Below are 95,945 nucleotides of genomic sequence, written 5' to 3'. Positions count from 1 at the left end.
GAGTTATTGTCAAATCTGGTGTACGAGCGATCAGGCAGCGGCGTGCTTTGGTTGATCAACGACCTGTTCTCCATCTCGGAACTCGACGTTATCGACGACCAGTCTCAGCAACTGGAAGCCCTTGATTCGTTTCCATCGACGCCCCGCGGATTGCAACAACTTGAACACCATGGCCAGCGTGGTGTCGCGTGAGCCACAGTTGCGCGACTTGCGAGTTCGCAACCGCACCGTCGCGAAGGTCGACTCGATCGGATTGGTGGTCCGCAGATGGACCCAGTGCTTGGCCGGGAAGTCGTAGAAGGCCAGCAGGTCGTCGCGATCTTTCTCGAGGCACATCATGGCCTTGGGGTACTTCGTGCCGAAGCGCGCCAGCGCACGATCGAAAGCCTGGTGGGCCGCCTCGCGGGTCTCGGCCAGATAGATGTCATGCAGCGCGGACTTGACCTTCGGCTGGACCGCTTTGGGCAACTTGTTGAGCACGTTGGCGATCTTGTGCACCCAGCATCGCTGGTGACGAGTATCCGGGAACGCCTTGTTCAGCGCTGCCCAGAAGCCCAGCGCACCATCGCCAATGGCGAGCTTGGGTGGTCGCTGTAGGCCCCGGCTGCGCAGGTCGGTCAACACCTCGTGCCAGCTGGCCTCGGACTCCCGATAGCCGTCTTCGACCGCCACCAGCTCCTTGCGGCCATGCTCGGTGACCCCGACGATCACAAGCAAGCACAGCTTGTCGTCCATCCGGACCCGGCTATAGACGCCGTCCGCCCACAGGTAGACGTAGTGCTTCTGGCTCAGATCCTGACGCCGCCACTGGACATGCTCTTCCAGCCAGCCCGCCTTCAGGCGCGCCACGGTGTTCGGCGACAGCCCCTTGGCCTGATCACCCACCAGTGCCTGCAGCGCTTCCTGGAAGTCACCGGTCGACACGCCACGCAGATAGAGCCACGGAATCAACTCGTCGAGGCTGCGTGCACGCTTGAGATACGGCGGCAGCAGGCTGGAGTTGAACTTGATCCCGGATCCGCTCCGGTCTCGCACCTTGGGCACCCGGACCTCGACGTCGCCGACGCCGGTCTGGATGGTGCGTTCGGGCAGATAACCGTTGCGCACCACCGCCCGACGCCCTTGGTCATCACATCGATGTTGATGGTGCTTGAGCATGGCCTCCAGCTCGGACTCTACGGCGGCCGCAATCAGTTCCCGCGCGCCCTGTCGAATCAGGCTGTGCAGGGGGTCCGAAAGATCAGAAACTGGCGGCTCTACCGCCGAAAGAGTAGACTGGTTCATGGCGTATCCTTTTCTGTTGGTTGTGATCTTGGTCGTGATCAACCAACAGGATACGCCACCCAATTTTCAGATCCCTCGTACACCAGAAATCACCATAACTCTCCAGTCGAGGACCGCAGCGGTTCGGGGTTCATCCCAGGCCGTATCCACCAGCACCGCGTCGCCCTCGCCGACTTCGACCACCATTCCGTTGGTGGGGAACGCCCCCCAGGGCGGAATATCCTTGAAGCTGGTATGCATCCAGACACCGTCCGCGAGGCGTTCGAACCGGAGGTCGGGCAGCTCATCGACGGCCTCGCTGCCGGAGCCGGCGTGCCCGCCTTCGATCGGGTACTGGCCGCTGCAGCCTGCGACGAGAAATGCCGTAGCGCAATAGAGGATCGCGTTAACACACCGCACAGCAGACCTTCCCGTATCGAGATTCCTCGTCGACACAGGGGCCGACGAAATTGTGAACAACGTGGACACCCATCACCCCGGAAATAATCTACACGAATCCGAAAAAGACTTGGATTCCCGTGTCCAGACAAAGGGCTGTGGGTGTCCAGATCCAGAAAAATGTGGGTATCCATGTTCAGAGGAGGCTACAACCTGAATCGATATGGTGGAAGGGATATGGGTGTCCAGGTCCGGGGAGAGGGGGCGTCGGGGCCGGCGCGGCGCGGTCGGGTTGCCGTGTTCATCCGGGTGGACTAGCATCCCGGGGGTTGACTCGGCCCGCCGGCGCGCTCCGACGCGAATGGTCGGTCGAGCGGAAATCAGGGATTCCAGGAGACGTTCGATGAAGGTAGGTGCACCGAAGGAAACCGCGCCGGGCGAGGCGCGCGTGGCGCTGACGCCGGACAGCGCGGGCCGGCTGCAGAAGCTGGGCTACGAGTGCCTGGTCGAGGCCGGGGCCGGGGCGAAGGCGTCGATTCCGGATTCGGCCTACGAGGCCGCCGGCGTGACGGTGGTTCCGACCGCCGCCGAGCTGTGGTCCCAGGCCGACATCATCGTCAAGGTTCGCGAGCCGTCGGAGGCAGAGATCGCCGCCGCACCCGACGGCAAGACGCTGATCGGCTTCGTCTGGCCGGCGGCCAACGAGGACCTGCTGAAGAAGATGCAGGCGAAGAACATGACCGTGCTGGCCATGGACATGGTGCCGCGGATCAGCCGGGCGCAGAAGATGGACGCCCTGTCGTCGATGGCCAACATCGCCGGCTACCGCGCGGTGGTCGAGGCCGGCAACAACTTCGGCCGCTTCTTCATGGGCCAGATGACGGCGGCCGGCAAGGTGCCGCCGGCGAAGGTGCTGGTCGTCGGCGCCGGCGTGGCCGGCCTGGCCGCGATCGGCACCTCCGTGTCGCTGGGCGCGATCACGCTGGCCTTCGACGTCCGGCCCGAGGTCGCCGAGCAGATCGAGTCGATGGGCGCGGAGTTCGTGTTCCTGGACTTCGAAGAGAAGGCCAAGGACGGCGCCGAGACCGGCGGCTACGCCGCGCCCTCCAGTCCCGAGTTCCGTGAGAAGCAGCTGGAGAAATTCCGCGAGCTGGCCCCGGACGTCGATATCGTCATCACCACCGCACTGATCCCGAACCGCCCTGCCCCGGAGCTGTGGACCGAGGATATGGTCGAGGCGATGAAGCCGGGCTCGGTGATCGTCGACCTGGCCGCCGAGCGCGGCGGCAACTGCACGCTGACGAAGGCCGACGAGAAGATCGTGACCGACAACGGCGTGACGATCGTCGGCTACACGGATTTCCCCAGCCGGATGGCCACCCAGGCCTCGAACCTGTACGCGACCAACGTCCGCCACATGCTCGACGACCTGACGCCGGACAAGGACGGCCGGCCTGTCGTGAACATGGACGACGACGTGATCCGCGGCGCGCTGGTCACGCACGAAGGCGCGATCACCTGGCCGCCGCCGGCGCCGAAGGTCAAGGCGATTGCCGCGGCCAAGCCGAAGAAGAAGGAGCCGGAAGAGACGGCCGAAGAGAAATCTGCGCGCGAGGCGAAGGAGCTGAAGAAATCGCTGAACCGCACCGGCCTGATGCTGGGCATCGGCAGCCTGCTGATCCTTGGCCTGGGCACGGTGGCGCCGCCGAGCTTCATGCAGCACTTCATCGTGTTCGTGCTGGCCGTGTTCGTCGGCTATCACGTGATCTGGGGCGTGGCGCACTCGCTGCACACGCCGCTGATGGCGATCACGAACGCGATTTCGTCGATCATCATCGTCGGGGCCCTGCTGCAGATCGTCTCCGGCAGTTTTCTGGTGATGCTGCTGGCGGCGCTGTCGGTGCTGATGGCGTCGGTCAACATCTTCGGCGGGTTCCTGGTGACCCGTCGCATGCTCGCCATGTTCCAGCGGTCCTGAGGAGTCGACGATGAACGAAGGAATGATTTCCGAAGGACTGATTTCGGATGGACTCATCGGCGCGGCCTACGTGGTCGCCGCCGTGCTGTTCATCCTGGCCCTCGGCGGGCTGTCGAACCAGGAGAAGGCCAAGCGCGCGATCTGGTACGGCATCGTCGGCATGGCGCTGGCCGTGGCCGCCACCATTGCCGCGACCGGTGACGCGGCCGGCATCGGCCAGTACGTGCTGATCGGCCTGATGGTCGTGGCCGGCGGCATCGCCGGCTGGATCGTCGCCAAGCGCGTCCAGATGACCCAGATGCCCGAGCTGGTCGCCGGCTTCCACAGCCTGGTCGGCCTGGCCGCGGTGTTCATCGGCATCAACGCCCACCTGGAAATGGTGCGCGCGCTGGCGGCGAAGAGCGCGGGGACCGCCGGCGAGCTGGCCGGCTTTGCCGCGACGATCGCGAAGAAGACGCCGGTGGAGCTGAGCATCCTGAAGGTCGAACTGTTCCTGGGCATCCTGATCGGCGCGATCACCTTCACCGGCTCGATCATCGCCTACGGCAAGCTGTCCGGGAAATTGAGCTCGGCAGCGCTGACATTGCCGGGCCGCCACCTGCTGAACCTGGTCGCGATCGTCGCCTGCTTCGCGCTGGGCTACCTGTACCTCGACGGCGCGGGCCTGTGGACGATGCTGCTGGTCGCGATCATCGCCGGCGCGATCGGCTGCCACCTGATCCTGGCGATCGGCGGCGCGGATATGCCGGTGGTGGTCTCGATGCTGAATTCCTACTCGGGCTGGGCGGCGGCCGCGATCGGCTTCACGCTGGGCAACGACCTGCTGATCGTCACCGGCGCGCTGGTCGGCTCGTCGGGCGCGATCCTGTCCTACATCATGTGCAAGGGCATGAACCGCTCGTTCATCTCGGTGATCCTCGGCGGCTGGGGCGGCGAAAGCACGTCGTCGGAGGCCGTCGACGGCGAGATGATCGAAGCCCGGGCCGACGCCGTGGCCGCAGCCCTGCAGGACGCCGACCACGTGGTCATCGTGCCCGGCTACGGCATGGCCGTGGCCCAGGCCCAGGCGGCGGTGTCGGAACTGACCAAGCGACTCCGCGACCAGGGCAAGACGGTCCGCTTCGCGATCCACCCGGTCGCCGGCCGCCTGCCCGGCCACATGAACGTGCTGCTGGCCGAGGCCAAGGTGCCTTATGACATCGTCCTCGAGATGGAAGAGATCAACGAGGATTTCCCGCAGACCGACGTGGTCATCGTCATCGGCGCCAACGACATCGTCAACCCGGCTGCCCAGGACGATCCGGGCAGTCCGATCGCCGGCATGCCGGTGCTGGAAGTCTGGAAGGCCCGCCAGGTCTTCGTCTGCAAGCGCGGCCGCGGCACCGGCTACTCCGGCATCGAGAACCCGCTGTTCTTCAAGGACAACACGCGGATGTTCTACGGCGACGCCCGCGCGTCGATGGACGCGCTGCTGAAGGAACTGGACTGAACCCTGCCGGCCGGGCGGCCATCCAGCCCGGCCGGACCCACCGGGAGACCGATATGGAAATCATCGCCTTCATGGCCGCGGCCATGGCGCTCGTCTTCGCCGCCGACGCGCAGAGCAAGGTCGGCAAGTTGCAGAAGCGTCTCGAGGAAAAGGGCCTGATCGACGACAGGACCGCCCGGGACGAGGACCCGCAGTAGCGCCCGGGCCGCAACGCCGGCGCCGCGGCCCGACGGCGTGTTCAGCCGTGGTAGGCCTCCACGCGCTCGACCTCGGCCCGTGAGCCCAGGATGACCGGCACGCGCTGGTGGATTTCCTGCGGCGCGACCTCGAGGATGCGCTGCGTTCCGGTCGTGGCCGCACCGCCGGCCTGCTCGACGATCATCGCCATCGGGTTGGCCTCGTACATCAGGCGCAGCTTGCCGTCCTTGCCGGCAGCGCGGATCTTCGCATCGCAGGGGTACATGAAGATGCCGCCGCGGGTCAGGATACGGTGCACCTCGGCGACCATCGAGGCCACCCAGCGCATGTTGAAATCCTTGCCGCGCAGGCCGTCCTTGCCTTCGAGACACTCGGAAATGTAGCGCTCCACCGGTGAGTCCCAGTGGCGCCGGTAGGACATGTTGATGGCGAACTCGGCGGTCTGTTCGGGAATGCGCACGTGCTCGCGGGTCAGCAGGAACTCGCCGAAGTCGCGGTTGAGCGTGAACATGCTGACGCCGTCGCCGGTGGTGAGGACGAGAATCGTCGCCGGGCCGTACAGGCAGTAGCCGGCGGCGATCTGCTCGGTGCCGGGCTTCAGGAAGTCGGCCTCATCGGGGTTCTCGACCCCTTCCGGCGCCTTCAGGATCGAGAAGATCGTGCCGACCGAGACGTTGATGTCGATGTTCGACGAGCCGTCGAGCGGATCGCAGAGCACCAGGTAGTTGCCGCGGCGCGCGCCCTTCGGCAGCTGGTGGATCTCGTCCATTTCCTCCGAGGCCAGGCCGGCGATGTGGCCGTTGTGCTGCAGCGCCTCGATCATCAGGTCGTTGCTGATCACGTCGAGCTTCTTCTGCTGCTCGCCCTGCACGTTCTCCGTATCGGCCGCGCCGAGCACGCCGACCAGGTCGCCCTTGTTGACCAGGTCCGCGATGCGCTTGCAGGCCACGGCGATGTCGTTGAGCAGGCCGGTGAAGGTGCCGCTGGCGCCCTGGAAGCCCTTCTGCTTGTTGATGGTGTAGTTGGTCAGCGTGGTGCCGATGCGCATGGCGATCCCCTGGACGTGCGATTCGGATGGGCCGGAAGGACAGCGCGCGTAGTATAGCGGCGCGCCCCAGTCGACCGGGCCGCGCGTCGCCTCCGCGCCGCGACGGCGTCGAAATCGCTAGTATTTATCGTTTTATTTCATCAGCTTGCCGCCAATCGCTGACATCGAACTGCATCCACCCTGTCGCCAAAAGCGGCGGGCCTTGCGGTTGCCGGTCCGGAGTCGGCTCGTCAATCCAGGTTAAGGCGCCACCGGCCCGCACCGCCCACACTGCCCGCTCAGTCATCGAATGGAGCGTGACATGGAACGCAATCAGGCCGAAGCCAAGAAGGACCTGCTCACCGCCAAGCTCAAACAGCAGTGGGGCGAATTGACCGACGACGAGGTGAAGAAGGCCGAAGGAAACCGCGACGAGCTGATCGCACGGATCCAGGAGAAGTACGGCGAAAGCCGCGAAGCGATCTCCGAGAAGCTCAACCAGCTCATGGACTGAGCGAGTCCGCCCCGGCCACGATCCATGCTGCACCGAGCGCGGCGACTGCTTCGGTCGCCGTCCGTCTCCGCAGCGACGCTCGCGGCGCAGGCCCGGTTCGTCCGGGCGGCGTTGCCCAGTGCGCCCTGCGTTGCTGCTTGCTCCATGTTAAGAGCCCGCCGGCCGAAAGCGCATAGGCTGCTCATATGGTGATCCCGATCTCATCGGCACATACAGCGGCTCGAGCGTCGAATCGCGCAACCGAGTGCGCAGTCGACTGCGCGCTCGGCACTGCAGCGACGCTGAGAATGCCGGGAGGCGAATCGATTCATGGACAAGGTTCTCGATGCGCTGTTCGAGCTTTCGCCACTGACCATCTATGTGCTGATCGCGGTCTTCTGCTGGACGGAAGCCGCGTTCTTCCTGGGCTTCGTCACGCCCGGCGAACTGGCGGTGGTCACAGGCGGCATCCTGGCCGCGCGGGCCGACGTGAAGCTCGAGGTGCTGCTGGTCGTGGTCAGTGCGGCCACGCTGGCCGGCAATGCCACGGGCTTCCTGCTCGGCCGACGCTACGGCAACGACGTGCTGGACTCCGCGCCGATGCAACGCTTCCTCGGCACCCCGATCGACACTGCGCGGGCCTTCATGAAGCGGCGCGGCGAATGGGCCATCGTGCTCGGGCGGGTTTCGACCCCGACCCGGGTCATGACGCCGTTCCTGGCCGGCGCATCCGGCCTGCCCTACCGGCGCTTCGTGGTCTTCGATGTGTTCGCCAGCGTGCTCTGGGCGGCCAGTTACCTGGCACTGGGCTACCTGCTCGGCGAGTCCTGGGACCTGATCAGGGAGATCAGCGGCACCGCCAGCATCCTGGTGCTGCTGCTGGTCTTCGCGGCGCTGCTCATTCGCTGGATCGCGCTCTGGATCGCGGCCAACAAGCAGCACGTGCAGGCGGTCTTCCGAACGGCACTGCGTGCGACCGGCACGCGTGGACTGGCCCGCGCGCTGGCGCCGGGCTTCCGCTGGGTCTGGCGGCGCTTCGACCCGCGCCTGGCCCAGGGCCTGAACCTTACGGTCTGTTTCCTCGCGCTGCTGACGGCGGTCGGCGGGATCGGGCTGGTGTTCAGCCAGAGCCACGCCGTGTGGGGACTGGCCCGAATCGATTTTCCGATGCTCGAATGGATGAACCGGACGCGCACCGACGAGGCGGTGCGGCTCGCCGAGCAGCTGCTACGCGCATTCCACTGGCCCGGCATTCTCGCCGTCACCCTGCCGATCGTGCTGGCGGTGACCTGGCGAGCGGACTGGATCGCGGCAACACGCTTCATCGTCGGCACCGTCGGGGCCACCGGCGGGGCCTTCGTTCTCGATCGCTTCGTGCTCGAGGGCCACGTGCCCAACGCCGAGTTTCCGGCGGTTTCGGTGGCCTCGTCCGCCGCGCTGGTCGTCCACGCCAGCGCGCTGATCGCGCGAATGCGCGGCTGGGGCGCCGGCGTGGCCTGCGCCGCGTTCGGCAGCTTCGGCCTGTTCTGCGTGGCGCTGGCCGCCATCGTGGCCGGCTGGGCCGCACCGTCCGGCATCACGCTGGGGCTGGCGATGGGCCTCGGCTGGGCGTCGCTGCTGGAGCTGCCGTGGGCGGCCCGGCGCACGGCCCCGCTGCCGGACGAAGCGTCATCGGACGACCGCGCCGCGGCACCGCCGCCGACGCGAACGCCGAGCTGATGCACCCGACACCATTCATCGATTCAGCGGAGCGTGCCGTCGACGCAGACTGCGCGCTCCGAATCCACGAACCCACCCACCCAAGGAGCCATCATGGCAAGTGCAACCGAAAAGGAACTGCAGGAACTGAAAGCCGAATTCGCAACGCTGAAGGACGAGCTGGCCAGCATCGGCGAGACCGTCGGTCGGATTGCCCATAGCGCGTCCGACGAGGGTCGGCAGCGCGTCCGCTCGGCCGCCAACCGCTCCCGCGAACAGGCCCGCGAAACCTGGGGCGCGTTCGAAAAGGAAGTCGAGGACCGGCCGATGACCAGCATTGCCGCGGCGCTGGGCATCGGCTTCATGCTGGGCAAGCTGCTCGACCGCTGAAGCGGGCGGGCCGGATGCTGCACGGGAGCGCTCGATGATCTCGATGGTCGGGAAACTCAAACAACGCGCCGAGACCGGCGTGCTCGCCACCGCGCTGGTCATCCCGCTGGCGCTGTGCGTGTTCGCCTTTCTCGGCGTGGCCGGGTACTTCACCTTCCGCGAATCGCTGCCGCCCAACCTGGCCGCACTGGTCACCGCGGCCTGCGGAATCGTGCTGATCGCGCTGGTGCTGATCGGCGCGAAGCTGGCCAACCGGACCCGCAGCACGCCGCCGCCGAGCCAGTCGGATTTCGAGCTCGGCGAGGAGCTGGAATCGTATCTGCGCGAGCACGCCGACCCGGTACTCAGCGACTGGGTCCGCGACCACCCCGATCGGGCCGCACTGGTGTCGCTGGCGCTCGGCGTGGCGGCCGGCTACAGCGGCCGGTTCCGAAGCGTGCTGATGGACATGTACGCCCGCTACAGCGAAACCGAGCGGGCCCGGCGTGACCGGACCCGCTGACGTTTCGTGACTCCCCGGCCCCGCCGCGCCTACGCGGTGGGCTGGCCGGCCCGGGTCGCTTCCGGCACTTCGATCAGCTTTCCGGTGGCGCAGTCGTAGATGTAGCCGTGGATCGGGATCCGGCCCGGCACCATCGGGTTGGCCCGAATGCGCCGGACGTCCTCGACCACGCTGCCGGCCAGGTCGGAGATGGTCAGCCACTGCAGGTAGCGACCCTCGTCGGTTCCGCCGCCGGTGCCGGGGTCGCTCCAGCCGTTCTCGTCGATGCTGGCCGTCTCCAGGCTGCCGGCCAGCAGTTCGGCCATGATCTCGGAGGAAAAGGTCTCCATGCCGCAGTCGGTGTGGTGGATCACGAACCATTCGCGGGTGCCGAGCAGCTTGTAGGAAATCACCAGCGAGCGGATCGCGTCGTCGCTGGCCCGTCCCCCGGCATTGCGGATCACGTGGGCATCGCCCTCGGCCAGGCCGGCATACCTGGCCGGGTCCAGCCGCGCGTCCATGCAGGTGAGGATGGCGAACTGCCGCCCCGGCGGCATGGGCAGTCTTCCCTTGTCGCCGAAGTCGGCGGCGTAGCGGGAATTGGCTTCGAGAACTTCTTCAACGACCTTGCTCATCACGCACTCTCCTGGACCGATACGAAGGACTGGATGCAAACGATGCCGCGCGCCCGGTCGGTGGACCGTGAACGGCGGCAGCGCTGTTCGAAGAGACAGACCGGGCGTCGGGCTATCGGCTTTCCCGGCCGACGAAGGCCAGTCGGCGCGCCTTCGGGAAGTTGACCCGGAACGAGGTACCGACGCCGACCTCGCTCTCGGCTTCCAGCGGCCAGCCGAAGCGGCGGCACAGCCGGGCCACGATCGCCAGGCCGAGGCCGTAACCCTCGTTCGATCGATCGTGGGCGCGGTAGAACGGCTCGAACGCGCGCTCGAGGTCCTCCTCGGTCATCCCGCAGCCGGTGTCGCGCACGGTCACCGAGTGGGCATCGATGTGGATGCTGACGGTGCCCTGCTCGGTGAAGGTCAGCGCGTTGCGCAGCAGGTTGTGGAAGATGATGCCGAGCACGCGCTCGGGCGCCTCGGTCTCCAGCAGGCACTCGGCATGGAACTCGGTCTTGACGGCGGGCCGGGCGATCGCCTTTTCGACCTGTTCGAGCTGATCGGCGACCAGGTCATTGAGCACCACCGACGACCACGACAGCTTGGACTCCGACTCGCGCGCCAGCAGCAGCAGGGTCTCGACCAGCGATTCCATGTCGCGCACGGTCCGGCTCATCCGCTCGATGGTTTCCGGCAGGCGCGGTGATTCGGGGTTCTTGCGGACCAGGTCCAGGTTGGCCTTGAGCACCGCCAGCGGCGTGCGCAGCTCGTGCGAGGCATTGCGGGTGAAATTGCGCTCGCGGGCCACGAAGCGTTCCAGGCGAGTGGTGAACTGGTCGAAGGCGTTGACCAGCGCCAGCACTTCCGGGTCGCTGATGTCGGCCAGTTCGTCGAAGTGCATCTGCTCGAAGCGGCCTTCCTGGAAGTCGAAGCTTCGCACGACCTCGGCCAGCTGCACCACGGCCGACACCGCCCGCCGGCTCATCAGGTAGGCCATCCACGACAGCACGTAGATCACCAGCAGCACGCCGGTCAGTGGCGCGATGCCGAAGTAGAACGCCAGGTTGGAGACCTGGTTCTCGTCGAACACCAGGTACAGGTGATGGCCGTCGCGCTCGGTCACGTGCAGCACCGGCGTGCTGTCGCCCTTGCGCACCCGGCCGAAGCCGGGCCCGATGCCCTCCAGCCACTCGGGCAGTTCGGCCTCCACGCCGGGCCCGGACAGGTAGCCGACCAGGTTCTCGGTGTTGGGCAGCGGGAAGTCGGGATCGGCCGCGCGATGGGTCCAGAAGTGCTCGGCCTCGCCGCTGAGTGCCTCCTGCACGAGGCCGCGCTCGACGATCACCGCCGCGGCATAGACCCCGAGCACGGTCGCCGCCGAGATGGCCGCGACCTGGATGACGAACACCTTGACCAGCTTGGCCTTGATGCTGCCCTTGAAGAACCGGTTCAGCCCGTCCACGACGGATCAGCGCTTCTGGAATCGATAGTGGGCCACCAGCCACTCCGAGCCGCCGTTGAACGCGAACAGCTCCTCGCACGCCATGAAGAACATCCGCCAGCGCTGGACCCGGACCTTCGCCGGCACGTCGGTGCCGTCGTTCTCGAACAGCGCCAGGGCGCGCTCGCGATTGCGATCCAGCCGATCCAGCCAGGCCCGCGAGGTCTTCGCGTAGTGGCGGCCGTCGACCAGCCAGCGGTCCGTCACGCGCAGGTGATCCTGGAAGCGGAAGAAGGTGTCGGCCGAGGGCATCAGACCGCCGGTGAAGAAATGCCGACCCATCCAGTTGTTGTCGCCCTCGGTTTCGAACGGGTACATCAGGTAGCGGTGACAGAACACGTGTACGAACAGCCGCCCGTCGTCGGTCAGCCAGCCGGCGATCCGTTCGAGCAGACGCTGGTAATTGCGCACGTGCTCGAACATCTCGACCGAGACGACCCGGTCGAAGCGCTCGTCGAGTTCGAGTCGGTTGACGTCGCGGGTCAGGATCTCGACGTTGTCCAGGCCGCGCTCTTCGGCGCGCTTCAGGATGTGTTCGCGCTGCGAGGCGGAGTTGGACACGCCGATGATTCTCGAGGCCGGATACTGCTCGGCCATCCACAGGGTCAGCGAACCCCAGCCGCAGCCGAGTTCGAGCACCCGCTGGCCGTCGGCCAGCGCGGCCCGCTCGCAGGTCAGCGCGAGCATCGCGGCTTCGGCCTCGGTCAGCGCCTCGACGCCGGGCGGGAAATAGGCCGAGGAGTATTTCAGGTGCTTGCCCAGCGACAGCTCGTAGAACCCGGCCGGCACTTCGTAGTGCTGCTCGTTGGCGGCCTCGGTTTCCAGCGCGATGTCGGACTCGCGCAGCTCGTGGATGCGCCGCTCGAAGACCTGGCCGTGACGCTCGACGTCGTCGGCGAACTCCTCGCGCAGGCGCTCGCGCAGCAGGCGCCGGATACCCCGGCGAATCAGCGCGTCGGGCAGCCAGCCCTTTTCGGCCCAGTCGATCGCACTCATCGGCGGCCCTCGGCTTCGAGATGGTCTGAAGTCATCCGTTCACGGTCTCCGTAGTGGCGGTGGTCGGTGTGGCTGCGGCCGCGCCGGCGGCCGACCCGGTTCGGGCCCGGTCGGCGCCGCGGGCACGCAGGAACAGCAGACCGGTGGCCAGGCCCCAGAACGGACCGATGGCCAGCACGACCAGCCACGGCGCTGCCGTCCACTCGATCGCGCCGACCCGCGCGGCCATCGTATAGGACAACGGCGAGGCCACGCTGGCCAGCAGCACCCACAGCCACCAGCGCTCGCGGAACACCGCCAGTGAATGGTGAACGGTCAGCGCCAGCGCGATCCACAGGCCGGTCAGCCAGGCCGGCTGCAGGCCCTCGAACGGAACCGCCGCGGTATAGGCGACCAGGCCGAGCTGGACCCAGGCCGTGTCGAACACCAGCCCCATCGCGACGAACGCGGCCAGCGTGCGGACATCGTCCGGGTGTCGCCGCACGGGCTGAAGCTGCCAGGCCAGGAAGCCTGCGATCAGCAGCGCGGCCGGCCACAGCAGGCCGAACGCCGGCCCGATGACGCAGGCCGGCCAGGCAAGCTGGAAGAAGGCCTGGTTGACCCAGAACTCGCGCCGCCCGGCGATCACGCGCCGGGTTTCCGGTAGCCCGGACGCGCCAGCACCAGCTGGACGTCGCTGATCGCGCGCTCCATGAACCCGCCCTCGCAGTAGGCCAGGTAGAAGCGCCAGCGGCGGCGGAAGGTCTCGTCGAAGCCCATCGGCGCGATCCGCGCCCAGGCCGCCTCGAAGCGCTGGCGCCAGGCACGCAGCGTGCGCGCATAGGACTCGCCGAAGTCGTACAGCTCGATCAGGCCCAGGTCGGTGGCCCGCGCCATCGATGCGGTGATCGCCGACACCGAGGGAATGAAACTGCCGGGAAAGATGTAGCGCTTGATGAAGTCCACGCTTTTCAGCGCCTCGGCGTAGCGGAAGTCCTCGATCGTGATCGCCTGGATCAACGCCAGGCCGTCGGGCTTGAGCCGCGCGCGGATGGTGTCGAGGTAGGTGTCCAGGTACTCGGCCCCGACCGCCTCGATCATCTCCACCGAGACCAGCTTGTCGTAGCTGCCCTCGAGATCGCGGTAGTCCTTCAGCAGCACCTCGACGCGGTCGGACAGCCCGGCCATGCGGACGGCCTCGACGGCGTGGGCGTGCTGTTCCTTCGAGATGGTGGTGGTGGTCACCCGGCAGCCGGTGGTGCCGGCCATGTAGATCGCCAGCCCGCCCCAGCCGGTGCCGATTTCCAGCAGGTGGTCGTCGGGGCCCAGCGACAGGCGCTCGGCGATGCGCGCCAGCTTGGTCTCCTGGGCCTGCTCCAGCGAAGCGTCCGGCGCGCTGTAGATGCCCGAGGAATACTGCATGCGCGCGTCCAGCCACTCGGCGAAGAACGCGTTGCCGAGGTCGTAGTGCGCGGCGATGTTGCGCCGGCTGCCGGCCAGGCTGTTGCGGTTGAAGCGGTGCAGGACCTTCAGCAACCCGCCGTACAGGCGCGCGGCGCCCTTCTCCATGTCGGCCAGCGCGTCCCGGCTGGCGGCCAGCACACGGATCGCGGCGACCAGGTCCGGGCTGTCCCAGAGCTCGGCCATGTAGGCCTCGGCGGCGCCGACGCTGCCGCCGGTCGCCATCATCCGCCAGAAGCCGAGGTCGTGGACCTGGATCTCCGCGGTCAGGCCGGTGGCGCGACCGACCCGGTGCTCGCCGTCGGGATCGCGAAGGATCAACTCGCCGCCGTCGAGCGTGGCCAGGCGGGCCAGCACCCGCGCGCGGCACCAGCGCGACAGCGCGGCGCCGCGCCCGGTCGGCGAGGCCGCGGTGGGTGACTCAGCGTTCGTCACGCCGATCTCCGGACCCGTCGGCGTGCGTCCGCGGGTGGTCGTGGAAGGGGATTCGCTTGACATACAACCTGAGCGCTTGCCAGTAGATACCGCCGGCCACTTTTACGGCCTGCAGAGGAAAAGTCAACGGGAGGCGACGCATTGCCGCGGGATCGAGCTCGGCCAGCGCGAGTCGCATCCCGGCCTGGAAGAAGTCTTGACCGCCACGGGTGACCCGCATGTGAACGACAACCCGCTGGTCCTCGAGCGTGAATGTCCAGTCGTAGTCCATGTCCATCGGCAGGAACGGCGAGACGTGGAAGGCCTTGGCGAAGCCGAACCGGTACGTCGGCCCGGTCCGGTCGCGGGCGTCCAGGACGTAGGCATGCCGCTCGCCCCACGGGGTGTTGTGGACTTCGGCCAGGATCGCCAGCAGCGCGCCGTCGGCGCGATGGGCGAAGTAGAAGGTCACCGGATTGAAGCACAGGCCCCACTGGCGCAAGTGGGTGAGCATGCGGATCGGGCCGCCGGGCCTCTCGCCGAGTTCGCGCTCGATGCGGTCGCGAACCGCGTCGCCGAGCGAGGCCACTTCGGGCCGGAAGTAGTCGGCACGGCGGAACCGGACCAGCCCGAACCGTCCCCGCGACCACAGCCGCGAACGCGCGAAGCGTTCGTCGAGCCGGTCGACGTCGAGCAGGCTGAACCAGAGCCGATAGGCGAAGGCGTGATCCCTGGGCGCCCGCCGGCGGTGCCAGACGGTGCCGGTTCCGTACTGGTCTTCAGGCCGCCACATCGCGAACGCTCGACGGCAGCCCGGCGATCGCCCGCACCGCCGACCGGACCGCGTCCTCGTGAAAGCCCCAGCCCCAGCCGGCGCCGGCGAAGGAGACGCGGTCGACGCCGTCGATCTCTTCGATCCGGGCCTGGGCCCGGCGCATCGCCGGCGTGTAGACCGGATGACGGTAGGCCCGCCGGATCAGGATGCGATCGGGATCGATCCGCTCGGTCTGGTTCAGCGAGACGATCAGCGGCACGTCGTCGGGCAGGCCCTGCAGGCGGTTCATCCAGTAGGAGATCGCGGCCCGGTCCGGATCGCCGCCGGCGTCCCGACGAACCGTCCAGGCCGCCCAGGCCTTGGCCTGGCGCGGCATCCGGGAGGCATCGGTGTGCAGGACGGTGTCGTTGTCTTCGTAGTCGAAATGCTGCAGCACGTCGCGTTCGGTGCCGGTGGCCGAGCCGCCGAGCAGCGCGAGGGCCTGGTCGGCGTGGCAGGCCAGGATGACGTGATCGACCTCGATCGGGCCGTCGTCGAGCACGACCCGCACGCCCTTCCCCTCCAGCCGCTCGACCGCGCGGACCGGCGTTGCGACCCGCAGCCGACCGCCGAACGAACGCAGCGCGGCCTCGACATAACGTTGACTGCCGCCGGTGACCGTGCGCCACTGCGGCCGGCCGTCGACCTGCAGCATGTCGTGGTTGCGCATGAACTCCAGCAGGTAGCGCATCGGAAACTGCCGCACCCGCGACGACGGCGACGACCACAGCGCCGAGGCCATCGGCACCAGGTGGTCGTCGGCAAACGCCTGGCCGGGCGAATCCGGCCCGTCGAGCCACTCCCCGAGGGTGACCGACTCGTCGAGCGTATCGAGCAGCCGCGGCGCCCGGCGATAGAACCGGAGAATCCCGGCGACCATCCCGAGGAAGCGCGGCGAGGCCAGGTTGCGGCGCTGGCAGAACAGGGTATCCAGCGAGGTGGCGTTGTACTCCAGGCCGCTCGGCTCGCAGCACACCCCGAAGCTCATGTCGCTGGCGTGGCTGGCCACGCCCAGCCGCTCGAGCCAGGCGCTGAAATGCGGGTAGTGGCGGTGGTTGAAGACGATGAAACCGGTATCGACGTCGACCGGCTCGGGCATGCCCTCGGCCTGCACGCGATGGCTGTCGGCGTGACCGCCCGGCCGATCACCGGCCTCGATCAGCGTGACCTCGTGGCCGTGGTCGGCGGCCAGGTGCCAGGCCGCGTACAGGCCGGCCACCCCCGCGCCGACCACCGCGATCCGGCTCATCGGCGCAGGCGCCGGGTTTCGCGAATGGCCGTCGGTACCGGCTTCAGGTCGGAGACCAGCCCGAACCACGACATCACCTTCAGCGTCAGATAGCTGATGTCGAGCTCCCACCAGTAGAAGCCCTGGCGCGCCGCGCCCGGAAAGTGGTGGTGGTTGTTGTGCCAGCCCTCGCCCAGCGTCAGCAGCGCCAGCCACACGTTGTTGCGCGAATCGTCGCGCGTGTCGTAGCGACGGCGGCCGAACTTGTGGGCCAGCGAGTTGATGGTGAGCGTGACGTGGATCAGCACCACGGTGGAGATGAAGTAGCCCCAGACCAGCATCTGGCCGCCGCTGGTGCCGAGCCCCGGCGCGGCCCGTTCCAGCCAGGCGCCCAGCCCGAACAGCGCGACGGCAAAGAGCACCGGAACGACCAGGTCGAAGCGGTCCAGCCAGCGCAGCTCGGGATACTTCGCGAGATCCGGGATCTGCTCCCACTCGGTAGCGAAATGCCGGCGGCTCATGAACCAGCCCATGTGCGACCAGAACAGGCCCTTGCGCGGCGTGTGCGGGTCGCCCTTGCGGTCGGAATGCTTGTGGTGGCGCCGGTGGTGGGCGGCCCACCACAGCGGCCCGCGCTGGGTCGAGCTGGCGCCGATCAGCGCGAACAGGAACTGAACCGGTCGCGAGGTGCGGAACGCGCGGTGGGCGAAGTAGCGGTGGTAGAACGCCGTGATCGCGAACATCCGCACCAGGTAGCTGGCGATGCAGACCGCCACGGCGATCGGCGAGACGCCGACCCAGAACACCGCCAGGCAGGCCAGGTGCAGGCCGATGAACGGCACGACGCGGGTCAGGTCGATCCGGTGGTCGGCGACACCCGGCTCGAGTTGGGCGGTGTCGAACCAGGCAAGAATGGTCTTGATCATGAGCGCTGCGTATGTCGGACTGCTGGCGGAAGAGTACCGGATGCTCGGCCCCCGTGGTGAATCCATCGTGAACCGCGTATGCTGATCGCCCCGGGCCGAGCCGCCTTCACCGCGACGTTACGACCTGCATCCAGAATCTGCTCATGCTTCGCACCCTGATCCTCCTGTCCGCCGTTGCCCTGGTGCTGCTGGCGCTCTGGTTCTGGTGGGCCCGACCCTCGGGAGAACCCGCCATGGCCGCGTACCACGACGCACTCGAAACCCATCCCGGCTCGACCGCCGCCATCGACGCCGGCCTGCGGGAATTCGGCGAGGTGTTCGCCGACCTGACCCGGTCGGATACCGCCGAGCGCATGGCGGCGCTGTACGCCGAGGAGGTGTATTTCAACGACACCCTGCTGACGCTGACGACCGGCCGCGCCGTGGCCGACTACATGGGCGCGACCGGCGAAAAGCTCGACAGCAGCGAGGTCATCGTGCATCGGACGCTCCGCGACGGCGTCGATGTCTACGTGCGCTGGGACATGCACTTCGCGACCTCGGCCTTCGGCATGAAGATCGACTCGAAGACCATCGGCATGACCCACCTGCGCTTCGACGACGACGGCCGGGTCGTCCTCCACCAGGACTTCTGGGACGCCGCCGGCGGCCTCTACGAACACCTGCCGCTGATCGGCGCGGTGGTGCGCACGGCGAAGAAGATGATGAAATGAAAGGCGAGGGGAAAGGGACTAGGGACGAGGGACGAGTAGAACCCCGTGCCCAGTCCGCCCTGCCCTTCCGATGCTCGCCCCTAGTCCCCGTTTTTCTTCACTAGTCCCTCGTCCCTAGCCCCCTGCACTCATCCCATCCTGCCCAGCGGGCGCCGGCCGTCAGGCTCCGGCGTCAGCGCACCCAAGACGTGCAACGGCAGCAGCACGGCCACGGACCAGGCGCCGAGATAGTGCATCCGATGGAGCCGTTCGGACCAGTTGCCGACCGCCACGCCGTCGCCGAAGGGGGCCGGGCCCAGGTGCGGATCGAGGATCCAGACGCCGAAACCGAGCAGCGGCAGCCCGATGAGCAGCAGATAGAACGCGGCATGGACCGTACCGGCCAGGCGCCGGCGGAGCGGGGTCGTGCGCGCGGCGGCCGCGCGCAGCGATTCGGGATGGCGGCGCCGGATCGTCCAGCGCCAGATGGCCAGCACCGCCACCAGCCCGCCGGCCGCCAGGTGCCACGGCAGCACCAGGGCCTTCAGCGGATCGCTACGGTCCAGCTGGCCCATCCACAGGCCGAACAGGATCAGCCCCGGCAGCAGCACGGCCAGCAGCCAGTGCAGCTGCCGGAGCGATTTCGGGTGGCGAATCGCCTCGTGAGCGGCGCGGCTCACGGCGCGCGCGTCAGATCAGCGACCAGAGGGCGCCGAACTCGTGGACGTCCATGTTCGACGCCACGGCCCGGTTCTCCATCGCCTCCATGATGCCGTCGGCCTGGCGCTTGCTGAAGTAGCCGCGGATCGCGCGCTCGAACTTGTCTTCGAGCAGCGGGATGCCCTCGTCGCGCCGGCGGCGGTGGCCGACCGGGTAATCGATGCTGACTTTCTCGGTGCTCGAGCCGTCGGTGAAGAACACCTGCACCGAGTTGCCGATCGCGCGCTTGTCGGCGTCGAAGTACTCCTCGGTGAAGCGCGGGTTTTCCTTGACGGTCATCTTGTCGCGCAGCGCGTCGATACGCGGATTCGCCGCGACGTCGTCGTTGTAGGACTCGGCGGTCAGGTTGCCGAAGATCAGCGGCACGGCGACCATGTACTGGATGCAGTGGTCGCGGTCGGCGTAGTTGTTCAGCGGGCCGGTCTTGTCGATGATGCGAACGCCGGCTTCCTGGGTCTCGATCTCGATCCGTTCGATGTCGTCGAGCCGGTCCTTGACCTCCGGATGGAGCTTCAGCGCGCATTCCACGGCGGTCTGGGCGTGGAACTCGGCCGGGAAGGAGATCTTGAACAGGATGTTCTCCATCACGTAGCTGCCCAATTCGCGTTCCAGCACCAGGTCCTGGCCCTTGAACAGCACGTCCTGGAAGCCCCAGCCCTTGGCCGTCAGCGCCGACGGATAGCCGATCTCGCCCTTCAGCGTCAGCAGGGCCAGCATCACGGCGCGACGGCAGGCATCACCGGCCGCCCAGCTCTTGCGCGGGCCGGTGTTCGGCGCGTGGCGGTAGGTGCGGAGCGCGCCGCCGTCGATCCAGGCCTGGGTCACGGCGTTGATCACGTCGTCGCGCGAGCCCCCCAGCATGTGCGTGACCACCGCCGTCGAGGCCACACGGACCAGCAGCACGTGGTCGAGGCCGACGCGGTTGAAGGAATTCTTCAGCGCCAGCACGCCCTGGATCTCGTGGGCCTTGATCATCGCCTCGAGGACCCGGTCCACGGACAGCGGCGGGCGACCTTCGGCGACTTCCGTGCGCGAGATGTAGTCGGCCACGGCCAGGATCGCGCCGAGGTTGTCCGACGGATGGCCCCACTCGGCGGCCAGCCAGGTGTCGTTGAAGTCGAGGTAGCGGACCTGCACGCCGATGTTGAAGGCGGCCTGGACCGGGTCGAGCTCGAAGTGCGTGCCGGGCACCCGCGCCCCGCCCTTCAGGTCGGCGCCCGGCACCAGCGGGCCGAGCAGCTTGACGCACTCGGGGAAGCGCATCGCCAGCATCGAGCAGGCCAGCGAGTCCTTCAGGCAGTAGTGCGCCGTCTGCCAGGCTTCTTCCGACGTGATCTCGTAGTCGCAGACGTAATCGGCGATCTGCTGGATCAGCGCATCGGGCTCGGGACGCGCGGCGGCGCGAATATCGACTTCTCCGCTCATGGACGGGCTTCCTCGGGAAATGGGTAAAGGTCAGCCCGGTATTTTATCAGTCCCGGACCGGGCGACCGGGAGCGAAAGCAGGTTCTCGCAGAGACGCAGAGAAATTCGAAAATCAAACGGCAGAGGATGGGCGCGAAGACGCGAAGGCGCGAAGAGAAAGGCGGAAACCCGCAAAAAGTACCGCAGATGGACGCGGATGAACGCAGATTGGACATGCGGTCCCACCCCGATGTCATCCCGGTTGGAGCGAAGCGACGATCCGACATCACCAATTCTGTCGTTCCGGGCTTGACCCGGGATCCAGCGACTTTGGGCCTTCATTCCAGGCCCGACCCCGGAATTCATCGCCCGCTCGACCCACACAGTCATCGCCGCAGCGAACAGGATTCGTCGCCCGGGAGCGCACCGTAAGCTTCTGAATATATTTCACATTCATGAAGAAGAACGCCCTGGCCCAGGTTGAACGACCCGCCAGCGGGTGCTACCGTGGCTTGCGTTGGCTCATCCAGTAGGAAACACGAAATGCGGAATTCACTGATCGGTACCGGCATGCTTGCTACCGCTCTGCTCGCCCCCCCCCCTGCACGGCTCTGAAGCAGGACCGGCCCTCATTCATTCTCCCGAGATCGTCGCTGAATCAGTCGCCCGCGAGGCCGGGATCGACAATCGACACTCCCGCCGCTTCGCCCGGGTGGAACTTGAGTTCGACCCATTGTTGCACCCCGCCAAGCCACCCGGAGAAGGCGTTGAGCCGACCGAATTCGCACCGCTCGCCCAATCCACAGTCACGATTGAGCCATTTCCCGGCGAAATCTATCGGCTGAACGGTCGCTACGTCGAGGAGTGGACCGACTCAGCCTGGACCTGGGTCGGTGCGATCGAAGGCTACGAACACTCCGATTTTGTCGTATCCATCACCAAGACCGGCTATTTCGGCATGATGCGGGTCGGACCGATCGTCTATGAACTGCGCCAGGGCTCGGACGGCAATACCTACACTCGAGAGCCGGATATTGCCGCGTATGAGATGGAGAGCGTCTGCGCGCATGGTATTGACTCGCACAGAGACGAGAAGGCCTCAGGCACATTCGGTGCCAGCCCGGGCTCAAGGGAACCACATGCGGCCGCTCAGGCGTCGAAGTCCCCGGGCGGAACCGCAGTCATCGACATCTTGCTTCTCTATACCGGCGGCGCCGCCTCGAATTACGACATCGAAGCCCTCGCGAATGCCTCAATTACGTCAATGAACGTCTCATTCGACGATAGCGATGTTGATGCTGTCGGAAGGGTAGTTCATTACGAAGCAAGTAGTTACACCGCCCCTCTAAACGTAGACCCTTTTCAGGCCATCACGATGGCAGAGCAAATGAAAAGCACCTTCCCCGGCAACACGTTCGAAGATGTTACTCCGCTTCGCAATACCCACAATGCGGATTTGGCACTATTGATTTGGGATGAAGCCAGAGCGGGAACGACGTGTGGAGCAGGACTCCCCGCCGACTCGCCTTCAGGCAACTCCGAAACCAAGTGGACCGCGAATACAGGCGATGGCTGCATCTCGATGTTCAACAATTTTACGCATGAAATCGGTCCCAATCTGGGAATCGGGCATGATTATCCGCCGAACGCAGGGTACCAAGCATATTCATTCGGCAACGGCTACTCATACCCTGGAAGCGGCGGGGTGCCGGAGTTTCGCACGATCATGGGTTCAAATGGATCTTGCACTCTAAGCAGCTGTGATCGACTGAACCTCTGGTCTGATCCAGGCAAGACGTACCAGTCGCAAGCGATAGGTGTACCGAGCGAAAGCGATGCGGTTCAAGCTCTCGAGACTATGGCGTCTGTAATTGGGGGCTACAGAACTCCGAGCGGAGCTGCACCGGGTGCATTTGGAACAGTCTCGATTATTAGGGGCCTCTGCTTCGGGGATAACTGGGTAAATTATGCAGCCCCGACTGGCCTGGTTGGCTGGTATGAAATCGAAACGGATTCCAATAGTTGGTTCAGCAGTCCAGATAGTTTCTATAGGGGCGTGGAGGAATCAGTGCCTCTTGAAGTGACATCAAGCACATGGGTCAGGGTTCGCGCATGCAACAGCGCCGGTTGCAACGCATGGAAGACCGGCAGCCAGACTGCAACATATACGGCTGGGTGCCTCTGATGTTTTTTGAAAACCAAACTCAGCAAGAATCTCGAATTTGGTCATTTTCGACCAGCGCACTTCTCTTGGCTTCAGCAACTCTTTATCAATCTGCTTTTGCAGTCTATCCAGAACCCGGTATGTACGTAGACCAGAGTGACACCAACCGTGGCCGAGGCTTCTATGTGGAGATCCAGAACGAGATTCTTTTTCTGGTGATTTATGCCTATGACGACGAAACTGGAGAAGCTCAGATTTTTACTGCAAACTCCGAGATTCGTGATGACGCGATCGATACTGGTCTGACCACCACTGGCCATCCCCCACCGAATCCGGAAGGCTATTTTCCGTTGCACTGGATGATCGGCAAACTATACAAGGTCACCGACGGACCCTGTCTGACCTGCGACCTTCCGGTGTCGAGTCTGGCGACTGAAGAAGTTGGCGACGTGGCGGTTTTCTTCCCGTTTGTTGGCCAAATGCAGGTATCCATAGTGCTTGACGACGACGCCGGATCGCTAGAAGCGTTCGCCGTGAAGCAAAACTACAAGCTCGGAACCAACAACACGCCGGGCTTTTATGAGGGAACCAGCAGCCTTCTTCTGCCGGAAATCATGGGTCAGTGGGTCTTCATCGACCAATCCAACCCCGAACGTCCTCCCTGGCGATTTCATTTCGATGAACGGGTTCCAGAGCTCGAAAACGATCGAAACACTCAGATCGTCGAACTGCCCTTTTCAGCCACCTATCGAGACTCGCGTTCCGGTGCCGAATTCCGCTGCGATATCAAGCAGGGCGCCGAGGGTGAAAAACTGAACGGATGCGAACTTCATCAAGGTGGGCAGGTGCTCTTTTCGGCGAACCATTTCGACATTGGCCCATCGCGAATCCGAGCCTTTCTAGGAGAACTGCCGGTCTACCTCAACGACCCACCTCTCCCTGCCCCTGAATTTTGGCGCGGCCCCGAGGCCGTCATCGGCGTTCGCATCGAAACGCCGCCCGATCTCGACAGCGGCCCCTGAGCACAATCATCGAGGCAAATACACTGGGTCCGGGGTCGTCGCTTCGCTCCGCCCAGGATGGCATACGGGGGATGGCTGCGTCCGAGTCATTCTGCGTTCATCCGCGTTCATCTGCGGTTTCATTAACGCTGTCGCTTTTCTCTTCGCGCCTTCGCGTCTTCGCGCCCATCATCTGCAGTTCCGCAGTTGCTGTTTCAATGCGCCTCTGCGTCTCCGCGAGAACTGCTTTTCAGCGACGCACCCGCCCGACCCAGGCGATGGCCAGCGCGAGGAAGAACGGCACGAGGCGTTCGACGGCGTCGCCCGGGGCGTTCGGGGTGAAGCTCAGGGCGACGGTCAGGACGAAGCCGGTCGCCATGGCGGCCAGCCGGTGGCCGGGCTTCACGCCGCCGTAGATCAGCAGGATCAGCAGCAGCGGGCCGAAGGCGTTGCCGAGGCCCTGCCAGGCGAACAGGACGCGGTCGAAGATGGTGGCGGGGAAGAACAGCGCGAGCACGACGGCGGCGATGCCCAGGACGATGATCACGATCCGGTCCAGCGCCAGCGAGAAGTGACCGTTGCGCAGGTCGTGGCTGACCGCCGAGCCGGCGACCAGCAATTGGCTATCGGCCGTCGACATGATCGCGGCCAGCACCCCGCCGGCGATCAGCCCGCCGATCACCGCCGGAAGCAGGTCGGCGGCCAGCACCAGCAGCAGTGACTCGCCGTCGGCGAGCTCCGGCATCAGCACCCGCCCGGCCCAGCCCAGCAGCACCATCCCGGTGTAGATCAGCGCCGCCCAGGTCAGCGCGACGGCACGCGCGATGCGGATCGACTCGGGTCTCTCCAGCGCCATGAAGCGGTTGACCACGTGCGGCTGGCCGGGATAACCGATACCGATGCCGAACAGGCCAGCGACGAACACCACGGCCAGCGGCAGGTTCGGTTGATCCGCCCAACGGACCAGCGAAGGATCGTCCAGCGCCCGGAGGCCGTCGAAGATGGCGTCGAAGCCGCCCACGGCGATCAGCGCCGCCACCGGCAGGACGAGGGCCACCAGCAGCATCATCAGGCCCTGCAGCGCGTCGGTCACGCTGGCGGCCCAGAAGCCGCCGAGGAACACGTAGGCGATGACGATCGCGGCGCCGGAAATGATCGCGACCGTGGCCGACACCGGCATGGCCGCGCCGATCGCCGTTCCGGCGGCCTGGAACTGCGAGGCGACGTAGAAGGTGAAGCAGAACAGGATGATCAGTGCGCCCAGTGCGCGCAGCCGCCGCTCGGTGACCGCGTCGACGCCCGAGGCCAGGAACTCGACCAGCGTCAGCGCGCCGTTGGCGTGGCTGGCCGGCTGCAGTCGCGGCGCGACGAAGACCCAGTTGATGACGAAACCGGAGACCACCGCCGGCACCAGCCAGATCGCCTCGAGCCCCCAGGCGTAGGCCGCCCCGCTCATGCCCAGCAGCGTCCAGGCCGAGGACGACGAGGCCGAGGCCGACAGCGCGGCGACCCACGGCCCCATCTTCCGGCCCGCCAGGTGGAAGTCGGCGGTGTCGCGCGTGCGGCGCTGGGCCCAGACCCCGATCGCGAGCAGCGCGACCAGGTAGGCAATCATCGTGGCAATCAGCATCTGTTCGTCCCTTTTTTTCGAGCCCGCTGAACGGATCGCATTCGTTCGGACTGATCGCCACAGAGGCCATCCATGCGACCCATTCCGCTTCGATATCGAAACGACCTTCCAGGCCCGGGACAGCGAGGTGGCGTTCGAGGCCAGCTCGATGTCGAGCCTCACGCCAGCATACTGCACCGCCCCCTGATGCCGGGGCGGTCCGACGGGAACCACTCCGTCGGGCGCGCGGCTGGAAGCCAGCAGGCCGTCCACCTGGTCGAACGACGGGCCAAGACCTGCGTCGTCAATCCATCCGGGCTTGTCGGAACGCTCCTGGCTGCCCGCAGCGGCCGAGCCGGGTACCCGCTGCGAGCGGCGTTCGGTCCCCACGCTCCGAGGCTTCTTCGACGACGCCGTGCGTGGATTCAAGGGACCACCCCATGAATCCAGGTGGACCCGTGCCGTCAGAATCCGATACCCGCTTGAACGCCTACCCGCACCGACCGATAATGAGGACGGCGGATCATCGCGATGAGCACCGGTCGTTCGAGTCCGCGGACGACTCGTTGTGCTTGCAGTTCGACGTCCTCGTGCCGCGACGAACACCCGGGACACTCCACTCGTGCTTCGCAGGCTTGCTTCAGTCGACCTTCTTCGAACCAGGAATCCATGGCCATGACCCTTGATCGTGCTTCAACGCTGTTCCTCGCCCTCATGCTCGCGACCCTGCTCGCCGGCTGCGCAACCGGCCCTCGCGTCCACACGTACTCCGCGCCGAACGTGGATTTCGCCGACTACCGAACGTTCGGATTCATCGAAGAAACCGGAACGGACAGAGGTGGGCTGGCGCCGAAGATCACGGAGTTCTTCAAGTCCGCGTCGCGCAGAGAGCTGACCGCGCTCGGCTATCGCTACGATCCGGAGAGTCCGGACCTGTTGATCAATTTCTTCGTCAACGCCGAACAACACGAAGATATCTACTTGCACGCCAACCTGCAGTCGATGGACGATTACTACGACTACCGCTATGGCATGTACAGCACCTGGCCCGTCTATACCCTCAAGGCCGAGAGCAACAATTACGAGACAGGAACGATCACCATCGACGTGGTCGATGCGCGCCTCGAACAGCTCATCTGGGAAGGACGCGTCGAAGGTCGACTCACCCAGCGCGTCGTCAGCAACCCGCGCGGGATCATCAGCGACTCGGTGACCGAGATCTTCTCGAAACTGCCCGCGGCCCGGCGCTGACCCGCCGGCCGGTCCGGGCATCGACGATTCAGAACTTGTAGGTCGCGCGCAGACGGACGTCGCGGTCGCGCTGCAGGAACTCGGCACCGATGCGGCGCTCCAGCTCGCGGCGCCAGCGGTAGCGGAACTCGAAGCGCAGCGCCGAGGTGACCTGGTACTGCCAGCGGAACTCGAACAGCTCGTTGTTCTGGCGGAAGTCGTTGGAGATCAGCATGCCGCCGTCGGACTGGCCGTAGTTGATGCCGACGGAGTTGTTCGGAAGAATGTTTTCCAGGTCCGTGCCGACCTGCCAGCCCCAACCGTCGACATCGCCCTGGCCCGGCAGGCCGAGCGCGGACTTCAGCGGGGTGTTCGGGGCGTGCGCGATCTCGCCGATCGCGATCAGCCGGCGACCGGCGTCGTCGACGTCCCAGCCGGCGCCGATCTTGAACGCCGCCATCACGTAGTCGTCGCGCTCGGCACTGGCCGTGCCGGCCGGCGCCAGGGCGTCCGGATAGACGGTCAGCGACAGCGCGCGCATCAGGATCGGCCCGGCCGCCTCGTCGCTTCCGAGCACGCCGAAGAAGCCGATCCGGGCATCGCTGTCGTCGAAGGTGATCGGACCGCGGAAGGTCTGGCCGTTACCGTCGCGGCCGTTGTACTGCAGCAGCGCCTCGCCGTACCAGCCGTTGTCGAAGTTGCGGCGGTAGGCGATCGCGTCGGTCCAGCCGATGTTGATCGCGCTGGCCTGGCTGCGGTCGAAACTGCGCGTGGCCATGTGAATGGAATCGAGGTTGGACTGCATGCGGCCGACCCGCCACTCCGACGCGCCGGATTCGCAGGCCACGAAGAACTCGTCGAGCGTCGCGGTGCCGGGGTTGACCTCGGTGCCCGAATCCCGGTTGGCCCGGATGTAGAAATCGAAGTCGTTGCCTTCGTCGACCACGGTCGCGGCGAACCGGGTCTGGAAGCGGCAGCGTTCGTTGATGGCCTCGCGCAGACGCAGCCGGAACCGGGCGCCGGACTCGGCGCTGCTTTCCGTCGCCCCGTCGCGGGTATCGCGCCAGGCCTCGGTATACAGGTGGGTCCTGAAATCACCGCTGACGTCCCAGGCGGGGGCCGCGGTGGCGACGAGCAGCGCGGAAAGCGCGATCGAACGAACGATGAGTCGAGTCATGCGTCTGGCCTTTCGATTGGATGTCGTGTCGAGAGCTGCCCTCGCGACGGCAGGAACGGTATTGCAGTTTTGTTTCATTATTGTTGCAGAGCCGGGCCCCATGCACCGGAATTGTTCCAGAACGGAATGAACACGTGGTGTCGGGTTCATGTCAGATCCGGGCCCGGAAGCCCTGCATCAGCGCCTGCATCGAGCTCGATGCCGCGTCCGGATCGGGGTGGATCAGGAACAGGGTTCCGGTCCGCACCCCGACCGGTCCCAGCGGCAGCGGCACGAGCTCACCGGATTCGAGCTCGTCGCGGATGTTCGAGGCAGCGAACCAGGCAAAGCCCAGCCCCATGCAGGCCGCGCGGATCGACGTGGCCTTGTGGCTGACCGTCCAGCGCTGCTCGGCCTCCAGCCCCCGGACCCCGGCCCGCCGCCGGCTGCCGGTGTCGCGGACCAGCAGGTGGCGATGGCGACGCAAGTCGTCGAGGGTCAGCTCGCGGCCGAGCCGGTGCAGCGGATGCGACGGTGCAGCGCAGCACAGGAACTCCATGTCCATCAACCGCTCACCGACGAATCCCGGCGGCACCCGCGAACCGATCGCCAGGTCCACGTCACCTCGCTCGATCAGCTCCTGCGTGCCGCCGAGCACCGATTCATGCAGCTCGATCCGCGTATCGGGGTGCATTTCACCGAACTCGGCCAGGATTTCGAGCAGCTGCCAGGTCGGGTAGATGATTTCCACGGCCAGGCGCAGTTCGGCCGGCTCGCCGGCGGCCAGCGCGCCGGCCAGTCGCTCGAGCCTGCCGGCCTCGTCGAGCAGCTGGCGCGCGCGTCGGACCAAGACCCCACCCGGCTCGGTCAACACGGCCCGCCGCCCCTCGCGGCGGAACAGGACGACATCGAGCTGCTCGGCAATGCGCTGCACCGCGTGGGTCACGGACGACTGGGACTTGTGCAGACGCTCGGCGGCGGCCGCGTAGCTTCCGGCATCGACCACCGCGACCAGCGCGCGCCACTGGTCCAGCGTGACCCGGGCGGCTCGTTCGATGTCTTTCATATCGATTCATTCGATCATTTATCGCGAAATTATCCGCTTTTCTATCGATCGAATCAATCCTATGCTTGCGCCATGTTCCTTCCACCGGACCCCCAGTCATGACCCATGTGCTCCTGATCACTTCCAGCCTGAACGGCACCGACGGCCATTCCTCCCGCCTGGCCGCGCGCTACATCGACGAACTGCGCGGCACGGAACCCGACCTGACCGTGACGCATCGCGACCTCGCCGCCGACCCTCCGCCGCACCTGGACGGCGCAACCTTCCGGGCCTTCGCCACGCCGGCCGCCGAGCGCGACGCCGACCAGCGCGAGCGGACCGCCTGGTCCGATCGCGCGATCGCCGAGCTGCAGGCCGCCGACCTCGTGGTCATCGCCGCCCCGATGTACAACTTCGGCGTGCCGTCGGTGCTCAAGAGCTGGATGGACCACGTCGCGCGCGCCGGCATCACCTTCCGCTACACCGAGAACGGCCCCGAGGGCCTGCTGACCGGGCGACGGGCGGTGGTGGTCTCGACCCGCGGCGGCCGCTACGCCGGCACGCCGGCCGACAGCCACACACCGTTCGTCGAGACCTTCCTCGGCTTCCTCGGGCTGGGCCCGGTGGAATTCGTTCACGCCGAAGGCCTGGCGATGGGCGAGGATCGGGCTCGAAGCTCGCTCGAACAGGCCGGTGACGAACTGGCCCGCCTGGCCGCCTGATTGTCCGGCACGGACAGGAGATTACCCATGACCGAACGCACGATCCGATTCCGCATCGACGCGATCCCGACCGCCGACGGCGCCGGCGTGAAGCTCCGGCGCAGCCTCGGCGCGCAGCGCGGCCTCCACCTGGACCCGTTCCTGATGCTCGACGAGTTCTCGTCGGACGACCCCGACGACTACATCGCCGGCTTCCCGCCGCACCCGCACCGTGGTTTCGAGACCGTGACCTACATGCTCGACGGCCGGATGGAGCACAAGGACCACATGGGCAACACCGGGCGGCTCGACCCCGGCGGCGTGCAGTGGATGACCGCCGGCCGCGGCGTGATCCACTCGGAGATGCCGCGCCAGCGCGAGGGCCGTCTGCGGGGCTTCCAGCTCTGGATCAACCTGCCTGCGGCGGAGAAGATGAGGCCGGCCGATTACCGCGACCTGGCCCCGGAGGCGATTCCGGAATCCGTTCCGGCCGAAGGCGTGCACGTACGCGCGATCGCCGGCCAGACACGCGTCATCGTCGACGACGCCGAGTCGATACTGCGCGGTGCGGTCAATCCCGACCGGGAGCGCAGCACCGACCCGCTGCTCGTCGACGTCGCGCTGGATGCCGGCCGGCGGTTGACGGTGATGCTGGAGCCGGGCCACAACGCCTTCGTCTACGCGATCGACGGAGTGCCGCGGGTCGTGCGCGAAGACGACGCCGAATCGCTTTCGGCTCACACCGCCGGCCTGCTCGGCCCCGGCGACCGGGTCACGCTGGCCGCCCCCGACGACGCCCCGGCCCGCATGCTGCTGCTGGCCGCGAAGCCGATCGGCGAACCGGTCGTCCAGTACGGGCCCTTCGTGATGAACACCCGCGAGGAAATCGAGCAGGCGCTGGCCGACTATCGGGCGGGAACGCTGACCGCGGCCTGATCGGACGAGGCCCCGGGCGTGCACACACACCGGAAACTGTACTTGCATACAGTATCCTGTGTGCATGCCCGCTCCCGCTCATCACGCCGCCGACTACGCCGAACTGCACGCGCTGAGCCACTTCAGCTTCCGCCGGGCCGCGTCGTCGCCCGCCGAACTGGTCGAGCGCGCCCACGCGCTGGGCTACCGGGCGCTGGCGTTGACCGACACCTGCTCGATGGCCGGCGTGGTCCGGGCCCACGAGGCGGCGCAGGCCGTCGGCCTGCCGCTGATCGTCGGGACCGAACTGGTCGCTGAATGCGGCACCCCGCTGGTGCTGCTGGCCGAGAGCCAGGCCGGTTACGCACGCATCTGTCGGCTGATCACACAAGCACGCAGGCGAGCGAAGAAAGGAAGTTACCGATTTCAGATCAATGACCTGAACGAAGGTCTTGACCAGGTTACTGCAATCTGGAAAGCACCCGCCGACGACCTGGAACGCGCCGCGATGCTGCTCGAACCGCTGCGCGCGGCGTTCGGCGACCGGCTGTGGCTGGGCGCGACGCGCCGGCTGGTGCCCGGCGAGCGGGCCGCGTTCGAGCGGCTGGACGCGTTCGGCCGCCGCCATGACCTGCCCCGGCTGGCCTGCGGCGACGTCCGGATGCACCGCCGGAGCCGGCGCGCGCTGCTCGACGTGCTGACCGCGCTGGACTGCAACCGGCCGCTGGCCGAATGCGGCCGCGCCCTGGCCGCCAACGGCGAGGCGCACCTGCGGCCGCGCGAGACGCTGGCCCGCCTCTACCCCGCCGCCTGGCTGGAGGAGACGGTCCGGCTGGCCGAGCGCTGCGCGTTCCGGCTCGACGGCCTGAACTACCGCTATCCGAAGGAATTGGTCCCGGAACCGCTGACGCCGACCCAGCACCTGCGCCGGCTGACCCTGGACGGGCTGCGGCGACGCTGGCCGGACGGGCCGCCGGAGGCGGTCCGCGCCCAGATCGCACACGAACTGAGGCTGATCGAGGAGATGGGCTTCGAGGCCTTCTTCCTGACCGTCCATGATGTCGTCGAATTCGCCCGCGGCCGCGGCATCCTGTGCCAGGGCCGCGGTTCAGCGGCCAACTCGGCCGTCTGCTATTGCCTGGGCATCACCGAGGTCGACCCCTCGACCCAGCAGCTGCTGTTCGAGCGCTTCATCTCGAAGGAACGCAACGAGCCGCCCGACATCGACGTCGACTTCGAACACGAGCGGCGCGAGGAGGTGCTGCAGTACATCTATGCGAAGTACGGCCGCGAGCGCGCCGCGCTGGCCGCCACCGTCATCCACTACCGGCCGAAGAGCGCGCTGAAGGACGTCGGTCGCGCGCTGGGCCTGGACCCGACCCGGATGAGCCGGCTGACCGCCTCGCTGGCCTGGTGGGACCAGCCCGACTGCTGGCCCGAACGACTGCGCGCGGCCGGCTTCGACCCGGACTCGGCCGCGGTCGGCCAGCTGCTGACATTGACCTCCGAGCTCATCGGCATGCCGCGCCACCTGTCGCAGCACGTCGGCGGCATGGTGATCAGCGATGCACCGCTGCACGAGCTGGTGCCGGTGGAGAACGCCGCGATGGCCGACCGGACCATCATCCAGTGGGACAAGGACGACCTGGAAACGCTGGGCCTGCTGAAGGTCGACTGCCTGGCGCTCGGCATGCTGACCGCGCTGCGCAAGGGGCTGGACCTCGTCAACGGCTGGCGGCGACGATCGGGCGCCGAGGACGGACCCCTGAGCCTGGCCGCGATCCCGCGCGAGGACCCGGCCACCTACACCATGCTGGCCGCCGGCGATGCGGTCGGGGTGTTCCAGGTCGAATCGCGGGCCCAGATGGCGATGCTCCCGCGGCTGAAGCCCCGCTGCTTCTACGACCTGGTCATCGAGGTCGCGATCGTCCGGCCCGGCCCGATCCAGGGCGACATGGTCCATCCCTACCTCGAGCGGCGCGACGATCCGAGCCGGGTGAGCTATCCCGGCCCGGCGCTGGAGAGCGTGCTGAAGCGCACCCTGGGCGTGCCGATCTTCCAGGAGCAGGTCATGCAGATCGCGATCGTCGCGGCCGGCTTCACCCCCGGCGAGGCCGACCAGCTGCGGCGGGCGATGGCGGCCTGGAAGCGTCGCGGCGGACTGGAACCGTTCCGCGACAAGCTGATCGACGGCATGCTGGCGCGCGGCTATTCGCTGGCGTTCGCCGAACGGATCTACGGCCAGATCTGCGGCTTCGGCGACTACGGTTTTCCCGAGTCGCACGCGGCCAGTTTCGCGTTGCTGACCTACTTCTCGTCGTGGCTGAAGCGCCATCACCCGGCGGCGTTCTGCTGCGGCCTGCTCAACAGCCAGCCGATGGGCTTCTACGCGCCGGCCCAGCTGATCGCCGACGTGCGCCGGCACGGCGTGCGCGTGCTGCCGGTCGACGTGCGGGCCAGCGACGTGGACTGCTCGCTGTGCCCGGACCCGCGCGGCGGCCATGAGTGGAACGACAATTGCAGCACCAGCAACCCGGCCATCCGGCTGGGCCTGCGCCTGGTCCGCGGCCTGGCCGGCGAGGCCGCCGAGCGGCTGGTCGCGGCGCGCGCCCATGCGCCGTTCCGCGACACCGGCGAACTGGCCGAACGCGCCGGGCTGGACGCGAAGGCAATCCGCGCGCTGGCCGAGGCCGGCGCGCTGAAGGGGCTGGCCGGACATCGGCGGCGGGCGCGCTGGCAGGCCCTCGGCGCACGCCGCCAGGGTGATCTGCTGGCCCATGCGCAGCTGGCCGAGCAGCAACCGCAGCTCGGCCTGCCGGGCGTGCGCGAAGACCTGCTCGACGACTACGCCGCCACCGGCCTGTCGCTGGACCATCACCCGATCGGACAACTGCGCCGCCGGCTGGGCGCGCGGGTCAAGCCGGCCCGGGCGCTGGCCGCCCTGCCCGACGGCAGTGCGGTCCAGGCCGCCGGCGTCGTCACCCACCGCCAGCGGCCGGGCACCGCCTCGGGCGTGGTGTTCCTGTCGCTGGAAGACGAGACCGGGATCATCAACGTGATCGTCTGGCCGAAGCTGCTGGAGCGGTTCCGGGCCGAAGTGCTGCAGGCAACGCTGCTGAAGGTCGTCGGAACGCTTCAGAACGCCAACGGCACCCAGCACGTGGTGGCGCATCGTTTCGAGACCCTGGACGGCTGGCTGGACGGACTGGCCGCGGACTCGCGGGATTTTTGCTGAAACGCCGGGACGAGGGGGCGAGGGGAAAGGAACGAGTGGGTGGCTGCCGGGACCCGGCCAAGCGCATCGCGTGCAGCCGCCGCCTGGAGGCAGGGACGGAGGGGATGGGCAGGGACCAGGTTTCAGTTTTCAGTTTTCAGTTTTCAGTTTTCAGTTTTCAGGTTTCAGGTTTCAGGTTTCAGGGTTCAGGGTTCGGGGTTCGGGTTCATCGCTCACCGCTCACCGCTCACCGCTCACCGCTCACCGCTCACCGCTTACCGCTTACCGCTTACCGCTTACCGCTCACCGCTCACCGCTCACCGCTCACCGCTCACCGCTCACCGCTCACCGCTCACCGCTCACCGCTCACCGCTCACCGCTCACCGCTCACCGCTTACCGCTCACCGCTCACCGCTCACCGCTCAGCCCTGCTCTCCACGTATCGCCGCTGGTGGTCGACGGTGCCGACGTAGAACAGGCCGTCGGACAGGCCGTAGCTGGTCGGGTCCAGTGATTCGGCGGTGTCGGCCTGCTCGCCGTCGCGGACCAGCCGCTCGTAGTCCTCGATATTCAGGCGGTACCGACGGGCCAGGTCTTCGGACGGGTCCAGTGCCGAGGCCCACTGCGCCGCGGTCCCGGTGATCTCGCCGAGGCAGAAGGTCGCGCCGCAGCCGCTGCCGTAGGAAAACAGGCTGACCGTCCGCCCGGAAAAGCGCTCGGCGGCCTGGCGCAGCAGGTCGATCAGCGACAGGAACAGCGAGCCGGTGTAGATGTTGCCGATCTCGGCGTTGAGCGTCAGCCACGGCTCGACCCGGCTCGACAGGCTGGCGGCCAGCGCTTGCCGGTCGGCATCGCTGTCGCGATCCAGCGGCGCGCCGCGCTCGATCTCGAGGTGGCGCTGGTGCGCCTTCTTGGCCATCTTCACGAACGGCACGTGATACAGGCAGGCGGCCAGCTCGTCGAGCAGCGCCGCGCCCTCGCCCACCGCGTCGGCTCGCGCGCCGACCAGCGCGTCGAGGTAGCACTGGATCGAGTAGTGCCCATCGGCAAAGGCGACCTTGGAATACAGCGGTCGCCAGAAGTCCATGACCTGGCGGGTGTAGTCGCCGATCGTGGCCGGGTCGACGGTCAGCAGGCGCGGCCGGTCGGCGACCACCAGCGCCACGGCACCGGCGCCCTGGGTCGGTTCGCCCGGCGTGCCCAGGCCATAGCGGGCGATGTCGGAGGCGATGACCAGCGCCTTGCGTCCGCGCGCCCGGCCGGCGGCGATCCAGTCCATCGACGCGGTCAGCCCGGCCATCGCGCCGTAGCAGGCATGCTTGGTTTCGAAAGTGCGGCAGCGCGCGTCGAGGCCGAGCAGTTCGTGGACGTAGACGGCCACCGGCTTGCTGTGGTCGACGCCGGTCTCGGTGCCGACGATCAGCGTGCCGATCTCGGCCGGATCGATGTCGAACGCCGCCAGCGCCCGGCGACCGGCGTCGACCGCGAGGGTGACGGTGTCCTCGCACGGCGAGGCGATCGCCATCCGGCGCTGGCCGAGGCCGAGCACGAACTTGTCGGGGTCGACGCCGCGGGCCGCGGCCAGATCGGCCAGGTCGAGACAGGCGTGGGGACCGGCAAACGCCGCGGCGTCGATCCCGACCGGCGAATTCATCGCGACATCCGCTTGCGAACCGTCATGGCTCAGCCGCTGGCCGAAGCCGGACGACCGGCGTCGATGAGCAGGAACCCGCAGGCGTGGCAGGCGTTGAGGAACGCGGCCACGTCGTCCTTCTCGGCCCGACTGGCCTCGGCCAGTTCATCGACGGTCATCGGCGCTCGGATCAGCAGGCGCGCCTGGCGCGAATAGGCCGTGTCGGACAATGCCTGGAGCGGCACCTGGGGCAGCATCAGCCGGACATCGCCGGCCAGGTCGGGATGCAGCGCTCCGTCGGACAGGGCGAGCCCGGCGCGCCACTTCAAGTGGGTGAGGTTGTTCTGCTCCAGGCCGTTGGTGTGATCGATCAGCTCGCTGCTCGACAGTTCGCGCACCGTCGAGGCGGCGAAACTGCGCTGCAGCAGCCGCGCCAGCTCGCGATCCGAGGCCCCGGAGTACCAGGCGCCGGAACCGGCGTCGATGATCAACTCGGCCCCGCCGTCGCTGGCCAGCACCACCGGCGCATCCCAGGTGTGACGGCGCAGGTGCTCGGCCAGCGGCAACTCGTCGTCGCCGAAGGCCATGACCGCCCAGGCCGGCGCGGTCCGGGCCTCGACTTCCGGCGAATGGGACGGCGAGGTCAGCTCGCCGAGCAGCTGGATCAGCGGCTGCGAGCGGATCGGCTTGGTCAACAGGAAGCGGGCCGGGAAATCGCGCTGCTTCGACAGGGCGACGGCCGGCACGGGGCCTCGGTTGAACGCTTCCCACGCCGCCCTGCCCTCGGCATCGTCGACATCGATCAGCAGGATGTCGCCCTCATCGTCCTCCGAGATCGTGACCCGCAGGTCGGTCTGGTTGCCGGCCAGGCCCACCAGCGAACGCAGGACGCGGATGTCCTTGTCGCTGACGTGATGCGCCTGGAAGCGGAGTAGATCGGTCACCGTTGCACGCGGTCGGGGAGGATCGAGTTCTCATGGTACCGGACCGCAGCGCTTTGCCCAACACTTCGATGCGCGAACCTCGTCACACTCCGATGCCGACGACACCCGGCATCACTCGGGCAGCCGGGCGACGGCCGCGCTCAACACCCGCCGCACCCGGTCCATGGCGGCGGCCAGCTCGCGGTGAATCTCGTCCTCGCTGATCGGGGTATCGGAAACCCCGGCGGCCGGGTTGGCGACCACGCACAGGTTGGCGTAGTCCATGCCCAGTTCGCGCGCCAGGCCGGCCTCGGGCATGGCGGTCATGCCGACCACCGTGCAACCGTCGCGAGCCAGCCTTCGGACCTCCGCGGCGCTTTCCAGCCGCGGTCCCTGGGTGGCTCCGTAGCAGCCTTCCGGCACCAGCGACTCGCCGAGCTCGCTGGCCGCCTCGATCAGCGCGCGCCGCGCCTCGCCCTCGAAGGGTTGCGCGAATTCGACATGCCGCAGCGGCGCCGACGGGCCGTCGCTGTAGGTATGAAGGCGACCCCAGGTGTAGTCGATGACCTGGTCGATGGCGACCAGCGCGCCGGCCGGCAGGGCCGGGTCGACGGCGCCGACGGCGCTGACCGCGATCACCGTGCGGCAGCCCAGCGTGCGCAGGACATGCAGGTTGGCGCGATAGTTGACGCGGTGCGGTGGAATGCGGTGCGGGTTGCCGTGCCGGGCCAGGAACCAGGCCGAACGATCGCCGATCGCGACCCGCACCGGGCGGGCCGACGGCGGACCGAACGGTGTGGTGAGGGCCGCCGTCTCCAGCGGCTCGTACAGCGCCAGCGCCCCTGTTCCGCCGATGATGCCGATGCTCATGTCGATCCGTCCTCCCGTATCAATGCGCGTCCGGCAGCGCCCAGATCTCGGGCAGCTCGCGCCAGCGCTCGGCGTGGTCCATGCCGCAGCCGAACACGTAGCGGTCGGGCACCTCCAGGCCGTAGTGATCGATCCAGTCGCGCGGCAGGCCGCGGTCGTGTCGCTTCAGGGCCAGCACCGCCGTGGTCACGTCGTGGTGCGAAGCGATCCGGTCGCGAACCGCGGCCAGGGTATGGCCCTCGTCGAAGATGTCGTCGACCAGAAGCACCTGCCGGCTCGAATCGGGCAGCGCGGGCCAGCGGATCCAGTCGATTTCACCGCCGCGGGTGGCGCCACGGTAGCGGGTCGCGTGAACGTAGTCGATCGTGATCGGCCGCTTCAGGCGTCGGGCCACCTCGACGGCCGGGAACAGGCCACCGGTCATGACGGTCAGCAGCAGGACCGGCCCCTCCGGCAGTGCCGCGTCGAGCCGCACGGCCAACCGGTCGTAGGCGGCCGCCACCTGGGCGGCGTCGAACAGCCGTTCGGCGCCCTCGGGCATCGTCGTCTCGGTCATCGTGGTCTCGCTCATTGCCCGTCTTCCAGGCCGGCCGGTTCGGGCGGCACGGCGTCGATCTTCAACGTCCGGGTCGGGAACGCGATCTCGGCGCCGTGTCGTTCGATGATCTCGCCGATCGTCAGCAGAACGTCCTCGCGCACCGCGTGGTATTCGGCCCAGACCGTGGTCCGCGTGAAACAGTAGACCATGATGTCCAGCGACGATGCGCCGAAGCGATCGAAATGCACCATCAGCGTCTGGTCGGTTGCAATGTCTTCGCGCTGCTGCAGCATGGCGCGGATCTCGTCGACGATCGCCCGGACCGCGGCGAAATCGTCGTAGCGCACGCCGATGTGCTCGTTGATCCGGCGGTGGGTCATGCGCGACGGGTTCTCCACGGTGATGGTGGTGAAGGTCGCGTTCGGCACGTACATCGGCCGGCGGTCGAACTTGATGATGGTCGTCACCCGCCAGCCGATCTTGTGGACCACGCCCTCGATGTCGCGATCGGGCGAACGGACCCAGTCACCGACGCCGAACGGCCGGTCCATGAACACCGTCAAGCCGCCGAAGAAGTTGGCCAGCAGGTCGCGCGCGGCCAGGCCGATCGCGATGCCGCCCACGCCGCCGGCGGCCAGCAATCCGGAAATCGGAATGTTCAGGATGCTGAGAATGGTCAGCACGCCGGTCAGGACCACGGCGATCCGGACGATCCGGGCCAGCACGCTGACCGTGGTCAGATCGATACCGCGGTCGCGCTCCTGCTGCAGGTGGACGTAGGCCTCTTCGAAGCCGGTCACCAGGCGGAACAGCAACCAGGTGGCGTTGAACACCAGCAGCAATTGCTGGGTCATCGCCAGCAGGTCCGGCGAGAACAGGATGACCTCGGTGTGCGGGGCGACCACGCGGGCGGCCATCAACAGGCCCTGCCCCCAGATCAGCACCGAGATCGGTCGCTTGCCGGCATAGACCAGCGCGTCGTCCCACAGGTTGACGCTCCGCTCGGCCAGCCGGGCGATCCGGTTCATGAACCTGCGGTAGACGAAATCGACCAGCTGGGCGCCGAGCAGGATCAGGAAGGCGTGCACGGTCCACGGGTTCACGCCGATCATGCCGGCCAGGCGGTCCATCCATTCAGCCACGGGTCTCCTCCGAAAGGGTCTTCAGGGTGGTTTTCCAGGCGCGGAACTCCGGCACCCGTTCCTGTTCTTCCAGGGTCAGCCGGGCGCGACCGTACAGCGGCGCGAGATCGGCGCCGGGCGGGGCATCGCCGAGGGCGTCGAGCGCGGTCGGCACCGAGGCCGGCTCGCAGACCAGGGCCAGGTCGCAACCGGCGGCCAGCGCCGCGTGCAGGCGGTCGGCCGCGCTTCCGGCCGATGCCGCGCCGGCCATGTCCAGGTCGTCCGACACGACCTGGCCGGCAAAGCCCAGCTCGCCGCGCAGGATGTCGGCCAGCCAGCGCTTCGAAAAGCCCGCCGGGCAGGCCTCGACGGCCGGGTAGCAGACGTGGGCCGGCATGACCAGCGCCAGGTCCCCGGCCAGCGCCCGGAACGGCGCCAGGTCCCGGGCCTGCAGGGTTTCCAGCGAGCGCTCGTCGACGACTTCGGTCAGGTGGCTGTCCGGCCGAACGCTGCCGTGGCCCGGGAAATGCTTGCCGCAGGCCGCCATGCCGGCGTCGCGCATGCCGGCGACGTAGTACCGGGCCAGGTCGGCCACGGCCTCGGGCTCGGCGGCCAGCGCACGATCGCCGATGACCTCGCTGTTGCCGCCCAGGTCGAGCACCGGGGCCAGGCTCAGGTCGACGCCGTGGCCGAGCACTTCGGCGGCCATGATCCGACCATGACGATAGGCCAGGTCGCGCGCGCGATCGGCGTGGCTGCCGTACCAGCGCCCGATCACGGCCAGCGGCGGCAGCGGCGTGAATCCGGCGCGGAAGCGCTGGACGCGGCCGCCCTCCTGGTCGACGCAGATCAGCAGCCGCGGGTCGCGCAGGGCACGGATCGCGGCAGTCAGGCCGATCAGCTGCTCCGGCGAATCGTAGTTGCGGGCGAACAGGATCACCCCACCGACCGCCGGGTGGGCCAGCCGTTCGCGCGTTTCGGCGTCGAGTTCGAGACCGTCGATGCCGACGATCAGCGGTCCGGAACGCAGTTCGCTCATGCCGCCTCCCGCTCGAACACCGCGATCGATTCGACGTGCGCGGTGTGCGGAAACATGTCGGCCACCCCGGCGCTGGCGAGCCGGTAGCCGTGGGTCCGGACCAGTTCGCCGGCGTCACGGGCCAGCGTGGCCGGATCGCAGCTGACATAGACGACCCGGCGCGCGCCGCTGGCGGCGATCACCGGCAACACCTCCAGCGCACCGGAGCGCGGCGGATCGATCAGCACGCGATCGAAATCGCCCTTCAGCCACTCCAGCTGCTCGACCGGCTGCTGCAGGTCGGCGGCCTTGAACCGGGCGTTGGTCAAGCCGTTCGCAGCGGCATTCCGTTCGGCCGCCTGGACCATCGCCGCGTCGAGCTCGACGCCGAGCACGGCGCCGGCGCGGGTGGCCAGCGGCAGCGAGAAATTGCCCAGGCCGCAGAACAGGTCGAGCACGCGGTCGTCCGGGCCGCAGTCGAGCAGGTCGACCGCCCGCTCGGTCAACTGCCGGTTGATCGCGGCGTTGACCTGGACGAAGTGCTGCGGATGGAAGACCAGCTCGAGATCGAAGGCATCGAGCCGGTAGCTGAGCCGATGCTCGGCCGGATGCAGCCGATGGACGGTGTCCGGCCCCTTGGGCTGCAGCCAGACCGCGATACCGTTGGCTTCGCTCCAGCCGACCAGGGCTTCGAGGTCGGCGTCGGTCAGCGGCTCGAGGTGGCGCAGAACGATCGCGGCCGAGTCGTCGCCGGCCGCACACTCGACCTGGGCGACCCGGTCGGGGATGCTCAGCCCGCCGATCAGCGCCGACAGGCTCATCAGGCGGTCGGCGAACACCGGGTGGAGCACCTCGCAGCCCTCGATCTCGGCCACGTAGCGGCCGCCGACTTCGCGAAAACCGACCAGCACCCGGCCCTTGCCCGGGACCCAGCGCGCGCTGAGCCGAGCCCGGCGCCGGTAGTTCCACGGCTCGGCGACGACCGGCTCCAGCCACCGCTCCGGCGCCACGCCGCCGATCCGCTTGAGATTCTCGACCAGCCGGCCCTGCTTCCAGCGAACCTGGGCGCCGGCGTCGAGGTGCTGCAGGGCGCAGCCGCCGCAGTTGCCGAACCACTCGCAGCGCGGCTCGACCCGCTCGTCGGAGGCCTGTTCGACGGCCAGCGCGATGGCTTCGTCGAACTTGCGGTTGCGGCCGGTCAGGCGGGCCAGTACGCGCTCGCCCGGCAGCGCGCCGTGGACGAACACGACCTTGTCCTCGATCCGCCCCACGCCCCGACCATCGTGGGCCAGGTCGTGGATTTCGACGGCGACCGGTTCGGCCGGCAGGCGCCGGCGCCGCTGACGACCCAAGCGTCTAGGCCTGCTGCCAGCGGCCGCCGGCGTCCTGGTAGTACCAGCCGGGCCGGGCGTTGGCGATCCAGCGGCGCGCGAAGGTCTCGCGGATCTGGTCTTCCCACTCGGGGTGGCCGTTGGCCACGGCGATCTCGCGGTAGACCGCGTTGCGATCGGCGTTCTCGGCGGCGACCACCTGCTCCAGCGTCCGCCGCTCGGCCAGCCCGACGGCCGAGCGATCGCGGATCTCGACCAGGCCGTCGTTGCTGAACCCGATCGCACCGGCGTCGAACCAGCCGGCCAGGTGCTGCCGATGGCGTTCGGCCATGCGTGACTTGATCGCGTTGATCTGCGGGCTCTCGATGTCGATGTCGGCCGACTGCGCATGGGCCGAGGGAATGACGAACCCGACCAGGGCTGCGACCAGCGACGCCCGTGGCGCCGGAATGGCCGGCGGCACAACGGCGGCCTGCGGCTCGGTCTCCGGGCCGATCACGTCGCGGATGAAACGATCGGCGGCCTGTTCGGCGGCCGCCTCGGGGAAGTACACGTTGATCGTGACGCAGGCCGCGGCCACGCTGCAGACCAGTGCTGCGACCGACCATTTCAAGTGATTCAGGTTCATCGGAAGGACCTCCGGGGTCAGGGTTCGGACAGGCAGGCAGGTGCAATCTGCGGCCCGGCCGTTGAATGGGTACTGAACGGCGCGAAGTGTAGCAAACCTGCTCTTCCCGGCCGCCACCGGAGACCGGCGAAGCGGGTCACATCGCCCCTGCGCTCGGCACGCCTTTGCCGTTGTACACCCGCCGTCGAACATCAGTCATCGACCCGGGGCCCGTCGCCGCGGGTCGCCGCCTCCAGCTGGGCCAGCAGCACCGGCCAGTCGACCTGGCGCCGGAAGCCGACCACATCGAGGCGCGGCAGGCCGCGTCCTTCTACGATCCGGTAGCCGCCCCCGTCGAGCTCTTCGAGGCCGCGCATCCGGCAGACATTGCCGGCCAGCCGGCAGCCGATGCCGACCCGGGCGTAGCCGAAGTCATCGAACAACGACAGCAGCGGCGCCGACAGCGCCGCCGCACCGCCGCCACCGAGGCTGGCGATCTGATCGACCGCGCGCTGCGAGATGCGGCGCGAGCGGCGGCTGTCGCGTGGCGTGTACAGCCAGGCGTCGAAGGCCACCGGCTGCCAGTCGAGCAGGCGCAGCTCGCGCACGTAGCCGGACAGCGATCCCTGCATCGCACCGAAATCGAACGCGGCGGTCAGCGGTGCCAGGTCGAGCCGGTCCAGGGTCAGCGTGCCGGCCAGCGCAGGCAGCGGTCCGAACGGCCGCTCGATCGCCAGGTTCTCGATCCTCGCGCTGCCGTCGAACAGCTCCAGGTCCAGCCCGCCGGCCACCTCCAGCGTCTCGCGGTCCAGCCGCACCGACGGAAAGCGCCCCGACAGCTGGCCACCGAACCGCGGCCAGCCCAGCCGGCCGGTCAGTTCGGCCAGCGACAGCGGCTCCAGCGCAGCATCCAGGGCCAGGCCGGGCGGGCCTTCGCCACCGCGCTCGATCCGCAAGCGGTCGAGTCGCAGCGCGCCGTCGAGCAGCGGAATCCGGGCCGGCTCGTCGAGCGCCAGCGCCTCTGGCGTGCCGGACAGCCGCAGCGAGGCCGGGCCGAACGGCAGCGCGTAGAGCGTGAGCGTCTCGAACGACAGTGCCGCCCGGTCGAGCGCATCGCGGCGCTGGAGCCGACCATCGAGGTCACGGATCGACAGGCGCCCGGACGGATCATCGATGCCCACGCCTGCCAGTTCGACGTCCAGCATCCCGACCTGCCCGGCGCGCCATTCCAGCCGGCCGTCGAGGCGGCCCTGCACCTGCAGCGACTCCCAGCCGGCACCGGCTGCGATCGATTCCGGACCCAGCGACCAGAGCGCGCCCAGCGAAGGAATCTCGAGTTCGAGCGAAGCGCGATCGGGTCGCAGCAGCGCGCCCGGCGCATCCCAGCCCGCGTCCAGCCCGGCGGCGATCAGGCCGTCGGCCGTCAGCCGACCCAGGACCCGACGCCCCCCGGCCGCGCGTGGAACGACGCTCAGCGCCAGCGCCACCGGCACCGGCGGCGACGGCAGATAGGCCGGTCCCAGCAACACTTCGCCGGCCCGCCAGGCCAGCCCGGCCTCGAGCTCTCGACCGTCCCACTCGGCCTCGACGTCCAGACGCAGCCCGGCGCCGGCATAGCGGCCATCGGCGGTGTCGAAGCCCAGCTCGTCGATGCGCAGATCGAACTGCCCGCTGCCGCCGGCGATCGACGCGCGCCCGGTCATCCGACCGGACTGGAGCATCACCGGGGCCTGTGGCGCGGCCAACCACGCCGCCAGCTCCAGTCCGTCGACGCGCAGGCCCCAACCATCGGACGTGCGTGCCAGGGCCAGGCCGCCGTCGGGCAGGTCCTCGGTACCCCGCGTCCAGTTCGCGGTCGCGAGCACGCCGGCGGCCTCGTCGATGCGCTGCAGCCGTCCTTCCCGGCACGGTAGCGCCGCCGGCGCGCAGTCCAGCCGGAAGCGGCCGAGCGCACCCAGCGCCGGGACCACCAGTCCGTCGACGGCGGCCTCGACGCGGCCGTCGGCGGCGCGCTCGACCCGGAGCCGTTCGACCCGGAGCCCGCCGGCGACCGCGGCGTCGGCCTGCAGCGTCCACTGAAGGGCCCCGACCGGGCCGGCAACGGACGCCGCGACCAGCGCGGCCAGCGCGGCCAGGCCCGGTGCGTGACCGGGCAAGCGTCGATCGACCGTGAGAAATCGGTGGCTCATCGGCTACCATTGTGAGCGTTGGCACGACGTTCGACAACGCACGGGGAAGCGACCATGAAGGATCGATGTGCTGGACTGGCCGGCCTGAAGGTGCTGGCCGTCGACGACCACCCGGTCAACCGGGCCTTCCTGCGCGCGGTGCTCAAGCCGCATGTGCGCCAGCTCAGGCTCGCCGACAGCGGGGCGGTCGCCATCGATCTGTGCGCGGCCGAGCGCTTCGGCCTGGTCGTGCTCGACCTGCACATGCCCGATCTCGACGGATTCTCGACCTGGCTGCGGATCCGCGAAGTGCACTCCGAGCCGTTGCCGCTGGCCGTGGCACTGACCGCCGATCATCGCGAGGAAGCGCTGGCCCGCGCTCGCACGCTCGGCTTCCGCGGCTATGTCGGCAAGCCGGTCGCACCCGACGCGCTGCTGGCTGCGCTGCATCGGATGGTCGACGGCGAATCGGTCTTCGCAACTGCCGGCACGACCGGCCGCAGCGCCCCGGCCCTGCTCGACGACGCCGGCGGGCTGCGCGCCCTGGGCTCGGCGTCCCGGCTGGCCGATCTCCGCTGCGCGTTCGCCGCGGAGCTGCGCGACGGCCTGCCCGGGCTGGAAGACGAGGTGCTGCGGGCCGATCCCGCGGCCCGGGAACGCCTGCACCAGTGGATCGGCGCGGCCGGCTACGTCGGCGCCGACCGGCTGGCCGCCAGCGCGACCGGGTTGCACAAGGCGCTGCAGCGGTGCCGACCCGACCCGCTCTCGACCGCGTACCTGCAGTTCAGGCGCACGCTCGACGCCACCCTCGCGGCGCTGGCCGCGCGCGAATCAGGCTGACGCCCGGTCGATCACCTCGCGCATTTCCGCCACCGCCCGATCGAGGCCGACGAACACGGCCCGGGCGACGATCGCATGGCCGATGTTGAACTCGCGGATGCGCCGCATCCGGACCAGCTCGGCGGTGTTGTGGTAGTGCAGTCCGTGCCCGGCGTTGACCACCAGGCCGGCCTGCTCGGCTGCCTCGGCAGCGCGCTCGATCCGGCCGAGCTCGGCCACCGCGGCGTCCCCGCCCGCCTCGGCCCAGCCACCGGTGTGCAGTTCGACGACCGGCGCGCCAGCGGCGGCGGCCGCGGCGACCTGGACCGGCTCGGGGTCGATGAACAGCGAGACCCGGATGCCGGCCTCGCCGAGTCGACGACAGGCCTCGCCGACCCGATCGGCCTGACCGGCCACGTCCAGTCCGCCCTCGGTGGTCAGCTCCTCGCGCCGCTCGGGCACCAGGCAGACGTCCGGCGGTCGGAGCGCCAGGGCGAACCCGATCATCGGCTCGGTCACCGCCATCTCGAGGTTCAGCCGTGTCGTGACCACGTCCATCAGCGCCTCGACGTCGCGGTCCTGGATGTGGCGCCGGTCCTCGCGCAGGTGCACGGTGATCAGGTCGGCGCCGGCCGATTCGGCCGCGCGCGCGGCGTCGAGCACGCAGGGGTACGCGGTGCCGCGCGCCTGGCGCAGCGTAGCGACATGGTCGATGTTGACTCCGAGCAGGGTTCGCGTCATGGGCCCTCCTGGCCTACTCTCGATACAGTTTCGGCGTTTGCAGCGGACGGCCGTCCAGCTGACGCTCGATCAATTCTCGCATGGGGCGGCGCAACGCCGAGGCGTCGGCCGCCGTGAGCGTCCGTCCGGCCGCCAGCGCGCGGAGCGCGTGACCGGGAATCGCGGTCCGGCCGCGCGCCGGCTCCGGACCGCGGTCGGGATCGATCCGATAGCCGGCGTCGGGATCGACCGCGATCCGGGCCTGGCCGACCACGTCGATCTCCGGCGCCACCCCCAGCACCGACAGCAGCGACCACTCGAAGCGCCGGAGCGCCGGACCCTGGCGTTCGGCCTCGCGCAGGCCGGGCAGCAGGTCGGCGTAGGCCAGAAAGAGTTCCGGCTCCTCGACATCGCGCGGCAGCAGGCGCAGTAGCAGTTCGTTGGCATACAGGCCGCACCACAGCGCCCGCCCCGACAGGACGACGGCCTGACCGATCGGCTCGGCACCGGTCAGCGTGGCCATTTCACCACGCCGCGTCCAGCCGGCCTCCAACGGGCGGAACGGCTCGCCGAAGGCGCGCAGCGACGAGCGCGGTCCACGCGCACCGCGCGCAACACCGACGATCCGACCGTGACGCGCGGTCAGCAACTCGACGATCAGGCTGGTTTCCCGAAACGGCCGCCGGTGCAGCACGAAGACCGGTTCCCGATCAACGCGGCTCATCGCCTCCCCGACGCGCCCTGCGACCGCTCAGCGGCCATACCCGAGCCGATCGAACAGCGCTTCCCGGTCCATCCAGCCTTCCATGACGGCCACGTTGAGATCGAGCCGTACCGGCTGGTCGAACAGGGTCTGCATGGCCTGGCGGGCGCGCGAGCCGATCCGTTTCAGCGTCTGACCGCCCTTGCCGATGACGATGCCCTTGTGGCGCTTCTCGGCGACCAGGATGCGCGCCGCGATGGCCAGCCGGCCATCGTCTTCCTCGAACGATTCGACGACCACCGTGGTGCCGTAGGGGATCTCCTGGTGCAGGTTCTCGAGCAGCTGCTCGCGAACCAGTTCGGCGGCCAGGAAACGCATCGGCTCGCGAGTGAACAGCTCGGGCGGATACAGCGGCGGCTGCTCCGGCAGGCGGGCGAGGATCGCGTCGAGCAGGCCCTCGACGCCATCGTCGCGCAGCGCCGAGATGTAGAGCACCGCCTCGGGCTTGACGGCGGCGGTCCACGCCCGGGCCAGCGGCAGCAGCTCGGCGCGGTGCTTGACCTTGTCGATCTTGTTGAACACCAGCAGGTAGGGCTGGCCCGACTGGTCGGCGGCGGCAAGCGCCATCCGGTCCTCGTCGGTCGGGTTGGCCGCGTCGACCAGCACCACGACCAGGTCGACGCCGGGCAGCGTCTCGGCGGCGACGCGGTTCAGGTGGCGGTTCAGCGCGTGGTCGCGCCGGCGATGCAGGCCGGGCGTATCGACCAGCACGACCTGGCCGCGCGGATCATTGACGATCCCGGTCACCCGGTGGCGGGTGGTCTGGGGCTTGTGGGTCACGATCGAGACGTGCTCACCGACCATCTGGTTGACCAGCGTCGACTTGCCGGCGTTCGGTCGGCCGACCAGCGCGACGGTCCCGGCGCGCGGCGGAGAGGATTCGGTTTCGCGTTCGTTCATGACGTCGCCTCCAGGCGCTCCAGCGCAGCGCGGGCCGCGGCCTGCTCGGCCTTGCGGCGCGAACCGGCAGTGGCCTGCACCGGGGCGTCGAGCAGATCGACGCCGCATTCCACGGTGAACTGCCGCAGGTGGTCGGCGCCCTGCTCGTCGACCACGATGTACTCCGGCAGGGCCAGGCCCTTGCCTTGAAGCAGCTCCTGCAACCGGGTCTTGGGGTCCTTGAGCAGCTCCGCTGCCGGCAGCGTGTCGATTCGCGGACCGACCACGGCCTCGACCAGCTCGCGCGCGGCAACCACGCCGCCGTCGAGCAGTGCGGCACCGAAGATCGCCTCCAGCGCATCGGCCAGGATCGACTCGCGAAGATACCCACCGCTCTTGAGTTCGCCGGGACCGAGCCGGACATGATCGCCCAGATCGAGCTCGCGCGCGATCTCGGCCAGCGTCCGATCGCGGACCAGGCGAGCGCGCATCCGGGACAGGTCGCCTTCGGCGGCCTCGGGCCGACGGCGATACAGCAGCGCGGCGATCGTGAAGTTCAGCAGCGCATCGCCGAGGAACTCCAGCCGCTCGTTGTGCGGGTTGCCGCAGCTGCGGTGGGTCAGGGCCTGCTCGAGCAGGCCGGGATCATCGAAGGTGTACGGCAGACCCGGCAGCGAAGCCGGGCGCACCGGATCAGTTGAGGACTTCGACACGGTTGAACGAAACGACCACGTCGATGTTTCCGATCAGGTCCTCGCGCACTTCGTATTCCAGCTTCAGCGACGGCTGCGGCGAACGGATCAGCTCGATCTGGTCGGGTCGGAGCGAACGGACGTAGTTGACGCTGAGCTTGCGCGACAGCAGGTCGCGAACCCGGCGCTCGCTGTACTGCGCCGAACCCGGCTCGGCGGCCAGGTCCTTCATCGCGCTGACGATGTTGTAGTGGTTCATGTAGATCGGCACCAGCTTCATGCCGATATAGGCCACGAAAATCACCGCCGACAACAGCAGCAGGAACCCGATCAGGGTCATCCCCATTTGTCGCTTGGTCTTCATGCGTTCTCCCAATCACTCCAGGCCGATCGACAACGTTCCCATTGATCCGACTCCGTCCCCGAACCGCCGGAGCAGAGGTCACTCAATCCTATCACCGATCCTCGAAAAGTCGACACAGAAGCCGCGCCCGCAATCCCAGTGCATCCAGATGCGGATGGCCTTGCCGACCAGGTTCTGCTCGGGCACGAAGCCCCATGCGCGGCTGTCCAGCGAGGCATCGCGGTTGTCGCCCATCGCGAAGTAATGGCCTTCGGGCACGGTCCAGCTCTGCGCCCGTCCGGCCCGGCGACCGGGGTGGATCAGGATCTCGTGGTCGACTTCGCCGAGCTGCTCGACCCGCTGCTGTGGGCGGGTACCGGGCCGATTCCGGTTCACGCCTTCGCCGATCCAGGGCCCGACGATGGTCTGCTCGACCGCCTCGCCGTTGACGAACAGCATCTTGTCGCGATACGTGACGGTGTCGCCCGGCAAACCGATCACCCGCTTGATGTAGTTGATGCCCGGGTCGTCGGGATAGCGGAACACGAACACGTCGCCACGCTCGGGTTCACCGGTCTCGAGGATCTTCGTGTTCAGCACCGGCAGGCGCAGCCCGTAGGAATACTTCGACACGACGATGAAGTCGCCGATCAGCAGCGTCGGCAGCATCGAGCCGGACGGGATCTTGAACGGTTCGAACAGAAACGAGCGGAACACCAGGACCAGAAGCAGCAGTGGAAAGAACGAAGTGGCGTACTCGACCGGGCGCGACGGCGCATCGCTGTCGGCCTGGCCGGCCTCGACCCGGGCCTGTCGGCGGCGGCGGAGCCAGAGCTTGTCGAGCAGCCAGACGACGCCGGACGCCAGCGTCAGCAGCGTGATGATGAGAGCAAAATCCATGAATCGATCGTCCTGGAGAGCCTTGTGATTGTTGTCCGGTTGGTCGGTCCGGCCGACGCAGTCAGTTGTCGCTGTCGCTACGCAGCACCGCAAGGAAGGCTTCCTGCGGAATCTCGACCCGGCCGACATTCTTCATCCGGCGCTTGCCGGCTTTCTGTTTTTCGAGCAGTTTCCGCTTGCGCGACACGTCGCCGCCGTAGCACTTCGCGGTGACGTTCTTGCGGAAGGCCTTGACCGTCGAGCGGGCGATGATGTTGGAACCGACCGAGGCCTGGATGGCGATGTCGAACATCTGGCGCGGAATCAGATCGCGCATCCGCTCGGCCAGGTCGCGGCCGCGGCGCTGGGCCAGGTCGCGATGCACGATGCTCGACAGCGCGTCGACCCGCTCGCCGTTGATCAGCAGGTCCAGTCGCACGAACGGACCGGCCTGGTGACGTTCGAACGCGTACTCGAACGACGCGAAGCCGCGCGACACCGACTTCAGACGGTCGAAGAAATCGATCACGACCTCGGCCAGCGGCAGCTCGTAGCTCAACTGGACCTGGCCGCCGAGAAAGCGCATGTCGAGCTGGGCGCCGCGCTTTTCCTCGCACAGGCCGATCACCGCGCCGAGGTAGTCCTGCGGCACGAGAATGTTGGCCCGGATCACCGGCTCGCGGATTTCGTCGATCCTGTTCAGCGGCGGCAGTGCAGCCGGGTTGTCGAGCTCGACGACCGAGCCGTCGGTCAGCGCGACCTCGTAGACCACCGTCGGCGCTGTGATGATCAGATCGAGATCGTACTCGCGCTCCAGCCGCTCCTGCACGATTTCCATGTGCAGCATGCCGAGGAAGCCGCAGCGGAAGCCGAAGCCCAGCGCCATCGAGGTCTCCGGCTCGAACTGCAGCGCCGAGTCGTTGAGCTGCAGCTTGTCCAGCGCCTCGCGCAGGTCCGGGTAGTCGCTGGCGTCGACCGGGAATACCCCGGCGAACACCCGCGGCTGGACCGGCTGGAAGCCCGGCAGCGGCTTTTCGGCCGGGTCCTTCGACATGGTCAGGGTGTCGCCCACCGGCGCGCCGTGAATTTCCTTGATGCCGGCGGCGATGAAGCCGACCTGGCCGCATTCCAGCACGCCCTTGATGGTGCGCTTCGGGGTGAAGATGCCGATCTGGTCGGCGTCGTGTTCCTCGCCGGTCGACATGACCTTGACCTTCTCGCCCTTGCGCAGCCGGCCCTGCTGGATCCGGATCAGCGAGTTGACGCCGAGGTAGTTGTCGAACCAGGAATCGATGATCAGCGCCTTCAGCGGGCCGTCGCGGAATTCCGGCGCCGGGATCCGGCGGACGATGGCCTCGAGCACGTCGGCAATGCCTGCACCGGTCTTGGCGCTGACCAGCAGCGCATCGCTGGCGTCGATGCCGATGATGTCCTCGATCTGCGCCTTGACGCGATCGGGGTCGGCCGACGGCAGGTCGATCTTGTTGATGACCGGAATCACTTCCAGCCCCTGCTCGACGGCGGTATAGCAATTGGCCACCGACTGGGCTTCCACGCCCTGGGCGGCGTCGACCACCAGCAGCGCGCCCTCGCAGGCGGCCAGCGAACGCGAGACCTCGTAGGAGAAGTCGACGTGACCGGGCGTGTCGATGAAGTTGAGCTGATAGGTCTCGCCGTCGCCGGCGGCGTAGTCCAGCGTCACGCTCTGGGCCTTGATCGTGATGCCGCGCTCGCGCTCGATATCCATCGAGTCGAGCACCTGTTCGGCCATCTCGCGCTCGGTCAGCCCACCGCAGACCTGGATGAAGCGATCGGCCAGCGTCGACTTGCCGTGGTCGACGTGAGCGATGATCGAGAAATTGCGGATCCGAGGCGCATGGCTCATGGCCGTCCCCCGGCGCGACACGGCACGCGATGACGATGCCGTTGGACGGCGACGAAGAGGGGCTTGGCAACGAATACAGCGTTCACGGTCGGGTTCTCAGCGGGCACGGCAGCGGGTCAGGACCGGACAAACGAACGCCGCCACCGTCGATTCGCGGTGGCGGCGGCTCGATCAAGCCGGCATCTCCCCGGCCGGCGGGACGGGCCCGCCGGACCGGCAGCGAAGTATACCGCGCTCCATGCACGCGCCCGGCAACGGCAGCCGGGCTCAGCGCTCGACCTCGGGCGTGTAGGCGACGAACTGACTCGCGCCGTTGGCCCACAGCAGCAGCGCCACCGAGCGCCCGGGCTCCAGCGAATCGACGATGTCGCGGAAGTCGTCGATGTCCTCGACCCGACGATTGTTGATCATCTGCAGGATCTGGCCGCGACGCACCCCTTCGCGGTACGCCGCGTCGCTCTCGACCGCGGTGATCAGGACGCCGCTCTCGACGCCTTCGAGCTGGCGACGCTGAGCATCGGTCAAGGGCTCGACGGTCAGGCCCAGCGCATTGCTCGGCGCGTCGTCCTCGGCCGCGGCGCCGTCGTCTGCCGGCTCGGCTTCCTCGCGTTCGTCGAGTTCGACCTCGACGGTCTGCTGCTCGCCCCAGCGCGACAGCCGCACCGGGATCTCCTCGCCCGGACGGATCGAGCCGACGATCGGCGGCAGGTCGGAGAAGATCTCGATCGGCTGGCCGGCAACTTCGAGAATCACGTCGCCGGCCCGGATGCCGGCTCGGTCGGCCGCACTGCCGGGTTCGACCCGGTTGACCAGCGCTCCGACCGGGCGGTCCAGGCCCAGCGCATCGGCTTCCTCGCGATCGACGCTCTCGATGCCGACGCCGAGATAGCCGCGGGCGACGCGACCGAACTCGAGCAGCTGGTCGATGGTGTTCTCGGCGGTCTCGATCGGGATCGAGAACGACAGGCCGATATTGCCGCCCGATGAACTGAGAATCCAGGAGTTGATCCCGACCACCTCGCCGTCGCGGTCGATCAGCGGACCGCCGGAATTGCCGCGGTTGATCGCCACGTCGGACTGGATGAACGGCACGTACTGCTGGCGGGCCTGGCTGCGACCCAGCGCCGAGACGATGCCGGCGGTGACGCTCTGCTCGAACTGGAACGGCGAGCCGATCGCGATCACCCACTCGCCCGGGCGAAGGCTCGCGGCATCGCCGAAGTCCAGCGTCGGCAGGTTCTCGGCATCGATCCGAAGCACCGCGACGTCGGTCTCGGCGTCGGACCCGACCAGTTCGGCGACGAACTCGCGGCGGTCGGCCAGCCGGACGATGATCTCATCGGCATCCTCGATGACGTGGTGATTGGTGACGATCAGCCCGTCGGCCCGGAAGATGAAGCCGGAGCCGCCGCCCATGCGGTCGGGCCGGCCGCGCGGCCGGCCGTCGCCGTAGGGATCGAAGAACCGTCGGAACAGTTCGGGCACGTCCTCCGGAGGCGTGCTCTGGGTGGCGTCGGCATCCGGGCGCTCACCGAACCGGGTGGTCTCGATGTTGACCACCGCCGGAATCGTGGCCTCGACCACGTCGGCGAAGTCCTCCGGCGTGGCGCGGACAGGTCCGGCCAGGACCACGGCCGCCAGCACGGCGGCGAACAGTGAGGGAATGCGGCCGGCCGCGATGGCAGCCGCCGGGGCAGAACGTCGTTCAGACCGGTGATTCATGTGGATCGATCCTCGGTTGTCGGAATACAGGCGCGTGAAGCTTCGAACTCGATGACCCGGGATGATGCCCGGGCCTGCGACTACTGGACCGCGCAGCGCAGCGAACGTTCCGGGCCGGTTCGGCGCGGCTCGGGGTCTACATGCTTTCACCCGGCCTCGGATTCAAGCGCGCTGCAGTCCAACGGCGCTGCTTCGACGCACGGCGCCAGCTGGCTGCGGACGCCGCGACGGGCCGCGAGCAGCGTGATCAGCGCCGCGGCCGAAGCCAGCGCCAGCGCCTGTGCCTCACCGACGGCCAGCGCATCGAGCGCGACCAGCGACATCACGAAGGCCAGCAGCGGCGCCAGATAGGCCAGCGCGGCGGCCCGGAGAACGGCGCGGGCCGACATTCCGGCGCGAACCGTGCTGCCCGGCGGCAGCGTGCACGCCGCGGGCAGCGGCAGCCGCTGGGCGCGCGGGTCGCCGAACAGGCGGGCCCACTGGGCCGCCCCGCAGCCCCGGCCCGCCCGGCAGCGGGCGCAATCGGCCGGCGATGCGAACTCCAACCAGCGTCGCCCGTCGTCGTCTTCGACGATCCGCGCCGCCTGCCAGAGCGGTTCCGAAGTCATCCGACGCGCGCTCCGCCGGCCGCTCAGCGGAAATGGCGCAGGGCCGGCTGCTGGGCGCGGCGGACGTGCTGGCCGATCATCCGGACCGTGCGGGCCGGAACTTCGCCGACCACGGTGATCAGGCGGTCATCGAGCCGGCCGGTGTAGACATTCATCGAACCGACCGCGTCGAGCTGCTCGGTGACCTGGCGCCCGCGCACCGGTTCGATGTAGACCGAGAAACTCGACAGTCCGTCGGAGAACAGCAGGTGCTCGAACCCATCGTCCTGACCGCCCAGCGGCCTGCCGACGGAGACCAGCTCGAACCCCTCCGGCAGGGTCTCCGGCATCCAGGACGGCGTCTGGCCGGCAGCCAGGGTCCGATCATCGGCGCGGCCGGCATCGCGATAGCGGGTCACCCGGGCAGGATTGACCAGCGCCGGGCGGAGCTCCTCGTCGCGGATGGTCGCGCCGAGCTCGAGATCGACGAAGGCCAGGTCCTGGAGCACCCGCCCATCGGTATCGAGCAGGACGGTGCGCAACAGCATGGCGGTGCGCTCGTCGAGCCAGATCCGGCGGCCGTAGCGGAATCCGTCGCGCGGCAGGATTTCGATGACCCGCGCGGCCCGTCCGGCGACCCGTTCGCCGCCGGCCATCTGAACGCGATACAGCGCATCGGAGCGGTCGAGCACATCGAAGGCGATGCGCGGAAGCACCCGGGACGGGAAGGGATTGTCGACCACCATCGGTGCGTTGCCGGACACCAGCCGCTGGACGGCATCGTGATTACGGATGATCTCGCGCGGCGGGCCGTTCAGCGCGACGATGCGCTCGCGGATGCCGCGTTCGTCGACCCGGTGATAGACCGCCAGGGTGTCGAGCTGGCCGTCGCGGACGCTGACCATCGTGCCGCGATAGCTGATCGAGGCCACGGCGTGTTCCATCCGGGTCAACCAGTCCCGGACCGAGTCCTCGGCGGCGGCCGGCAGCGGCAGCAGAGCGGCCGTCAGCGCCAGCAGGCCGAGCGCGCGGGGCGCGATCATTCCCCGGCGTCGCCCGCGTCGTTATCGGTCGGCCCGGTGTCCAGCGGCACGGCCGCGGCGGCCGGGTCCGAGGTCAGGATCGGCGTGAAGGAAACGAAGTTCGATGCGCCGGAGGCCTGGCCGTGACGGATGATGTAGCGGCTGATCCGGTCACGCGGGTCATCGGCGGCCCGTCGCGAGGGACCGGCCGGCAGGTTGTTGAGGCCGACCGGGATGGCCTGGCGGCTGAACTGGCGATCCAGCGCAGAGCTCTGGCTGACGAAGGCCGGCGCCGGCTCGCCCGGGATCTGCTCGTTGGCCAGCCGCTGATTCAGTCCCACCACCGCCAGCATCGCGACCCCGGCGGCCATGGCGCCACCGATGCCGAACCGCGCCAGCGGCGACAGCCGGGCGACCGGGTCCATGCGCTCCTCGGCGATCGCTCCGCGGACCCGGGCGACGAGGTCGACCGGCCCCCTGAATTCCGACTTCATGCAGTCGCGCGCCAGGTGATAGCGGGCCCAGTCACGCTGCAGGCCCTCGTCGGCGATCAATCGGCGCAGCAGGAATCGGGATTCCCGACGATCCAGCTCGCCGTCCATCAAGGCCGAAAGTTGCTCGTTGTTTCGTTCCAAGGGGTGCACCTCGTCGGGGTTCGTCTCCGGAAGTCGGCCCGCGCTCAATCGCGCGGACCCTCGCCGCCCAGCAGCGGTCGCAGTCGATTGTCGATGGCCTCGCGGGCGCGGAAGATCCGCGAACGCACGGTGCCGATCGGGCAGTCCATGGTGGTGGCGATGTCGTCGTAGCTCATGCCTTCCATCTCGCGCAGCGTGATCGCGACCCGGAGATCCTCGGGCAGCGCGGCGATCGCGTCATGGATGGTCTGCTCGATTTCCTCGGTGAGCAGCTCGTGTTCCGGCGATCCACGATCCTTGAGACGCGTATCGACGGCAAATTGTTCCGCATCGCTGGCATCGACGTCCGAAAGCGGCGGGCGGCGGCTCTGCGAGACCAGGTGGTTCTTTGCGGTATTGATGGCAATCCGGTACATCCAGGTGTAGAACGCGCTGTCGCCTCGAAAGCGTCCGATCGCCCGGTAGGCCTTGATGAAGGCTTCCTGGGCCACGTCCAGCGCTTCGGCATGATCGTGGACGTAGCGCGAGATCAGACTGACGATCTTGTGCTGGTACTTGCCGACCAGGACATCGAAGGCTCGCTTGTCGCCCTTCTGTACCCGTTCGACCAGTTGTTGATCGATCTCGCGTTCGCCCATCGGGCCGCCCTGCTCCTCATCGCATTGATGCCGGCAGCCGGCGACGGTGTATGTGACCGCCTGTCCCGGCCGGGGTTCCGTCGTTTCTTCGACGCAACCTCGAGTTTCTAGAATTCTCGCGTCACGCGCAGCACTTCGTCGAGCGAAGTCACGCCCTCGAGCGCCCGGTTCCAACCGTCGTCGAAAATTCCCGGTCCGCTGCGGCGCGCCGCTTCGGCCAGTGCCGATTCCGGCGCCCGGGCATGGATCAGCTGCTGCAGCTCCTCGTCGATCCGGACCAGCTCGTAGATTCCGGTGCGGCCGGCATAGCCGGTGGCGCCCTCGGGCAGGTCGCGCCGCGGCCGGTACAGCGTGACCGGACCGGGCCGGTCGATGCCGGCGGCTTCGAGGTCGGTCGTGCTCGCCTCGTAGGCTTCGCGCAGCGCCGGGTCCAGCCGCCGCACCAGTCGCTGCGCGACCACGCCGATCAGACTCGACGAGAGCAGGAACGGCTCGATGCCCATATCGACCAGGCGGTGGATCGCACCGACCGCGGTGTTGGTATGCAGCGTCGACAGCACCAGGTGGCCGGTCAGCGAGGCCTGGACCGCGATCCGCGCAGTTTCCAGGTCGCGGATCTCGCCGACCATGACCACGTCGGGATCCTGGCGCAGGATCGCGCGCAGGCCGCGGGCGAAGGTCAGCTCGACCTTCGGGTTGACCTGGGTCTGACCGACGCCGTCGATGTCGTATTCGATCGGGTCCTCGACGGTCATGATGTTGCGGCGTCGATCGTTCAGCGCCAGCAGCGCGGCGTACAGGCTGGTCGACTTGCCCGAGCCGGTCGGGCCGGTGACCAGCAGGATACCGTGCGGGCGCTGGATCAGCCGGCGGAAGCGTTCGAGCAGGGCGTCGTCCATGCCCAGCTCGGACAGGCTCAGCCGCCCGGCCTGCTTGTCGAGCAGCCGCAGCACGACGCGCTCGCCGTGGCTGGACGGCAGCGTCGAGACGCGCACGTCGACCGGGCGCCCGGCCAGCTTCAGACCGATCCGGCCGTCCTGCGGCAGCCGTTTCTCGGCGATATCGAGCCGCGCCATGACCTTGATCCGCGAAACCACCGGGGCGGCCAGCGCGCGGGCCAGCGACAGCGTCTCGATCAGCACGCCGTCGATTCGGAAGCGGATCGCCAGCCGGTCCTCGAAGGGTTCGACGTGGACATCGGAGGCACCGTCGCGAACGGCCTGCGACAGCACGCCGTTGATCAACCGGATGATCGGCGCATCGTCGGCCGATTCGAGCAGGTCGGACGGCTCGGGCAGCTGTTCGGCCAGCCGGTCGAGATCGAGCTCGTCGCCGAGGTCGGCCGCCACTCGCCGCGCATCGTCGTCGCCAGCGGCATAGAGCCGGGCGATCGCCTCGCCGTAGGCGGCTTCGTCGAGCTTTTCGACGACCACCGGCCCGTCGAGGTGGCGGCGCACTTCGCGCAGCGCCTCGAGATCGGCCGGCAGCCGGACCAGCAGGCGGTGCCGACCGTCGGGCGCCGGATCGCCGACGGTGACGCCCCGCCGCCGGGCGAAGCCGAAACCGGGCCGGAACGGATCGATCATTCGCCCCCGTCGCCGCTGGGTGCCTGCAGGAACGCGTCGAGCTCCGGCAGCAGCGGGGTATCGGGGCGACGCAGCACGCCGGTGTCGTCGGCGCGCTGCTGCAGCTGCCGTTCACGGACCCCGGAATACTGCGCCGCGGTGACCGCGTCCATCAGCTCCGGGTCGTCGAGCACGCGCGGCCGGATGAACACCATCAGGTTGCGCTTGACCCGATTGTCGGCGCGGTAGGTGAACAGTTCGCCGAGCAGCGGGATCCGACCCAGGCCGGGGACCCGCTCGGTGCCTTCCTGCAGGTCGTCGGAGATCAGCCCGCCGAGCACCAGCATGGCGCCGTCGGGCACCATCACGCGGGTGGAAATCGTGCGCTTGTTGGTGACCAGGTCGACGGCCCCGATCACCGGGGCCAGCGACGAGACTTCCTGGTCGATCGCCAGCATGATCGAGCCGCCCTCGTTGATGTGCGGGGTGACGTTGAGCTTGACCCCGACCTCGCGCCGCTCGATGGTCTGGAACGGGTTGACCTGGCCGTCGGCGTTCGAAATGCCTTCGGCGAGGAAGCTGCCGGACAGGAACGGCACTTCCTGGCCGACGTTGATGCTGGCCGGGTGATTGTCCATGGTCACGATCGACGGCGTCGACAGCACGTTGGTGTTGCTGTCGGTGGCCAGCGCCCGGGCCAGCGCGCCGATCTCGAGCAGCTCGATGCCGAGCAGGCTGGTCCGGCCGCCGACGTAGCCGAGGTTCAGGCCGGCGCCCGGCAGCACCGTGGTGCTGCCCTCACCGCCCGTCAGGCCGGCGCTGAGATTCAGGATGTTGCGTCCGCCGGACTGGAAGTTGGTGCCGCCGAAGAAGCCCTCGTCGCCCGACTCGAAGAACTGCCACTGGATACCGAGCTCGCGACCGGTGTCGGCAGCGACCTCGGCGATGATCGCCTCGACCAGCACCTGGGCCCGCCGGATGTCGAGCTGTTCGATCACCGAGGCGATTTCGCGGTAGATCGACGGCGGTGCGGTGATCACGATCGCGTTGGTTTCGGTGTGGGCCTGGATGCGCGCGCGCGGCGCATCCTCGCCCGGCTGCTCGACCAGCGATTCCAGCACCGGGACCAGCGAATCGGCGTCGGCGTACCGCAGGTAGACGACCCGCGAGCCGCCGGCCGCGTCCAGCGGCGTGTCGAGGTGGCTGACCAGCGTGCGAAGGCGCAGGCGCTGGCCCGGCGAGCCGCCGAGGATCAGGCTGTTGGTTCGCGGGTCGGCGTAGGCCAGCGGCTGGTCGCCGGAATAGATGGCGTTGACCGTCTCGGCCAGCTCGCTGGCACTGGCGTGATTCAGCGCCAGCACCTCGGGGCCGTCGCCGACCGCCGAGTCCATCCGCCGCAGCACCGACTCGATCCGGCGCACGCCGGCGGCCCGGTCGCTGATCAGCACGCTGTTCGAGCCCGGGTGCGCGGCCAGATAGGCCGACTGCGGTACCAGCGAACGAAGCAGCGCCACTGCCTCGGAAGCCTGGACGTGCGACAGCGCGATCAACCGGGTGACCTGGTCCTGCGCGCCGGCGCCGGCATCGCCGTTGGCGCCGAAGCGCGCGGTGGCGTCGGGCACGATCCGGGTCACGTTGCCGTCGCTCAATGCGCTGAAGCCGTGCACGGCGAGCACCGACAGGAAGACCTCGTAGACCTCATCGGCATCCAGCGATTCGTTGGACACGATCGTGACGCGACCGCTGACCGCCGGGTCGATGACGATGTTGCGGCCGGTGATGTCGGCCACGGTGGTGATCAACGACCGGATCTCGGCGTCCTGGAAATTCAGCACGTGACCGTCGTCGCCGGCCTCCTGGGCCGACAGCGCCCCGGGGACGGCAAGTCCGGCCAGCAGCAGCAAGGTCAAGCAGCGGTGGATCATCGATGGGTCCTCGAGTCGGGTGCGATACTCAGAAATCGTTCAGGTCGGGCGTCAGGACCAGCTGGCGATCGCCGCGACGCACGGTAATGGCGATGCGCTCGCCCGGATTGTAGTTCTCGAACACCGCGCGGACATCGGCCTGGGTCGAGACCGGCTGGCCGTTGATCGCGGTGACGACGTCGTTGACATGGAAGCCGAGCCGGGTGAACAGCGTGGCGTCCCGCCCGGCGCGGACCCGGAACCCGCCGCCGGCGACCGGCAGGATGGTGATCTGGCGCGCCAGTTCGTCCGGGTTCAGCGCGAACGCGCCGGTCACGCTGGTCAGCGAACCGATGCCGAAGCCGCCGGTCGGATCGCCGTCTTCGGAGCTCGGGGCCCGGGCCGGGGCCCGGGCCGGCGACCGGTCGCCGCCGGCCCCGGCAGGAAGCGCGAGCGCCTCGGTCCGACCGGCCCGCCGCAGGAGCACGCGACGTGCCTCGATCTCGACCACGCGTGCGTCGCCGGGCAGATCGTCGCCGACGCGATAGACGCCCTCGTTGCCCTCGGCATCGACGATGATCGCGTAGCCGCGGTCGCCGCTCACCGCGCCTCGCAGGCGCAGCGCCAGCGGGGTCGGCTCGACCGGTCGGCCGAGCCCGTGATCGACCGCCTCGGGCGATCCGAACAGCCGCCAGTCGGCCGGCGGCAGGTCGGCCGGGCTGGCCGCATCGGGTTCGGGCAGCTGCAGTGCGCCGGTGGCCGGCAGGTCGGGACCGGTGACCAGCTGCTCGACGACCGCCGCTGCGGCCAGCAGCAGCGCGGCCAGCGCAAGCAGGCGAAGCGCCCGTTCAGCGGACGGGAATGCGGTCTGGACGGCGTGCATCGGAAATCAGCCAGGACATCGGAAACGGAACTCGGACGGGGAAGCCTCGGAACCGCTCGGAGGGTAGCACAGCAGGCCCGGATCAGGCCCTGCCGCCACCGCCGCCGCGCCGCCCACCACGGCGCCGACCGCCGCCCCCGCCCCCGCCGCCACGACGGCCGCCGGAGGCATCGTCCTTCTTCTTCGGCGGCAGCGGGCGCTCGAGCGTCGGCAATGCCTCGACATCGTGTTCCTCCATCGGGATCGGCTTGCCGATGTAGTCCTCGATCTCGGGCAGGTGGAAGGCGTAGTCCTCGCAGGCAAAGCTGATCGCCTCGCCGGTCGCGCCCAACCGGGCCGTGCGGCCGATCCGGTGGACGTAGTCGGCCGCGTCCTGCGGCATGTCGTAATTGATGACGTGGCTGACGCCGGGAATGTGCAGACCGCGGGCAGCGACGTCGGTCGCGACCAGGATCGGCAGGGTGCCGTCGTAGAACTTCTTCAGCAGCGTCTGGCGCTTGCTCTGGCGCACCGAGCCGGCCAGCATCGCGGCGTCGAAGCCGTTGGCCCTGAGCGTGCGATCGACCAGGTCGGCGGCTCGACGGGTGTTGACGAACACGATCACGTGGCCGTCGACCATGTCGCGCAGCAGCTTGACCAGCAGCGGCGCCTTCTCGCGGTTGGCCGGGTAGTAGACGGTCTGGCGGACCCGGTCGGTGGTCTTGTGGTCCTCGTCGATGCGGATCGTCTCGGCATCGTTCATGTGCTCGTAGGCCAGCTCGGTGACCTTCAGCGGGAAGGTGGCCGAGAACATCAGGCACTGGCGCTTGTCGACCGGAGGCATGGCGCGGAACAGGTAGCGGATGTCGCCGATGAAACCGAGATCGAACATCCGGTCGGCCTCGTCGAGCACCGCGATGCGGATCTTCTCCAGCGAGAACACGCGCTGCTTGTAGAAATCGATCATCCGTCCCGGCGTGCCGATCAGCACGTCGACGCCCTCGGCGAGGAGATCGCGCTGCTTCTGGTAGTCGACCCCGCCGTAGGACAGGCCGAAGCGCAGGCCGGTGTGCTTGCCCAGCGACAGCGCGTCCTTGTGGATCTGGATCGCCAGTTCGCGGGTCGGTGCAATGATCACCGCGCGTGGGTGATGGCCGGCGGCCTTCGGATCGGGATCGCCGAGCAGGTTCTTGAAGATCGCCAGCAGGAACGCCGCGGTCTTGCCGGTGCCGGTGCGCGCCTGGCCGGCCACGTCCTTGCCGTTCAGGGCCATCGGCAGGGTCCGGGCCTGGATCGGCGTGCAGCGCTCGAACCCCGCCTCGGCCAGGCTCTGCTGGACGGCCTCGGGCAGATCGAAGCTGGCGAAGGAGACATCGGTCAGGACGCGTTCGGCGTCCTCGGCGGAAAGGCGTTCGGGGGTTGCGATGGATTCGGTCACGGATACCTTCTTGATTGATTCTGGGCGTTCGGCGCGCTCGGGCCTCGCCCGACGGGACGACGGAGGCACTCTCGGGTTCATCCCGTCAAGTCGAGTGCCTCGGAGCCTCCAGCCCGCGACGTACACCTTGAAAACAGGTTCGGCCAACCGGATATCGCGGGGCATGCGGGTGCGGACTCGCACCGCTTTTGCGCTATTCTAGCACCGGATCGGCGAATCGCCGATTCTCCGCGGCCCTGCCCCGCACCGTTCCCGATCCCCGAATCACACCAGGAGACCCACGTCGTGTCCGACAACATCACCCACGTAACCGACGCCTCGTTCGAACAGGAAGTCCTGCAGTCCGACCAGCCGGTGCTCGTCGACTACTGGGCCGAGTGGTGCGGCCCCTGCAAGATGATCGACCCGATCCTGCGCGAACTGGCCGACGAATACAGCGATTCGCTGAAGGTCGCCAAGGTCAACATCGACGAGAACCAGCAGATCGCCGGCCAGTTCAAGATCCGCGGCATTCCGACCCTGATGGTCTTTGCCGGCGGCAAGGTCCAGGGCATGAAGGTCGGTGCCGTGACCAAGGGCGTGCTCAAGGAGTTCATCGACCAGCACGTCTGAACCCGGATGCGGCGGCCGCGATCCTCCCTGCGGCCGCCGACCCGATCCCGCTGTGCGCACGTGCTGGACGGCGCGCCGCGATGGTGCTAACCTTGCGCCATCTCGAGCGGGCAGCCGCCCGCCACCGTACAGACTCCAGCACCTCTCGGAACAGACGTACGCGTTCCTCGCCCGCCCTGGCGCGGGCACCGCATGGCCGATGGCCTGCACGGCGCAGGCCGTGGCTGGCGTGTGCCGAGGCAGGACACCCTGACGTATCCAAGTCACGTTGAAGACAATCCAATGAACCTGACCGACCTGAAGAAACTTTCCGTCCAGGAACTGATCGAGATGGCCGCCGATCTCGGCATCGAGAACATCGGCCGCTCGAAGAAGCAGGACGTCATCTTCGCCATCCTCAAGGCGCGGGCAAAGAAGAAGGAACCGATCTACGGCGACGGCGTTCTCGAAATCCTGCAGGACGGTTTCGGGTTCCTGCGATCGTCGCTGGGTTCCTACATGGCCGGCCCGGACGACATCTACGTGTCGCCGAGCCAGATCCGCCGCTTCAATCTCCGCACCGGCGACATGATCTCCGGCAAGATCCGCCCGCCGAAGGAGTCCGAGCGCTACTTCGCGCTGCTCAAGGTCGAACAGATCAACTACGACCGCCCCGAGGCCAGCAAGAACAAGATCCTGTTCGAGAACCTGACCCCGGAATTTCCCCGCGAACAGTTTCCGCTCGAACGCGGTAACGGCTCGAGCGAGGACATCACCGGCCGCATCATCGACCTGATCGCACCGATCGGCAAGGGCCAGCGCGGGCTGATCGTGTCGCCGCCGAAGGCCGGCAAGACCATGCTGCTTCAGCACGTGGCGCTGGCCATCCGGGCCAACAACCCCGATGCCCACATGATCATCCTGCTGATCGACGAGCGGCCCGAGGAAGTGACCGAGATGCAGCGCACCGTCGACGCCGAGGTCATTTCCTCGACCTTCGACGAGCCGGCCACCCGTCACGTCCAGGTCGCCGACATGGTCATCGAACGGGCCAAGCGACTGGTCGAGCACAAGCTGGACGTGGTCATCCTGCTCGACTCGATCACCCGCCTGGCACGCGCCTACAACACCGTCGTGCCGTCGTCGGGCAAGGTCCTGACCGGCGGTGTCGACGCCAACGCGCTGCAGCGGCCGAAGCGCTTCTTCGGCGCCGCGCGCAAGATCGAGGGCGGCGGCAGCCTGACCATCGTCGCCACCGCGCTGGTCGACACCGGCTCGAAGATGGACGAGGTGATCTACGAGGAATTCAAGGGCACCGGCAACATGGAAGTGCACCTGAGCCGCCGGATCGCCGAGAAGCGGGTCTTCCCGGCCATCGACATCAATCGCTCGGGCACCCGCCGCGAGGAGAAGATGATCGACAACGAGCTGCTGCAGAAGATCTGGATCCTGCGCCGCATCCTGCACCCGATGGACGAGATCCAGGCGATCGAGTTCATGCTCGACAAGCTCAAGGCGACCAAGACCAACGAAGAGTTCTTCAACTACATGAAGCGCTGACCGCTCGTCCAGCACCCCACCAGGCAACACGAGAACGCGCCCGCATCGACGGGCGCGTTCTCGTGTCGACACTTCTTCTTCACGGCCTCAGCGGCGAACGTCGCTGACCCGCACGCCTTCGATGACGGTGCCGAGCACGTGGGTGGTGTACTCGAACGGGTTGCCGTCGAACAGCGCGACGTCGCCGTCCTTGCCGACCTCCAGCGTGCCGACCCGGTCGTCGATGCCCAGGATCGCCGCCGGCGCCGAGGTGACCAGGGCCAGCGCCTCGGCCACGTCCAGGCCGTATCCGAGCAGCAGCCCGGCCTCGAACAGCACGACCCGCGTTTTCGGCACGTAGCCTTCGAAGTCCGACTGCAGCGCCACCGGAATGCCGGCATCGAGCAGCGTCCGCGCCGTGGTGAACGAGAAGTTGGCTCGCTCGCTGCCACCCCAGGCCCGGATCATCGTCGGGTGCAGCAGCACCGGCACGCCGGCGGCGCGGATCTCGTCGACGACCAGGTGGGCGTCGCTGGCGCTGGCCAGGATCAGCCGGACGCCGAACTCGTCGGCCAGCCGCAGCGCAGCGAGGATATCGACGTGATGGTCGGCCGCGACGATCAGCGGGCGGGCACCGTCGAGGACCTCGACCAGGGCTTCCAGCGCCAGGTCGCGACCGGCGTCCTGGCGCTCGGCGTAGCCCCGGGCCTCGATCAACTTCGCGCGCAGCAACGCGACGGCCTTGCTCCGGTTGCCCGGCGTCGATCGATCATGGCCGGTCGCGGCCGGGCCGAGCGTGGCCGACAGGCCGAAGCTCGGCACGATGACCGCCTCGTCGACCGTTTCGCCGCGGGTCTTGGCGATGAGGGTCTGGCCGGAGATCAGCTCGCCGGGCCCGTGGCCGGTATGCAGCGTGGTGATGCCGTGCTCGCGCAGCCAGCCGACCAGCCGTTCGCGCGGGTTGTAGGCGTCGATCGCGCGGAGCTCCGGCTGGATCGGTGCAGAGCGTTCGAGCTGGTCCTGGTCGTGCGGCTGGTTCATCGCGCCCGACAGGCCGACCGTCGAGCGCGCATCGATCAGACCCGGCGTGGCCACCGGCACCTCGATCACCTCGACCCCGTCGGGCAGTGCGATCGACTCGGCCGGTCCGACCGCACGGATCACGCCATCGACGATCCAGACCATGCCGTCGGCAATCGGTTCGCCGGCGCCGGTGTGCAGCGTGCCGGCGCGCACGGCCAGGTCCTGCGCCGCCGCGGGCGCGGCAGAGCACGCGACCGTGATCAGCACGGCCAGCACCGCCGTGCGCATCTTCAGTGAGGGACGGTTCATCGCAGGTCTCCATGGTCGGCGTGCGGTCCAGCACCGTGCAGGTGGCCGGCGCCGTCGCCGGGCGTCAGTGCGTTGGCCCCGCCCTCGGCGATCGCCCGGTCGTCGGGGTCGTCGAGATCGAAGCGCTTCTCGCCCTCGACCCAGGTCTCGAGCACGCGCGTGTAGACACTGAACGGATCGCCCGAGAGAATCACGAAATCGGCGTCCTTGCCGGGCGTCAGCGAACCGATCCGGTCGTCGAGATCGAGCATTTCGGCGCCGGCCAGCGTCAGTGCCCGCAGGGCGGTCTCGCGCGTCATCCCGGCCCGGACGCCGAACGCGGCCATCCGCAGGAAATAGCGCGAGTCGGTGATCCAGTCGTCGGTATGGAAGGCAACGCTGGCCCCGGCCTGCTCCAGCGCCGGCGCGCTGCGGGCTTCGAGGTACAGGGCCTCCAGCTTGCCGCCGGGGCTGTCGATCAGGATCAGCGAGACCGGCACATCGGCCTCGGCGATCTCGTCGGCCACCCGCCAGGCCTCGCTGGTGTGGTGCAGCACCATACGGAAGCCGAACTCGTCGCGCAGCCGGATCGCGGTCATCAGGTCGTCGTGGCGGTGCGAATGGAAATGCACCATCCGCCGGCCCGACAGCACCTCGGCCAAGGCGTCCTTGCCGAGATCGCGGTCCGGCGGGTCGTCGGATTCGCGTCGTTCGGCGTAGGCCTGCGCCTCGATGTAGGCCGCGCGGAGCAGCGCCGCGGATTTCGCCCGGGTGCCGGGAAACGGGGCATCGCGCATCGAGTTGGTGCCGTTGGCCATCTTCAGGCCGCCGGCCGGAGCGCCGTCGTCGAAGCGGTAGGCCAGGTCGTCGATGGTGGTCCCGGCGCGCAGCTTCATGTAGAGGGTCTGGCCGCTGATCAGGTGGCCCGAGCCCGGCATCACGTTGACCGACGTGATGCCGCCGGCCAGCGCGCGGCGCAGGCCGGAGCTGCGCACGTCGACCGCATCGAAGGCCCGCGCTTCGGGCTGGATCGGCCCGGAACGATCGCCGCCGGCCACTTCGCCGATGTGGCTGTGGCTGTCGACCAGCCCGGGCAGGATCACCGTGCCGGCCGGCAGCTCGACGACCTCGGCGCGCGAAGGAATGCGGACCTGGCCACGGGCGCCGACGGCACGAATCTCGCCGCCGTCGACGAGCAACACGCCGTCTTCGACTGCCGGTGCATCGACCGGGTAGAGCGTCGCGCCGACGAAGGCACGCAATTCGCCGGCAGCCGGCGTCGCGCACAGCGCGAGTGCCAGGCCGCAGGCCGGAAGGAAGGATCGAACCATGAACGGACTCCGTCAGGCGGGAGCCCGGAGAATGCCAGATCGGCGGCTCGAGTGCGAGTCGGGCGCGCGACTCAGAACGGGAAACCGCCGCCCCCGCCCGGCGAGCCGCCGCCGGGCATTTCACCGCCCCCGGGCATGCGCTTCATCAACTTCTTCATGGCCATCTTGCTGCCGGCCTTCTTCATCATCTTCTGCATCTGCTTGTGCTGCTTGAGCACCTTGTTCACCTCCTGGATGGAGGTGCCCGAGCCCTGCGCGATGCGGCGCTTGCGCGATCCGTTGATGGTGTCGGGGAAGCGGCGTTCCTTGGGCGTCATCGAATTGACCACGGCGATCATCTGGCGGGTCGGGTCGTTCTCCAGCTGGGCCCGGGCCGCCGCCGGCAGGTTGCCCATGCCGGGCATCTTCTCGGCCAGCGCACCGAGCCCGCCGAGCTTCTGCATCTGTTCCAGCTGGGCCTTGAAGTCGTCCAGACCGAACCTGCGCGAGCCCTTGCCGACCTTGCCGGCCAGCTTGCGCGCTTCCTTCTCGTCGACCTTGCGCTGGACATCCTCGACCAGGCTGAGCACGTCGCCCATGCCGAGAATCCGCGAGGCCAGGCGATCGGGATGGAACGGTTCCAGGCCGTCGATCTTCTCGCCGGTGCCGAGGAACTTGATCGGCACGCCGGTGATCCGGCGCACCGACAGCGCCGCTCCGCCGCGGGCGTCGCCGTCGGTCTTGGTCAGGATCACCCCCGACAGCGGCAGCGCTTCATGAAAGGCCTTGGCGGTGTTGGCCGCGTCCTGGCCGGTCATCGCGTCGACGACGAACAGCGTCTCGGCCGGCTCGATCGCCGAATGGACGCGGCGGATCTCGTCCATCATCGCCTCGTCGATGCCCAGTCGACCGGCGGTATCGAGGATCAGCACGTCGGCGATCTGGCGACGCGCCTCGGCCACGGCGGCCTCGGCGATGGCCACGGCATCGTTCGATTCGGGGTGGCGGTAGAACGCGGCCCCGGCCTGGCCGGCCACCGTCTCGAGCTGGTCGATCGCCGCCGGCCGGTAGATGTCGGCCGAGGCGACCAGGACCTTCTTGTTCTCGCGCTCGGCCAGCAGCCTGGCCAGCTTGCCGGTGGTCGTGGTCTTGCCCGCGCCCTGCAGGCCGGCCATCAGGATCACGACCGGCGGCTGGCGGTTGAGCGCCAGCGGCGCGGCGTCGCCGCCGAGAATCGCGATCAGCTCGTCGTGGACGACCTTGACCAGCGCTTCGCCCGGCTTCAGGCTCGTCAAGACCTGCTGACCGACCGCGCGCTGCTTGACGTGATCGACGAATTCCTTCACCACCGGCAGCGCGACGTCGGCCTCGAGCAGTGCGCGGCGAACATCGCGCAGCGCCTCGGCGATGTTGTCCTCGGTCAGCTTGCCGCGTCCGCGCAGGCGGTTCAGCGAATCGCCGAGTCGTTGGCTCAACTGGTCGAACATGGCAGGTCCGTGCTGGGGTTTGGTGATGGCTGGGATTATACTGACCCCGTGCCGATGCCCGCGGGGCGTCGGCGAATCCGTTTTCGATACCGTCCATCACGCAGCCGCCGACCTTGACCGATCCCGTGACCGATCCCCTGACCGTCGCTGCCGCACCCGCGCTCTACCTGCTGGCTGCGCTGGCGATCGCGTCGGGACTGCACCGCGACCGAAACCTGCTGCGCCGCGGCGGGCTGCTGCTGGCACTGCTCGGGGTCCTGGCCCATGGCGCGGTGCTGCTGTTGGAAATGCAGGCCATCGGGGGATTCACCGCCGATTTCTTCAGCGCGTTGTCGGTGGTGTCGCTGGTCATCGTCGCGGTGCTGCTGGCGTCCAGCCTGCGCTTCCCGCTGCTGGAGATCCTGCCGATCGCGCTGCCGGGGGCGGCGCTGATGATCATCATCAAGGCCGCGCTCGGCCCGCCGCCGACGCCGCTGGACGTGCCCAGCGGCATGATCGAGCTGCACGTGATCAGTTCGCTGCTGGCCTACTCGCTGCTTTCGATCGCCGCGCTGAACGCGATGTTCATCTCGGTTCAGCACAACCTGCTGCACCGGCACCGCAATCCGGTCCTGCTCGACCTGTTGCCGCCGCTGGCAACGCTGGAAACCCTGCTGTTCCAGTTGATCTCCGCCGGCTGGCTGCTGCTGACGGTGAGCCTGGCCAGCGGCCTGCTGTTCGTCGACAGCCTGTTCGCCCAGCACCTGGTCCACAAGACCGTGCTGTCGATCCTGGCCTGGCTGATCTTCGGTGGCCTGCTGGCCGGCCGCTGGCGCTATGGCTGGCGCGGGATGCGCGTCGTCCGGCTCTGCCTGATCGGCATGGCGGTGCTGGTGCTGGCCTACTTCGGCACCAAGGCCGTGCTCGAACTGATGCTCGATCGACGATGGCAGGCCGGCTGACCCGATGAACGAGCTGTCGACCGGCACGCTGCTGCTGATCCTGCTGGTACTGATCGTCCTGTCGGCCTTCTTCTCGAGTTCCGAGACCGGCCTGGTCGCGCTCAATCGCTACCGGATGCGCCACCAGGCCAAGGGCGGCCACCGCGGCGCTGCGCTCGCCCAGCGCCTGCTCGGCCGGCCCGAGCGGATGTTCGGGCTGATCCTTCTCGGCAACAACCTGGTCAACATCCTGGCCGCCTCGATCTCGACGCTGCTGTTCCTGAAGCTGCTCGGCGATGGCGGCATCTGGGTCTCGACGCTGGTCCTGACCGCGGTCATCCTGATCTTCGCCGAGGTCGCACCCAAGACCCTGGCCGCGACCCACCCCGAGCGCATCGCCTATCCGGCCAGCTATATCCTGGTGCCGCTGTTGAAGGTGCTCTACCCGTTCGTCTGGATCATCAACGTGCTGGCCTCGGCGGTGCTGCGACCGTTCGGTGTCAAGCGGGCCGACCCGCGCGCCGACCAGCTGACTCGCGAGGAACTGCGCACGCTGGTCAAGGAAGACGGGCGGCAGATCTCGTTGAACCATCGCCAGATGCTGCTGAACATCCTCGATCTCGAGTACGGCACGATCGACGATGTGATGGTGCCGCGCCAGGACATCGTCGGCATCGATCTCGACGAGGACTGGGAAACCCTGCTTCACCAGTTGACCCGCAGCATCTACACCCGCCTGCCGGTGTGGCGAGGCGATATCGACAACCTGATCGGCCTGCTGCACATCCGCACCGTGATGGTCAAACTGTCGCAGGGCACACTGACCCCGACCGAACTCGAACGCTCGATCCGGACCCCGTACTACATTCCGGAGGGCACGCCGCTGACCCAGCAGCTGCTGGAATTCCAGAGCCGCGAACGGCGCATGGGCATGGTCGTCGACGAATACGGCGACATCCAGGGCCTGGTCACGCTCGACGACATCCTCGAGGAGATCGTCGGTGAATACACCAGCGAAGGCACGGGCCGCGCACGCCAGCTGCGCAAGCTCGACGACGGCAGCTGGATCGTGTCGGCCAATACCACCGTGCGGATGCTGAACCGGCGGATGGAATGGGACCTGCCCACCTCCGGCGCCAAGACGCTGAACGGGCTGATCCTGGAGCAGCTCGAATCGCTGCCCGACGGCCACACCTCGATCCGGGTCGGCGACCACATCCTGACCATCGTCGACATGGCCGACAACCGCGTCCGCAAGGTGCTGTTCAAGCCGTGGCGGATGCGCCGAGACGCCTGACCGGATCGACCCGCGGCCGGCGATCCGGAGCGGCCGGCCTGGCGACCTCGGTTCATTAATGGTCCGGGCGAGCCTGCCCCGTCGCTCGTTCCGTAACGTCCATGGCGAGACCGGATCGACCGGGCCAGGCCCGATCCGCAGTGAATGACACGGCCTCATCCGAGGAGTGCAATGCCGCAACGATGCATCGCCGGACCGGTGCCTGGCCGCCAGGCACGGTCCGGCTCGCTGAACGTTGCGGGACGAGAGGCGCGGTACACTGGCTCGCATCATTCATGAATCGCCGCGATGATTGCGCCGGGAATCGTTCGCTCAGGGGATTTTTCGACCGAGCGGAATACCCTGCTGTATTTCCGAGCGAGGAAGATTCGCCGTGCGGACAAGGACCAAGCAAGGGCGCGAGCTCATTCATGAATAATGCGGGCTAGAATGCATCCATGACCGATGTTTCGATCCATCCCGCCATCGCCGCGATCGCGGCGCGGTGCGCTGCCTCTTGAGCCCTCGACGATGACCGCCACCCCGGATTCCGACCCGGCCGATGCCGCGCGCCGCGCCAGCGATACGACGCGACTGGCCGCGCTGATCAACCCGCTGAGCTTCCGGATGAGCCTGCGCGATCGCGCCGAGCGCACCGAGGCGCGAATCCGTGCGGCCGGCGGAACCGCTTACCGGGTCACCGACCTGGCCGCGATCGAGGCCGCGCTGGTCGCTGCGCTGGCCAACGGCGTCGACCGGCTGGTGCTGGCCGGCGGCGACGGCACGCTGCAGGGCGCGGTCAGCTACCTGGCCCGTCACCTCGGAGGCCGCGAACCGCCGGAACTGCTGGTGCTCAGCGCCGGGCGCACCAACTACGTGGCCGCCGACCTCGGCACCCGGGCCCATTTCCTGGCCACGCTGGACCGCCTGCTCGACGGCGGGGCTGCCCCGGCCCGGCTCGACCGGCACACGCTGGCCCTGAGCCATCCGTCGATCGGCGTGCAGCACGGCTTCTTCCTGGCCGGCGCGATGCTCGACCAGGCGATCCGGACCATTCATGCCGAGTGGATCGACCGCCCCGGCTGGCGGCGCGGCCGGCTGGCCTCGACGCTGGGCGTGACCCGGCTGCTGCCGGCCCTGCTGACCGATCGGCCGCCGTTCGAGGCCCGCCGCATCGCTGTCGATGCCGGCGACCTCGGCCGGCTCGACGCGCCGATGCGCTTTCTGCTGATGACCACGCTGGGGCTCGACGATCAGCATGCCCGGCCATATGCCCGGCGCGGCGACGGCGCGCTGCGCCTGACCGCGACCGCCGCCGATGCCGAGCGCTGGCGGCGCCGTGTACCGGCGGTTCTGCGCGGTCGATTCACCGAGGCCATGCATCCGGGCACCGGCTACCTGTCCGGCCACACCGACGCGGTGGTCGTGTCCGGCCTGGCCGGGGTCACGCTCGACGGCCAGGAATTCGACCTCGATCCGGCCGTGCCGCTGCGCATCGAGCCCGGCCCGACCTTCACCTTCCTGCGCCCGTGAACAGCGACGACGCGCTGGTCCGACGCATGGCCGAAGACCTGGCCGAGCCGCCGCCGCCAGGGCTGGAGCCCTTGATCGACGCACTGCGTGTGCGCTTCGGCGACGCACTGCGTGCCGTGGTCCTGTACGGCTCGTGCCGGCGCAACGCCGAGGTCGGCGAGGGCCTGGTCGACCTGATGGCCGTGGTCGGAAGCTATCGCGCGGCACACGGCCGCGGCCCGATCGGCCAGCTGACGTCGCTGTTCAACGCCCTGCTGCCGCCCAACGTCTACTACCTCGAGGCCGGGCCGGCCGAGCGGCGCGTGCGCTGCAAGTTCATCGTCGTCAGCGAGGCCACCCTGCTCCGCCGCACCGGCGGCGGCCTGGATGCCTATTTCTGGGCGCGCTTCACCCAGCCCTGTCGGCTGGTCCACCGGGCCGATGACGCGGCCGCCTCGACGATCGCGGCATGCCGCGCAGCGGCAGCTCGGACCTTCGCCGACCAGGCCCGGACGCTCGGCGACGGCACGCTATCGGCACGCTCGTTCTGGATCCGCGCGGTCCAGGCGACCTACGGCTGCGAACTGCGACCCGAACCGCCCGGCTCGGCCGCGGTCCTGGTCGACCGCGACCCGGCGTTCTGGCAAACGATCAGCGCGATCGTGCTGCCCGCCCGGCCGGGCATCGCAGCGGCCGGCGGAGACGACTACCGGATCGCGACCCACCGACGCCAGCAAGCGCTCGGCCGCCTGCGCTGGACGCTTCGGCGAGGCTGGGGCAAGACGCTGAACGTACTGCGACTGCTGAAGGCCGCCGGTACCTTCACCAACGGAATCGATTACCTTGTCTGGAAGATCGAGCGGCACAGCGGCATCCAGGTCGAACCGACCGAGCGGATGCGGCGCTGGCCGCGACTGTCGGGCCTGGTGCTGCTGGTCCGTCTCTGGAAACGCGGAGCCTTTCGATGACGGTCGACCCGTCCAATCCGACACCCGGCGGCAGCGGACGCATGCTGGTCGCCCTGTTCCGTCGCTATCCCGGGCGCAGCGTCAGCGTGCTCGTCGCCCTGCTCGTTGCCAGCCTGCTCGACGGGGTCGGGCTGTCGACGCTGCTGTCGATGATCTCGCTGTCGAGCCAGTCGTTCGATGACTCCGGCGCGGTGCTCGACGCCTCGACCGAGCAGTCGACGCCGGAACGCCTGATCGGCGACCTGTTCGCCTGGGCCGGGATCGAGGCCACGCTGCCGAACCTGCTGGCCTTCGGCATCGGACTGATCCTGCTCAAGGCCGCGGTCGTGCTGCTGGCCAACCGCCAGGTCGGCTACGCGGTCGCCCAGGTCGCCACCGACCTGCGGCTCGACCTGGTCCGCGCCGTGGTCGCCAGCCGCTGGCGCTACTACCTGTCGAAATCCGTCGGCAGCCTCGCCAACGCCATGGCGACCGAGGCCCAGCGGGCCTCGGAAGGCTACCTGCACGCAGCGATCATGGCCACCCAGATCATCACCGCCGCGGTCTACGCGGTGGTCGCACTGCTGATTTCCTGGCAGGTCACGCTCGGCGCGCTGCTGCTCTCGGCGATCGTGCTCGGCGGCCTGAACCTGCTGGTCCGCACCGCCGGCCGGGCCGGGCGCAAACAGACCGGGCTGCTCAAGACCATGCTTTCGGTCATGACCGACCAGCTTGCGGCGATCAAGCCGCTGAAGGCCATGGCCCGCGAGGATCAGTTCGATACGCTGCTGTCGGACCAGACCGAAGAACTCAACAGCGCGCTGCGCAAGCAGGTGATCTCCAAGGAGGCGATGAAAGCGCTGCAGGAGGCCCTGCTGGTGATTCTCGCGGCGATCGGCCTGTTCGTCATGCTGGTCCGGCTCGACATGCCGCTGTCGGCGGTAATGATCCTGATCTTCCTGCTGGCCCGGATCACCGCACTGTTGTCCAAGGCCCAGCGGGCCTGGCAGCACCTTGCGATTGCCGAAAGCGCGTTCTGGTCGCTGAACGAGGCGATCGAGGACGCCCGGCTCGAGCGTGAGGCCCACGGCGGCCGCAGTGCGCCGGCCCTGGAGCGCTCGATCGAATTCGACCGGGTCGGCTTCGGCCACCCGGGCAAGACCGTGTTCGAGGCCCAGTCCCTGATCCTTCCGGCCGGCGGGCTGACCGTGCTGACCGGCCCCTCGGGCTCGGGCAAGACGACCTTCATCGACCTGGTCGCCGGCCTGATCCAGCCCGACGCCGGGCGGGTCTGCATCGACGGTGTCGACCTGGCCGAGATCGACCGCTTCGCCTGGCGACGACAGATCGGCTACGTGCCGCAGGAAGCGCTGCTGGTCAACGACACCATTGCCAACAACATCACCCTCGGCGCCGAGGGGCTCGACCGCGACGACGTCGAGCGCGCCCTGGCCGAGGCCGACGCGCTGAGCTTCGTCGAGCAGCTGCCGGCCGGGCTCGACAGCCGGATCGGCGAGCGCGGCGGCCAGCTGTCCGGTGGCCAGCGGCAGCGGCTGGCGATCGCCCGGGCGCTGGTGCACCGACCGAAGCTGCTGATCCTCGACGAGGCCACCAGCAACCTGGACGCCGAGGCCGAGCGCGCCGTGCTCGACACCATCGATCAGCTCAAGTCGCGGCTGACCCTGCTGGCCGTCACCCACCACCACCCATTGATGGAGCGAGCCGATCGCCTGCTGGTCGTCCGCGACGGCACCATCACGCTGTCGACACCCGAGCCGAACGCCACCGGGAGCGCCTCGTGAGCTCGTCCGGCCCGACGCTGCGGCGCCTGCGCCGCGGGATCGGCCAGCGGCTGTCGCTGGCGCTGGCCGGCTGGGCAGCGCGCGGCGGCGTGGCTCGCGTCCGGCGTACCGGGCAAGCGGTCGGCACCGCTCACTGGCTGCTCGCCTGGCCGGCCTGGTCGCGGCTGCGTGCCGATGTCGCTCGTGCGCTCGACGTCGACCGCCGGCAAGCCAGCCGGATCCTGCTCGGCGGTGCGCGGACCAACGACGGAGCGATCTTCGAGGCGCTCACGCTCGGCCGGCCGGGGGCCGACCCGGCCGCACTGGTCGATACCGTCGACCTCCGCAACACCGAGGTGCTCGACCGCCTCGCCGAGCAGGGGCGGGGGGCGATCCTGCTCGGCATGCACATGGGCAACGGCATCCTGCTGGCCGGCCGACTGGCAGCCCAGGGCCGACCGGCCCACATCGTGTTCCGCGAGCCGCGCCGGCTCGCGCCCGGCGTGCTGCACGCCTGCATCGCGGCGACCGGCGCGGAACCGATTCCGCTCGACCGTGACAACCCGACCCGGAGCTTCCGCCAGATGCTGCGCGCGCTCAACGGCGGCGGACTGATCTACGTGCTGATGGACCAGGCCAGCAAGCAGGAGGGCCGACCGCGACGCTTTCTCGGCAAGTGCCAGCGCACGCCGACCGGCGTGCTCAAACTGGCCGAACGCACCGGCGCACCGATCGTGCCGATCGATGCCGTCGAGCGCTGGCCGCGCTGGGTGTTCGAGGTCGGCGAGCCGCTCGACACCGGACCCGACCTGGATGCCATGCTCGACGCCGTGATCGACCACATGGAGCGCCGGGTGCGAGCCCGGCCGGCGCTGTGGTCGTGGCACCAGCGACGCTGGAAGCGCTATCATTTCGACGACGGCCCGTCCGCCGATGCCGCCGCGTCCGGCGGGAGGCCGGAAGACGCACCTCAAGGAGATCCCCCATGCCGCTGATTGCGCAACGCATCCTGCGCGGCCTGACCCCGTTCATCGACCCCTACATGACGCCGGCCCGGCGCAGCCGCCCGGAGAAGATCATTCTCGGCGTCCGGCCCGGCCACCGCCCCAGCGACAAGCCGCCGGTGCGGATCTTTCTCGGCTCGGAGCGCAAGCAGTTCCGCGCCGAACGGGCCTTCCTGTGGTCGGTCGAAAAGCACCGCGACCCGGGCCGCATCTACGAGATCTACCTGCTGAAGGGCCTGAAGGGCTACATCAGCGGCTTCTGGATCACCGGCTTCACGAACTACCGGTTCGCGATTCCGTACTTCTGCGACTATGCCGGCCGGGCCATCTACAACGACGTCGACCAGGTCTGGCTGACCGATCCGGCCGAGCTGTTCGATCGCGACATGCACGGCGCCGGTTTCCTGTCGATCAACGATCACGACACCTCGGTGATGCTGATCGACTGCAAGCGCATGAGCGGGGCCTGGAACCGCGAATCGGTGCTCCGCAGCACCCGCAAGCGGATCGAGGCACGCGCCCGCGCCGCCGGCCTGTGGGGCGAGATGCCGGGCGGCTACAACGCCCGCGACAAGGAATACGAGCCCGGCGAATCGGCCTGCGTGCACTTCACCACCCTCCATACCCAGCCCTGGCGGCCGTTTCCGGACTGGTTCGTCTACGACAGCAATCCGACCGGCGATCTCTGGTTCGCACTGGAACGCGAGGCCGACCAGGCGCGCTTCCTGCCGGTCTCGAGCAAGCGACCGTCCAGCGGCTGGCCGGACGTTTCGCTGAGGCTGACCGCGCGCGCAGACGGTCCGGAGCTGGCCGCCCTGCTCGGTCCGGACGAGACGCGGATCGACCGGGTCGACCATCGACGCATCGAGGGGCTGCTCGAGCGCGTGCCCGACGGTGACCTGCCGTGGGTGCTCGACCGCCTGTTCCGCAGCGCGCGCGAGATCGATGTCGTGGTCCGCGAACCGATCCTGATCCGGCGGGACCGCACTCGCCGGCCCGCCCACTTCTGGATCGAGCAGTTCGAACTGGCCGGCCGGCTGAACCCCGACACCCGCTGGCGGCTCGAACGTCGCGTCGGTCCGCGCCGCCGGATCATCCGCGGCGGACCGGCCGGCGACGGTCCGGTCCTGCTGCTGTCCTCCAGGCGGGCCCGCCCGGTCCGCAAGGCCGAGGCCCTGGGCGACGCGCTGGCCCGGGCGACGGGCCGCGATCTGCAGCGCGCCGCCGCACCCGGCGTCTTCGGCACCCTGCTGGCGCGACGGTTCGGCCGCGGTGCCCTGCGCCGCGAGTTCGAGCGCGCCGCCGTGGTCATCGCCTCCGGCGGACCGTCCTGCCGGACGGCTCGCGCCCTGGCCGAACGCTGCGACGACCCGCCGAGGCTGGTCCTGGTCGGCCAACGCGCAGGTCGCGTGCCGGAGCACGGCGGCGTGGTGGTCAGCATGCGTCATCACCACTTGCCGCCGCACCCGAATCGGATCGAGATGCTGGTCGGCTTCGGCCACCCGGACACGTTCCGCCCGGCCGGCAAGGCCGACGCCTGGCAGGACTGGCTCAACGCCTCACGTCGCGTCGCGCTGCTGGTCGGCGAACACCCGGAGGGCAGCTGGCCCGGTCCGGAACTCGACGACCTGGCCGAGCGCGCACTGGACTGGGCCGATCGCCGTGATTCCCGGTTGCTGGTGGTGGCCCCGGACGGCAGCGGTCGGGCCGGCAGCACGCTGTCGCGCCTGCTCGACGGCCGGGCCGATGTCTACGCCGGATCGGCCGATGCCGACGACTGCCCCTACGGCCTGGCGCTGGAACGCGCCGGTGCCTTGCTGGTCGCCGGCAGCGGTGCCGGACTCCTTCAGGACGCGCTGGGAGCGCACAAGCCGTTGTACTTCTGGCCGCTGAAATCGCCGTCCGGGCTGACCCGCAGCTGGGCTGGCCGGGTCGCCGAACGGGCCTTCCGTCCCAGCTACAACAAGCGCGGCAGCGTCCGCCCGCAGCAGGGCCTGACCTACCTCTGCGCCCGCTGGATCGAGCGCGGCTGGGTCCTGCCGCCGACCGGCCCCGAGGCCTGGCAGCGCACCATCGTGGAGCGTGGACTGGCAGCCTGGATCGACGACGAAGCCACGCCCTCGACCCGCTACACGCCGGAAACCGCGGCCGTGGTCGATCGAATCATCGACGGCCTGCGCCTGGACAGCCCGCGGGAACAGGCCGAAAGCGACCGGGCCACCGGACGATGAACGGCCAGCGGGCGACCGGGGTACGGCGTGCGGTCCGGGGCCCCTCCGGGGCCGCCGTGCTCGCCGCGATCGCCGGGATCGCCCTGGCGCTGCTCGGACTGATCGAACCGGCCGGCGCCGACACCGGCAGCATCTATCGCTGTCAGGCCGACGACGGCAGCCTGGTGTTCAGTGACCTGCCCTGCGACGAGCGCGCCGAGCCGATCCGGATCGAGGGGCACCTGAGCGTGATCGCATCGGCCGACGGACTGGCCTCGATCGCCCGCTCCAACGCCGCCTTCCTGGAAATGCAGCGCGCCGAACGCGAAGCGCGGCGCGACGCCGAGCAGCGACAGCGCCAGGCCGAACGCGCTCGCAGCCGACGCGTTCCGCCGATGATGGTCCCGGTGCCGGTCTACATCGACCCGACCCGTCCGACCGGACCGCTGCGCCCGCAGGTCCCCGAGCGGACCGAGCGGCTGCAGCAGCGCGGCGAACGCAGCCGCCTGCCGACCGACGAACGTCGCCTACCGATCTCGCCGCTGTCCGGCCGCCAGCTCGGCGCCCGGCGCGGATCCGACGAGGACGGTTGAGCCGTCCGGCTACCAGTGAATGCCGCGCATCAGGTGCGCGAAGGCCATCTGTTCCTGGGTCACGCTGCGCTCGTCCTTGCCGGGGCGCTCGCCGCGCGCGGCTGCCGAATCCGGGAACATCCGGTAGGCCGAGTTCATCACGATCTCGGAAATCTTCGGCGCCACGCCGTGCAGGACCTGGCCGAAGATGCCGAGCCGGGTCGCGATGCGCTGCGGGCGATAGATGACCGCCTGCTTGACCATGTCGGCGGCGTCCTCCGGCGTGATCGTCGGCACCGAGTCGTAGATCTTGGTCGGCGCGATCATCGGTGTGCGCACCAGCGGCATGTTGATCGTGGTGAACGCCACGCCGGTATCGTTGAACTCCGAAGCCGCGCAGCGCGAGAACGCATCCAGCGCGGCTTTCGAGGCGACATAGGCCGAGAACCGCGGCGCGTTGGTCAGCACCCCGATCGAGGAGATGTTGATGATGTGGCCGCTGCGGCGCTGTTCCATCGCCGGCAACAGGCCGAGGATCATCTTCAGCGCGCCGAAATAGTTCAGCGACATGCAGCGCTCGAAGTCATGGAACCGGTCGTAGGACAGGTTGATCGAGCGGCGGATCGAACGCCCGGCATTGTTGACCAGCACGTCCACGGCACCGTGGTCCTTGACGACCCGGGTGCACAGTTTCTCGGCGGCCTCGACGTCGGCCAGGTCGCAGGTGTAGGCCGAGGCCTTGCCGCCGTTCTTCTCGATCAGCGTCTTGACCTCCAGCAGTTCGCTCTCCTTGCGCGCGACCAGGATCACGTGCGCGCCGGCCTCGCCCATCATCAGCGCCGTGGCCTTGCCGATGCCCGACGAGGCGCCGGTGACCAGCACCACCCGACCACGGACGTGGCCGCTCAGCGAGCGATCGATGAACAGGTCCGGATCGAGGTGGCGCTCCCAGTAGTCCCACAGCACCCAGGCGTAGTCCTCCAGCCGCGGCACCTCGATGCCCGAGCCCTTCAGCGCGCGATCGGTCTCGCGGGTATCGAAGCTGGTCGGATAGTTGAAGAAGTTCAATACGTCCCGCGGAATGCCGAGGTCGCCGAGCACCTGGTTGATGATCCTGCGCACCGGCGGCAGCATGCCGACGCCCTGTTTGATCGGCTGCGGAATGAAGCTGAACAGCCGGGCATCGACGCGCATCGACATCAGCGGTGCGTGGGCCGCCTCGGCGAACAGGTTCATCACCTCGCCGATCCGCTTCGGGTTCGGGTCGGTCAGGTGGAAGCAGGTGTTGTCGAGCTTCGGCTTGTGCGCGATGTGATCCATTGCCCTGGCCACGAAGTCGACCGGGACCAGGTTGACCCGGCCACCCTCCAGCCCGAGCGTCGGAACCCAGGGCGGCAGCATCTTGCGCAGTTTCTGGATCAACTTGAAGAAATAGTACGGCCCGTCGATCTTGTCGATTTCCCCGGTCTCGGAATGACCGACCACCATCCCCGGCCGATAGATCCGCCACGGAATCGGGCACTCGCGCCGGACCAGGCCTTCGGAGTCGTGCTTGGTCCGGAAATACGGATGATCGAGATTGCCGGCCTCTTCGAACATGTCCTCGCGGAACAGGCCCTGGTACAGGCCGGCCGCGGCGATCGAGGAGGTGTGGTGGAAGCACTTTGCCCCGACCGCCTCGGCGAACTGCATCGCGTTGCGGGTGCCGTCGATATTGACCGCCTCCTGGTCCTCGCTGCTGGCCGACAGGTCGTAGACCGCGGCGAGATGGAAGACGTGCTTGATCTTGCCCCCGAGCTTCTCGCGATCGCCCTTCGACACGCCGAGGAAGGGCCTGGTCAGATCGCCGCTGACGGCGACGACGCGTTTCCTGTCGTCGCTCCAACGCTCGGCCACCAGCGCGTTGAATTTCTTTTTCGATCCGCGACGGACCAGGACGTGGACCGTGCCGCGTCGTTTCAGCAGCTGGTCGATCAGGTTGCGCCCGATGAAGCCGGTGCCCCCGGTGACGAAATAGGCCATGCAAGTTCTCCTGTACGGTCGGTTTCCCTCTCGGGACGCTCTGGACAAGTCTACGCGGACTCGACGAATTCCCCGGGCGCTCCCGCGACGCGCCGGCGACCCACGCGGACGTGTTCGTCCGAACGCGAGAGACCGGGTGCACGCTGCAGCTCGGATCCCGATTCGCCGGTCCGACCGGCAGCGCGCTGTTCGAGACACGCACCGTAGCCGATCCGTCGCACGCAGTGCGCCCTTCGGAGCCAGCAGTCGCGAGCGCCGACCGCAACGGGCTCGACCCGGGACTCGTTCCGAGCTTCGCTGGCCGTAGGATAGCCGGTGAGCCGCCCGTCTGGCCAGCATTCGGCCAGGGAACGTTGACCCACGACCACGCGCATGCTAGAAGAAACCAACTGAGCGAATGCCTGCGAGGAATACCACGTGACTGATCTGAAGGCCGAATTCGAAGCCGCGGCGGAGCGTGTACAGGCGCTCGACGAGCGCCCCGACAACGACACCCTCCTGAAACTGTACGCCCTCTACAAACAGGGCTCGGACGGGGACGTCAGCGGAGACAAGCCCGGATTCTTCGATTTCGTCGGCGTCGCCAAGTACGAAGCCTGGGAGAAGCTCCAGGGCACCGATCCGGACGACGCCAAGAAACAGTACATCGCGCTGGTCGACTCGCTGACCGGCTGACTCCGGCCATCGTGACGCGCCGCAACACCCGGGAGCGGATTCTCGAAACCGCGCTGGAGCTGTTCAACCACGACGGCGAAGCCTCGACCACGACGAATGCGATCGCCGACACGCTGGACATCAGCCCGGGCAACCTGCACTACCACTTCCGGACCAAGCAGCTGCTGGTCGAGGCGCTGTTCGAGCGCTTCGAGCACCGCATGCTGGAGCTGCTCGGCGACGGGGCGCCCGACCGGATCGAGGTCGACGACGCGTGGCTGTTCCTGCACCTGGTGTTCGAGACCATCGGCGAGTTCCGCTTCGTGTACCGCGACCTGACCGACCTGTGCCATCGATACACCGGCCTGCACCGCCGCATGCGCGGCATCCTGCGACTGTCGATGCAGACCGCTGACCTGATGTTCGGCGCACTGGTCCGCAATGAAGAGATGGTCATCGACGACGAGGCCCGGAGGACACTGGTCCGGACCATGATCCTGGTCTCGAGTTACTGGGTGGCGTTCGACCTGGTGCTCGAGCCGGACCGGGAACCCCGTCCAGATCGCGCCGCCTGGCAGGTCATGAGCCTGGTCAGCCCCTACCTGGCCGGCGATGCAAGGGACGCCTTCGAACGCCTGGGACAGGCCTATCGTTCGGGCTGAGCGGCCGCAGACCCGGCCGGACCGGGCATAAAAAAACCCGGGCCGAAGCCCGGGTAAACAAGCAGGATCGGAGAGAACTCCGGCTGCTTCGGGGTAGACTCGATGGTCAGGAACGAAGCAAGGCTCAGGCCTCCTTGGTCGCGGCCTTCTTCTTGGTCGGCGGCTTGGCCGCCGCGGCCTTTTCAGCGCCCTGCGCCTTGGCCAGTTCGCGAACGCGAACGTTCAGCTCCTGCACGCGGTCGCTCAGTTCCTGAATTTCGTCGGAGGTCGGGACGCCGAGCTTGGCCAGGGCGCGTGCAACGCGCTCTTCGAAGACCTTCTCCAGCTTGTCCCAGTTGGTCCGGGCCTGTTCACGCGCCTTGCCGACGCGGCCTTCGACATCCGAGCGGACACCGCCGACGGCATCGCCCGCCATCTTGCGGCCCTTGCCTTCGAGCTTGCGGCCTTCGGACACCAGACGCTCGAACAGCTTCGAGCTTTCGCTGATGACCTGGCCGGTGCGCTCGTTGACGAGCTTGCCGCCCTTGCGGACCAGGTTGACGCCTTCTTCCTGGGCCAGCGAGAACGCACCCAGACCGGCCAACCAGATTTCGTGCGCGTTGTCCTGGACCTTGTTGAAGGACGAACTCGGCTTGCGAGCGGCCGTCTTGCGGACGACCTTCTTCTTCGCGACCTTCTTCTTTGCGGCTTTCTTCGCCATGTCGAACACCTCGAAAATGATGTGGAATCAGTTGCAGCCTTGCTGCTTTGACCAAGACGGTAGACCCGATTTCTAGAGCAGTCACACTAGAAGACCGCACTGGACGACCGGATGCGCGGCACGCCGCGGGTCATGACACCTGCCTCGAGGCGTGTTGCCACGATCGCCCCGGGCAGGGTCCCGGCTTCCGACCCGGCGGGCGCACGCCCACGGCGATGATGGTGACGGTCGCGGTCGAACCGGCACCCGGCGCCTGCAGGGCTCGGCCTGCACGAAATCGGCATTCGCCCGGACAGAAGGCCGTGATCGACCACGCGGCCCACTCGACGACTGGCCGGGCGCGACGCGAACGGGCAGAATACGAAACGTAGCGACCGAATCCGCAAGACAGGAGCAGCCTCGATGGACACGCGAAAATGGGCCGAGATCGATCTGGACACCACCGGGTTCGCCTACCCCGGCGCCGCGCTGAAGAAGGCCTGGACGGCCCTGCATGCCGGTGACCTCGAGCCCTGGCCCGAGGACAAGGCGCTCGCCGACGGATGGCGCGCGTTTCACGCCGGCGACTTCGCCGCGGCCGTCGACGCCGGCGAGGCGGCCGGCAACGCCGGCCACGCGCTGGCCAGCAAGGCATCGGGCATCTACGCCGACTACCTGGAAGAGGACGAGGCGATCAAGCAGGCGATCTACCAGGCCGGAATCGAACGCGCCGAGCACGCCATCGCGGCCTTTCCCGACGAGCCGAACGCGCACTATTTCCACGCCTATCACCTGGGCCGCTACAGCCAGTGCATCTCGGTGGCCAGGGCGTTGAGCCAGGGCCTGGGCGGGCGGATCCAGAAATCGCTCGACCGCGCCCTGGAACTGGCTCCCGAGCATGCCGAGGCCCACACCGCGAAGGGGCTCTACCACGCCGAGATCATCGCCAAGGTCGGCAAGCTGGTCGGTTCGATGACCTACGGCGCCAGCGCCGAACGGGCCATCGAGCACTTCGAGGAAGCCATCCGCCTGGCCGATTCGCCGATCGCATGGATCGAGTACGGCAACGGCCTGTACCTGCTCTACGGCGACAAGAAGCTGGATGAATCGAACGAGGCCTACGCCAGGGCCGCCGAGAAGACGCCGATCGACGCCATGCAGGCGCTGGATGTCCGCTTCGCGAACGATTCGATGGGTTGAGAGGGACGCGGGGCGGGCAAGGGGTCGGCACACTTGAACGCCGAGGTCGCTACGGCACCCGCTCCTCGCCCCCTGGCCTTCAGTCCCCGATCTCGTCCAGCCAGGCCTGGACCTGGTTCTCGACGTCCTGCGGGCTGCGGTCGGCGCCGGGGCCGAGCATCATGACCAGCGCGAGCAGGTTCTCGAATTCGTGGCCGAAGCGCTCGACGATGCGCTCGGGATCGGGCACAAGCCGGTTGTCGGTGATGACGCCGCAGAACACCTGATCGTTGTAGCTCAGAATACTGATGCCCATGCCGATGGACTCGCTCTGCGGCACCCAGAACATCATCTGCCCGATCTCCGAACCGGCCAGATACAGCGACTCGCTCGGCCCGGGCACGTTGGTCAGCACCGTGGTGGCCTTGCGCGCGAACAGCTCGAGGGCGGCCTTCTGGATCTTCAACGGCGCCATGCCGACCGTGGCCAGCAGGCCCAGTGACACGGTCGCCTGTTTGGATTTCTTCAGGTGATGCATGTTCTCGGCCACCCGGAAGATGCGCGACAGCGGGTTCGCCTCCCAGATCGGCAGGTCGAGGAAGACGGTGCCGAAGTGGTTGCCGAGGTCCTTGGCATGCTCCAGCGGCCGCAGGTTCACCGGGATCGTCGCGCGGATTTCGAGTTCCGAGGGGTCCTCGCCGTAGTCGACCAGGTAGCGGTGCAGCGCGCCGGTCATGATGCCGATCAGCACGTCGTTGACGGTGCAGCCCAACGCGTGGCTGACCGCCTTGACTTCGGCCAGCGGCAGCGGCGAGGTCCAGGCCACCTTCTTGCGGATGCCGAGCTTGCCCTTGAACCGCGACGGTGGATCGTCGTGGAGCAGCAGCAGCGTCGCCAGCTCCGACAGGATCTCCGACCCGGCTTCGGCGTAGTCGGTGGCCTGCGACGGATCGCGGATCAGCGACGAGGCCTCCTCGACCAGTTTCTGCCCGAGGTGCTGCACCGCGTCGATGCCTTCTCGGGCAGGCTCGATCAAGCGCTTGAACACGTTCGACTCGCGCGCGCGGTGACGTTTCCACTGGTCGGGCTCGATCAGCTTCAGCGAGCGGACACGATCGGCGTCGGTCAACGAGAGCATCACCTGGACCAGCGCGATGCCGTCGGCGTAGCAGTGGTGGATGCGCGTGATCAGCGCCGGCCCTTCGGCGTAGTTCTCGACGTAGTGGAACTGCCACAGCGGCCGGTACTGGTCCAGCGGCGTGGAAGCCAGCTCCGAGACGAACTCCTCCAGCTCTTCCCGGCCGGCGTTTCCGGGCAACGCGATCCTGCGGACGTGCGAGCTCAGCTCGAAGTCTTCGTCCTCTTCCCAGAATGCTCCGCGCGAGGTCTGCACCGCCTTGTGGCGGAACCGGGGAAAGGCCAGGAACCGCGAGCGGATGGTGTCCTTGAGCTGGTCGTAGTCCACCGAATCGCGGAAGACGATCACGCCGGTGATCATCATCAGATTGGTCGGCTGTTCCATACGCAGCCAGGCGGTATCGACCTTGGCGATCGGATGGCGGGTCGGTGAACTCACGGGGGCAGGATCCGGACAGCGAAGCTTGTCCGGATTCTTTCACGCGCCCTGCAAGGGGTCAACCGGGGCGTGGAGGCCAGGCCCCATGGTCCACAGGATCGGGACGGATCAACGCGATTGAAATCCATGAAACGTTGCCCGGGTTCGGTTCGGAGGACACCTGGCGGACTCGATGGCCAGCGACGATCCTTGCACGATCCGGATTGCCCGAGCCGAGCGCCCGCGGTGCTTCCATCCGAGTCCATCCGTGGACGAAGAACGTTTCAGCGCAGGCCCTTGCCCTGAAACGAACGTGCCCGCCGGGGGCGGGCACGTTCGCGAAGCGGGACTTCGAGCCGGAATCAGGGCGAGGTGAAGGTCTCGACCTGGGCGGCGCTGCCGGCGGCGGCGGTTTCGCCGATGTCCAGCGGCAGATAGTCGTGGACCAGCCAGCGCATCAGCTGGTTGGTGTAGAACGGGCTGAGCAGGATGCCGCTGCGGCCGCCCGGGATGATCTCGTCGGCCACCGGACCGGACGGCGTCATCTCGGCGACGACCCGGCGCGCTGCACCGGCGCCGAACATGAACTCGTTCAGGCCGTCGGCGCGGGCGCTGTGACCGGAGGCGTCGACCACGTCGAAACCGCCGCCGCGGGCCACGCCCGGCAGGCCCGGACCGACCTGGCTGAGTCCACCGCCGTTCGGGACGTTGAACGGATCGACGCCCAGCGGGTGGGTGAACACGATCCGATGCAGCAGGCCCCAGCGGTAATCGTCCTGGTCGGTGGAATTGCCGAAGGCCGGCGCGAATTCGTCGCTGGCCAGAAGCTCCAGCGCATCGTTGAGGCTGGCCAGCAGCACCACGTCACGCGCGGTGGTCATGTCCGGCGCCTCCGGCACGTTGAAGAACGGAATGCCCGACGCGCCGATGCCCATGTTGGTCTCGAAGCTCTGCAGCAGGTTCATGAACGCGCGGTTGGCGATCCGGCTGCTCGGCAGTACGTCCTGCAGACCGATCGCGCTCAGCGTGCCGTCGATGGTGTTGGCAATGGCCTGACCACGGAACACCGAGTAGATGGTCGCTGCGATGCTGTGATCGATCTCGGCCTGGTCCGGCGCCTGCATGTTCATCGGGTCATCGCCCGGATCGAAGCCCTGCGGGATGCCCGTCGGGGTCGAGAAGTCCCAGGCCGCGAGACGGCCGACCGCTTCCTGGATGGCCGGGCTGAGCGCGAACTGGGCCAGGCCGGGCCAGGCGCCCTCGTCGGTGGCGTTGTCGAAGGCCTCGAGGATGTAGGGCACGACGATCTCGGCGTCGAGCATCTGGTTGTTGGCCTGCAGCGCCTTGATGTCGTCGACGGTGATCGGGTTGCCCGATGCGATCAGGTCCTGCAGCACGCGGTCGATCCGGCCCTGGCGCAGACCCGGGTATTCGAAGCCCAGGTAATAGATGCCGTTGGCGCCCGGACGCAGCTGGTTCAGGGGGTTGTTGTCCAGCGTGGTGCCGACCGGATCGTTGTTGGCGTTGGCAATGTAGCCGGATTCGGGGTTCACGATCTGCGGCATTTCATCGAACGGCAGCGCGGCGAAGTCGATCCCGCGGGTGACCGGCTCACCGTCGACCGGAAGCCACTCGTGGTTCAGCGCGCCACTGCCGTCGCGGATCAGGAACGGCGGAACGCCGCCATCGACGGTGTTGTTCTGCAGGTCGGCGCGCAGCGGTACCGTGCCGGTGGTGTAGTAGGCGATGTTGCCTTCCACATCGGCGTAGGCGAAGTTCTGGCCGCCGATGGTGAAGTTCTTCAGGCCCGCCTCGAATTCTTCGAGATTCTTGGCCCGCGCCCAGTCGCGGAAGGTGGCCAGCTCGTAGGTCGGCCCCCAGCCGGAGTACTGCACCGAAACGCCGGTGGTGGGGCTGGGCTGCGAGACGATCGGACCGTTGTTGCGGCGCGGTACCAGGAAGGTGATGCCGCCGGCGTCGTAACCGACGTTGGCCCGGGCCAGGTTGTCCGGCTCACCGTCGCCGACGGCGTTGACGAAGTAGGACTGGAAGACGTACTGGACCGGCTCCGGCTCGCCGTTGTAGATCGTGTGGGTCGGCAGGCCGAAGTTGTTGACCAGGAATTCCTCCTGGTAGTAGTCGGTCACGTCGCTGGAATTGACCGTCGAGCCCCAGCAGATGTGGGTATTGCAGCCCTGGATGACCAGCGGGGTGCCGGCGAAGGCCACGCCGCTGACGGCCACGTCTTCACCGCGGATGACCAGGTTTTCCTTGGTGAAGGTCGACGGCATGTCGAGCCCGAGGTGCGGATCGTTGGCCAGGATCGGATAGCCGCTGGCGGTGAGGTCGCCGGAGACCACGAACCAGTTCGAGCCGGCCGGCTCCTCGGCGCGCGCGATCGACTTGCCGAGCACCGGAAGCTGCTGCAGGGCATCGACGTGGGCCTTCAGCGAATCGGCCAGCTGCTCGGCACCGGCCGGGAGGCGGTAGATCATCGGCTCGACGTTCTTCGCATCGCCCATGCCCGCTCCGCCCGGCACCGGGATGATCCCGGCATCGGCGAACCAGGTCGGAATCGAGACCCGATCGTCTTCCGGCGCGATCCGGGCGATGTCCTGGAAGAACAGCGTGGTGCCGTCGAAGCCGGCGAAATCGCCGACGCCCTGGTAGGTCAGCAGCTGCACGGTCAGGTCGGCGTCGCTGGAATCGAACGACAGCTGGAACGCCAGCAGCTTGCCGATGGCCAGCGAATCCAGCGGCGACCAGTCACCGGCCGCGGTCAGCTCGAGCGGGCCGTATTCCGGCGGCAGCGGGTTGTTGGCCAGCCAGGTGTTGACACCGTCGGCGTAGGCCTTGACCCAACCCTTTTCCTCGGCGGTCAGGCCGGCCCAGCTGGCCAGCGCGGCGCGGCGCAGACCCAGCGTGCGCAGCTGGATGTCGTTGGGCAACGCGCCCTGACCGAGCAGCTCGGCCAGCGTGCCCGAGGCGACCCGGCGCAGGAAGTCCATCTGGAAGAAGCGATCCCGGGCGTGCAGATAGCCCTGGACGAAGGTCACGTCGGCTTCGGTCTCGCCGACGATGGTCGGAATGCCGTCGGCATCGGTATAGACGGTGACGTCGTCGCCGAGTCCGGGCACGTCCACGGTCTGGGCGCTGGCCGACATGCTGGCGGCCAGCGCCGCTGCCGGAATCAGCATCCGGTTGAGCAGCGTCTGAATCTTGTTCATGGATCTACCCCGTTGTTCTGATTGAAGGCCGGACGAAAAGCGCCCGACGCCCGTCGATTATTGCACAGCCGCATCGGCCCACCCAACTCGCCGGGGACGCTGCGCCGGGCTACAGCCGGGTGCGGACTTCGATCAGCTCGGGGAAGAAGCGGAGTTTCAGCGCGCGCTCGAGAAACCCGACGCCGCTGGACCCGCCGGTGCCGGTCTTGTGGCCGATGACCCGCTCGACGGTCTTGAGGTGCCGGTAGCGCCAGAGCTGGAACGACTCCTCGACGTCGATCAGGCGCTCGCACAGGGCGTACTCGGTCCACCACCGGGCGGTATCGCGGTAGATACCGACCAGCACCTCGACCAGCTCATCGCTGAACTCGTGCGGCTCGGCGAAGTCGCGCTCGACCCGGTCGGCCGGCACGTCGAGCCCCTGGCGGGCCAGGTAGCGGATGAACGCGTCGTACAGCGACGGCGCGGCGAGCACCGCCTCGAGTTCGTCGCGCACCGCCGGTTGATGGTCGAAGACCCGGACCAGGTCGGCGTTCTTGTTGCCGAGCAGGAATTCCACGGTCCGGTACTGGAACGACTGGAACCCGGACGAGGTCCCCAGCACGCTTCGGAACTGGACATACTCGCTGGGCGTCAGCGTCTCGAGCACGGCCCACTGGTCGAACAGCTGCTGCTGGATCATCTTCACCCGCGCCAGGATCTTGAGGCACGGCGACGGATCATCGGCCTCGAGGTGGCGGATCGCGGCCTTCAGCTCGTGGATGATCAGCTTGAACCACAGCTCGGCGGTCTGGTGCTGGATGATGAACAGCAGCTCGTCGTGGTGCGGCGGATCGCTGAGCGGAACCTGGGCGTCGAGCACACGGTCCAGCGCCAGGTAACCCTGGTAGTCCAGGCGGTCGGCCAGGTCGGTGTGGATGCCCTCTTCCAGCTCGCGCCGGTTGGGTCGCGGGTCGTCGTGAGCCATCGGCTCCCTCGTCGATTCTCGGTCCGGCCGGCAGTGTAACGCCCCCTTTCGACCGCGGGTATAATGCCGGGCTTGCCTCGGCAGGGCTCCACGATGAAGGCGCGGCAAGACGCCCGGGCCCCGGCCGACGAACGAACCCATCCCGTAGACAATGAGGTTTCTCATGGCGGCAACCATCGCCTCGTTCAAGGTCGACTATTTCCGCTTCCTCGATCCCGAGGGACGGCTGGTCGACGGTGTCCAGGTGCCGGCGCTGGCGCGCGACGTCAAGCAGCTGGTCAGCCTGTACAAGCTCATGACCCTGACCCGGGTCTTCGACAAGAAGGCCGTGGCGCTGCAGCGCACCGGCAAGCTCGGCACCTACGCCTCCTGCCTCGGCCACGAAGCCGCCCACGTGGCGATCGGCTCGGCGATGCGCGAGGAAGACTGCTTCGCGCCGATGTACCGTGAGTACGCGGCCCAGTTCTACCGCGGGGTGAAGATGTCGGATGTCCTGATGTACTGGGGCGGCGACGAGCGCGGCAACGACTTCGCCGGGCCGAAACACGACTTCCCCTGGTGCGTGCCGATCGCGACCCAGTGCCTGCACGCCGCCGGCGCGGCGATGGCCTACAAGCTGCACGGCCAACCGCGCGTCGCGGTCTCCGTGGTCGGCGACGGCGGCTCATCGAAGGGCGATTTCCTCGAAGCGATCAACGCCGCCAGTGCCTACAAGCTGCCGCTGGTCCTGGTCATCGTCAACAATCAGTGGGCCATTTCGGTGCCGCGCGACAAGCAGAACAACGCCAGGACGCTGGCCCAGAAGGGCATCGCCGGCGGCCTGCCGTCGGTCCAGGTCGACGGCAACGACCTGATCGCCGCGCGCTGGGCCATGGACAAGGCCATTGCCGCCGCCCGCGAAGGCCGCGGCGCTTCGGTCATCGAAATGATGACCTACCGCCTGTCCGACCACACCACCGCAGACGACGCCCGCCGCTATCGCGAGCAGGACGAAGTCGACACGGCCTGGAAGCACGAACCGCTGCTGCGCCTGCGCAGTTACCTGGTGGACCAGGGCGCCTGGGACCAGGTCAAGGAAGAGGAGCTGCTCGGCGAGTGCGCAGAACGCGTCCAGGGCGCGGTGGACGAATACCTCGACCGGGTGACCAACGACCCGCAGCCGATCGACGCGATGTTCGCCTACATGTTCAAGAATCTTCCCCACCACCTCGAAGAGCAGCGCGAGATCGCGCGGCGCTTCCCGCACAAGGGAGGGCACCACTGATGGCCGAGATCACTCTGGTCGAAGCGGTCACCCTTGCGCTGGCCCACGAAATGGAGCAGGACCCCACCGTTGTCGTCATGGGCGAGGACGTCGGGGTCAACGGCGGCGTGTTCCGCGCGACCGCCGGTCTGAACGCCCGGTTCGGCGATGAGCGCGTGATCGATACGCCGCTGGCCGAAGTCATGATCGCCGGGATGGCCGTCGGCATGGCCGCACAGGGCATGAAGCCGGTCGTCGAGGCCCAGTTCGAGGGCTTCATGTACCCGATGGTCGACCACATCGTCAACCACGCCGCGCGCCTGCGTCACCGCACCCGCGGTCGGATGAGCTGCCCGGCCGTGTTCCGCGCCCCGTGGGGCGGCGGCATCCACGCCCCGGAGCACCATTCCGACAGCAACGAGGCCACCTGGGCGCATTTCCCGGGCGTGCGGACCGTGATCCCGTCGTCGCCGAGCCGCGCCTACGGCCTGCTGCTCGCCGCGATCCGCGACCCGGACCCGGTCGTGTTCCTCGAGCCCAAGCGCATCTACCGCTGGCAGCGCGAGGAGGTCGAGGACAACGGCGAGGAGTTGCCGCTGGACGTCTGCTTCGTGCTGCGCGACGGCACCGACGTCACGCTGGTCACCTGGGGTGCGATGGTCAAGGAGACCATGGAAGCGGCGCTCGAGCTCGAGCAGCAGGGCGTCAGCGCCGAGGTCATCGACGTGGCCACGGTCGCGCCGATCGACATGGAGACGATCCTCGAGTCGGTCGAGAAGACCGGCCGCTGCGTGATCGTCCACGAGGCACCGAAGCACTGCGGTGTCGGTGCAGAGATCGCCGCCGGGTTGGCCGATGCCGGCATCCTGCACCTGGTCGCGCCGGTCAAGCGCGTGACCGGCTACGACACCGTCATGCCGCTGTATCGAAGTGAAATGAACTACATGCCGAGCACGGAGCGGATCGTGCACGCGGCCAAGGAAACGCTGGAGTACGCATGAAGACGTTCAATCTGCCCGACCTCGGCGAAGGCCTGCCGGACGCCGAGATCGTCGAATGGCTCGTCGCCGAGGGTGACGAGGTCAAGGTCGACGACCCCATTGTCTCCATGGAAACCGCCAAGGCGGTGGTCGAAGTGCCCTCCCCCTACACCGGCAAGGTCGCGAAGTTCTACGGCCAGGCCGGCGACGTGATCAAGACCGGCGCCCCGCTGGTCGATTTCGACACCGGCGAGGGCGGCGGCGAAGTTCCGGCCACCGAAGACGTCCCCGCCACCGAAGATGTCCCCGCCACCGAACCGGCGCCCGACGACGCCGGCCAGGCCGACGGCGAGGAACGGGCCGACTCCGGCACCGTGGTCGGCAACGTGACGACCTCCGATGAAGTCGTCCGCCAGAGCCATTCCACCGTCGGCGGCGTCAAGGTCACGCCCGCGGTCCGCGCGCTGGCGCGCAAGCTGAAGGTGAATCTCGCCGACGTCGAACCGACCGGCCCGGACGGCGTGGTCACGTCGAACGACGTGCGCAAGGTCGCCGAAGGCGGCCCGACCCGGGAGACCGCGGCGGCTGCGCCCGCCCCGGCTTCCGCTCCGGCGCCCTCGCCGGCCCCGGCACCGGCCCCGGCACCGGCCTCACCGCCGGCCGCACCCAGCGGCGACTGGGAGCCGGTCCGCGGCACCCGCCGGACCATGGCCCGGGTAATGAGCGAATCGCACAAGCGGGTCGTGCCGACCACGATCATGGACGACGCCGACATCCACGCCTGGCGTCCGGGCGAGGACATCACCGTCCGGCTGCTGCGCTCGCTGTGGGCCGGCGCCCGGGCCGAGCCGGGGTTGAACGCCTGGTACGACGACGAACAGAACGTGCGGATGGTCCACAAGGGCATGCACGTCGGTATGGCCGTCGACACCCCGGACGGCCTGTTCGTGGCCCGACTGCGCGACGTCCACGCCTCGGATCACCAGGGGCTTCGTAGCGAAATCAACCGCTTGCGCGACAATGCAAAGAACCGTTCGATTCCTCCGGAGGACCTGAAGGACTACACGATCATGCTGTCGAACTTCGGCGTGTTCGCCGGACGCTACGCGACACCGATCATCAACCCGCCGTGCGTCGCCATCGTCGCTGCCGGCGTGTTGCGCCACGAAGTGGTCCCGGTGCTCGGCGGCATGGAAGCGCACCGCATGATTCCGCTGTCGCTGACCTTCGACCACCGGGTCTGCACCGGCGGCGAAGCGGCAAGGTTCCTCAAGGCCATGATCGAGGATCTTCAGCGCGCCGATTGATCGAGCGCCGCCGGGCCCGCTCCGCGGGTCCGGCGGCTTCGTGAGCCCGCAACCCGCGGCATCGAGCTTCCGCGGTCGTCGTCACCCTTCGTCGTTCCAGGAGATCCCATGCGCGTCAGCATCTTCGGCACCGGATACGTCGGCCTCGTCACCGGGGCCTGCCTGGCGGAAGTCGGCAACCACGTGGTCTGCATGGACATCGACGCCGACAAGGTCGAGCGCCTCGAACGCGGCGAGATCCCGATCTACGAACCCGGCCTCGAAGCCCTGGTCAAGCGCAATCACGCCGCCGGCCGGCTGGCCTTCACCACCGACGCCGACGCGGCGACCCGCCACGGCGAGGTCGTGTTCATCGCCGTGGGCACCCCGTCCGACGAAGACGGCTCGGCCGATCTCCGCGCCGTGCTGGCCGTGGCCCGCCAGATCGGTCGCGTCCTGACCGAAGAGCAGCTGGTGGTGACCAAGTCGACGGTCCCGGTCGGCACCGCGGCCAGGGTGCGCGAGGCCATCCGCGAGACCACCGGCGACGGCCTGGAACCGCGGGTGGCCTCGAATCCCGAATTCCTCAAGGAAGGTGCGGCGGTCAAGGATTTCATGGCCCCCGACCGGATCATCATCGGCGTGGCCGACGAGCGGTCCGAGCAGCAGCTGCGTCACCTCTACGCGCCGTTCAACCGCAACCACGAGAAGATCATTTCGATGGACATCGCCTCGGCCGAGCTGACCAAGTACGCGGCCAACGCGATGCTGGCGACCAAGATCTCGTTCATGAACGAGCTGGCCAACCTGGCCGAAGAGGTCGGCGCCGATATCGAGCGGGTCCGCAACGGCATCGGCTCCGACCCCCGGATCGGCTATCACTTCATCTACCCCGGCGTCGGCTTCGGCGGCTCCTGCTTCCCGAAGGACATCCGCGCACTGGCCCGCACCGCCAGCGACCACGGCCGCCCGGCCCGCATTCTGGAGGCCGTCGAAGCGGTGAATCGAGACCAGAAACACCGCCTGCACGAAAAGATCGTGAATCGCTTCGGCACTGACCGCGAATCGAGTCCGGGCCAGGCGCTGTCGGGCCGCAGCTTCGCGATCTGGGGCCTGGCCTTCAAGCCGGAGACCGACGACATCCGCGAGGCCCCGGCACGGGTGCTGATCGAAGCGCTGTGGGACGCCGGGGCCAGCGTCCGCGCCCACGACCCGAAGGCGATGGAAGCGATCCGGGCCGCCTACGGCGAACGCGACGACCTGGTGCTGGTCGACGACCCCTACGACGCGATCGACGGCGCCGACGGCCTGGTCGTGGTCACCGAGTGGAAGGCGTTCTGGAGCCCGGATTTCGAGCGCATCAAGGCCGGCCTGATCCATCCGGTCATCTTCGACGGACGCAACATCTACGATCCGTCCGAGCTGGCCGCGATGGGGTTCGAACACCACGCGATCGGTCGACCGATCCGCGCGGCGATCGGCTGAACGGGTCCGCCCCGCCGGCGCCACCGTCGACGCCCGAGCATGGCTGTTTTCCACGCGGGTTTGCGTATACAGGTTGCATGAGGTCGCGATGAGCGGCTATAACCAATCGCATTCCTACATTCGAACCTTTCGGGAGCTCACATGAAACACTGGATTTCCAGCCTGATCATCGGCCTGGCCCTCACCGCCATGCTCGGCGAAGCCTTTGCGCAGGCCGGGACCACCGTGCGCGTTCGGGATGGCTCCAACCGCAGCATTGCCGAGGCCCAGGCCGACGCCTACAACGGCCCGAAGGCGCGCATCGCGGTGGCCCGGTTCGACAACAAGACCGCCGACTCCCAGGACTGGTACAGCCCGTCGATCGGCGACGGCATGGCCGACATGCTGACCACCGCACTGGTCAATTCCGGCCGCTACATCGTGCTGGAGCGCGAAAGCCTGGACACCGTACTGACCGAGCAGGATCTCGGCGCTTCGGGCCGCATCCGTTCCGACACCGCTGCCGCGATCGGCGAAATCGAAGGGGCCGAACTGCTCATCGTCGCCGCGGTCACCGAATTCGACGGCAACTCCGGGGGCACCTCCGGCAGCCTCGGCGGCAACCGGCTCGGCCGCGCTTTCGGTGCGATCGCCGGCGGTTCGCGCTCGGCCCATATGGCCATCGATCTGCGCGTGGTCGATGCGACCACCAGCCGGGTGCTGGCCGCAACCAGCGTCGAGGGCGAGGCCAAGGACTTCAACCTCGGCGGCGCGCTGGGCGGCTACACCGGCAGCTATGCCCTCGGCGGGTCGCTGTCGGGCTGGAAGAACACGCCCCGCGAGAAGGCGCTGCGCCAGGTCATCGAGGCGGCCGTCGATTACGTGATTTCGGTCACCCCGCCGCAGATGCTGCGCTACGACGCCAGCGGCCGCTCCCACTCGGGCGGCGGTGCTGCTCCGGCTGCCTCCAGCGGCGGCGACCGCGTCGTGATCACGGCCACGTCCGCCGATGCACACCAGGGCCCGAACGCGTCGAGCGCGGTGGCGTTCTCGCTGAGCTCCGGCGCCGTGGTCGAGGCGGCGATCCGGGCCGGCGACTGGATCCAGGTCCGCGACGACCAGGGTCGCACCGGTTGGGTCCAGGCCGGAGACACGCTCGACGTCCAGTAGAGGCATTCCGCGAAACCAACAGAGAACACAACGACCATGAAGACCTTCATCCGAACCGCGGCGGCAGGCGCGCTGGCCGCCCTGCTGCTGACCGGCTGCCCGACCACCGGGACCACGACCAACGTCCGCGACAGCTCCGGACGCAGCATGGCCGATGTCCAGGCCGAGCCGTACAACGGACCGAGAGCCCGCATCGCCGTGGCCCGGTTCGAGAACAAGACCGCCGATTCACAGAACTGGTACAGCCCGTCGATCGGCGACGGCATGGCCGACATGCTGACCACCGCGCTGGTCAACTCGGGCCGATTCATCGTGCTGGAACGCGACGCATTGGACTCGGTGCTCGATGAGCAGGATCTCGGCGCGTCCGGTCGGATCCGCTCCGATACCGCCGCGGCGATCGGCGAGATCGAGGGCGCCGAGCTACTGATCGTGGCCGCCGTGACCGAATTCGCGGCCGATTCCGGCGGCACCCAGGGTCGGATCGGAGGCGGCGATGTCGGCCGCGTCCTCGGCGCACTGGCCGGCGGGTCCCGCTCGGCCCACATGGCCATCGACCTGCGTGTGATCGATGCGACGACCAGCCGCGTTCTGGCCGCGACCAGCGTCGAAGGCGAAGCCCGCGACTTCAACCTCGGTGGCGCACTGGCCGGATACACCGGCAGCTACGCGCTCGGTGGCTCGTTGTCGTCATGGAAGAACACGCCACGCGAAAAGGCCCTGCGCCAGGTCATCGGCGCCGCGGTCGACTACGTGATCTCGGTGACGCCGGAATCGATGATGCGCTACGACGCAACCGGCAATGCATTTTCAACCGGCGGCGGCAAAGCCGCAGCAACAACCACCGGAGAGCGGGTCGTCATCACCGCCACCTCGCTGAACGTCCGCCAGGGCCCCGGCACCACGAACCCGGTGGTGTTCTCGCTGGCCTCCGGAGACATCGTCGACGTGTTGGGCCGCAACAGCGGCTGGATCAACGTCCGCACATCGGATGGCCAGGAAGGCTGGGTGTCGGAGCAGTTCACACTCGAAGTGCAATAGGTCCCGGTTCGACCGGCCGACCACGGAAAGCCCGACTTCGTGTCGGGCTTTCTTGTTGTGGCTGTGGGGGTGGTCGGATTGCTGTGTGTATCGGGGGATGGTTGTTCCTGGCTTCGATCGGCGGAAAGCCCCTCGGTGGGCGGGTGTCTTGCTGCTGGTGTTCCGCTCGCCTTTCGGTTGTTGCTTCCCGGGGCTGCAAGCGTTTCGCCACGCGGGTTTTGCCCGCTTTCCGGCGACGCGCTTCTGTCGATGGCCACAAACGTACCCGAAGGGGGTTTTTTCAAGCGCGCGACCTGTCGGAGTTTGCCCTCCGGTGACGGTCGTGGCGCGAAGAATCGCGCAGTGCCGTGGAGTGGGAAGGGCTTGCCGGGTACAGAGGTTTCTGAACGCTTGGCGAAGCCGGATGGTTGGTTGCGGCTTGGTTCGGTGAACGGCCCTTCGGTGGGCGGATATCTTGCGTTCGGTGATTTGCGCGCCTTTCGGTTGTTGCTTCCCGGGGCTACAAGCGTTTCGCCACGCGGGCTTCGCCCGCTTTCTGGCGAGGTACTTTTGTCAATCGCCACAAAAGTACCCAAAAGGGCTTTTTTACAA

At 68.1% G+C, this 95,945-nt stretch carries 83 protein-coding genes; 34 read left to right on the top strand and 49 right to left on the bottom strand.

The annotated features are described in order from the left end of the window. Positions 1–30: 30 nt before the first annotated feature. Entirely contained in the window at positions 31–1,284 is a 1,254-nt protein-coding gene (locus HFP89_RS04635; RefSeq protein WP_168716478.1) for an IS256 family transposase, read from the bottom strand. A gap of 66 nt (positions 1,285–1,350) precedes the next feature. Continuing rightward, positions 1,351–1,752: a hypothetical protein gene (locus HFP89_RS04630; RefSeq protein WP_168716474.1), complete on the bottom strand. Its 402-nt coding sequence runs from the start codon at positions 1,750–1,752 to the stop codon at positions 1,351–1,353. A gap of 313 nt (positions 1,753–2,065) precedes the next feature. Between HFP89_RS04630 and HFP89_RS04625 the strand changes: the two genes are divergently transcribed. From HFP89_RS04625 to HFP89_RS04615, 3 genes are read left to right on the top strand one after another with little or no spacing between them, the layout of a single operon-like run. Beyond that, on the top strand, positions 2,066–3,640 hold the full coding sequence (locus HFP89_RS04625; protein ID WP_168716473.1) for a Re/Si-specific NAD(P)(+) transhydrogenase subunit alpha: 1,575 nt from the start codon (positions 2,066–2,068) through the stop codon (positions 3,638–3,640). A 10-nt stretch (positions 3,641–3,650) separates the two neighbouring features. Beyond that, on the top strand, positions 3,651–5,129 hold the full coding sequence (locus HFP89_RS04620; protein ID WP_240956004.1) for an NAD(P)(+) transhydrogenase (Re/Si-specific) subunit beta: 1,479 nt from the start codon (positions 3,651–3,653) through the stop codon (positions 5,127–5,129). A gap of 53 nt (positions 5,130–5,182) precedes the next feature. Further along, positions 5,183–5,326 carry a hypothetical protein gene (locus tag HFP89_RS04615; RefSeq protein WP_168716472.1) on the top strand — a complete coding sequence of 48 codons (144 nt, stop codon included), beginning with the start codon at positions 5,183–5,185 and terminating at the stop codon, positions 5,324–5,326. A 41-nt stretch (positions 5,327–5,367) separates the two neighbouring features. On the opposite strand, the gene HFP89_RS04610 is transcribed toward HFP89_RS04615, so the two are convergent. Beyond that, the gene (locus tag HFP89_RS04610; RefSeq protein WP_168716471.1) at positions 5,368–6,375 is read right to left on the bottom strand and encodes a class 1 fructose-bisphosphatase; all 1,008 of its coding nucleotides are present in this window, start codon (positions 6,373–6,375) and stop codon (positions 5,368–5,370) included. A gap of 301 nt (positions 6,376–6,676) precedes the next feature. Here HFP89_RS04610 and HFP89_RS04605 point away from each other — a divergent pair, with 301 nt between their 5' ends. The 4 genes from HFP89_RS04605 (at position 6,677) to HFP89_RS04590 (ending at position 9,437) form a co-directional block, all read left to right on the top strand. Next, complete coding sequence (locus HFP89_RS04605; RefSeq protein ID WP_168716470.1) at positions 6,677–6,868, top strand: CsbD family protein; 192 nt, start codon at positions 6,677–6,679, stop codon at positions 6,866–6,868. A 309-nt stretch (positions 6,869–7,177) separates the two neighbouring features. After that, positions 7,178–8,566, top strand: coding sequence for a DedA family protein (locus HFP89_RS04600; RefSeq protein WP_168716469.1), 1,389 nt, complete (start codon positions 7,178–7,180; stop codon positions 8,564–8,566). 93 nt (positions 8,567–8,659) lie between these two features. Further along, complete coding sequence (locus tag HFP89_RS04595) at positions 8,660–8,935, top strand: DUF883 family protein (protein ID WP_168716468.1); 276 nt, start codon at positions 8,660–8,662, stop codon at positions 8,933–8,935. A gap of 34 nt (positions 8,936–8,969) precedes the next feature. After that, positions 8,970–9,437 (top strand): hypothetical protein, encoded by a 468-nt coding sequence (locus HFP89_RS04590; protein ID WP_168716467.1) that lies wholly within the window; start codon positions 8,970–8,972, stop codon positions 9,435–9,437. A 29-nt stretch (positions 9,438–9,466) separates the two neighbouring features. Here the strand turns inward: HFP89_RS04590 and HFP89_RS04585 are convergent, their stop codons facing one another. The 8 genes from HFP89_RS04585 to HFP89_RS04550 form a co-directional block, all read right to left on the bottom strand. Further along, complete coding sequence (locus HFP89_RS04585) at positions 9,467–10,051, bottom strand: carbonic anhydrase (protein ID WP_168716466.1); 585 nt, start codon at positions 10,049–10,051, stop codon at positions 9,467–9,469. 112 nt (positions 10,052–10,163) lie between these two features. Then, entirely contained in the window at positions 10,164–11,495 is a 1,332-nt protein-coding gene (locus tag HFP89_RS04580) for a HAMP domain-containing sensor histidine kinase (RefSeq protein ID WP_168716465.1), read from the bottom strand. Between the two features lie 6 nt (positions 11,496–11,501). Beyond that, entirely contained in the window at positions 11,502–12,530 is a 1,029-nt protein-coding gene (locus HFP89_RS04575) for a cyclopropane-fatty-acyl-phospholipid synthase family protein (protein WP_168716464.1), read from the bottom strand. 31 nt (positions 12,531–12,561) lie between these two features. Beyond that, positions 12,562–13,158, bottom strand: a complete 597-nt coding sequence (locus tag HFP89_RS04570; RefSeq protein WP_168716463.1) for a DUF2878 domain-containing protein — start codon at positions 13,156–13,158, stop codon at positions 12,562–12,564. Then, complete coding sequence (locus HFP89_RS04565) at positions 13,155–14,405, bottom strand: cyclopropane-fatty-acyl-phospholipid synthase family protein (protein ID WP_206212226.1); 1,251 nt, start codon at positions 14,403–14,405, stop codon at positions 13,155–13,157. The genes HFP89_RS04570 and HFP89_RS04565 overlap by 4 nt, the downstream gene beginning before the upstream one ends. After that, positions 14,392–15,177, bottom strand: a complete 786-nt coding sequence (locus HFP89_RS04560; protein ID WP_168716461.1) for a DUF1365 domain-containing protein — start codon at positions 15,175–15,177, stop codon at positions 14,392–14,394. The genes HFP89_RS04565 and HFP89_RS04560 overlap by 14 nt, the downstream gene beginning before the upstream one ends. Then, positions 15,164–16,447: an FAD-dependent oxidoreductase gene (locus HFP89_RS04555; protein WP_168716460.1), complete on the bottom strand. Its 1,284-nt coding sequence runs from the start codon at positions 16,445–16,447 to the stop codon at positions 15,164–15,166. The genes HFP89_RS04560 and HFP89_RS04555 overlap by 14 nt, the downstream gene beginning before the upstream one ends. After that, positions 16,444–17,352, bottom strand: coding sequence for an acyl-CoA desaturase (locus HFP89_RS04550; RefSeq protein ID WP_168716459.1), 909 nt, complete (start codon positions 17,350–17,352; stop codon positions 16,444–16,446). Before HFP89_RS04550 ends, HFP89_RS04555 begins: the two co-directional genes overlap by 4 nt. A 143-nt stretch (positions 17,353–17,495) precedes the next feature. Between HFP89_RS04550 and HFP89_RS04545 the strand changes: the two genes are divergently transcribed. After that, complete coding sequence (locus HFP89_RS04545) at positions 17,496–18,065, top strand: nuclear transport factor 2 family protein (protein ID WP_168716458.1); 570 nt, start codon at positions 17,496–17,498, stop codon at positions 18,063–18,065. Between the two features lie 128 nt (positions 18,066–18,193). Here HFP89_RS04545 and HFP89_RS04540 read toward each other — a convergent pair whose 3' ends face one another. Continuing rightward, positions 18,194–18,724: a cytochrome b/b6 domain-containing protein gene (locus HFP89_RS04540; protein ID WP_168716457.1), complete on the bottom strand. Its 531-nt coding sequence runs from the start codon at positions 18,722–18,724 to the stop codon at positions 18,194–18,196. Between the two features lie 10 nt (positions 18,725–18,734). Continuing rightward, entirely contained in the window at positions 18,735–20,189 is a 1,455-nt protein-coding gene (locus HFP89_RS04535) for a bifunctional 2-methylcitrate dehydratase/aconitate hydratase (protein ID WP_168716456.1), read from the bottom strand. Between the two features lie 691 nt (positions 20,190–20,880). Here HFP89_RS04535 and HFP89_RS15940 point away from each other — a divergent pair. Then, complete coding sequence (locus HFP89_RS15940; RefSeq protein ID WP_168716455.1) at positions 20,881–22,353, top strand: reprolysin-like metallopeptidase; 1,473 nt, start codon at positions 20,881–20,883, stop codon at positions 22,351–22,353. Next, positions 22,353–23,354, top strand: coding sequence for a hypothetical protein (locus HFP89_RS04525; protein WP_206212224.1), 1,002 nt, complete (start codon positions 22,353–22,355; stop codon positions 23,352–23,354). The genes HFP89_RS15940 and HFP89_RS04525 overlap by 1 nt, the downstream gene beginning before the upstream one ends. A gap of 229 nt (positions 23,355–23,583) precedes the next feature. Here HFP89_RS04525 and HFP89_RS04520 read toward each other — a convergent pair whose 3' ends face one another. Beyond that, positions 23,584–24,963, bottom strand: coding sequence for a sodium/proline symporter (locus HFP89_RS04520; RefSeq protein WP_168716453.1), 1,380 nt, complete (start codon positions 24,961–24,963; stop codon positions 23,584–23,586). A 654-nt stretch (positions 24,964–25,617) separates the two neighbouring features. Between HFP89_RS04520 and HFP89_RS04515 the strand changes: the two genes are divergently transcribed. Continuing rightward, positions 25,618–26,193 carry a DUF4136 domain-containing protein gene (locus HFP89_RS04515; RefSeq protein ID WP_168716452.1) on the top strand — a complete coding sequence of 192 codons (576 nt, stop codon included), beginning with the start codon at positions 25,618–25,620 and terminating at the stop codon, positions 26,191–26,193. A gap of 28 nt (positions 26,194–26,221) precedes the next feature. Here HFP89_RS04515 and HFP89_RS04510 read toward each other — a convergent pair whose 3' ends face one another. After that, positions 26,222–27,349 carry a hypothetical protein gene (locus HFP89_RS04510; RefSeq protein ID WP_168716451.1) on the bottom strand — a complete coding sequence of 376 codons (1,128 nt, stop codon included), beginning with the start codon at positions 27,347–27,349 and terminating at the stop codon, positions 26,222–26,224. A gap of 151 nt (positions 27,350–27,500) precedes the next feature. Continuing rightward, the gene (locus HFP89_RS04505; RefSeq protein WP_168716450.1) at positions 27,501–28,394 is read right to left on the bottom strand and encodes a LysR family transcriptional regulator; all 894 of its coding nucleotides are present in this window, start codon (positions 28,392–28,394) and stop codon (positions 27,501–27,503) included. Positions 28,395–28,492: 98 nt separating this feature from the next. Here HFP89_RS04505 and HFP89_RS04500 point away from each other — a divergent pair, with 98 nt between their 5' ends. The 3 genes from HFP89_RS04500 (at position 28,493) to HFP89_RS04490 (ending at position 33,224) form a co-directional block, all read left to right on the top strand. Continuing rightward, positions 28,493–29,095 (top strand): NAD(P)H-dependent oxidoreductase, encoded by a 603-nt coding sequence (locus HFP89_RS04500; RefSeq protein ID WP_168716449.1) that lies wholly within the window; start codon positions 28,493–28,495, stop codon positions 29,093–29,095. A 27-nt stretch (positions 29,096–29,122) separates the two neighbouring features. After that, a complete protein-coding gene (locus tag HFP89_RS04495; protein WP_168716448.1) occupies positions 29,123–30,010 on the top strand; it encodes a pirin family protein in 888 nt (295 codons plus the stop codon). Positions 30,011–30,074: 64 nt separating this feature from the next. Beyond that, positions 30,075–33,224 (top strand): error-prone DNA polymerase, encoded by a 3,150-nt coding sequence (locus HFP89_RS04490; RefSeq protein WP_168716447.1) that lies wholly within the window; start codon positions 30,075–30,077, stop codon positions 33,222–33,224. 394 nt (positions 33,225–33,618) lie between these two features. Here the strand turns inward: HFP89_RS04490 and HFP89_RS04485 are convergent, their stop codons facing one another. The 9 genes from HFP89_RS04485 to HFP89_RS04445 all read right to left on the bottom strand — a co-directional run bounded on the left by HFP89_RS04485 (position 33,619) and on the right by HFP89_RS04445 (position 43,433). Then, a complete protein-coding gene (locus HFP89_RS04485; protein WP_168716446.1) occupies positions 33,619–34,857 on the bottom strand; it encodes a hydroxymethylglutaryl-CoA synthase in 1,239 nt (412 codons plus the stop codon). Positions 34,858–34,886: 29 nt separating this feature from the next. After that, complete coding sequence (locus tag HFP89_RS04480) at positions 34,887–35,780, bottom strand: hypothetical protein (protein WP_168716445.1); 894 nt, start codon at positions 35,778–35,780, stop codon at positions 34,887–34,889. A 111-nt stretch (positions 35,781–35,891) separates the two neighbouring features. Further along, positions 35,892–36,629: an S-methyl-5'-thioinosine phosphorylase gene (locus tag HFP89_RS04475; protein WP_168716444.1), complete on the bottom strand. Its 738-nt coding sequence runs from the start codon at positions 36,627–36,629 to the stop codon at positions 35,892–35,894. 19 nt (positions 36,630–36,648) lie between these two features. Beyond that, positions 36,649–37,200, bottom strand: coding sequence for a phosphoribosyltransferase family protein (locus HFP89_RS04470; protein ID WP_168716443.1), 552 nt, complete (start codon positions 37,198–37,200; stop codon positions 36,649–36,651). Beyond that, positions 37,197–38,309 (bottom strand): mechanosensitive ion channel family protein, encoded by a 1,113-nt coding sequence (locus tag HFP89_RS04465; protein WP_168716442.1) that lies wholly within the window; start codon positions 38,307–38,309, stop codon positions 37,197–37,199. The genes HFP89_RS04470 and HFP89_RS04465 overlap by 4 nt, the downstream gene beginning before the upstream one ends. After that, positions 38,302–39,327: a beta-N-acetylhexosaminidase gene (gene nagZ / locus HFP89_RS04460; RefSeq protein WP_168716441.1), complete on the bottom strand. Its 1,026-nt coding sequence runs from the start codon at positions 39,325–39,327 to the stop codon at positions 38,302–38,304. Before nagZ ends, HFP89_RS04465 begins: the two co-directional genes overlap by 8 nt. Beyond that, complete coding sequence (rlmD, locus tag HFP89_RS04455) at positions 39,324–40,658, bottom strand: 23S rRNA (uracil(1939)-C(5))-methyltransferase RlmD (protein ID WP_168716440.1); 1,335 nt, start codon at positions 40,656–40,658, stop codon at positions 39,324–39,326. The genes nagZ and rlmD overlap by 4 nt, the downstream gene beginning before the upstream one ends. Positions 40,659–40,662: 4 nt before the next feature. Continuing rightward, positions 40,663–41,265, bottom strand: a complete 603-nt coding sequence (locus HFP89_RS04450; RefSeq protein WP_168716439.1) for a YdbL family protein — start codon at positions 41,263–41,265, stop codon at positions 40,663–40,665. Positions 41,266–41,456: 191 nt separating this feature from the next. Next, on the bottom strand, positions 41,457–43,433 hold the full coding sequence (locus HFP89_RS04445) for a hypothetical protein (RefSeq protein ID WP_168716438.1): 1,977 nt from the start codon (positions 43,431–43,433) through the stop codon (positions 41,457–41,459). A gap of 54 nt (positions 43,434–43,487) precedes the next feature. On the opposite strand from HFP89_RS04445, the gene HFP89_RS04440 reads away from it, so the two are divergent. Continuing rightward, complete coding sequence (locus HFP89_RS04440; protein WP_168716437.1) at positions 43,488–44,252, top strand: response regulator; 765 nt, start codon at positions 43,488–43,490, stop codon at positions 44,250–44,252. On the opposite strand, the gene pdxJ is transcribed toward HFP89_RS04440, so the two are convergent. From pdxJ to HFP89_RS04360, 16 genes are all read right to left on the bottom strand, one after another. Further along, a complete protein-coding gene (pdxJ, locus tag HFP89_RS04435; RefSeq protein ID WP_168716436.1) occupies positions 44,244–44,972 on the bottom strand; it encodes a pyridoxine 5'-phosphate synthase in 729 nt (242 codons plus the stop codon). The two genes, HFP89_RS04440 and pdxJ, sit on opposite strands and share 9 nt — an antisense overlap. Positions 44,973–44,985: 13 nt before the next feature. Continuing rightward, positions 44,986–45,675, bottom strand: coding sequence for a DNA repair protein RecO (gene recO / locus HFP89_RS04430; RefSeq protein ID WP_168716435.1), 690 nt, complete (start codon positions 45,673–45,675; stop codon positions 44,986–44,988). Between the two features lie 27 nt (positions 45,676–45,702). Next, positions 45,703–46,614, bottom strand: a complete 912-nt coding sequence (gene era / locus HFP89_RS04425) for a GTPase Era (protein ID WP_168716434.1) — start codon at positions 46,612–46,614, stop codon at positions 45,703–45,705. After that, the gene (gene rnc, locus HFP89_RS04420; protein ID WP_168716433.1) at positions 46,611–47,282 is read right to left on the bottom strand and encodes a ribonuclease III; all 672 of its coding nucleotides are present in this window, start codon (positions 47,280–47,282) and stop codon (positions 46,611–46,613) included. The genes era and rnc overlap by 4 nt, the downstream gene beginning before the upstream one ends. A 4-nt stretch (positions 47,283–47,286) precedes the next feature. Next, positions 47,287–47,649: a DUF4845 domain-containing protein gene (locus HFP89_RS04415; protein ID WP_168716432.1), complete on the bottom strand. Its 363-nt coding sequence runs from the start codon at positions 47,647–47,649 to the stop codon at positions 47,287–47,289. Positions 47,650–47,727: 78 nt separating this feature from the next. Then, positions 47,728–48,528: a signal peptidase I gene (gene lepB / locus HFP89_RS04410; protein ID WP_168716431.1), complete on the bottom strand. Its 801-nt coding sequence runs from the start codon at positions 48,526–48,528 to the stop codon at positions 47,728–47,730. 61 nt (positions 48,529–48,589) lie between these two features. Continuing rightward, on the bottom strand, positions 48,590–50,392 hold the full coding sequence (gene lepA / locus HFP89_RS04405; RefSeq protein WP_168716430.1) for a translation elongation factor 4: 1,803 nt from the start codon (positions 50,390–50,392) through the stop codon (positions 48,590–48,592). A gap of 267 nt (positions 50,393–50,659) precedes the next feature. Beyond that, a complete protein-coding gene (locus tag HFP89_RS04400) occupies positions 50,660–52,114 on the bottom strand; it encodes a DegQ family serine endoprotease (RefSeq protein ID WP_168716429.1) in 1,455 nt (484 codons plus the stop codon). Positions 52,115–52,260: 146 nt separating this feature from the next. Further along, positions 52,261–52,722: a SoxR reducing system RseC family protein gene (locus HFP89_RS04395; RefSeq protein WP_168716428.1), complete on the bottom strand. Its 462-nt coding sequence runs from the start codon at positions 52,720–52,722 to the stop codon at positions 52,261–52,263. A 23-nt stretch (positions 52,723–52,745) separates the two neighbouring features. Then, positions 52,746–53,744, bottom strand: coding sequence for a MucB/RseB C-terminal domain-containing protein (locus HFP89_RS04390; protein WP_168716427.1), 999 nt, complete (start codon positions 53,742–53,744; stop codon positions 52,746–52,748). Next, the gene (locus tag HFP89_RS04385) at positions 53,741–54,358 is read right to left on the bottom strand and encodes a sigma-E factor negative regulatory protein (protein WP_168716426.1); all 618 of its coding nucleotides are present in this window, start codon (positions 54,356–54,358) and stop codon (positions 53,741–53,743) included. The genes HFP89_RS04390 and HFP89_RS04385 overlap by 4 nt, the downstream gene beginning before the upstream one ends. A gap of 44 nt (positions 54,359–54,402) precedes the next feature. After that, a complete protein-coding gene (gene rpoE, locus HFP89_RS04380; RefSeq protein WP_168716425.1) occupies positions 54,403–54,996 on the bottom strand; it encodes an RNA polymerase sigma factor RpoE in 594 nt (197 codons plus the stop codon). Positions 54,997–55,103: 107 nt separating this feature from the next. Then, the gene (gene gspE, locus HFP89_RS04375) at positions 55,104–56,582 is read right to left on the bottom strand and encodes a type II secretion system ATPase GspE (protein WP_168716424.1); all 1,479 of its coding nucleotides are present in this window, start codon (positions 56,580–56,582) and stop codon (positions 55,104–55,106) included. After that, a complete protein-coding gene (locus HFP89_RS04370; RefSeq protein ID WP_168716423.1) occupies positions 56,579–58,486 on the bottom strand; it encodes a secretin N-terminal domain-containing protein in 1,908 nt (635 codons plus the stop codon). The genes gspE and HFP89_RS04370 overlap by 4 nt, the downstream gene beginning before the upstream one ends. Before the next feature lie 28 nt (positions 58,487–58,514). Further along, complete coding sequence (locus HFP89_RS04365; protein WP_168716422.1) at positions 58,515–59,348, bottom strand: type II secretion system protein N; 834 nt, start codon at positions 59,346–59,348, stop codon at positions 58,515–58,517. 82 nt (positions 59,349–59,430) lie between these two features. Next, positions 59,431–60,708: a DEAD/DEAH box helicase gene (locus HFP89_RS04360; protein ID WP_240956021.1), complete on the bottom strand. Its 1,278-nt coding sequence runs from the start codon at positions 60,706–60,708 to the stop codon at positions 59,431–59,433. A gap of 342 nt (positions 60,709–61,050) precedes the next feature. Between HFP89_RS04360 and trxA the strand changes: the two genes are divergently transcribed. Continuing rightward, positions 61,051–61,377, top strand: a complete 327-nt coding sequence (trxA, locus tag HFP89_RS04355; RefSeq protein ID WP_168716420.1) for a thioredoxin TrxA — start codon at positions 61,051–61,053, stop codon at positions 61,375–61,377. Positions 61,378–61,659: 282 nt separating this feature from the next. Beyond that, complete coding sequence (gene rho, locus HFP89_RS04350) at positions 61,660–62,916, top strand: transcription termination factor Rho (RefSeq protein ID WP_168716419.1); 1,257 nt, start codon at positions 61,660–61,662, stop codon at positions 62,914–62,916. Between the two features lie 87 nt (positions 62,917–63,003). On the opposite strand, the gene HFP89_RS04345 is transcribed toward rho, so the two are convergent. The 3 genes from HFP89_RS04345 to ffh form a co-directional block, all read right to left on the bottom strand. After that, positions 63,004–64,227, bottom strand: a complete 1,224-nt coding sequence (locus HFP89_RS04345; RefSeq protein WP_206212223.1) for an amidohydrolase family protein — start codon at positions 64,225–64,227, stop codon at positions 63,004–63,006. Next, the gene (locus tag HFP89_RS04340) at positions 64,224–65,537 is read right to left on the bottom strand and encodes an amidohydrolase family protein (RefSeq protein WP_168716418.1); all 1,314 of its coding nucleotides are present in this window, start codon (positions 65,535–65,537) and stop codon (positions 64,224–64,226) included. Before HFP89_RS04340 ends, HFP89_RS04345 begins: the two co-directional genes overlap by 4 nt. Before the next feature lie 71 nt (positions 65,538–65,608). After that, the gene (ffh, locus tag HFP89_RS04335) at positions 65,609–67,003 is read right to left on the bottom strand and encodes a signal recognition particle protein (protein ID WP_168716417.1); all 1,395 of its coding nucleotides are present in this window, start codon (positions 67,001–67,003) and stop codon (positions 65,609–65,611) included. 125 nt (positions 67,004–67,128) lie between these two features. Between ffh and ccsA the strand changes: the two genes are divergently transcribed. The 8 genes from ccsA to HFP89_RS04295 all read left to right on the top strand — a co-directional run bounded on the left by ccsA (position 67,129) and on the right by HFP89_RS04295 (position 77,246). Beyond that, on the top strand, positions 67,129–67,944 hold the full coding sequence (gene ccsA / locus HFP89_RS04330) for a cytochrome c biogenesis protein CcsA (RefSeq protein WP_168716416.1): 816 nt from the start codon (positions 67,129–67,131) through the stop codon (positions 67,942–67,944). Positions 67,945–67,948: 4 nt separating this feature from the next. Next, positions 67,949–69,220: an HlyC/CorC family transporter gene (locus HFP89_RS04325; protein WP_168716415.1), complete on the top strand. Its 1,272-nt coding sequence runs from the start codon at positions 67,949–67,951 to the stop codon at positions 69,218–69,220. A 510-nt stretch (positions 69,221–69,730) separates the two neighbouring features. Further along, on the top strand, positions 69,731–70,732 hold the full coding sequence (locus HFP89_RS04320) for a diacylglycerol kinase family protein (RefSeq protein ID WP_168716414.1): 1,002 nt from the start codon (positions 69,731–69,733) through the stop codon (positions 70,730–70,732). Then, positions 70,729–71,679, top strand: a complete 951-nt coding sequence (locus HFP89_RS04315; protein ID WP_168716413.1) for a hypothetical protein — start codon at positions 70,729–70,731, stop codon at positions 71,677–71,679. The genes HFP89_RS04320 and HFP89_RS04315 overlap by 4 nt, the downstream gene beginning before the upstream one ends. After that, positions 71,676–73,460, top strand: a complete 1,785-nt coding sequence (locus HFP89_RS04310) for an ABC transporter ATP-binding protein (RefSeq protein WP_168716412.1) — start codon at positions 71,676–71,678, stop codon at positions 73,458–73,460. The genes HFP89_RS04315 and HFP89_RS04310 overlap by 4 nt, the downstream gene beginning before the upstream one ends. Then, the gene (locus HFP89_RS04305) at positions 73,457–74,434 is read left to right on the top strand and encodes a lysophospholipid acyltransferase family protein (protein WP_168716411.1); all 978 of its coding nucleotides are present in this window, start codon (positions 73,457–73,459) and stop codon (positions 74,432–74,434) included. The genes HFP89_RS04310 and HFP89_RS04305 overlap by 4 nt, the downstream gene beginning before the upstream one ends. Next, entirely contained in the window at positions 74,425–76,674 is a 2,250-nt protein-coding gene (locus HFP89_RS04300; protein WP_168716410.1) for a hypothetical protein, read from the top strand. Before HFP89_RS04305 ends, HFP89_RS04300 begins: the two co-directional genes overlap by 10 nt. Before the next feature lie 56 nt (positions 76,675–76,730). Beyond that, positions 76,731–77,246 carry a hypothetical protein gene (locus HFP89_RS04295; RefSeq protein ID WP_168716409.1) on the top strand — a complete coding sequence of 172 codons (516 nt, stop codon included), beginning with the start codon at positions 76,731–76,733 and terminating at the stop codon, positions 77,244–77,246. Between the two features lie 9 nt (positions 77,247–77,255). Here the strand turns inward: HFP89_RS04295 and HFP89_RS04290 are convergent, their stop codons facing one another. Continuing rightward, positions 77,256–79,247, bottom strand: coding sequence for an SDR family oxidoreductase (locus HFP89_RS04290; protein ID WP_168716408.1), 1,992 nt, complete (start codon positions 79,245–79,247; stop codon positions 77,256–77,258). A 417-nt stretch (positions 79,248–79,664) separates the two neighbouring features. Between HFP89_RS04290 and HFP89_RS04285 the strand changes: the two genes are divergently transcribed. Together HFP89_RS04285 and HFP89_RS04280 are read left to right on the top strand one after the other, a co-directional pair. Then, complete coding sequence (locus HFP89_RS04285; RefSeq protein ID WP_168716407.1) at positions 79,665–79,922, top strand: acyl-CoA-binding protein; 258 nt, start codon at positions 79,665–79,667, stop codon at positions 79,920–79,922. Positions 79,923–79,933: 11 nt separating this feature from the next. Continuing rightward, complete coding sequence (locus tag HFP89_RS04280; protein WP_168716406.1) at positions 79,934–80,563, top strand: TetR/AcrR family transcriptional regulator; 630 nt, start codon at positions 79,934–79,936, stop codon at positions 80,561–80,563. Between the two features lie 124 nt (positions 80,564–80,687). Here the strand turns inward: HFP89_RS04280 and HFP89_RS04275 are convergent, their stop codons facing one another. Beyond that, complete coding sequence (locus tag HFP89_RS04275; RefSeq protein ID WP_168716405.1) at positions 80,688–81,263, bottom strand: phasin family protein; 576 nt, start codon at positions 81,261–81,263, stop codon at positions 80,688–80,690. Between the two features lie 402 nt (positions 81,264–81,665). Here HFP89_RS04275 and HFP89_RS04270 point away from each other — a divergent pair, with 402 nt between their 5' ends. Then, positions 81,666–82,442, top strand: a complete 777-nt coding sequence (locus HFP89_RS04270; protein WP_168716404.1) for a hypothetical protein — start codon at positions 81,666–81,668, stop codon at positions 82,440–82,442. A gap of 79 nt (positions 82,443–82,521) precedes the next feature. Here HFP89_RS04270 and HFP89_RS04265 read toward each other — a convergent pair whose 3' ends face one another. The 3 genes from HFP89_RS04265 to HFP89_RS04255 form a co-directional block, all read right to left on the bottom strand. Next, the gene (locus tag HFP89_RS04265) at positions 82,522–83,997 is read right to left on the bottom strand and encodes a wax ester/triacylglycerol synthase family O-acyltransferase (protein ID WP_206212222.1); all 1,476 of its coding nucleotides are present in this window, start codon (positions 83,995–83,997) and stop codon (positions 82,522–82,524) included. A gap of 341 nt (positions 83,998–84,338) precedes the next feature. Continuing rightward, positions 84,339–87,203: a penicillin acylase family protein gene (locus HFP89_RS04260; RefSeq protein WP_168716403.1), complete on the bottom strand. Its 2,865-nt coding sequence runs from the start codon at positions 87,201–87,203 to the stop codon at positions 84,339–84,341. Between the two features lie 109 nt (positions 87,204–87,312). Continuing rightward, entirely contained in the window at positions 87,313–88,170 is an 858-nt protein-coding gene (locus HFP89_RS04255) for a tryptophan 2,3-dioxygenase family protein (protein ID WP_168716402.1), read from the bottom strand. A gap of 163 nt (positions 88,171–88,333) precedes the next feature. On the opposite strand from HFP89_RS04255, the gene pdhA reads away from it, so the two are divergent. The 6 genes from pdhA to HFP89_RS04225 all read left to right on the top strand — a co-directional run bounded on the left by pdhA (position 88,334) and on the right by HFP89_RS04225 (position 95,354). Then, on the top strand, positions 88,334–89,434 hold the full coding sequence (gene pdhA, locus HFP89_RS04250) for a pyruvate dehydrogenase (acetyl-transferring) E1 component subunit alpha (protein WP_168716401.1): 1,101 nt from the start codon (positions 88,334–88,336) through the stop codon (positions 89,432–89,434). Continuing rightward, positions 89,434–90,414, top strand: coding sequence for an alpha-ketoacid dehydrogenase subunit beta (locus HFP89_RS04245; RefSeq protein WP_168716400.1), 981 nt, complete (start codon positions 89,434–89,436; stop codon positions 90,412–90,414). The genes pdhA and HFP89_RS04245 overlap by 1 nt, the downstream gene beginning before the upstream one ends. After that, complete coding sequence (locus HFP89_RS04240; protein WP_168716399.1) at positions 90,411–91,700, top strand: dihydrolipoamide acetyltransferase family protein; 1,290 nt, start codon at positions 90,411–90,413, stop codon at positions 91,698–91,700. Before HFP89_RS04245 ends, HFP89_RS04240 begins: the two co-directional genes overlap by 4 nt. A 108-nt stretch (positions 91,701–91,808) precedes the next feature. Further along, positions 91,809–93,164, top strand: a complete 1,356-nt coding sequence (locus HFP89_RS04235; RefSeq protein WP_168716398.1) for a UDP-glucose/GDP-mannose dehydrogenase family protein — start codon at positions 91,809–91,811, stop codon at positions 93,162–93,164. Positions 93,165–93,305: 141 nt separating this feature from the next. Beyond that, positions 93,306–94,313: a CsgG/HfaB family protein gene (locus HFP89_RS04230; RefSeq protein WP_168716397.1), complete on the top strand. Its 1,008-nt coding sequence runs from the start codon at positions 93,306–93,308 to the stop codon at positions 94,311–94,313. A gap of 36 nt (positions 94,314–94,349) precedes the next feature. Further along, a complete protein-coding gene (locus tag HFP89_RS04225) occupies positions 94,350–95,354 on the top strand; it encodes a CsgG/HfaB family protein (RefSeq protein ID WP_168716396.1) in 1,005 nt (334 codons plus the stop codon). Positions 95,355–95,945: the final 591 nt, after the last annotated feature.

The sequence above is a fragment of the Wenzhouxiangella sp. XN79A genome (assembly GCF_012272825.1).
Classification (GTDB): Bacteria; Pseudomonadota; Gammaproteobacteria; order Xanthomonadales; family Wenzhouxiangellaceae.
The sequence above is the reverse complement of the archived record's forward strand: the minus strand, read 5'-3'. Positions and strand labels throughout refer to the sequence as shown.

What these genes read in the sequence shown, in the direction of transcription:
- HFP89_RS04635 (WP_168716478.1), bottom strand. Translation starts at nt 1,284, where the DNA reads ATGAACCAGTCTACTCTTTCGGCGGTAGAGCCGCCAGTTTCTGATCTT.
- HFP89_RS04625 (WP_168716473.1), top strand. Translation starts at nt 2,066, where the DNA reads ATGAAGGTAGGTGCACCGAAGGAAACCGCGCCGGGCGAGGCGCGCGTG.
- HFP89_RS04620 (WP_240956004.1), top strand. Translation starts at nt 3,651, where the DNA reads ATGAACGAAGGAATGATTTCCGAAGGACTGATTTCGGATGGACTCATC.
- HFP89_RS04615 (WP_168716472.1), top strand. Translation starts at nt 5,183, where the DNA reads ATGGAAATCATCGCCTTCATGGCCGCGGCCATGGCGCTCGTCTTCGCC.
- HFP89_RS04610 (WP_168716471.1), bottom strand. Translation starts at nt 6,375, where the DNA reads ATGCGCATCGGCACCACGCTGACCAACTACACCATCAACAAGCAGAAG.
- HFP89_RS04605 (WP_168716470.1), top strand. Translation starts at nt 6,677, where the DNA reads ATGGAACGCAATCAGGCCGAAGCCAAGAAGGACCTGCTCACCGCCAAG.
- HFP89_RS04600 (WP_168716469.1), top strand. Translation starts at nt 7,178, where the DNA reads ATGGACAAGGTTCTCGATGCGCTGTTCGAGCTTTCGCCACTGACCATC.
- HFP89_RS04595 (WP_168716468.1), top strand. Translation starts at nt 8,660, where the DNA reads ATGGCAAGTGCAACCGAAAAGGAACTGCAGGAACTGAAAGCCGAATTC.
- HFP89_RS04590 (WP_168716467.1), top strand. Translation starts at nt 8,970, where the DNA reads ATGATCTCGATGGTCGGGAAACTCAAACAACGCGCCGAGACCGGCGTG.
- HFP89_RS04585 (WP_168716466.1), bottom strand. Translation starts at nt 10,051, where the DNA reads ATGAGCAAGGTCGTTGAAGAAGTTCTCGAAGCCAATTCCCGCTACGCC.
- HFP89_RS04575 (WP_168716464.1), bottom strand. Translation starts at nt 12,530, where the DNA reads ATGAGTGCGATCGACTGGGCCGAAAAGGGCTGGCTGCCCGACGCGCTG.
- HFP89_RS04560 (WP_168716461.1), bottom strand. Translation starts at nt 15,177, where the DNA reads ATGTGGCGGCCTGAAGACCAGTACGGAACCGGCACCGTCTGGCACCGC.
- HFP89_RS04555 (WP_168716460.1), bottom strand. Translation starts at nt 16,447, where the DNA reads ATGAGCCGGATCGCGGTGGTCGGCGCGGGGGTGGCCGGCCTGTACGCG.
- HFP89_RS04550 (WP_168716459.1), bottom strand. Translation starts at nt 17,352, where the DNA reads ATGATCAAGACCATTCTTGCCTGGTTCGACACCGCCCAACTCGAGCCG.
- HFP89_RS04545 (WP_168716458.1), top strand. Translation starts at nt 17,496, where the DNA reads ATGCTTCGCACCCTGATCCTCCTGTCCGCCGTTGCCCTGGTGCTGCTG.
- HFP89_RS04535 (WP_168716456.1), bottom strand. Translation starts at nt 20,189, where the DNA reads ATGAGCGGAGAAGTCGATATTCGCGCCGCCGCGCGTCCCGAGCCCGAT.
- HFP89_RS04525 (WP_206212224.1), top strand. Translation starts at nt 22,353, where the DNA reads ATGTTTTTTGAAAACCAAACTCAGCAAGAATCTCGAATTTGGTCATTT.
- HFP89_RS04520 (WP_168716453.1), bottom strand. Translation starts at nt 24,963, where the DNA reads ATGCTGATTGCCACGATGATTGCCTACCTGGTCGCGCTGCTCGCGATC.
- HFP89_RS04515 (WP_168716452.1), top strand. Translation starts at nt 25,618, where the DNA reads ATGACCCTTGATCGTGCTTCAACGCTGTTCCTCGCCCTCATGCTCGCG.
- HFP89_RS04510 (WP_168716451.1), bottom strand. Translation starts at nt 27,349, where the DNA reads ATGACTCGACTCATCGTTCGTTCGATCGCGCTTTCCGCGCTGCTCGTC.
- HFP89_RS04505 (WP_168716450.1), bottom strand. Translation starts at nt 28,394, where the DNA reads ATGAAAGACATCGAACGAGCCGCCCGGGTCACGCTGGACCAGTGGCGC.
- HFP89_RS04500 (WP_168716449.1), top strand. Translation starts at nt 28,493, where the DNA reads ATGACCCATGTGCTCCTGATCACTTCCAGCCTGAACGGCACCGACGGC.
- HFP89_RS04495 (WP_168716448.1), top strand. Translation starts at nt 29,123, where the DNA reads ATGACCGAACGCACGATCCGATTCCGCATCGACGCGATCCCGACCGCC.
- HFP89_RS04490 (WP_168716447.1), top strand. Translation starts at nt 30,075, where the DNA reads ATGCCCGCTCCCGCTCATCACGCCGCCGACTACGCCGAACTGCACGCG.
- HFP89_RS04485 (WP_168716446.1), bottom strand. Translation starts at nt 34,857, where the DNA reads ATGAATTCGCCGGTCGGGATCGACGCCGCGGCGTTTGCCGGTCCCCAC.
- HFP89_RS04475 (WP_168716444.1), bottom strand. Translation starts at nt 36,629, where the DNA reads ATGAGCATCGGCATCATCGGCGGAACAGGGGCGCTGGCGCTGTACGAG.
- HFP89_RS04470 (WP_168716443.1), bottom strand. Translation starts at nt 37,200, where the DNA reads ATGAGCGAGACCACGATGACCGAGACGACGATGCCCGAGGGCGCCGAA.
- nagZ (WP_168716441.1), bottom strand. Translation starts at nt 39,327, where the DNA reads ATGAGCGAACTGCGTTCCGGACCGCTGATCGTCGGCATCGACGGTCTC.
- HFP89_RS04450 (WP_168716439.1), bottom strand. Translation starts at nt 41,265, where the DNA reads ATGAACCTGAATCACTTGAAATGGTCGGTCGCAGCACTGGTCTGCAGC.
- HFP89_RS04445 (WP_168716438.1), bottom strand. Translation starts at nt 43,433, where the DNA reads ATGAGCCACCGATTTCTCACGGTCGATCGACGCTTGCCCGGTCACGCA.
- HFP89_RS04440 (WP_168716437.1), top strand. Translation starts at nt 43,488, where the DNA reads ATGAAGGATCGATGTGCTGGACTGGCCGGCCTGAAGGTGCTGGCCGTC.
- pdxJ (WP_168716436.1), bottom strand. Translation starts at nt 44,972, where the DNA reads ATGACGCGAACCCTGCTCGGAGTCAACATCGACCATGTCGCTACGCTG.
- recO (WP_168716435.1), bottom strand. Translation starts at nt 45,675, where the DNA reads ATGAGCCGCGTTGATCGGGAACCGGTCTTCGTGCTGCACCGGCGGCCG.
- era (WP_168716434.1), bottom strand. Translation starts at nt 46,614, where the DNA reads ATGAACGAACGCGAAACCGAATCCTCTCCGCCGCGCGCCGGGACCGTC.
- HFP89_RS04415 (WP_168716432.1), bottom strand. Translation starts at nt 47,649, where the DNA reads ATGAAGACCAAGCGACAAATGGGGATGACCCTGATCGGGTTCCTGCTG.
- lepB (WP_168716431.1), bottom strand. Translation starts at nt 48,528, where the DNA reads ATGGATTTTGCTCTCATCATCACGCTGCTGACGCTGGCGTCCGGCGTC.
- lepA (WP_168716430.1), bottom strand. Translation starts at nt 50,392, where the DNA reads ATGAGCCATGCGCCTCGGATCCGCAATTTCTCGATCATCGCTCACGTC.
- HFP89_RS04400 (WP_168716429.1), bottom strand. Translation starts at nt 52,114, where the DNA reads ATGAATCACCGGTCTGAACGACGTTCTGCCCCGGCGGCTGCCATCGCG.
- HFP89_RS04395 (WP_168716428.1), bottom strand. Translation starts at nt 52,722, where the DNA reads ATGACTTCGGAACCGCTCTGGCAGGCGGCGCGGATCGTCGAAGACGAC.
- HFP89_RS04390 (WP_168716427.1), bottom strand. Translation starts at nt 53,744, where the DNA reads ATGATCGCGCCCCGCGCGCTCGGCCTGCTGGCGCTGACGGCCGCTCTG.
- rpoE (WP_168716425.1), bottom strand. Translation starts at nt 54,996, where the DNA reads ATGGGCGAACGCGAGATCGATCAACAACTGGTCGAACGGGTACAGAAG.
- gspE (WP_168716424.1), bottom strand. Translation starts at nt 56,582, where the DNA reads ATGATCGATCCGTTCCGGCCCGGTTTCGGCTTCGCCCGGCGGCGGGGC.
- HFP89_RS04370 (WP_168716423.1), bottom strand. Translation starts at nt 58,486, where the DNA reads ATGATCCACCGCTGCTTGACCTTGCTGCTGCTGGCCGGACTTGCCGTC.
- HFP89_RS04365 (WP_168716422.1), bottom strand. Translation starts at nt 59,348, where the DNA reads ATGCACGCCGTCCAGACCGCATTCCCGTCCGCTGAACGGGCGCTTCGC.
- rho (WP_168716419.1), top strand. Translation starts at nt 61,660, where the DNA reads ATGAACCTGACCGACCTGAAGAAACTTTCCGTCCAGGAACTGATCGAG.
- HFP89_RS04345 (WP_206212223.1), bottom strand. Translation starts at nt 64,227, where the DNA reads ATGAACCGTCCCTCACTGAAGATGCGCACGGCGGTGCTGGCCGTGCTG.
- HFP89_RS04340 (WP_168716418.1), bottom strand. Translation starts at nt 65,537, where the DNA reads ATGGTTCGATCCTTCCTTCCGGCCTGCGGCCTGGCACTCGCGCTGTGC.
- ffh (WP_168716417.1), bottom strand. Translation starts at nt 67,003, where the DNA reads ATGTTCGACCAGTTGAGCCAACGACTCGGCGATTCGCTGAACCGCCTG.
- HFP89_RS04325 (WP_168716415.1), top strand. Translation starts at nt 67,949, where the DNA reads ATGAACGAGCTGTCGACCGGCACGCTGCTGCTGATCCTGCTGGTACTG.
- HFP89_RS04320 (WP_168716414.1), top strand. Translation starts at nt 69,731, where the DNA reads ATGACCGCCACCCCGGATTCCGACCCGGCCGATGCCGCGCGCCGCGCC.
- HFP89_RS04310 (WP_168716412.1), top strand. Translation starts at nt 71,676, where the DNA reads ATGACGGTCGACCCGTCCAATCCGACACCCGGCGGCAGCGGACGCATG.
- HFP89_RS04300 (WP_168716410.1), top strand. Translation starts at nt 74,425, where the DNA reads ATGCCGCTGATTGCGCAACGCATCCTGCGCGGCCTGACCCCGTTCATC.
- HFP89_RS04290 (WP_168716408.1), bottom strand. Translation starts at nt 79,247, where the DNA reads ATGGCCTATTTCGTCACCGGGGGCACCGGCTTCATCGGGCGCAACCTG.
- HFP89_RS04275 (WP_168716405.1), bottom strand. Translation starts at nt 81,263, where the DNA reads ATGGCGAAGAAAGCCGCAAAGAAGAAGGTCGCGAAGAAGAAGGTCGTC.
- HFP89_RS04270 (WP_168716404.1), top strand. Translation starts at nt 81,666, where the DNA reads ATGGACACGCGAAAATGGGCCGAGATCGATCTGGACACCACCGGGTTC.
- HFP89_RS04260 (WP_168716403.1), bottom strand. Translation starts at nt 87,203, where the DNA reads ATGAACAAGATTCAGACGCTGCTCAACCGGATGCTGATTCCGGCAGCG.
- HFP89_RS04255 (WP_168716402.1), bottom strand. Translation starts at nt 88,170, where the DNA reads ATGGCTCACGACGACCCGCGACCCAACCGGCGCGAGCTGGAAGAGGGC.
- pdhA (WP_168716401.1), top strand. Translation starts at nt 88,334, where the DNA reads ATGGCGGCAACCATCGCCTCGTTCAAGGTCGACTATTTCCGCTTCCTC.
- HFP89_RS04245 (WP_168716400.1), top strand. Translation starts at nt 89,434, where the DNA reads ATGGCCGAGATCACTCTGGTCGAAGCGGTCACCCTTGCGCTGGCCCAC.
- HFP89_RS04240 (WP_168716399.1), top strand. Translation starts at nt 90,411, where the DNA reads ATGAAGACGTTCAATCTGCCCGACCTCGGCGAAGGCCTGCCGGACGCC.
- HFP89_RS04235 (WP_168716398.1), top strand. Translation starts at nt 91,809, where the DNA reads ATGCGCGTCAGCATCTTCGGCACCGGATACGTCGGCCTCGTCACCGGG.
- HFP89_RS04230 (WP_168716397.1), top strand. Translation starts at nt 93,306, where the DNA reads ATGAAACACTGGATTTCCAGCCTGATCATCGGCCTGGCCCTCACCGCC.
- HFP89_RS04225 (WP_168716396.1), top strand. Translation starts at nt 94,350, where the DNA reads ATGAAGACCTTCATCCGAACCGCGGCGGCAGGCGCGCTGGCCGCCCTG.